95 protein-coding genes, 4 tRNA genes, 1 pseudogene and 1 riboswitch (2 of these 101 cut by a window edge) are annotated in these 115343 nt (G+C 40.0%); of the genes and pseudogenes, 50 read left to right on the top strand and 50 right to left on the bottom strand.

Features of this window, described 5'->3' with window-relative positions:
* The 7 genes from EU510_RS16970 to EU510_RS16940 all read right to left on the bottom strand — a co-directional run.
* Positions 1 to 672, bottom strand: the 5' portion of a protein-coding gene (locus EU510_RS16970; protein WP_149594467.1) for an alpha-galactosidase. The gene continues 1461 nt to the left of window position 1, outside the view; the window shows 672 of its 2133 coding nt (coding positions 1-672); the start codon lies at positions 670 to 672; the stop codon falls past the left edge of the window.
* Between the two features lie 326 nt (positions 673 to 998).
* Entirely contained in the window at positions 999 to 2477 is a 1479-nt protein-coding gene (locus EU510_RS16965; protein WP_149594466.1) for an SLC5 family protein, read from the bottom strand.
* 53 nt (positions 2478 to 2530) lie between these two features.
* Positions 2531 to 3292, bottom strand: a complete 762-nt coding sequence (locus EU510_RS16960) for a SapC family protein (RefSeq protein WP_149594465.1) — start codon at positions 3290 to 3292, stop codon at positions 2531 to 2533.
* A 12-nt stretch (positions 3293 to 3304) separates the two neighbouring features.
* Positions 3305 to 4831 carry a tryptophan halogenase family protein gene (locus tag EU510_RS16955; protein WP_149594464.1) on the bottom strand — a complete coding sequence of 509 codons (1527 nt, stop codon included), beginning with the start codon at positions 4829 to 4831 and terminating at the stop codon, positions 3305 to 3307.
* A 193-nt stretch (positions 4832 to 5024) separates the two neighbouring features.
* The gene (locus tag EU510_RS16950; protein ID WP_149594463.1) at positions 5025 to 7772 is read right to left on the bottom strand and encodes a TonB-dependent receptor; all 2748 of its coding nucleotides are present in this window, start codon (positions 7770 to 7772) and stop codon (positions 5025 to 5027) included.
* A gap of 187 nt (positions 7773 to 7959) precedes the next feature.
* Positions 7960 to 8934, bottom strand: coding sequence for an aldose epimerase family protein (locus tag EU510_RS16945; protein WP_149594462.1), 975 nt, complete (start codon positions 8932 to 8934; stop codon positions 7960 to 7962).
* 200 nt (positions 8935 to 9134) lie between these two features.
* Positions 9135 to 9533 carry an acyl-CoA thioesterase gene (locus tag EU510_RS16940; protein ID WP_149594461.1) on the bottom strand — a complete coding sequence of 133 codons (399 nt, stop codon included), beginning with the start codon at positions 9531 to 9533 and terminating at the stop codon, positions 9135 to 9137.
* A gap of 33 nt (positions 9534 to 9566) precedes the next feature.
* Between EU510_RS16940 and EU510_RS16935 the strand changes: the two genes are divergently transcribed.
* Entirely contained in the window at positions 9567 to 10271 is a 705-nt protein-coding gene (locus EU510_RS16935) for a 2OG-Fe(II) oxygenase (protein WP_149594460.1), read from the top strand.
* A gap of 18 nt (positions 10272 to 10289) precedes the next feature.
* Here EU510_RS16935 and EU510_RS16930 read toward each other — a convergent pair whose 3' ends face one another.
* The 6 genes from EU510_RS16930 to EU510_RS16905 form a co-directional block, all read right to left on the bottom strand.
* Positions 10290 to 11525, bottom strand: coding sequence for a cysteine desulfurase-like protein (locus tag EU510_RS16930; protein ID WP_149594459.1), 1236 nt, complete (start codon positions 11523 to 11525; stop codon positions 10290 to 10292).
* Positions 11526 to 11534: 9 nt separating this feature from the next.
* Positions 11535 to 12167, bottom strand: coding sequence for a 2OG-Fe dioxygenase family protein (locus EU510_RS16925; RefSeq protein WP_149594458.1), 633 nt, complete (start codon positions 12165 to 12167; stop codon positions 11535 to 11537).
* A 200-nt stretch (positions 12168 to 12367) separates the two neighbouring features.
* On the bottom strand, positions 12368 to 14965 hold the full coding sequence (gene acnB, locus EU510_RS16920; RefSeq protein WP_149594457.1) for a bifunctional aconitate hydratase 2/2-methylisocitrate dehydratase: 2598 nt from the start codon (positions 14963 to 14965) through the stop codon (positions 12368 to 12370).
* A gap of 292 nt (positions 14966 to 15257) precedes the next feature.
* Positions 15258 to 16313 (bottom strand): OmpA family protein, encoded by a 1056-nt coding sequence (locus EU510_RS16915; protein ID WP_149594456.1) that lies wholly within the window; start codon positions 16311 to 16313, stop codon positions 15258 to 15260.
* 389 nt (positions 16314 to 16702) lie between these two features.
* Entirely contained in the window at positions 16703 to 18112 is a 1410-nt protein-coding gene (locus EU510_RS16910) for a protein adenylyltransferase SelO (protein WP_149594455.1), read from the bottom strand.
* Positions 18113 to 18123: 11 nt separating this feature from the next.
* On the bottom strand, positions 18124 to 18819 hold the full coding sequence (locus tag EU510_RS16905; protein ID WP_149594454.1) for a DNA-3-methyladenine glycosylase I: 696 nt from the start codon (positions 18817 to 18819) through the stop codon (positions 18124 to 18126).
* A gap of 191 nt (positions 18820 to 19010) precedes the next feature.
* Positions 19011 to 19211: riboswitch (Lysine riboswitch) on the top strand.
* A gap of 190 nt (positions 19212 to 19401) precedes the next feature.
* Between EU510_RS16905 and dapA the strand changes: the two genes are divergently transcribed.
* The 5 genes from dapA to EU510_RS16880 all read left to right on the top strand — a co-directional run bounded on the left by dapA (position 19402) and on the right by EU510_RS16880 (position 24787).
* Positions 19402 to 20286 carry a 4-hydroxy-tetrahydrodipicolinate synthase gene (gene dapA, locus EU510_RS16900; protein WP_149594453.1) on the top strand — a complete coding sequence of 295 codons (885 nt, stop codon included), beginning with the start codon at positions 19402 to 19404 and terminating at the stop codon, positions 20284 to 20286.
* Positions 20287 to 20301: 15 nt separating this feature from the next.
* Entirely contained in the window at positions 20302 to 21042 is a 741-nt protein-coding gene (locus EU510_RS16895) for a 2,3,4,5-tetrahydropyridine-2,6-dicarboxylate N-succinyltransferase (RefSeq protein WP_149594452.1), read from the top strand.
* The gene (locus EU510_RS16890) at positions 21042 to 22247 is read left to right on the top strand and encodes a PLP-dependent decarboxylase (RefSeq protein WP_149594451.1); all 1206 of its coding nucleotides are present in this window, start codon (positions 21042 to 21044) and stop codon (positions 22245 to 22247) included. The genes EU510_RS16895 and EU510_RS16890 overlap by 1 nt, the downstream gene beginning before the upstream one ends.
* Before the next feature lie 5 nt (positions 22248 to 22252).
* On the top strand, positions 22253 to 23374 hold the full coding sequence (locus EU510_RS16885; protein WP_149594450.1) for a succinylglutamate desuccinylase/aspartoacylase family protein: 1122 nt from the start codon (positions 22253 to 22255) through the stop codon (positions 23372 to 23374).
* 378 nt (positions 23375 to 23752) lie between these two features.
* Positions 23753 to 24787 carry a phospholipase A gene (locus EU510_RS16880; RefSeq protein WP_149594449.1) on the top strand — a complete coding sequence of 345 codons (1035 nt, stop codon included), beginning with the start codon at positions 23753 to 23755 and terminating at the stop codon, positions 24785 to 24787.
* A 72-nt stretch (positions 24788 to 24859) separates the two neighbouring features.
* Here EU510_RS16880 and EU510_RS16875 read toward each other — a convergent pair whose 3' ends face one another.
* Positions 24860 to 25753 carry a bifunctional GNAT family N-acetyltransferase/hotdog fold thioesterase gene (locus EU510_RS16875; protein ID WP_149594448.1) on the bottom strand — a complete coding sequence of 298 codons (894 nt, stop codon included), beginning with the start codon at positions 25751 to 25753 and terminating at the stop codon, positions 24860 to 24862.
* 246 nt (positions 25754 to 25999) lie between these two features.
* Between EU510_RS16875 and EU510_RS16870 the strand changes: the two genes are divergently transcribed.
* On the top strand, positions 26000 to 26719 hold the full coding sequence (locus EU510_RS16870) for a spermidine synthase (RefSeq protein ID WP_149594514.1): 720 nt from the start codon (positions 26000 to 26002) through the stop codon (positions 26717 to 26719).
* Here EU510_RS16870 and dtd read toward each other — a convergent pair.
* Together dtd and EU510_RS16860 are read right to left on the bottom strand one after the other, a co-directional pair.
* Complete coding sequence (gene dtd / locus EU510_RS16865) at positions 26703 to 27140, bottom strand: D-aminoacyl-tRNA deacylase (protein ID WP_024597209.1); 438 nt, start codon at positions 27138 to 27140, stop codon at positions 26703 to 26705. The genes EU510_RS16870 and dtd overlap by 17 nt on opposite strands.
* On the bottom strand, positions 27141 to 28046 hold the full coding sequence (locus EU510_RS16860; RefSeq protein WP_149594447.1) for a virulence factor BrkB family protein: 906 nt from the start codon (positions 28044 to 28046) through the stop codon (positions 27141 to 27143).
* 87 nt (positions 28047 to 28133) lie between these two features.
* Here EU510_RS16860 and EU510_RS16855 point away from each other — a divergent pair, with 87 nt between their 5' ends.
* The 3 genes from EU510_RS16855 to EU510_RS16845 all read left to right on the top strand — a co-directional run bounded on the left by EU510_RS16855 (position 28134) and on the right by EU510_RS16845 (position 30740).
* On the top strand, positions 28134 to 28790 hold the full coding sequence (locus EU510_RS16855; protein WP_149594446.1) for a DUF2959 domain-containing protein: 657 nt from the start codon (positions 28134 to 28136) through the stop codon (positions 28788 to 28790).
* 74 nt (positions 28791 to 28864) lie between these two features.
* Positions 28865 to 29944: an MBL fold metallo-hydrolase gene (locus EU510_RS16850; protein ID WP_149594445.1), complete on the top strand. Its 1080-nt coding sequence runs from the start codon at positions 28865 to 28867 to the stop codon at positions 29942 to 29944.
* Positions 29945 to 30011: 67 nt separating this feature from the next.
* Entirely contained in the window at positions 30012 to 30740 is a 729-nt protein-coding gene (locus tag EU510_RS16845; RefSeq protein WP_149594444.1) for a CBM9 family sugar-binding protein, read from the top strand.
* 368 nt (positions 30741 to 31108) lie between these two features.
* On the opposite strand, the gene typA is transcribed toward EU510_RS16845, so the two are convergent.
* Positions 31109 to 32929: a translational GTPase TypA gene (typA, locus tag EU510_RS16840; RefSeq protein WP_149594443.1), complete on the bottom strand. Its 1821-nt coding sequence runs from the start codon at positions 32927 to 32929 to the stop codon at positions 31109 to 31111.
* 507 nt (positions 32930 to 33436) lie between these two features.
* On the opposite strand from typA, the gene glnA reads away from it, so the two are divergent.
* The 5 genes from glnA (at position 33437) to EU510_RS16810 (ending at position 38519) form a co-directional block, all read left to right on the top strand.
* Complete coding sequence (glnA, locus tag EU510_RS16830) at positions 33437 to 34843, top strand: glutamate--ammonia ligase (protein WP_149594442.1); 1407 nt, start codon at positions 33437 to 33439, stop codon at positions 34841 to 34843.
* Between the two features lie 113 nt (positions 34844 to 34956).
* Positions 34957 to 35478 (top strand): DUF4124 domain-containing protein, encoded by a 522-nt coding sequence (locus tag EU510_RS16825; protein WP_149594441.1) that lies wholly within the window; start codon positions 34957 to 34959, stop codon positions 35476 to 35478.
* Positions 35479 to 35560: 82 nt separating this feature from the next.
* Entirely contained in the window at positions 35561 to 36631 is a 1071-nt protein-coding gene (glnL, locus tag EU510_RS16820) for a nitrogen regulation protein NR(II) (RefSeq protein WP_149594440.1), read from the top strand.
* Between the two features lie 14 nt (positions 36632 to 36645).
* Positions 36646 to 38031: a nitrogen regulation protein NR(I) gene (gene ntrC / locus EU510_RS16815; RefSeq protein WP_149594439.1), complete on the top strand. Its 1386-nt coding sequence runs from the start codon at positions 36646 to 36648 to the stop codon at positions 38029 to 38031.
* Between the two features lie 29 nt (positions 38032 to 38060).
* A complete protein-coding gene (locus EU510_RS16810) occupies positions 38061 to 38519 on the top strand; it encodes a cyclic nucleotide-binding domain-containing protein (protein WP_149594438.1) in 459 nt (152 codons plus the stop codon).
* A gap of 146 nt (positions 38520 to 38665) precedes the next feature.
* Here the strand turns inward: EU510_RS16810 and EU510_RS16805 are convergent, their stop codons facing one another.
* A complete protein-coding gene (locus EU510_RS16805) occupies positions 38666 to 38953 on the bottom strand; it encodes a hypothetical protein (RefSeq protein ID WP_149594437.1) in 288 nt (95 codons plus the stop codon).
* Positions 38954 to 39208: 255 nt separating this feature from the next.
* Here EU510_RS16805 and EU510_RS16800 point away from each other — a divergent pair, with 255 nt between their 5' ends.
* From EU510_RS16800 to EU510_RS16785, 4 genes are all read left to right on the top strand, one after another.
* The gene (locus tag EU510_RS16800) at positions 39209 to 39592 is read left to right on the top strand and encodes an RNA-binding S4 domain-containing protein (RefSeq protein WP_149594436.1); all 384 of its coding nucleotides are present in this window, start codon (positions 39209 to 39211) and stop codon (positions 39590 to 39592) included.
* Between the two features lie 101 nt (positions 39593 to 39693).
* Positions 39694 to 40122, top strand: a complete 429-nt coding sequence (locus tag EU510_RS16795; protein WP_149594435.1) for a hypothetical protein — start codon at positions 39694 to 39696, stop codon at positions 40120 to 40122.
* Between the two features lie 205 nt (positions 40123 to 40327).
* Positions 40328 to 43072 carry an aconitate hydratase AcnA gene (acnA, locus tag EU510_RS16790; RefSeq protein WP_149594434.1) on the top strand — a complete coding sequence of 915 codons (2745 nt, stop codon included), beginning with the start codon at positions 40328 to 40330 and terminating at the stop codon, positions 43070 to 43072.
* A 399-nt stretch (positions 43073 to 43471) separates the two neighbouring features.
* On the top strand, positions 43472 to 43726 hold the full coding sequence (locus EU510_RS16785; protein ID WP_149594433.1) for a hypothetical protein: 255 nt from the start codon (positions 43472 to 43474) through the stop codon (positions 43724 to 43726).
* Here the strand turns inward: EU510_RS16785 and EU510_RS16780 are convergent, their stop codons facing one another.
* The 4 genes from EU510_RS16780 to EU510_RS16765 form a co-directional block, all read right to left on the bottom strand.
* On the bottom strand, positions 43727 to 44275 hold the full coding sequence (locus EU510_RS16780; RefSeq protein ID WP_149594432.1) for a DUF4124 domain-containing protein: 549 nt from the start codon (positions 44273 to 44275) through the stop codon (positions 43727 to 43729).
* A gap of 145 nt (positions 44276 to 44420) precedes the next feature.
* Complete coding sequence (locus EU510_RS16775; protein WP_149594431.1) at positions 44421 to 45161, bottom strand: phosphoadenylyl-sulfate reductase; 741 nt, start codon at positions 45159 to 45161, stop codon at positions 44421 to 44423.
* 43 nt (positions 45162 to 45204) lie between these two features.
* Positions 45205 to 46902 (bottom strand): assimilatory sulfite reductase (NADPH) hemoprotein subunit, encoded by a 1698-nt coding sequence (gene cysI, locus EU510_RS16770; protein ID WP_149594430.1) that lies wholly within the window; start codon positions 46900 to 46902, stop codon positions 45205 to 45207.
* A 60-nt stretch (positions 46903 to 46962) separates the two neighbouring features.
* The gene (locus tag EU510_RS16765) at positions 46963 to 48777 is read right to left on the bottom strand and encodes an assimilatory sulfite reductase (NADPH) flavoprotein subunit (RefSeq protein ID WP_149594429.1); all 1815 of its coding nucleotides are present in this window, start codon (positions 48775 to 48777) and stop codon (positions 46963 to 46965) included.
* Positions 48778 to 49080: 303 nt separating this feature from the next.
* Between EU510_RS16765 and EU510_RS16760 the strand changes: the two genes are divergently transcribed.
* A complete protein-coding gene (locus tag EU510_RS16760; RefSeq protein ID WP_149594428.1) occupies positions 49081 to 50706 on the top strand; it encodes an endonuclease in 1626 nt (541 codons plus the stop codon).
* Positions 50707 to 51127: 421 nt separating this feature from the next.
* Entirely contained in the window at positions 51128 to 52627 is a 1500-nt protein-coding gene (locus tag EU510_RS16755; protein WP_007582201.1) for a DUF3360 family protein, read from the top strand.
* A 93-nt stretch (positions 52628 to 52720) separates the two neighbouring features.
* Here EU510_RS16755 and leuD read toward each other — a convergent pair whose 3' ends face one another.
* The 5 genes from leuD to fabR all read right to left on the bottom strand — a co-directional run bounded on the left by leuD (position 52721) and on the right by fabR (position 58436).
* On the bottom strand, positions 52721 to 53320 hold the full coding sequence (leuD, locus tag EU510_RS16750; protein WP_149594427.1) for a 3-isopropylmalate dehydratase small subunit: 600 nt from the start codon (positions 53318 to 53320) through the stop codon (positions 52721 to 52723).
* Entirely contained in the window at positions 53320 to 54720 is a 1401-nt protein-coding gene (gene leuC / locus EU510_RS16745) for a 3-isopropylmalate dehydratase large subunit (RefSeq protein WP_149594426.1), read from the bottom strand. The genes leuD and leuC overlap by 1 nt, the downstream gene beginning before the upstream one ends.
* 60 nt (positions 54721 to 54780) lie before the next feature.
* Positions 54781 to 55857, bottom strand: a complete 1077-nt coding sequence (gene leuB, locus EU510_RS16740) for a 3-isopropylmalate dehydrogenase (protein ID WP_149594425.1) — start codon at positions 55855 to 55857, stop codon at positions 54781 to 54783.
* Positions 55854 to 57407: a 2-isopropylmalate synthase gene (leuA, locus tag EU510_RS16735; RefSeq protein ID WP_002961090.1), complete on the bottom strand. Its 1554-nt coding sequence runs from the start codon at positions 57405 to 57407 to the stop codon at positions 55854 to 55856. Before leuA ends, leuB begins: the two co-directional genes overlap by 4 nt.
* 405 nt (positions 57408 to 57812) lie before the next feature.
* Positions 57813 to 58436 (bottom strand): HTH-type transcriptional repressor FabR, encoded by a 624-nt coding sequence (gene fabR, locus EU510_RS16730; protein WP_149594424.1) that lies wholly within the window; start codon positions 58434 to 58436, stop codon positions 57813 to 57815.
* Between the two features lie 126 nt (positions 58437 to 58562).
* Between fabR and EU510_RS16725 the strand changes: the two genes are divergently transcribed.
* Both EU510_RS16725 and sthA read left to right on the top strand, forming a co-directional pair.
* The gene (locus tag EU510_RS16725) at positions 58563 to 59696 is read left to right on the top strand and encodes an acyl-CoA desaturase (RefSeq protein ID WP_024589509.1); all 1134 of its coding nucleotides are present in this window, start codon (positions 58563 to 58565) and stop codon (positions 59694 to 59696) included.
* 13 nt (positions 59697 to 59709) lie between these two features.
* On the top strand, positions 59710 to 61140 hold the full coding sequence (gene sthA, locus EU510_RS16720) for a Si-specific NAD(P)(+) transhydrogenase (protein ID WP_007378904.1): 1431 nt from the start codon (positions 59710 to 59712) through the stop codon (positions 61138 to 61140).
* A 70-nt stretch (positions 61141 to 61210) separates the two neighbouring features.
* On the opposite strand, the gene hemE is transcribed toward sthA, so the two are convergent.
* On the bottom strand, positions 61211 to 62275 hold the full coding sequence (hemE, locus tag EU510_RS16715) for a uroporphyrinogen decarboxylase (RefSeq protein WP_002961084.1): 1065 nt from the start codon (positions 62273 to 62275) through the stop codon (positions 61211 to 61213).
* 530 nt (positions 62276 to 62805) lie between these two features.
* Between hemE and rsd the strand changes: the two genes are divergently transcribed.
* Positions 62806 to 63276, top strand: coding sequence for a sigma D regulator (gene rsd / locus EU510_RS16710; protein WP_149594423.1), 471 nt, complete (start codon positions 62806 to 62808; stop codon positions 63274 to 63276).
* A 62-nt stretch (positions 63277 to 63338) separates the two neighbouring features.
* On the opposite strand, the gene fkpA is transcribed toward rsd, so the two are convergent.
* Entirely contained in the window at positions 63339 to 64088 is a 750-nt protein-coding gene (gene fkpA / locus EU510_RS16705) for an FKBP-type peptidyl-prolyl cis-trans isomerase (RefSeq protein ID WP_149594422.1), read from the bottom strand.
* Positions 64089 to 64303: 215 nt separating this feature from the next.
* Between fkpA and EU510_RS16700 the strand changes: the two genes are divergently transcribed.
* Together EU510_RS16700 and EU510_RS16695 are read left to right on the top strand one after the other, a co-directional pair.
* Positions 64304 to 65302 carry a WD40 repeat domain-containing protein gene (locus tag EU510_RS16700; RefSeq protein ID WP_149594421.1) on the top strand — a complete coding sequence of 333 codons (999 nt, stop codon included), beginning with the start codon at positions 64304 to 64306 and terminating at the stop codon, positions 65300 to 65302.
* Positions 65289 to 65504 (top strand): SlyX family protein, encoded by a 216-nt coding sequence (locus EU510_RS16695; RefSeq protein WP_149594420.1) that lies wholly within the window; start codon positions 65289 to 65291, stop codon positions 65502 to 65504. The genes EU510_RS16700 and EU510_RS16695 overlap by 14 nt, the downstream gene beginning before the upstream one ends.
* A 32-nt stretch (positions 65505 to 65536) precedes the next feature.
* Here EU510_RS16695 and EU510_RS16690 read toward each other — a convergent pair whose 3' ends face one another.
* Entirely contained in the window at positions 65537 to 65740 is a 204-nt protein-coding gene (locus tag EU510_RS16690; protein ID WP_007378899.1) for a YheV family putative zinc ribbon protein, read from the bottom strand.
* Positions 65741 to 65872: 132 nt separating this feature from the next.
* Here EU510_RS16690 and EU510_RS16685 point away from each other — a divergent pair, with 132 nt between their 5' ends.
* From EU510_RS16685 to EU510_RS16665, 5 genes are all read left to right on the top strand, one after another.
* A complete protein-coding gene (locus EU510_RS16685) occupies positions 65873 to 67795 on the top strand; it encodes an ATP-binding cassette domain-containing protein (RefSeq protein WP_149594419.1) in 1923 nt (640 codons plus the stop codon).
* Positions 67779 to 68201 carry a TIGR02444 family protein gene (locus EU510_RS16680; protein ID WP_149594418.1) on the top strand — a complete coding sequence of 141 codons (423 nt, stop codon included), beginning with the start codon at positions 67779 to 67781 and terminating at the stop codon, positions 68199 to 68201. Before EU510_RS16685 ends, EU510_RS16680 begins: the two co-directional genes overlap by 17 nt.
* Positions 68202 to 68935: 734 nt before the next feature.
* Positions 68936 to 69925, top strand: a complete 990-nt coding sequence (locus EU510_RS16675) for a hydrolase (RefSeq protein WP_149594417.1) — start codon at positions 68936 to 68938, stop codon at positions 69923 to 69925.
* Entirely contained in the window at positions 69925 to 70179 is a 255-nt protein-coding gene (locus EU510_RS16670; protein ID WP_104641743.1) for a YheU family protein, read from the top strand. Before EU510_RS16675 ends, EU510_RS16670 begins: the two co-directional genes overlap by 1 nt.
* Positions 70180 to 70243: 64 nt before the next feature.
* On the top strand, positions 70244 to 71440 hold the full coding sequence (locus EU510_RS16665) for a dipeptidase (protein ID WP_149594416.1): 1197 nt from the start codon (positions 70244 to 70246) through the stop codon (positions 71438 to 71440).
* A 293-nt stretch (positions 71441 to 71733) separates the two neighbouring features.
* Here the strand turns inward: EU510_RS16665 and EU510_RS16660 are convergent.
* From EU510_RS16660 to murB, 8 genes and pseudogenes are all read right to left on the bottom strand, one after another.
* A pseudogene (locus EU510_RS16660) lies at positions 71734 to 72716 on the bottom strand (elongation factor Tu).
* A gap of 129 nt (positions 72717 to 72845) precedes the next feature.
* A tRNA-Thr gene (locus EU510_RS16655) sits at positions 72846 to 72921 on the bottom strand.
* 11 nt (positions 72922 to 72932) lie between these two features.
* Positions 72933 to 73007 (bottom strand) — tRNA-Gly (locus EU510_RS16650).
* Positions 73008 to 73051: 44 nt separating this feature from the next.
* Positions 73052 to 73136: transfer RNA gene (locus EU510_RS16645), tRNA-Tyr, on the bottom strand.
* A 40-nt stretch (positions 73137 to 73176) separates the two neighbouring features.
* Positions 73177 to 73252: transfer RNA gene (locus EU510_RS16640), tRNA-Thr, on the bottom strand.
* 126 nt (positions 73253 to 73378) lie between these two features.
* Positions 73379 to 74089 (bottom strand): type III pantothenate kinase, encoded by a 711-nt coding sequence (locus tag EU510_RS16635; RefSeq protein WP_149594415.1) that lies wholly within the window; start codon positions 74087 to 74089, stop codon positions 73379 to 73381.
* Positions 74086 to 75078: a bifunctional biotin--[acetyl-CoA-carboxylase] ligase/biotin operon repressor BirA gene (gene birA / locus EU510_RS16630; protein ID WP_149594414.1), complete on the bottom strand. Its 993-nt coding sequence runs from the start codon at positions 75076 to 75078 to the stop codon at positions 74086 to 74088. The genes EU510_RS16635 and birA overlap by 4 nt, the downstream gene beginning before the upstream one ends.
* Positions 75078 to 76085, bottom strand: coding sequence for a UDP-N-acetylmuramate dehydrogenase (murB, locus tag EU510_RS16625; RefSeq protein ID WP_149594413.1), 1008 nt, complete (start codon positions 76083 to 76085; stop codon positions 75078 to 75080). The genes birA and murB overlap by 1 nt, the downstream gene beginning before the upstream one ends.
* A 143-nt stretch (positions 76086 to 76228) precedes the next feature.
* Between murB and EU510_RS16620 the strand changes: the two genes are divergently transcribed.
* Positions 76229 to 78070 carry a M1 family metallopeptidase gene (locus tag EU510_RS16620; protein ID WP_149594412.1) on the top strand — a complete coding sequence of 614 codons (1842 nt, stop codon included), beginning with the start codon at positions 76229 to 76231 and terminating at the stop codon, positions 78068 to 78070.
* Between the two features lie 57 nt (positions 78071 to 78127).
* On the opposite strand, the gene EU510_RS16615 is transcribed toward EU510_RS16620, so the two are convergent.
* Positions 78128 to 78727, bottom strand: a complete 600-nt coding sequence (locus tag EU510_RS16615) for a DUF2057 domain-containing protein (protein ID WP_149594411.1) — start codon at positions 78725 to 78727, stop codon at positions 78128 to 78130.
* 92 nt (positions 78728 to 78819) lie between these two features.
* Between EU510_RS16615 and EU510_RS16610 the strand changes: the two genes are divergently transcribed.
* The 3 genes from EU510_RS16610 (at position 78820) to EU510_RS16600 (ending at position 82387) form a co-directional block, all read left to right on the top strand.
* Complete coding sequence (locus tag EU510_RS16610; protein ID WP_149594410.1) at positions 78820 to 79182, top strand: histidine triad nucleotide-binding protein; 363 nt, start codon at positions 78820 to 78822, stop codon at positions 79180 to 79182.
* A gap of 224 nt (positions 79183 to 79406) precedes the next feature.
* A complete protein-coding gene (locus EU510_RS16605; protein ID WP_058548763.1) occupies positions 79407 to 80063 on the top strand; it encodes a helix-turn-helix transcriptional regulator in 657 nt (218 codons plus the stop codon).
* A gap of 167 nt (positions 80064 to 80230) precedes the next feature.
* The gene (locus tag EU510_RS16600) at positions 80231 to 82387 is read left to right on the top strand and encodes an ATP-binding protein (protein WP_149594409.1); all 2157 of its coding nucleotides are present in this window, start codon (positions 80231 to 80233) and stop codon (positions 82385 to 82387) included.
* 30 nt (positions 82388 to 82417) lie between these two features.
* Here the strand turns inward: EU510_RS16600 and EU510_RS16595 are convergent, their stop codons facing one another.
* From EU510_RS16595 to EU510_RS16575, 5 genes are all read right to left on the bottom strand, one after another.
* The gene (locus EU510_RS16595; RefSeq protein ID WP_149594408.1) at positions 82418 to 83833 is read right to left on the bottom strand and encodes a mannose-1-phosphate guanylyltransferase/mannose-6-phosphate isomerase; all 1416 of its coding nucleotides are present in this window, start codon (positions 83831 to 83833) and stop codon (positions 82418 to 82420) included.
* Between the two features lie 75 nt (positions 83834 to 83908).
* Positions 83909 to 84682 (bottom strand): amidohydrolase, encoded by a 774-nt coding sequence (locus tag EU510_RS16590; RefSeq protein ID WP_149594407.1) that lies wholly within the window; start codon positions 84680 to 84682, stop codon positions 83909 to 83911.
* Positions 84670 to 85812, bottom strand: coding sequence for a methionine aminotransferase (locus tag EU510_RS16585; RefSeq protein ID WP_149594406.1), 1143 nt, complete (start codon positions 85810 to 85812; stop codon positions 84670 to 84672). Before EU510_RS16585 ends, EU510_RS16590 begins: the two co-directional genes overlap by 13 nt.
* Positions 85813 to 86088: 276 nt before the next feature.
* Positions 86089 to 87570 carry an FMN-binding glutamate synthase family protein gene (locus EU510_RS16580; RefSeq protein ID WP_149594405.1) on the bottom strand — a complete coding sequence of 494 codons (1482 nt, stop codon included), beginning with the start codon at positions 87568 to 87570 and terminating at the stop codon, positions 86089 to 86091.
* Positions 87571 to 87745: 175 nt separating this feature from the next.
* Complete coding sequence (locus EU510_RS16575; RefSeq protein ID WP_149594404.1) at positions 87746 to 89524, bottom strand: DUF885 domain-containing protein; 1779 nt, start codon at positions 89522 to 89524, stop codon at positions 87746 to 87748.
* Positions 89525 to 89881: 357 nt separating this feature from the next.
* Here EU510_RS16575 and EU510_RS16570 point away from each other — a divergent pair, with 357 nt between their 5' ends.
* The 14 genes from EU510_RS16570 to mdoH all read left to right on the top strand — a co-directional run bounded on the left by EU510_RS16570 (position 89882) and on the right by mdoH (position 106375).
* A complete protein-coding gene (locus EU510_RS16570) occupies positions 89882 to 90868 on the top strand; it encodes a GGDEF domain-containing protein (RefSeq protein ID WP_149594513.1) in 987 nt (328 codons plus the stop codon).
* Between the two features lie 83 nt (positions 90869 to 90951).
* The gene (ubiE, locus tag EU510_RS16565; protein WP_007579859.1) at positions 90952 to 91707 is read left to right on the top strand and encodes a bifunctional demethylmenaquinone methyltransferase/2-methoxy-6-polyprenyl-1,4-benzoquinol methylase UbiE; all 756 of its coding nucleotides are present in this window, start codon (positions 90952 to 90954) and stop codon (positions 91705 to 91707) included.
* Between the two features lie 11 nt (positions 91708 to 91718).
* Positions 91719 to 92402, top strand: a complete 684-nt coding sequence (locus tag EU510_RS16560; protein ID WP_149594403.1) for an SCP2 domain-containing protein — start codon at positions 91719 to 91721, stop codon at positions 92400 to 92402.
* Between the two features lie 9 nt (positions 92403 to 92411).
* Positions 92412 to 94013 (top strand): ubiquinone biosynthesis regulatory protein kinase UbiB, encoded by a 1602-nt coding sequence (gene ubiB, locus EU510_RS16555; protein WP_149594402.1) that lies wholly within the window; start codon positions 92412 to 92414, stop codon positions 94011 to 94013.
* 80 nt (positions 94014 to 94093) lie between these two features.
* A complete protein-coding gene (tatA, locus tag EU510_RS16550) occupies positions 94094 to 94342 on the top strand; it encodes a Sec-independent protein translocase subunit TatA (protein WP_149594401.1) in 249 nt (82 codons plus the stop codon).
* 5 nt (positions 94343 to 94347) lie between these two features.
* The gene (gene tatB / locus EU510_RS16545; protein WP_024589471.1) at positions 94348 to 94680 is read left to right on the top strand and encodes a Sec-independent protein translocase protein TatB; all 333 of its coding nucleotides are present in this window, start codon (positions 94348 to 94350) and stop codon (positions 94678 to 94680) included.
* 48 nt (positions 94681 to 94728) lie between these two features.
* Complete coding sequence (gene tatC / locus EU510_RS16540) at positions 94729 to 95469, top strand: twin-arginine translocase subunit TatC (RefSeq protein WP_149594400.1); 741 nt, start codon at positions 94729 to 94731, stop codon at positions 95467 to 95469.
* Position 95470: 1 nt separating this feature from the next.
* Positions 95471 to 95989, top strand: coding sequence for a hypothetical protein (locus EU510_RS16535; RefSeq protein WP_149594399.1), 519 nt, complete (start codon positions 95471 to 95473; stop codon positions 95987 to 95989).
* The gene (locus EU510_RS16530) at positions 95989 to 96774 is read left to right on the top strand and encodes a TatD family hydrolase (RefSeq protein WP_149594398.1); all 786 of its coding nucleotides are present in this window, start codon (positions 95989 to 95991) and stop codon (positions 96772 to 96774) included. Before EU510_RS16535 ends, EU510_RS16530 begins: the two co-directional genes overlap by 1 nt.
* Positions 96774 to 98627: a diguanylate cyclase gene (locus EU510_RS16525; protein WP_149594397.1), complete on the top strand. Its 1854-nt coding sequence runs from the start codon at positions 96774 to 96776 to the stop codon at positions 98625 to 98627. Before EU510_RS16530 ends, EU510_RS16525 begins: the two co-directional genes overlap by 1 nt.
* A gap of 12 nt (positions 98628 to 98639) precedes the next feature.
* Entirely contained in the window at positions 98640 to 99650 is a 1011-nt protein-coding gene (gene hemB, locus EU510_RS16520) for a porphobilinogen synthase (RefSeq protein ID WP_149594396.1), read from the top strand.
* Positions 99651 to 99772: 122 nt separating this feature from the next.
* Positions 99773 to 102496, top strand: coding sequence for an ExeM/NucH family extracellular endonuclease (locus EU510_RS16515; RefSeq protein ID WP_149594395.1), 2724 nt, complete (start codon positions 99773 to 99775; stop codon positions 102494 to 102496).
* A gap of 326 nt (positions 102497 to 102822) precedes the next feature.
* Complete coding sequence (locus EU510_RS16510; protein WP_149594394.1) at positions 102823 to 104442, top strand: glucan biosynthesis protein; 1620 nt, start codon at positions 102823 to 102825, stop codon at positions 104440 to 104442.
* On the top strand, positions 104414 to 106375 hold the full coding sequence (gene mdoH / locus EU510_RS16505; protein ID WP_149594393.1) for a glucans biosynthesis glucosyltransferase MdoH: 1962 nt from the start codon (positions 104414 to 104416) through the stop codon (positions 106373 to 106375). Before EU510_RS16510 ends, mdoH begins: the two co-directional genes overlap by 29 nt.
* 760 nt (positions 106376 to 107135) lie before the next feature.
* Here mdoH and fusA read toward each other — a convergent pair.
* Positions 107136 to 109220 carry an elongation factor G gene (gene fusA, locus EU510_RS16500; RefSeq protein WP_149594392.1) on the bottom strand — a complete coding sequence of 695 codons (2085 nt, stop codon included), beginning with the start codon at positions 109218 to 109220 and terminating at the stop codon, positions 107136 to 107138.
* A gap of 817 nt (positions 109221 to 110037) precedes the next feature.
* Between fusA and EU510_RS16495 the strand changes: the two genes are divergently transcribed.
* A complete protein-coding gene (locus tag EU510_RS16495) occupies positions 110038 to 111147 on the top strand; it encodes a DUF547 domain-containing protein (protein WP_188085435.1) in 1110 nt (369 codons plus the stop codon).
* Between the two features lie 384 nt (positions 111148 to 111531).
* Here the strand turns inward: EU510_RS16495 and EU510_RS16490 are convergent, their stop codons facing one another.
* The 5 genes in view from EU510_RS16490 to EU510_RS16470 are tightly spaced (at most 14 nt apart) and all read right to left on the bottom strand, a layout consistent with a single transcriptional unit that may run on beyond the window.
* Entirely contained in the window at positions 111532 to 112188 is a 657-nt protein-coding gene (locus EU510_RS16490) for a 3-oxoacid CoA-transferase subunit B (RefSeq protein WP_149594390.1), read from the bottom strand.
* 14 nt (positions 112189 to 112202) lie between these two features.
* Positions 112203 to 112907, bottom strand: coding sequence for a CoA transferase subunit A (locus EU510_RS16485; RefSeq protein ID WP_149594389.1), 705 nt, complete (start codon positions 112905 to 112907; stop codon positions 112203 to 112205).
* A 9-nt stretch (positions 112908 to 112916) separates the two neighbouring features.
* Positions 112917 to 113678 (bottom strand): 3-hydroxybutyrate dehydrogenase, encoded by a 762-nt coding sequence (locus EU510_RS16480; RefSeq protein WP_149594388.1) that lies wholly within the window; start codon positions 113676 to 113678, stop codon positions 112917 to 112919.
* Between the two features lie 9 nt (positions 113679 to 113687).
* Complete coding sequence (locus tag EU510_RS16475) at positions 113688 to 114872, bottom strand: homoserine O-acetyltransferase family protein (protein ID WP_149594387.1); 1185 nt, start codon at positions 114870 to 114872, stop codon at positions 113688 to 113690.
* Between the two features lie 8 nt (positions 114873 to 114880).
* On the bottom strand, positions 114881 to 115343 hold the 3' end of the coding sequence (locus EU510_RS16470; protein WP_149594386.1) for a GntP family permease. The gene runs 839 nt beyond the window's last position; only the last 463 of its 1302 coding nucleotides appear in the window; its start codon lies off the right edge, out of view; its stop codon occupies positions 114881 to 114883.

The raw sequence follows: 115343 nt of genomic DNA, 5'->3' as shown, positions 1-115343 counted from the left end.
ACCTAAATGAAAGCCGTAACATTCACCGTGTTGCTCGCCTGCATTTTCGTTATGCACTAATAAACCAGGAAACACATCGTGTGATGTTTTGCCTTTACGGTTTTCACGTACAAAGCTGCCAAGCACTAAATCAACCGATTGACGTTGGAATTCGTTTGACCAACGACCTTCAAAGCTCACTATTTTGCTTACGCTATCTGGCAATTGAAATGTTGGCGCTGCGCAAAAATTAACACTTAATGGCGAATCACCTAAATTAGTTAATACAGTATATGCGCTCAATACGTCAGTATTTTTATCAAGCGTGATGCTGTGTACTACTTCAATACCACGAAGCTTATCTACGCTTACAAATTCAAGTGTTGCGGCTGAAGGCTGACGCACTTCTTGAAGCTCTGGCCCAACTGACCATGCGATTGAGTCGTTTACAAGCTCAAGGCCTGGCGCGCCAGTAAAGCCTTCGCCTAATAAAGGAGATAGAGAAATAGGCGCTTCTTCAACCACGGCACATTTTACTTCTTGACGAGTTGCTAGCTGAGTAAGCATTGTTTCAGTTGTTTGCTCAGATAGGCGTTTACCAAAGTACAGTAATGCCGGTGTTTTGCTCTGGCAGTCGAAAATAACGGTGCTGTTTACACTGTCTAATCGATAAAATGATTTAGTGTCGGCCATGATTTTCCTATCCTCTTGTTCATTGTGTGAGTTATAAATATAACGAAAATTAGTAAGCTACACTATTTACTAAATGCATCTCTTTGCTTGAGCCACAATCTATCAATCAGATGGTGACTCTCAATAATAATAGTATATATCATACAAATTGGGTTTTGATAGTCTTTACATCGCAAATAGTCAGATAAACTCACTGGAAGTACCACTGCAATAAAAGGTATTAAACTAACCTTTACTTTAAAGCTCTGTTATTGCTTCTAATGTATATAAAAAAATCGGCCAGAGTTGCCCCATGACCGATTTTGTCAGCTTAAACTATTTACAATCTATTTTTGTACTTGTGCTTGTCCTGCGTCATCAAGTGCCGGTGTTTTACCTGCCCATTCCGCGCTTAAACCAAACACTACTTTATTTACAGTTAGCGCAAAGGCTACACATACAATCAGTGTAATTGGCATTAAGTGAATGTAATGAATGTCAGTATGTAGTGGTGAGTTTGCAAACGTAAGCATGCCGTACATTACAACACCTAAAATTACTGCTGCAATACCTGCACGTGCATCAACATTTTTAAATAATAAGCCCACTACAAAAATTGAGAATATAGGCATACTTAATAAGCCATTTAATTGCTGTAGCAAGTTAATAATACTGTCTGCTTGCTGGTAAATTGGTACAAGTACCAATGTTAAGCTTGTTAGTAGCAATGTTACGTAACCACTTAGCTTTACCACACTTGGCTCTTTATTGAAGTAAGCTTCGTGAATGTCACACACGTATAGTGCTGTAGCTGAATTTAATAAGCTGTTGTAAGTAGACAGCACTGCCGCGGCCATTGCCGCAGCGAACACACCGGTTAACCATGCTGGCATTACATCACCCACAATTCGACCATAAGCAGCGTCGCCAATATCGCCATAAAGTTTAAACGAAATAATACCCGGTAATACCACAATTGCAGGAACGATTAAAAAACGAATACCCGCAGCTGCAAATATACCTTTTTGCGCTTCTTTAACATTAGGAGCAGCCATTGCTCGTTGCGTAATTGTTTGGTTAGTACCCCAGTAATACATTTGAATAAAGATCATACCGGTTAAAAGTGTCGGCCATGGAATAGGTGAATCAGCATCGCCGATGAGTGTTAAGCGCTCCTCTGGAATACCCGAGAAGTCATAGTCAATGGCATTTAGTGCTAAAAACACCACTAAAACAGCCATACCCAGTACCAGTAAGCCGTTGTAAGTATCAGACACTGCAACTGCACGTAGACCACCAAAAAACGCATAAATAGCACCTACAATGGCAAATGCGGTGGCAATATACATTAGCGGAATATCAACCTTAAACATGGTTTGCATAAACAGTGCACCTGAGTAAATTACCGCTGGCATGTAAATAAGTGCATTACCTAAAAAGAATAATCCCCCAATAACAGCGCGAATATGTTTGTTGTTATAGCGCTTTTCTAAAAGCTCTGTGGTGGTAGTACAATTGTATTTGTAATAAACAGGAATAAACACTTTGGCTAAAATAATCAAACCTATAATTGCTGCAAGCTCCCACCAAACAAGCAAAGCCATTTGGTTGCCATTCATACCTACAAGCTGATCAGTACTTAAATTAGTTAATGTGATTGAACCTGCAACAAACATCCAAGTAAGGCCACCGCCCGCTAAAAAATACTCTTTGGTTTGGCTTTGTCCGTTATTACGATTTTGGCCTCGGCATTTCCAATAAGTAAGGCCACCGATTAAAGCGGTGACAAAAACAAAAACCACCAGCTGTAAAATGTTGTCTGACATGTGTGTGTCTCCTGCGCGTTACGCGCAATGTCTGTGTAATAAAAAAGTGCACACTACAGCGCGTGCGCATCTCGACTTAGTTCTAACTTAATTTGCTTTAAAGGCATAAGTTCGGGACGTTGGTTGTGCAGCTTTACCAATGCATTTAACTGAAACAGTGAAATAAGCATACTGTTAAGCACACTTAGGTAACCTTGCTTGTGTAAGTTTGCAACGGTATCGCTATCTAAAGTTTGCAGTTTGTCTTCATCAACGGTGCTCAAACCTTGAATAGTTTGGGTTTCGCCTTGTTCAAACTGCAATACAATATCTATGTTTTTAATAAGCCCTAAACGCGCTACTTCTTGAGTAAATTGATACGTTTGATAATCATTTTTTAAATCGCTCTCAAGTAGTTTTTGCTGTGAATTTAAAAATAAGCTTGGGTTACCTTTAGCATCAAATAGTGCCTCGCCTTGCTGCGTATTTGCGGCTGAGCTTTGCTCATCAATCGCAATAAAGTAGTCGCTGCTATTTGCTTCACGGGTAATTAAATAAAGAGGGTAAGTTTGTATACATACCGGTGTGTAAAGCGCCTGCCACTGGTCGTTATTAACCAATAAACTTTGCCCAGCACTAAAGCTTGTTAAACCCGATACGGTATAACTGCCGTTTTGCGTATTTCGCGCTAAAAATAGAGGTAAGTCGCACGCGGCTTTTGCCACTTCGTTAGCTCTTAGATTAACTAAGTGCTGCGTTTTTGCGTATTCAACACCTGCATTATGTTTAACTTTTAATGCTTGGTGCTGAGTATTAGATAGTTCACTAATAGCCATAGTTACACATCCTTAAACTGGGTTAGCCGCTAACCACTGCTCAATATAAGCGCGGTGTGGCGGCAAAGTTTGCAACATCTGCTGTGTAAGCTGGCTGTTACGTTCAATTATTTGTTTGGCTTGCGCGTCTTGTGAATACAAATAAGCCTGTTTAGTAAAATCTGGTTTAAAGCCCATGCCATATAAAACGTACTGGTAGCTGGCGGCTGGAAATAACTCTAATGCGCCATGAAAATCTTGAATAAGTGGGCCACGGCTTCCCCAAAGAAGTAAGTCTTCTTGCAAGGTTTGTGGAATAGTATCGGGCTGTACATGCGCTTGCCAGTAAGGTTCTGGACGCTTGGTTAGCATGTAATGCAGCTTTAAAAAGTCGATAATGCGCTGCCAGCGGTAGTCCATTTGCTCGTTAAAGCGTTTAGCTACAATAGGCATTACTTGTGTATCTGCTGGCATATGCTCTGCTACAAAGCGTGCTGAAATTTCAACAAGCATAATAGCGGTTGCTTCAAGCGGCTCTACAAACCCTGCTGACATACCAATAGCCACACAGTTTTTATGCCAAAACTTTTCACGGTAGCCCGACTCAAAGCTAATTTTACGGGCGGTTAAGCCGTTTGCAGCATCACCTAAATAGTTACGTAAGTTTTGCTCTGCTTCTTTATCTGATAAAAATTTGCTTGAATAAACATGCCCTACACCACGACGATGCGTTAAGCCTATATCCCATATCCATCCAGCGTTTTGCGCTGTTGCTATGGTATGGCTTGCTAAGGAGTCATCGTTTTCATCGTAAGGGACTTGCATCGCCAGTGCGCTGTCGTTAAATAGTACGTGGTCCATTTTTTTAAATGGTACGTTGAGCGCTTGGCCTAATAACAATGATGAAAAACCAGTACAGTCTATAAATAAATCGGCGTTTATAGTGCGGGTTTGATCTTTTAGAGTAAGCTCATTTATTGCACCATCGTCATCAAGTTTTACCTGATCAACAGTACCAATAATATGCTCTACTCCAAGCTTACTTTTACAATGCTGTTTAAGCATTTCTGCAAAAGCGCCGGCATCTAAGTGATAAGCGTAATTACAATTACCTTGATATTCACCTTGCGCTATACCTCTTGGGGCTAAGCTTGCTTCGCAAATATCATGTTGAAAATTAGTTTGCTGTGCAAAGTCTTCAACATTATCTAAATAAGGGGCTAAATCTATGCGGCCATAGCCTAGCGGTACAGTAAATGGATGGTAGTAAAAATCGTTGTGGCCGTGCGTCCAATTTACAAATTTACCACCTTGCTTAAAGGTAGCATTACAGCCTTTAAATACATCAACTTCACGCAAGCCTATTTGCTGAAGTGTGTTTTTCATGGTGGGCCAGGTACCTTCACCTACACCAATTGTTGGAATATCTGACGATTCAACCAACATCACTTTTAAGCCGTCACCATTTTTACCTTGGTGATACGAAGCTATAATTGCAGCGCTCAGCCATCCTGCTGTACCACCGCCAACTACCGCTACTGTTTTTATTGCTTTATTCATAATGGACTACTCTTTGAGTATTTTTTGATAACGTTTTATACAACAAATGCCCGGTAGGGCATTTGGATTTAATGTGCTTCCATTTTAGCCAATTAGGTTAACTAATATACATTACTGTTAAATTAACCTAATTGGTATTAGCACCATAGTGCTGCAATGAAACGAGAGGCGAGAAGTTCGCCTCAAACATTAATTAAAACGATCCGCGAATACCAAATGCGTAACGTGAGCCATTATCTTCCACTGAATAAATTTGGTTAGCAAAACGACCTGTTTGTACTAACTCTTCTTCAGTGATATTGATGCCTTCAGCAAAAACAGTGAAGTTTTCGTTAATATCGTAGCTTGCACTAATATCCCACTGACCGTAAGTTTCTACGTTCACTGGTTCACCATTAAAGCCGTTATCAACTAAACGTAAAAAGCCTTCACGGTTGTTAAATGCAACACGTGCTTGCCAGTTTTCTTGCTCATAAAACAATACTAAGTTTTGTGAATCGCCTAAACCTTCAAGTGCAAATGTTTGAGTAGTGTCATCACCTACACTAATGTCGCTATTCACAACAGTCGCATTAGCGATAAAACCAAAACCATTTTCAAACATGTGAGTAACACCCACTTCGAAGCCGGTTACAGTTGCAGACTCACCATTTTGAGGACGGCTTACAGTGTAAACTTCTGAGCTACCAATAAGTTCGTCATCTGTTTGGTCTGTACATGTAGTACACGCAAAGTCAGGACCTGAACGGTCTGTCATATCGTATGTTTCAGCACCTGTTAACGTAACAATAAAGTCGTCAACTTCTTTACTAAATACAGCAAAGCTAAATAAGTTAGCATCGTTGTAGTACCACTCGTAAGAGATATCCCAGTTTTCTGATTGGAATGGTTTTAGCGCTGGGTTACCACCACTTGCTGTTAAGTTTTGACGACGTGGCTCGTTAAAGTTTGTTGCTGGAGATAACTGAGACATCGTTGGACGAGTAATACTATCGTACGCGGCAAAACGTAAAATCATATTATCTTGTAGCTCAAGCTTAACGTTGAAAGACGGTAGTAAGTTTGAGTAGCTAGTACCTTGTTCAATATTAGTCGCAGGGCCAAATACATTAGCAAACAATGTCGCATCTGACGTTGGAACTACATCGCTAATAAAGCTTTGTATTGCAGCAACTTCAATATCAGTTTCAGAATAACGAGCACCCATATTAACGGTTACTGGCATATCTGCTAGGTCAAAACCAAGCGTAAAGTCCATGTATAAGCTAGTGATGTCTTCGTTAATTGTGTAACGGTTATTTTGTAGTGTTGGCTCTACTGGGAAACCTTGATCCGCTAAGTAATCAAGCATTTTATCGCCATCGTAGCTATAAAATGTATCGATTAAACCAGGGAAGTAGTTACTTGCTGTGTACGCTTCAAAATCAATTTCATCAAGCGGTGCTTGTGTACCGTAACCACAAAATTGACATTGGCTACCAAAAATTTGGAAGCTAGATTTTTCACGCTCTTGGCGATAAGCACCAAAGTTAATACGCTCTACTGGGCCTTTATCTGGTACGTATTCAAAGTCGGCTTTTACTTCAGTGATTTCATCTTCATCTGTAAATTGGTTACCAATTTCATTGTAGTGAAGACGCGCTAGGCTTGGATCTGGCAATGACCCATTTTCAAAGCCATCATGCTGTACGGTAGGAATACTGCCAGTACCGTCAAAGCTGTAGCTGTTAATCATACCTACAACGTTAAAGCGATCATTACCTGCACGGTCGTTTTCAGCTGTTGAGCGAGATACATCAAATTTTGCTTTTAATGACTCGTTTACTTGCCAATCAACATTGATACCAAATGCTTTGTTAGTTACATCACGTGAGTTACGTGTATGCGATACAAAGTCACTTGCAGGGTCGCCACTTGGTGCGCCTAGGCCTACATCTTGAGAGAAAGTTAAAAGCGTACCTGTTTCAGCATCAATTGTTGCACTGCCTACACGGTCTGGTTCAAACCAAGATGCTAAATCACGCACTGACGAATCAACTTCAAATTTTGAAATCATTCCATCAACAGTAATTGTAACATCGTCAGATGGTGCATATTGAAGCACTAAACTTGCGTTTGTACGTTCACGATCTTGCTCATCAACTACTTGATCCCAGTTACGTGGAATGTATGCATTTTCAAACAGTACACCATCAGTAGGGTTAGAAATTGTTTGGCCGCCGCGCCAACCTGCCGTTAAAATTTGGTTATTTTGAAGCTTTCGTTGCTGATTAGTGATGGCAAAAAGCACACCTAGCTTGTCATCGTTAAACGTATTACTAATTAAAAATGATGCTGATGGAGATACTTCTTCAGATAAGCTTTCGTACATGCCTTTAACAGAGCCTAAAACATGTAACCCGCCAAAATCAAAAGGACGTGCTGTAGTTACGTTAACCGTACCACCAATGCCGCCTTCTTGAAGCGTTGCTGTATTACTTTTATAAATATCAGCACCGGTGATTTGATCTGCCGCTAATACATCAAAATTAAATTCACGACCTGCACTGTCTGTCGCAATTTGACGACCATTAACAAGTACAGTATTAAATTGTGGACCAAAACCACGAATAGTTACCGCTTGGCCTTCACCACCACTACGGTCAATTGCTACACCTGTAATACGTTGCAGAGACTCTGCTACGTTTAAATCAGGAAATTTACCAAGATCTTCTGCTTTAATCCCGTCTGTAACAACATTAGATGCTTTTTTATCTAACATTGATGAACGTAAGCTGCTGCGGATACCCGTTACTGCGATAACTTCAACATCTTCATTTACTACTGTAGGCGTATTGCCTTCAGCGCCTTGAGCTGCAACGCTTCCGCTTGCCAATATACCTGTGATAGCAATACTGAGCGCGGTTTTCTTGTTGAACGATAACTTATTGTTAATTATCATTTTTTAAAAACTCCTGATTGTGTGTAGTCGTTGTGTCGTTGTGGTAGTGCATATAGTTTCAAATACTATTTATATTATAAATACTTTAAACCAGCAAAAAGTGCAACCTTTTCCTGAATTATGGATAGCATTTAATCACTATATTTTTGCTTTTAATTTTCTTTAAATTAACATTAGAATACTGTATTCACTCAGAAAAAGAGTAAATAATAACCTGTTCGTAATCCTCTCCCGGCAGTAAATTAGCTTTTGGAAAATTTGTCCGGTTTGGCGCATCTGGCCAATTTTGCGCTTCAAAACACAAAGCTTGCCGTGCTTTAAAAGGCGCACCTACAAAGTTAGCGGTGTATAACTGCATACCAGGCTGAGTGCTCTTAAGCGTTAAATTAACCTTCGTGTGTGGCGAAGTTAATGTAGCCATCGTCTTTAAACTGCTGTCATCATTAAAAATATAGCAGTGATCAAAGCCATTTCCAGCTTCTAGTTGAGGGTGAACAGCGCTTAATGCCTTACCAACTTGAGCTGGCTTGGTAAAGTCAAAGCAGGTGCCTGTAGCTAAAGCGGCTTCATTAAGTGGAATACTAGTTGTATCAATAGGAAGATAACGATCGGTATTAATTTGAACAAGATGCTCATTAATTGATTCACTGCTATCAAGATTAAAGTAGCAATGGTTAGTAAAGTTAACGAGCGTTTCTTTATTAGTTATCGCTTTAAAGTGCAGAGTAAGCTCGCCGTTTTTAGCGCTAATCATTTGCCAAACCTGCAACTCCCCAGGGAAACCTTGTTCGCCGTCGGGCGAGCAATAATAAAGCTCAACTTCACTTTCAGTTTGTTTACTTACTTGCCAAAGAACTTTATTAAAGCCTTTAACGCCGCCGTGCAGGCTATTAGGACCGTTATTAGTATCTAACTGATATTCAGTACCCGATAGACTAAAACATCCACCAGCAATGCGGTTAGCGTATCTACCGACAGTTGCGCCTAAGTAAAATGGGTTTTCAAGATAGTATTGCGGGTCGTCGACGCTAAGGGTCATTTCTTGTTTTTTAAATTTAATGCTTTTTATTATTGCGCCAAATGGCAAAATTTCAGCTGTTAAATTTTGACCATCACTGAGCTGAATAACTTGTAAAGGTTGGTTATTGCCAATAGATGTCACACGCATTCTCCAATCAAATTACCGAATTAACATTTCCTGTTATAACGGCGCAACAATATATAATATAAATAGTATATAATTGAAGCCTGTAACTCAATCTAAATGCGTTAAAAAATCACGACAAAAATTTACAGCTGCCATTATTTATTTACACTAATCCAGCTCAGTATAGGCTTATGTAAAATATAAGCCTCGTAAGGTTAATTGCTTTGGTAAATATGCTCGTTAAGCGCCGTTTTTTCGTCAATGCTAAGCGCTTGCTTTGATTTAGCAATAAAATCGTACCTCACCATCACAGCTTTGCCTATTGCGCAGCATTTATCGTGTTGCCATGCTTCTTGTCGAAGTGTAAAAGAGCTAGTGCCTATATGCTCTACAGAGGTTTTAACTGTCACTTCGTGGCCATAAAATAATTCACCTACAAACGACACTTCTACTTTGGCGATAATCAATTTCCAATCATGTGGATTTAAGTCTGGTGTAAAAAACTTAAAAATAGGTCCACGCGCGACTTCAAACCATACAGGGAGTACGGTATTGTTGATGTGTCCGAGTGCATCTGTTTCGCTAAAGCGCGGCATCACTTTTTCAATAAACATAAAAATCCAATAATAATTATATAAAGGTAAACCATGACGGACTTTATACGCGTTATTGATAACGCATTGAGCGATGAGTTTTGCGATGAATTTATTTCCACATTCGCGCAAAGCCCGCATGTAAGACAAGGGGTAACATCGGGCGGTGTCGACTTAAAGAAAAAAGACAGCCACGACCTACACTTAAATAATCACCCCGAATATGCACAACAATTAAAACATATACAACAAACGACTGCACAGCATGTTTTTAAGTATGTTGAAGAGCATATTTTTATGATGATTGGGGCGTTTGGCTTAAAAGTTTATCACCCAAAAACAGGAGACATTGTCGATTTAACTCACGAAAACTTCGATGAAGTAGGCAGACCACAATTACCTATGCTTGTGCAGCAAATTTTCAGACTTGGTAATATTCAAGCTCAAAAATACGAGGTAAATAAAGGTGGCTACCCTTACTGGCACAGTGAGGTTTATCCGCAGCTACAACATAATGAAGCGTTGCATCGCGTGTTGCTATTTATGTTTTATTTAAACGATGTAGAAGAAGGTGGTGAAACAGAGTTTTACTATCAAAACCGTAAAATCGCACCTAAAAAAGGCACTATGGTAATAGCCCCAGGCTACTTTACACATACTCACAGAGGTAATAAGCCAGTATCAAACGATAAGTATATTTTAACGTCGTGGGTGCTGTTTAATCGCGCAGAACAAATATATGGTGCGCCAAAGAGTTAGCGCACCAAAACGATATGATTAACCTAGCAGTTCATCAAATAAATTAAACAACTGATCTAGCTCTTCAATGGTGTTGTAGTGCATGCAACCAATGCGCACTACACCGCCTTTATCAAGCACATCTAATTGCTTGCACAAACCTTGCGCGTAAAAATTACCATCCCACACGCAAATATGCTGCTTACCTAAAAATTCTGAAACAGCGCGCGGCTCAAGTCCTTCAAAAATTAAAGCAAAAGTAGGTGTACGCTCATTTAAGCGATCAAAGTCATCAATACCAAATAATTTAATGCGTGGGTAGTTTACCAAGCGCGTTAAAAAGTGCTCACTAAGCGCCATTTCGTGTTGTTTAGTTTTAGCAAAAGCAACACTTAGCTTTTCGCGGCGTGAATGGCTATCGTCAAGTTCGCTAATCGCCGCAATGTAATCTACAGCCGCGATAAAACCAGCCATTGCTTCAAAGCTTTGTGTGCCGGTTTCCCAGCGACCTGGTGCTACGTCTTTAGCTGGCTCAACCTTGTAAGGCGTAAACCCGTCTAAATGTTCTTTTTTACCGTAAACCATACCTAAATGCGGGCCAAAAAACTTATACGCAGAGCAGGCTAAGAAGTCGCAATCAAGTGCTTGCACGTCAACAAGTTCATGCGGTGTATAGTGTACGGCATCAACATAAACAAGTGCACCTACAGCGTGAGCAAGCTCTACAATACGTTTAATATCGTTAATTGAACCTGTGGTATTTGAAGCGTAAGTTACCGCAACAAGCTTAGTGTTGCTGTTTAATAAGCTTTCAAACTGCACCATATCTAAGCTGCAATCAGCTTCATTAATTAAAGCCGTATTAACTTTAACGCCTTTATCTTCTGCAGCTTGTTGCCACGACGATACGTTTGAGAAGTGATCGGCATTAGTTACAATTATTTCATCGCCAGCCTGCCAGTCACGAGAAATAGCACGGCTAAAACTAAACGTTAGGCTGGTCATATTCGGACCAAACACAATTTGTTGTGAGCTAGGTGCATTAAGTAAATCAGCGGCGGCTTGGCGCGCATTAGCCATCAACTCAACCGTTTTATCACTTGAAAAAAACGCGCCACCTAAGTTCGAATTATAATGACCTAAATAAGCTGTCATCGCATTAAGCACCGATGTTGGTACCTGCGAGCCACCAGGTCCGTCTAAAAATATTGGCGATTTACCATCAACACTTTGCATTAATGCTGGAAACTGCTCACGTAATTGCGTTATGTTCATGCTTATTCCTTAAGACGTTAATACAAAACAATCCAGGTAACCTGGTTTGCTAGCATCAATTTTGTTCATAGGTGTTGCGTTATGCCACACTTGACGGTCGTTTATTAATGCAAACATGCCGTCTTTTATTTCCATTTTAAAACAAGGCTCAGCTTGCTTGTTTTCGTATACAAGTAGTTCGCCACCTTCTAAGTTCTCGTGAGAAACACCGCATATACATACATGGTCAAAACCATCTTGATGCACGCCCTCTGGCGCTGCAGGTGTATCGCTATCAATGGCAAGCATGCGGAACTGATGAATTTCAATATTACGTTCTTCATCAATACCGGTTAGTTGGCGAAACTCATTTACAATGCTTTTCATGCCCTCTGACTCAAGTAAACTTGGCTCTAGGTTTTCGTATGTACGCTCTACATTACCTTGAAAAGTATTAATTGAATCGTCTTGAACAAATGCTTTGGCTTGCTGTAGCTTTATTTCACCATTTTGCATTTTAACTACTGAATAGCGACGTTTACGAAAGGCACCATCTGCATATAGATTTGCTGGAAGGTTATCAAAAGAAGGCTTAACCAAATCAATATTTGCTTGGTTAACAAAACGTAGTTGCAATAAATTCTGGTTGTTTAATGCTGTCATAAAATCTCGCCTAAAATAATGAGAATATTGATAAGGATTTTAATGCATTTTGATAGGAATTTTTGCGCGATTAATTACTTTAAAAGCAATTTAAGACTAGAGTTAATACAATAATACAAAAAAAGGAGCATGAACTATCTAATATTTATTTTAGCCAATAAAAAACCCGCCGAAGCGGGTTTTTAAACAAACTCTAAAAATTATACAGCTTGTTGAATAATCACGTTGTCTGCTTTTTTAGTGTAAGCAGGCATACGGTGGAAGTTTAAGTAACGGTAAGTATCTGCAGCCGTTGCATTAATCTTCGCTGCGTATTCTTGGTACTCAGCTGGAGTAGGTAGTTTACCTAAAATAGCCGCTACTGCAGCAAGTTCTGCTGAAGCTAAGAATACGTTCGCGCCATTACCTAAACGGTTAGGGAAGTTACGTGTAGAGGTAGACACAACTGTTGCTTTGTCTGCAACGCGTGCTTGATTACCCATACATAGTGAACAACCTGGTGTTTCGATACGTGCACCAATACGACCAAAGATACCGTAGTAACCTTCGTCTGTAAGCTGATCTTTATCCATCTTAGTTGGCGGAGCAACCCAAAGCTGAGTTGGGATACGACCTTTAAAGCCATCTAGTAACTTACCTGCTGCGCGGAAGTGACCGATGTTAGTCATACAAGAACCGATGAATACTTCGTCGATTTTCTCGCCAGTAACATCAGATAATAAACGTGCATCATCAGGGTCATTTGGAGCACAAAGGATTGGCTCTTTAATATCTGCTAAATCGATTTCAAGTACATGTTTGTACTCTGCATCAGCATCAGCTTCCATTAGTTCTGGGTTAGCTAACCAATCTTGCATTGCAGTAATACGACGCTCAATAGTACGTACATCGCCGTAACCTTCAGAGATCATCCATTTAAGCATAACAATGTTTGATTCTAGGTATTCTGCGATAGACTCTTTAGAAAGTTTAACCGCACAACCTGCTGCAGAGCGCTCTGCAGATGCATCTGATAATTCGAACGCTTGCTCAACAGTTAGGTGTTCAACGCCTTCAATTTCTAGTACACGACCAGAGAATTCGTTAATTTTACCTTTTTTCTCAACTGTTAATAAACCTTCTTTAATACCGAAGTAAGGGATTGCATGTACAAGGTCACGTAAAGTGATACCTGGTTGCATTTCACCTTTAAAGCGAACCAAAATTGACTCAGGCATATCAAGAGGCATAACACCTGTAGCTGCTGCGAATGCTACTGCACCCGAACCTGCAGGGAATGAAATACCTAATGGGAAACGTGTATGTGAATCACCACCAGTACCTACAGTATCAGGTAATAACATACGGTTTAACCATGAGTGAATTACACCATCACCTGGGCGAAGTGACACACCGCCACGGTTCATGATGAAATCAGGAAGCGTATGGTGAGTGTTTACATCGATTGGTTTAGGGTAAGCCGACGTATGACAGAAAGACTGCATTGTTAAATCTGCAGAAAAACCTAAACATGCTAAGTCTTTAAGTTCGTCACGTGTCATAGGACCTGTTGTATCTTGCGAGCCAACAGTTGTCATTTTAGGTTCACAGTATTGGCCTGGGCGAATACCAGGAACGTTACACGCTTTACCAACCATTTTTTGCGCTAGTGTGAAGCCTTTTTCAGAAACTTCTGTCACTGTTGGTACTTTAAATACATCAGTTGGACCTAGGCCAAGTGATGTACGTGCTTTATCAGTTAAACCACGACCAATGATAAGTGGTATACGACCACCAGCACGAACTTCATCTAAAATTACATCAGATTTAAGTTCAAAAGTTGAGATTACTTTGTCAGTACCGTGGCTCTTAACAACACCTTCGTACGGGTAAATATCGATTTGCTCACCCATGTTAAGCTCATCAACATTTAATTCAATTGGTAATGCGCCTGAATCTTCCATTGTATTGAAGAAGATTGGAGCAATTTTATTACCTAAACATACACCGCCAACACGCTTGTTTGGTACGAATGGGATATCATCGCCCATGAACCAAAGTACAGAGTTAGTTGCAGACTTACGAGAAGAACCAGTACCAACAACATCACCTACATATGCAAGTGGTAAGCCTTTAGTTTTTAATTCTTCAAGCTGAGAGATTGGACCTACTTCGCCTGGCTTGTCTGGTGTAATTCCATCACGTTCAATTTTTAGCATTGCTAAAGCATGAAGTGGGATATCTGGACGAGACCATGCATCTGGAGCTGGTGATAAGTCATCAGTATTTGTCTCGCCAGTTACTTTAAATACAGTAACTGAGATCTTTTCAGCAACAGCTGGCTTATTAGTAAACCATTCTGCATTTGCCCAAGACTCAATAATTTGCTTAGCGAATGTATTACCCGCTTTTGCTTTTTCTTCAACATCGTAAAACGCATCAAACATAAGTAATGTATTTGAAAGGCCTTTAACTACGATTGGTGCAAGTGTTTCGTCATCAAGTAGGTCAATCATTGGTGCGATATTGTAACCGCCCAGCATTGTACCTAATAATTCTGCCGCTTTTTCTTTAGAAACAAGTGGAGAATTAGCTTCACCTTTAGCTACAGCTGCTAAAAATCCCGCTTTAATATAAGCAGCATCATCAACACCAGCTGGTATACGCTGAATGAACAAATCTAAAATGAATTCTTCTTCACCTGCAGGTGGGTTTTTTATTAATTCAATAAGATCAGCAGTTTGCTGAGCATCTAATGGCGCTGGTACGATACCTAACGCGGCACGTTCTTCTACGTGTTTACGATATTCTTGTAGCACAATATTGCCCTCTTGGTGACGTGAAAGTATCCGGTAGCGCTTTGGGCGCAAATAAGTTACCCAATACTTATAGTATTCTAACGCGTAATTATAAAGCTTTTATGGATAGATGAAAATCCATCCAGTTACGCAACTGATTATACCGATTATAAATACTATGAATAGTGGTGGTGGTAAAAACTATTTCCATGAATACTTGTTAAGTAAGAATCATTACCATTAACTAGTATTAATTTATTACAGGCATAAAAAAACCCAGCACTTGGCTGGGTTTTTATTACAAACTATTTAATTAACGTAAAACTTTAACGTTTTTGATAGTTTTGATATGCGCTTCTACACGACGGTTTTCTGCGTTTGCAGCTTTAGTGTTTGCATCATTTTTAAGACGCTCTTCACCTAAACCAACTGTAGTAATACGGTCTTCAGCAATACCATCAGCAACAAGTTGCTTAGCTACAGCATCAGCACGTTTTTTAGATAACCATTTGTTGTAAGTTGCTTTACCTACAGAAGAAGTATGACCTTCTAAAAGTACTGTTGTATCTGGGTACTCTTTTAAGAATGCAGATACTTTTTCAATATCATTTAAGTACTGAGTAGATACTGCTGAAGCATTGTTAGGGAAAGTCACTAATAAGCTTACAGTTACTTCTTTGTCTTCATATAAAGTACAACCAGTGCCATCAACTGCATCAGTCATAGGTGTGTTAGCACACTTATCATCTGCATCAGGAATGTTGTCGTTGTCGCTATCTGTAGGAGCTACAGCTACTTCAACTACTTCAGGAGCTGGTTTTACTGGCTCAACTGGTGCTGAATTTTGGCCAAATAAGTAGTTAATACCAATTTTAGCGCCTACATCTGTATAACCTTTATCAAGACCTTGATATACGGCTGTTTCAGCATTAACAAATAAACCATCTGTAATGAAATGTTGGTAACCAACACCTGCATTTAGGAATGTATTGTCATCTACTATGTCCATTTCTTTAATACCGAAAAGGCCATAGAAAGGACCGCCATCAATGTGGTAAAGAGCATCAATACCGTAACGTTCGCCATCAACATTATCGCGGTTGCCATTTACTTTATCAAAAGCATTAAAGTCCATATCTGCAAACTCAAGACGTGCGCTCCAGTAATCACTGAAACGGTAACCAGCTTCTACACCCCAACCAGTTGACTCGTTTACGTCAAGGCCATTTTGCCCACGTATGTTTCTCCAAGATGCGTCGTAGTAGTCGCCAAAAGCGCCAATGTAGAAACCAGGCTCTTTATCAGCAGCGAATGAAGATGCGCTAGTTGCAGCTAACGCGATTGCGATTGTAAGTGATTTTAATTTCATTGTTTTCTTCCCATTTGAACAATTTAAAATTGTAGCTAATCAATACTAGCTCAATCAGTTTTATATAGACTAACTGAGCCTTTGTTAATCAAGACTTAACGAAAAATAAAGTTTATAACTTTTTTCAACCCCCTGTAACAACACACAACCACTTACTATAGGCGAAATTAAAACTTTATTGAAAAATAAGTATAGTAGTTTTTGTAGATTAGTATTGAACAAAGAATGTAAGGGCAATTAAATAAAATACACTTAGTATATGCACAGAAATATTGCCTCACTTTAATTCGGCGCATAATACCACCAGAGTTTACATTCCCAAACATATATGCTCATATTTGGTTAAAAATGACTCTTTTGAATCATGTAGTTACATTAAATAATAATAATTAAGTACCACAAAAAGTCTGGTAATCATTATCATCTATCGGTGCAGCCTGAAACTCTGATAGCTTTTCATCATCAGAATACGGATTTCCCACTATTTTCATAAAGCGCTTTAGTAACTCACTAGACCCTGCAGTATTATACTCTGAAATTATTTTTTCAATCATGTGGTTACGAGGGATCACACGAGGATTTGCCGCTCTCATTACTTCATAACTATTATTGTCAGTTAAGTTTATCCACTTAGCTCTCCATTCGATTAGCGACTCGGGTACTACTGCTTCTCCCTTTAAGGATTCAGTAAGCGCATCAAAGGTATTGGTGTAGTCGAGCTGGTTATCTTTTAATAGCGTTAATAACTCTGCAATTAACTCACTTTCGCTTGCATTTTTTGCACTCAAGCCCAGTTTTTTCCCCCACATAGCCGTAAACTCAGCATTAAACTGCTCAGCAAAGCTATTAATGTATGGCGTCATTAACGAAACAGCTTGCTCGTCATCATCACTAATAAGCGGTATTAAGCTCTCAGCTAAGCGTGCACAGTTCCAATTAGCTATATTAGGCTGGTTACCAAAGGCATAACGACCTTGTTTATCGATAGAGCTAAATACGGTATCAAAGTCAAAGCTATTCATCATGGCGCAGGGGCCGTAATCAATGGTTTCTCCGCTTACTAGCGTATTATCGGTATTCATTACTCCATGAATAAAACCAACACGCATCCAACTAACCACTAATTCAACTTGGCTTTTAATAACAGCGCCTAAAAATGCTAAATAGCGCTGTGGCCCTGTATCTGTTATTTCTGGGTAATGTCGTTCAATAGCTAAATTAGTTAAATTTTTGAGCCCTTCAATATCGCCTTGTGTCGCTAAATATTGAAATGAGCCAACACGAATATGGCTAGTTGCTAAACGAGTTACTATAGCGCCGGCTTGCGGTGGATTACGATAAACCGTTTCACCACTGCCAACGACGGCTAAACATCGGGTTGTTTTAACACCCAGCGCATGCATTGCCTCGCTCATTACGTATTCACGAATAGCAGGACCAAGTGCACAACGCCCATCCCCTCCTCTTGAGTAAGGAGTAGCACCAGAGCCTTTTAATTGAATATCCCATAACTGATTTTCATCATCACTAATAGCGCCCAGTAAGTGCGCTCGCCCATCGCCTAAGCGTGGTGAAAAATGCCCAAATTGGTGCCCAGAGTAACCAAGTGCTACTGCAGGAGTAGCCTGCTGCTCGTTACCGCTAAAAGTGCTGGCACGCAAATCAGCTGCAACGTTAATACTAAACTGTTTTGCTAAGCCCTCGTTCCACAGCAATAACTGAGGAGAGGCAACGCTTGCAGGAAAATCTTCAATTGCGAAGTTTTCCGCAATGCCTGTGTATCTCGGCACTAATTTCATGGTAATTCCTCTTATTGCTGGCTTATACCAACACGGTTGTCACCTACGCCATAAGCAACAATTAAGCTTAGCTCTTGCATACTTAAGCCGCTTTGCTTTTGCATTTCATTAAAAAAAGCTTGGGCTGCATTCAGTGATTTTTTAGTTTGTAAGCCGCCGTCTATAATTTTATGGGCACGCAAATAATTCTCTACATCGCGTGATAGCAAAAATGTATCTTTACCAAGTGCACGCAGCGCATAAGGCCCTGTATTTCCGCCTAAACGTGAACCATGTTTTTTTAAATACGCCCATAAACCAATAATATCGTCTGTTGGCCAATTAGCGATAAACTGGCTAAAACTCCCATGTTCCCCCGCTATTTCGTGGATCATGTAAGCATTTTCGGTAATTGTTTTTACTTTTTTATAGTTACGAACAATACGCTCATCCGTAGCTTTTTGTTCCAGCATATCGGGTGGCATCATTAATAACTTATCAACGCTAAAATCCCAAAAAACCTCTCTAAAGCCCGGCCACTTATTATTAATGACTGACCAATAAAAACCGCTTTGAAATACTTTTCGAGTAAATTCTTCAAGCCAATCGTCGTCACTTAACGTGCTTAGTTGTTTTTTAGATAGCGGTTTTGCAAGTAATAACTTAAGCATTTTTTCGGAGCCTTTTCGCTCTACCGCTCGCTTATAAATATCGCTAAATTTTTCCATACTAATTAAATACCTCACTACATATATTGCTAGTGTACGAGAAAAGCACCCAATACGTAACCACTCCCATTATGGATGAATGAATATGCATTTAGTCGCTTGACACCTAGACGGCTAAAATGCTTTAATCGCCGTAATTACCCTATTTAAATTGCTCAGGTTTGTAAGCTTTACTCTACAAACAAGTGCAAAGGGCTAGAAGAGGTGCGTTATTCAGGTAGCGTATGTTAGGAGCGCAAACTCCATTGAGCATACGTGAGGGGAATTAACGCCGAGAAGTAATCACTTTTGTGAGGTGTTTATTTCGGGCGACTAGGTTGAACCCTAGCGACTGTCACCAATAGCTGTTTATAACAAGCAGCTTATTAGTTTGGTGGAGAGCTTCTGGTCTTAAATATTAAGGCCGTGCGCCCTATTATTTTAAGCCCATTCGCTCTTCGAATTATTAGTTCGAACGACGTTAATGCGGCTCCTTCCATAAAGCTTTTTAACTCTTCGAATAATACCAACTGCATTAAATTAGTTATCGCTAAAATGATCACGTTTTTAATAGAGTTGGTACAAATTATAAGTTCGTGAGAGATGATCAACAACTTCAATTTAAACGACTACTCATTGTGGACCGCGCTCGTTACGCCATTTGATCAACACGGCGATGTTGACTACAACACGTTAACTAAGCTGGTTAGCGATCAAGAAGCGGCACATAACGGTATTTTACTACTTGGCAGTACGGGCGAAGGTTTAGCACTAACGCTAAAAGAGCAACAAGCCATTGTTGAACACGTGTGCCAACTAAAACCAGCAGTGCCACTCATGGTTGCTGTTGGCGGTAGTAACTTAAAGCAACAAATTGAGTGGGTTAACTACTGTAATACATTGCCAATTCATAGCTTTTTACTTGGCTCACCGCTTTATGCAAAGCCCGGCGCTGTAGGTCAAACTCATTGGTTTGAAAGCCTACTAAATGCAAGCGCTCACCCATGTATGCTTTATAACGTACCGGGTCGAAGTGCTATTAGCATCCCTGCGGCAACAATTCAAAACTTACAAAATAATAAAAACTTATGGGCGTTAAAAGAAGCGAGCGGCAGTATTGCTCAGTTTGAAGCTTACCGCCAAGCGGCGCCTAATTTAGCTATTTTTAGTGGCGACGATGCACTAATGCCTTATTTTGCTCAAGCTGGCGCAAAAGGTTTGGTGTCGGTAGCTGCAAACGCATGGCCGGTGCAAACCCATGAATTTGTAAAGCGTAGTTTAAGCGGTCAATACCCTAATTTATTTGCTCCGTGGTCAAGTGCTATTAATAGCCTATTTGCTGCCGCAAACCCTATTCCCGTAAAGGTATTGATGCATTTGCAAGGTCGCTTAAGTAGCCCGCAACTTCGTCCACCTTTAACACATCTTGAGTTAACTCAAACCGATTGCATCACAACTGCAAACAACACCATTTTATCTTGGCATTAAATACAGGTTTTTATAATGAGCTGGTTAGAACTATTAAATAATTTAGAATCGGGCGCAGTACGCGCAGCATCACAAAACGAAAGCGGCCAATGGCAAGCTAACGTAGAAGTAAAGCAAGGCATTTTAGAAGCCTTTAAAAATGGCACTAATACTGAGTTTGCAGGCGGCTTTGTTGATAAACATAACCTAGCTCCACAAGAGTTTAGTACTGATGATGGCGTGCGTATGGTGCCGGGTGGCTCAAGTGTTCGCCGTGGTGCTTATGTTGCTAAAGGCACGATTATTATGCCACCAGCGTATGTAAACATTGGTGCATATATAGACGAAGGCACAATGGTAGATAGCCACGCATTAGTTGGCTCGTGTGCACAAGTAGGTAAAAACGTACATTTAAGCGCTGCAGTTCAGCTTGGTGGTGTACTTGAGCCAATTGGTGCCAGCCCAGTAGTGGTTGAAGACGACGCATTTATTGGTGCAGGCTGTATTATTGTTGAAGGCGTAGTCATTAAAAAAGGCGCAGTACTTGCCCCTGGTGTGCGTTTATCAGCAACTATTCCGGTATACGACTGCGTAAACGAGCGCCAACTAGATAAAGACGAGCCAATTCCAGAATACGCCATTGTAATACCTGGCTCTCGCCCAGCGTCTAACGAGTGGGCGCGTGAGCAAGGCCTAAGCATGTCGTGTGCGTTAATAGTTAAATACCGCGACGAGAAAAGCGATGCATCGTTATTGCTTGAAGAGGTTTTACGATAATGAGCTTTTTGAGCACGCCTATCAAAACCGCTGTAAATACAATTACACAACAACTTGATACACCTTTTTTTGTTTACGACCTAGATCAACTAAACACGCATCTTGCGCGTTTAGTTGCGCAAACTGATGTAAAACTGTGGTACGCGGTAAAAGCAAATCCACTGTCTAAAATTATTCAAAGCTTAGACAGTGCTGGCTTTAATTTTGACGTAGCAAGCAAAGGTGAGCTTGAGCAAGTACTAGCACAAGGTATTAGCTCACAGCGCGTGCTCAACACAGGGCCTGCAAAAAGCCCTAAACAAATTAAACACTTTATTGAGCGCGGAGTACGCATATTTGTAGCCGAAAGCCTCAATCAAGTACGTTGGTTAAACCAACAAGCGCAACTACAAAACACGCAGTTACAAGTATTACTGCGTGTACAATTACGCTGGCCTGAAGGTGAAAAAAACCCACTGGGCGGCGATAGCCTTACGCCGTTTGGTTTGGGTTGTAATGAGTGGCAAGCACTCAATGTAGCTGACTACCCTGCACTTAAATTTGACGGCCTGCATATTTTTCAGTGGGGCAACATGCTTAGCACGCAAAAGCTAAGCGAATTGTGGTCACAAATGATTGCACCACTTAGCCAACTTGCCAACGATTTAAATATTAGCCTTAAAATTCTCGATTTAGGTGGCGGCTTAGGTATTCCTTATACACAGAATGAAACAACACTTGATTGGGATGACTTAATTGCTGCGCTCGCTAAAATTAAAAATGATGCGGGTGTAGAAGAGCTATGGATGGAACTTGGTCGCTATGCCGTGGGCGAATGCGGTCATTACGCAAACCCAGTAGTGGAGCGCAAACAAAACTACAATCAAGAACAAGTAATTTTAAGCGGCGGTATAAATCACTTATTACGCCCTGCTGTTACCAGCCAAGATTTTCCTGCTGCATTACTGCGTGAATCCAGTGCTAAAACTCAAGCGGTCACTTTATACGGCCCACTTTGTACAGCGCTTGATTGCTTGGGTGAACATAACTTACCAAGCGATTTAAATGAGCACGACTGGTTAGTGTTTAGCCAATGCGGTGCTTACGGCTTTACCGAAAGTATGCCGTATTTTTTATGCCATGAGCTAGCTGCTGAGTACACCTTGCAAAACGGTACACTTACCTGTGTTCGCCAAGCCGAAAATGCCAGCCATTATTTAAGGTAATAAGTATGAGTAATACAACCCGCATTAGCCAAGAGAACATTGTAGTAGGGGAAGTTGCAAACGGCTTACCACTGACAATTCCTGTGTATCGTTTAAAAGGCGATGGCACAGGGCCAAGTGTTTACATTCAGGCCAATATGCATGGCGCTGAAGTGCAAGGTAACGCAGTTATTTTTCAGCTGCTTGAGCAATTAAAACACCTTAATCTTAATGGCGATATTACCCTTGTACCTTATGCCAATCCGATTGGTTGTAATCAAAAATCTGGCGAGTTTACTCTTGGCAGGTTCGATCCGATTACGGGCACTAATTGGAATCGCATGTATCACTACAATAAAAATTTAGTGACACAGTTTGCACAAAATCATACTCAGTATGACGACGCTACATTAAAAAGTAGCTTTAAACAGGCACTTATTGACGAAGTAGATAGCAAACTTAACGGCCCTGCTTATTTACTTAATACGGGTAAACGCATTGCGCTTAACTTACAAAAGCTTGCGCATCAGGCTGATATAGTACTCGATTTACACACAGGTCCAATTTCCAGCAAGCATCTGTACTGCCCAACCTATGCAACCGATAGCGCACGTTACTTTAATATTGAACATGTATTGCTTATCCCTAGTGATTTTGACGGTGCTATGGATGAAGCTAACTTTTGCCCATGGTGGCATTTGAGTGATGCACTTAGCGAGCAAGGTCGCGAATTATCAATACCTGTAGAAGCATTTACTGTAGAGCTAGGCAGCCAAGAAAAAATAGACTTAAAAGAAGCACTAAACGATGCAAACAGCATTTTAAGTTACTTAAATCACAAAGGCGTATTACAAAACGCACCGCATAGGCCAGCTAATATCACTCGTTATGCATGTAATTTAGATGACTACTTTGCTTATTACGCCCCTATTGGCGGCATGGTTGAATACTTAGCCCCACTTGGCGGGCACATTAAAGCTGGCGAACCTATTGCAAATATTTTACGCATGGAGCGCTACTTAAGTGAGCAACCATTGCAAACACTTACTCTCGATTGCGATGCAATTGCTATTTTGCACTTTGCCTCAGCGAGTGTTAATCAAGGCACCGAGCTTTATAAGTTTTTTACTAACATATTTGAGCTTTAGCTCACCCTTCTCATTGCGTGAGAGTAATACCAATTGCATTAAATTAGTGATCTATTATAGCGATAAGGAAATAGCTTAATAACAAGGCTAAAATTATGATACATAGTTGTTCTATATAAATAATTTTTAACGCAGTTAGTGAGTTATTTAATACGCTAGAATGATCATGTTTTTAATAAAATTGGTATAAATTAACTAAAGTGGTTAATGTGCATTAGAAAAGCGGCTTAGGCCGCTTTTCTTTTGATCTATACTTACTTTGTATACGTATAGACCTTGTTATAAATGCAAATTCAGTAAAAGTTCACCGTTACATATGTAAAAAGACGTTATAATTAAATTAACGCATACAACAACCCAAACTCACAAGGAATTACAATGAGCTGGCGCCACTGGATAACTCTTTCTGCTTTAATTAGTACTGCTACCTTCGCACAAGAAGAAGTTGCTACAAACGAGCAAGACAACGACATCGAGCTTGTAAAACAGTGTATTTTAAATGAGGTAATTGGCGGAGATGGTAAACAGACATTAGACGATCTTCGTAAAAAGTGTTCAGCTCTTGAAGAAAACAAACAACTTACCGCGCTTGATAAACGCCAAGCCCGTGAAGAAGTAGGTAAAAAAAATAGAAATGTAATTACGCCACATAAGCGTAACTATATTTTACCGCTTTCGTACGTATCACACCCAAACGATCGCCCTTTTGATGGTTTTGATGCACTAACAGATGATAACGACGGCGAACCGCTCGACAACCTAGAAGCCAAGTATCAGCTATCGATAAAAGTGCCTCTTTACGATGATTTTTCGGATAAAGACCAAGCCATATTTTTTGGCTTTACACTGCAATCATATTGGCAGATTTATAACTCAAAAATTTCGTCTCCATTTCGTGAAACCAACTACGAACCAGAGATATTTTGGATAAATTACCTCGACCCAGAAAACGTATTATGGGGCGACGAAATGGCAATCGCATTAGGTATCTCGCACCAATCAAACGGTCGAAGCCAACCAAACTCACGTTCGTGGAACCGTATTTATGCAGACTTTATTTGGGAAAATAGAGGTTTTGTTTTTAGCTTTAAACCTTGGTACCGCATAAGCGAAGATACTAAAGAAGATATACTTGATGCCAGTGGCGACGATAACCCAGACATATACAAATACATGGGTTACTTTGAATTTAGCGGCGCATATCGTTTTCATGACCATGAATTTAGCTTTATGACGCGTAACAACTTAAATTCAGATAATCGTGGTGCAATTCAACTCGACTGGTCATTTCCGTTATGGGGCCGCGTTCGTGGTTATGCACAATACTTTAACGGTTATGGCGAAAGCTTAATTGATTACAATGCGGATGTAGAACGTATTGGTGTAGGTATATTATTAACCGATCTGCTGTGATACTTCCCTAAGTTTTACACACAAAAAAGCCAAGCATCGCTTGGCTTTTTTGTGTATCGAACAGCTAAACAGTTATTTTTTTACTACAAACTGCCCTTCAAATTCGGCAACCACGTTATCACCATCGTAAACAGTTACAGGCACTACGTAACTTGCTTTACCGTCGGTTTCTAAATCGCTTAACTTGCCCTTACAGGTTTGTATATCAACACAACCACGTGGGTCGGTAGTAAGCGGTTTTAAGTACTTAATGTTAGCATCGGCTAATACAATATTACCTTCAAGCCCAGCTTCTTTAAGTGCTAAGTACGTAGCGCCCCAACCTGTTAGCGTGGCCAAGCTATAAATAGAACCTGCAAACATAGTGTTATGTAGGTTTAAGTTAGCGTCTAGGTCGGCGCTGGTTGTAAATTGCCAATCGGTATAGCTTTCTACCTTAATACCCATCGCGTCACTAATTGGAATAGACTCACGCCACGTATTTTGTAGTACTTGCGTCCAATTAGGGTGACGAAACCAACCTGGCTCAGACGGTTTTTGCTTTACCATTTTAAAGTGTTGAACATCGCCATACGCTAAGTGCGCTTTTTCTTTTAATTCGTAACCATGGCGTTTATAAAACTCAAGCGCTCGTTCGCGTGCAAACAATACAAGCTCGCCTGCGTTTTGAACCCATGCAATTTTTTCAAGCTCGTGAAGTAAGCGACTACCAATATGCTGGTTACGATTACCCTCTGCAACTGCCATGTAGCGCACTTGTGCTTGTTCATGATTGTTAAAGTGCAAACGTGCGACACCTAGCACTTCGCCTTCTTTATTTTTTATAAAGCGGTGCTCAGAGTCTTGTTCCATATCGTCTTGTTCAGAGCCACGTGGCTCGCCCCAAGGCGCGCGTAATACCTGCCAACGCAATTGGTAATACGCTTGCCAATCTTCGCTACTTTGTGGGGTGCTTACCTGAAACATACATACTCCTGTTGTTATATAAGCCGTAAATAAAAGTCAAAAAAGGCTACGGCGCTATACTAATCGTATTGATTATCTACCAAACTAAAAAGCTTAAATAATTAAGTCCGTTGGTATTATTTATGGCAAATACCATACTCCATCTTAAAAAAACTGCAAATACGACTTTGGTGATGACTGTAAAATAACGTAAAAAATAATGGCAAAGGCCATTGCGCTTTAATGTTGCTAGTTTATGCTGAGAATATGATGGAAAAAATCAATTATATAAATTCACTGACGGGTTTGCTAAGCGATCAATTTATTGAAAATAGCCATAGCATTGGTCAGTTAATCTATTGGCATAAATTCAGTGGCGATCACATTCAAGTACGTGAGCACGAGCAGTTACGCTGGTTACTGATTAACGACACTCTTCAGTCTGTTGTTGATTTAAATAACCCGGATTTATTACTTTTTCCACATTTATTATGCTTAGGTAAGCACTGGCAAGCTCTTAGCGCGCCAGTGAAGGTGTTGGAACTTGGCCTTGGCGGCGGTGCAATTCGTAATTATTTACAGCACAAATACCCTAAAGCACAAATAACATCGGTTGAAAAAAACGCCGATATAATTGATTGCTACAAACAATTTTTTTCGTCAAATAAAAATGATCAATTGCTTTGTGCCGATGCACAGCAGGTTTTAAAAAGTGCACAAAATATTGATTGGATTATCTTAGATTTGTTTAGCCAGATAGATGCACCTCGATTTTTATTTGAAGAGGCATTTTATAAAAAAATTTACTCGGCTTTAAATAACAACGGCGTGCTATTTATTAACTTTTTATCGCAACATGAGTCGCAATTAAAGCAACTTCAACAGCTATTACTCGATGTGTTTGGTTGTAACATTAGCCCGCAAAAAATTACGGGCTATGTAAATCATATTGTCGTGGTAACCAAAAAGTTTAAACAGATAAGTTAAACGTTACGGGCCCATCGTTGCACAAGCTTACTTGCATATCGGCACCAAACTCACCTGTGGCTATTGTAAGCCCCAACTCTTTAGCTTGAGCTACAAAGTATTCGTAAAGCTCATTAGCTTGGCTTGGCGTTGCCGCTGATGAAAAGCTAGGGCGCATACCCTTTTTAGTATCTGCCGCTAGCGTAAATTGCGAAACCACCAGTAACTCACCTTTAATATCTTTAAGGCTTAAGTTCATTTTGTCGTTTTCGTCAGTAAAAATACGATAATTGCTTACCTTGTGTAAAAGCTTATCGGCCGTTTGCGTATCGTCGTGTTTTTCAACGCCCAGCAACAACAATATACCTTGGCTAATTTCGCCTACTACTTGATTGTTAATTTCTACTTTGGCATGCTTTACGCGCTGTATTAAACCTTGCATTTAAACTGTGTCCTTAACTGCTGGTTCATCATCTTCTAGTTCAAGTTCTGGTGTTTCTGGAATATCATTTGGGCTAATACAGGCTGTAAATTCAGCGCCAAGCAAAACAACAATCCACGACAAATATACCCATACAAATAAAATAGGAATGGTTGCTACTGCGCCGTAAATAACTTCGTACGAAGGAAAATGGCTAATATAAAGTGCAAACCCTTTTTTAGTCAGCTCAAATAAAAGTGCCGCAAAAAAAGCGCCAGGTATTGCCGCTCTAAACGACACCCGCGTATTAGGCACTAAAGTGTAGAGCATAATAAAGCCCACCATCGAAATCCCATACGGCAATAACTTTAACAAAAACCCGCTAAACCCCGGAATACCCTGATCAGCAAACGATACCAAAGATACAATATAAGAGGTAACACCAATACTCGCTCCGAGTAATACAGGCCCTAAGCTCAAAACCATCCAGTACACAGCAAATGAGATCATCATTGGGCGTTTTTTCTTAATTCGCCAAATTCGATTTAATGTGGCATCTACATTACGTATTAACAGCAAGGCTATTGCAGCTAAAAAGCCAATACCTACCGCCGTCATTTGATTAGCGTTACCGGCAAAGGAGCTAATGTGCTCTCTAATAACATCGGTAGAGGTGGGTACAAAATTAGTAAACAAAAAGCTCTCAATTTCCATGCGAGTAGATTCAAAGCCCGGAAAAGCTGAAAATATAGCAACACCCACCGCAATTAATGGCACTAAAGAAAGAAGGGTTACGTAAGCAAGGTAACCTGCATTAACCGTTATTTGATCGTCTATACAACGATTAAAATACTGCATCCACCAACCAGGTTGCTGGCGTATAAAGGACTTAACTTGCTGTTTGTAATGTGAGAGCTTATCATTCATACAATTGACTTGTGCTTATATAGTTTTGATTATAATAACAATCAGCGCCATAATTTACAGCACTAACGCTCGTAAACAGGAATTCAAATGAAAAAACAAACATTACTCAGTGTTTCAATGCTTGTAGTAACACTTACTTTAACTGGCTGCCAATCAGCTTATTATTCTGCGATGGAAAAAGTGGGTGTTCACAAACGCGATATTCTTATTGACCGCGTAGAAGAAACCAAAGACTCGCAGCAAGAGTCACAAGAAGAATTTAAATCGGCACTAGAGCGCTTAACTACTCTAATTGATTTTAATGGTGGCGAACTACAAGACACTTACAATCAATTAAATGATGATTACGAGTCGAGCTTAAATGCCGCTAACGAAGTATCAACTAACATCAATAAAGTAGAAGACGTAGCAGAAGCGCTATTTGATGAGTGGGGCGATGAGCTAGAGCAATACAAAAGCGCGTCACTTAAACGTGAAAGCAGCAAAAAGCTAACCGCGACTAAGCGTCAATTTGATCAGCTATTACGCTCAATGCGCAGTGCAGAGAGTAAAATGGAGCCAGTATTAACCTCGCTTCATGATAACGTTTTATACTTAAAGCATAACTTAAATGCACAAGCGGTATCGGCTATTAAAGGTGAATTTACTAACCTTAAGCGCGATATTCAATTGTTGATGAACGACATGAACAAATCGATTGCCGATTCAAACAAATTTATTGAACAAATGAACAGCGCTGGCTAATCATTTATTACTTTAACAAGCCTGCTTAATTGCAGGCTTTTTTATGTTAAAGGAAATGCTAAAAGGGATTTACAATGAAACGCTTTTTAATCGCAACAACGCTTTTATGCTTACTAACTGCCTGCGCCGCACCTAATAGTATTAATCGTATTACCAGCTCTGACTCAGTTGTGGTTATTAATGATAAGAACGGCCGTTATAAAAATTTATACACAGGTGAAAAAACATATCCCACTACCTGTACTGAAAACTGCTACCCAGCCCACCCAGACTTACTATGCAAAACCGGCAGCGAAAACTGCCAGTACCAAGGCCTGCAAACTAAACCACAGCTTAGCACTGGCTATACCGTACGCTGGCTTGGTCACGCTAGTTTCATAATTAACACTCCAAATGGTCAAAATGTGCTGTTTGATCCGATAAAAAATCAGTTTGACTCTCCAGTCGCACTTGGCTTTAAACTCAGCGGTGGTATTTATCGTAAAGCTGGCGCTTGGCCTAGTGAGCAAGAACTGGAAAATATTGATGCGGTAATGTATTCGCATATTCATTACGATCACTTTAATAAAGCCGACATACAAAGCATTGGCAATAAACCTCGCTATTTAACACCACTCGGGATGGCCGACAACTTCCCTACGGGCGGTTTTAACATTACCGAAATGCCGTGGTACTCAACAACCAACATTGACGACTTAGTTATTAACGCCGTGCCAGCTCATCATTTTAGCGCTCGCGTATTGGTGCCCTTTATTTACGAAGATAACAATAAAGACTTATGGAATGGCTGGCTGCTTGAACAAAACGGTAGCACCTTATTTTTTGCAGGCGATACAGGCTACTCAAAACACTTTAAAGACATACAGCAAAAATATGGCGATATAGATGTATGCTTAATCCCAATCGCTTCTTACTACAGTAAAGAAAGTGGTAAATTTTATCGTTACGTTCACACCACACCAGAAGACGCGCTCAACGCAGCACAAGAGCTTAATTGCAAAGTAATGATACCGTGGGGATACGGTAACTCAAGTTGGAAAATGGGCGACCACAGCAGTCATTCAGCCCTGCTGCGCTTATTGCATATGTACAATAAAATGGATTCAAAAGTGCCGCTGTATATCTTAAACGAAGGCGAAAGTATTTCACTGTAACTATTTACTTAGCTGTTTTAAGATTGTTATTACATTGAGACAAATCGACAATAAAATTGAGAGATTAATGAAGAAATTAACACTCGCCTTAAGCTTTTTATTAAGCATGTCCGCAATGGCTATTGATGTTGAACACACATCAACTCCAATTACTATTGATGGCGTATCAGAAAGCGCATGGAACAAAGCCGTTTGGCACGATATGCCTTATTTAATGGATGGCACACTGCCATCATCAGACGCAGACTTTAAAGGGCGTTATCGCTTATTATGGGATCAAAACTATTTATACCTACAAGCCGATATTAGCGATGATGTATTAATAGATACGCACCCAGACCCAACTGTGAAATATTGGGATGACGATGCGCTTGAAGTATTTATTGATAGCGATGCATCGGGCGGTAACCATCAATTTAATCACACCGCTTTGGCGTACCATATTGGCCTCGATAACCAAGCCGCCGATTACGGACCTGATAAAAAAGCCCATTTGTATACCGACCACCTAGTTAGTAACTGGAAGCGCAATACCACCGCACCTTTTAACATTACGTGGGAAGTAGCAATAAAACTCTACCCTAATGATTATAAAGAAGGTGCTAAAAACACCCCAATTACACTTAACGAAAAGCAAGTAATAGGTTTTATGCTAGCGTACTGTGATAACGATGGAAGCGACGTGCGCGAGCACTTTATGGGCTCACATGAAGTACAGCCGGTAAGTGGCGACAGAAATCGTGGTTTTATAGATGCAGATGTCTTTGGCAAAATAACCCTACTTCCTAAAAAGTAAGCCCCCCCATCAAGAAGAGATACAAGGTTGGGTTGAGCGCAGCGAAACCCAACGAAAAAATACCCTACCAACAAACATGGGTGCTTTGCATTATCGGCTGTTTCAGCTCTCCCTCTTTCGCTTCTCTCTTTCTTCTCCTTGTGCAAAAGATCTTTAAGTAAATTATTCACAAAGAGGCTAAGAGACGCTGCGCTTTTAGAGGTAAATATATTATGGAAATTTCATCACAAAACGGTAGTCATATAATTTTGAGCTAAATACTTTCAACTGACGACTATAGCTAACAGCTCTTATTTCCAAACACAAAAAAGCCGCTGTATTTTGCAATACAGCGGCTTTTAAAATCATTATTCTAAATTAATAGATTATTACTTAGGAGCACGACCCGCACGTTTACGCTCATTTTCAGTTAAATGACGTTTACGAATACGAATGTTCTCAGGAGTAACTTCTACTAATTCATCATCAGCAATAAACTCAAGCGCTTGCTCAAGTGAATAGTTCAGATGCGGTGTAAGTGTTTGTGCTTCATCTGTACCAGATGCACGAACGTTAGTAAGTTGCTTACCTTTAAGTGCATTAACTGTAAGGTCGTTATCGCGGCTATGAATACCGATAACCATACCTTCATAAACTTCAACACCGTGACCGATGAATAAACGGCCGCGCTCTTGTAAGTTAAATAATGCGTTAGTAAGTGCTTTACCTGTTGCGTTTGCAATCATTACGCCGTTCTTACGAACACCTAGCTCGCCACCTTTGTGCGGACCGTAGTGATCGAACGTGTGGTAAAGTAAGCCAGAACCTGACGTTAATGTCATGAACTCAGTTTGGAAACCGATTAAGCCACGGCTTGGGATCATAAAGTCCATACGCATACGGCCTTTACCATCTGGTGCCATGTCAGTAAGCTCACCTTTACGAAGACCAATTTGCTCCATGATAGAACCTTGGTGCTCTTCTTCACAGTCAATAGTTAGTGTTTCATACGGTTCTTCTAGCACGCCATCAACAGTACGTAAGATTACTTCTGGACGAGATACAGCTAACTCGTAACCTTCACGACGCATATTCTCGATTAAGATACCTAGGTGTAATTCACCACGACCTGATACGCGGAAGCTATCTGGGTTGTCAGTATCTGCAACACGAAGTGCTACGTTGTGTACTAATTCTTTGTCTAAACGCTCACGAATATTACGTGATGTTACAAACTTACCTTCTTTACCACAGAAAGGAGAGTTATTTACAGAGAACGTCATTGTTACTGTCGGCTCATCAACACTTAGTGGTGGTAATGCTTCAACGTTGTTAGGACAACAAAGCGTATCTGAAATCTTAAGCTCGCCCAGACCTGTTACAGTAACGATGTTACCAGCATAAGCTTTATCAGTGTCGATACGCTCAAGGCCTAAGTAGCTTTGTACTGAACCAATTTTACCATTACGAGTAGTGCCGTCAGCGCTGATAACGGTAACTTGTTGGTTAGTCTCAACAGAGCCGCGTTTAATACGGCCAATACCAATTACACCTTTATACGAGTTGTAATCAAGCTGAGAAATCTGCATTTGGAAGTCACCTTCAGGATCTGCATCCGGTGGTGATACTTCGTCAACGATCATCTTAAACATAGGTTCCATGTTGTCTGATGGTACGTCTAAATCTAGTGTGGCCCAGCCGTTAATAGCTGATGCGTAGATTACTTTAAAGTCTAACTGTTCGTCAGTTGCGCCAAGATTGTCGAATAAATCAAAGATTTGATCCATAACCCAATCTGGACGAGCGCCTGGCTTATCAATTTTATTGATAACGACGATTGGCTTTAAGCCTTGCGCGAATGCTTTTTGCGTAACGAAACGCGTTTGCGGCATTGGACCTTCTTGAGCATCAACAAGTAATAATACTGAGTCAGCCATCGAAAGTACGCGTTCAACTTCACCACCGAAATCGGCGTGTCCCGGGGTATCTACGATATTGATATGGTAGTCGTTCCAAGAGATGGCTGTGTTTTTAGCCAAAATGGTAATACCACGTTCTTTCTCAATGTCGTTTGAGTCCATCACGCGCTCTTCGTTACCGCCGCGTGTTTCTAATGTACCTGATTGCTCAAGTAGTTTGTCAACCAAAGTTGTTTTACCGTGGTCAACGTGCGCGATAATCGCTATATTTCTTAACTGTTCGATGCTCATATATTTACTCAGAGAAATTAAATTCTCATTGATCCTGCAAGATCTACGCACTCATCCACGCTTTCGCGAGATGTCCCAGCATAGGATTTAAAAGGGCGCATATTATCCCTCATTAATGACATGGATGAAAGTTTATCCAATATAAATTTCAAAACTTTCTCAATACTTTTACTAAGTATCTGTTTTATATATGACAATTATATGAATTAAATTTCAGTTTTTTTTCGAAAAATAGCCTTTTTGGCTATTTTGCTGATCTTTTTGGTACTCTTTTGCATTTAGGTTATGCTATTTCCGAGCGATTAAATTAGCAGCAAATTGTGCCCTGTAAATTTTGCACCAAAAAGGAAAATTTACGCACCAACATAGTGCGTTTGTACATTCCATTTTGATGCAACGATATTTTTTTAATTTATAAACAGCTAGTTATAAAAATGGCACAAAATCAGCTTAATAAATCCCAAAGCAATTATGCAGCAATAACAAAACCCAATAGTTGGAGGACACATGTCACAATCGGTTTTAGATTTTATTAAAGAAAATGACGTTAAGTTCATTGATTTACGCTTTACTGACACTAAGGGTAAAGAGCAACATGTATCTATTCCTCATCACCAAGTTGATGAAGACTTTTTTGAAGACGGTAAAATGTTTGACGGTTCTTCAATTGCAGGCTGGAAAGGCATAAACGAATCAGACATGGTATTAATGCCAGTTGCTGAATCAATCAAACTAGACCCTTTCACTGAAGAATCAACATTAATCGTACGTTGTGACGTAGTAGAGCCTTCAACGCTTCAAGGTTATGAGCGCGACCCGCGTTCTGTTGCTAAGCGTGCTGAAGATTACATGCGCTCTACAGGTATTGCAGATACAGTTTTATTTGGCCCTGAGCCAGAATTTTTCGTATTTGACGACGTTAAATACAAATCAGATATGTCTGGTTCTATGTACAAAATTGATTCTAAGCAAGCTGCTTGGAACTCAGATAAAGAATATGCAGATGGCAATACAGGTCACCGTCCAGGTGTTAAAGGCGGTTACTTCCCAGTTGCTCCTGTTGATGACTTCCAAGATTGGCGTTCAGCTACGTGTCTAGTTCTAGAAGAAATGGGCCAAGTAGTAGAAGCACATCACCACGAAGTTGCAACAGCAGGTCAAAATGAGATTGCTACTCGCTTTAATACAATGGTATTAAAAGCGGATGAAATCCAAGAAATGAAATATGTTATCCATAACATGGCTCACTTATACGGTAAAACAGCAACGTTTATGCCTAAGCCAGTTGTTGGTGATAACGGTTCTGGTATGCATTGTCACCAGTCACTTGCTAAAGATGGTGTAAACCTTTTTGCTGGTGATAAGTACGGCGGCCTTTCTGAAGATGCGCTTTACTACATTGGCGGTATCATCAAGCATGCAAAAGCTATTAACGCTTTTGCAAATGCCTCTACTAACTCGTACAAACGTTTAGTTCCTGGTTTTGAAGCACCAGTTATGCTTGCATACTCTGCACGTAACCGTTCTGCATCAATTCGTATCCCAGTGGTTCCATCTGAAAAAGGTCGTCGTATTGAAGTACGCTTCCCGGATCCAACTGCTAACCCATACCTTGCTTTCTCTGCAATGCTTATGGCTGGCCTTGATGGTATCAAAAACAAGATCCACCCTGGCGATGCTATGGATAAAGATTTATACGACTTACCAGCTGAAGAAGCAGCAGAAATCCCAACTGTTGCAGCATCACTTGACGAAGCACTATCTGCACTTAGCGCAGACCGTGAATTCTTAATTCAAGGTGGTGTATTCACTGACGACTTAATCGATGCTTACATCGAACTTAAATCTAAAGAAGTTGAAAAGCTTAACATGACAACTCACCCAGTTGAGTTTGAAATGTACTATAGCTGTTAATTTAGCTGTATAAAATATGTGTGTTCTCAAGCCCGCTTTGCGGGCTTTTTTAATGGTAAAATTAATCAATCTCCACTAAAGTTAAGTTACCGACAAAAATGCAGGGCTGCAGAGTGAACAACAAGATTTTATTACTATTAATTGCTTTAGGATTAAGCAATTATGGTTACGCTGGTGAAACAAAGATATACGCCTGGAAAGATAAAAATGGCGTATTAGTGTTCTCTGATACCCCTCATAAAGGTGCTAAAGAGGTAAAGCTTACCAGCCAAGATCTTAATATGCCTGCAACAAATACTGACATTTTTGACGAGCAACCCCAGCCTCAACAAGCGGGCTTTAGCATTGCCATTTCCTCACCTGAACACAACCAGACTATTCGTGAAAATACCGGCACTGTTTATGTTACTAGCCGAATAAAACCACGCTTTGAAACTGGTTTTACTATACAACTCTTTATTGATGGCAAAGCACATGGCCTAGCCAGTGACAGTTCAACCTTTGCAATAAGAGATGTAGAACGTGGTGAGCACACACTACAATTAAAGCTTTTTAATAGTAAAAGCCAAGTTATTGCTATAAGTGAGCCCTGCATATTTTTTATGCACCGAAAAGGGCTAACCCTAAGTAACTAAATTGGGGCATTACTAAACGTGCAGCAGTATATTTTACTATATAACTTGCTTGTAAATATCCACGCACTAAAATGGTGCAACTATGATTAATAATAAAAACTTTAGCCCTGAGCTACTCGATGCTATTTGGCAAAATCAAACAACCGCTATCATGTTGCTTGATAAAAACTTCACCGTTGTCTATGCCAATACCAGTACTAGCGAACTGCTTGGCCTTGGTAACAAACGCCTATTAGATCAACCTTTCGATAGTCTTTTTAATTACCATTCAATCGACTTGCAGCGTATAGAACAATACTCATTAGTTGAAGGCGTAGATTGCCAGCAACACAGAGCTGACGTGGTTTTTAGCGATTCTCGCCATGCAAAAGTAGCCGTAAGTACACGACAAATAAAGTTTGATGGCTCACTTTATATTTTATTTGAGTGGCGCCAAACTGATGACGAAATTAAGCACGACCAAGCGTCTAATCAAATGCATCAATATCAAGCAGCCCGAAATCTAATTAGAGGTTTAGCTCACGAAATTAAAAATCCTTTAGGTGGAATTCGCGGAGCGGCGCAGTTATTGCAGTATGAGGTTGATCAACAAGAAAGAGACCAATGTGCTGAACTTATCATTGAGCAAGCTGACCGATTACGCGAATTAGTAGATAGGCTTTTGGGGCCAAATCAGCTTCCGCAAAAATCGTATGGCAATATACATCAATCACTTGAATCGGTTGCACGACTAAGTACGTTAGATAATTGTTCTAACATTAGCTTGGTTAAGGATTACGACCCAAGCATTCCTGATGTATACATTGATCAAGGTAAAATTCAGCAAGTAGTATTAAACATTGTTCGAAATGCTCAGCAGGCGCTTGTAGATGGCGGTGAAATAACAATAAAAACCCGCATTAATCATCAACATCGTCGCCCAGGTAAAGCACCTAAAAAAGCCTTGTTGATCCAAATATCTGATAACGGACCAGGTATTGATCCCAGTGTACGTGAAACACTGTTCTACCCTATGATCACCAATAAAGAAGATGGCTCAGGGTTAGGACTCTCGATAGCGCAAACGCTGATAGATCAACATAATGGCTATATAGAGTGTGATAGCTGGCCTGGACATACTGAATTTAATATCTATCTGCCCTTTGCAGATTAATGTTTGGAGTTTGCATGAAAACAGTTTGGCTTGTAGATGATGATGCTTCTATTCGATTTGTACTTGAAAAAGCACTAACCCGTGCAGGGTTTAACGCAGAAAGCTTTGCTAATGCGCAAGATGTATTAAGCTCATTAAAATTTAGTCAACCTACTGTTTTAGTTTCGGACGTACGAATGCCTGGTATGGACGGTATGGCTTTGCTTGAACTTATTGCAGAGCAAAACCCTGGGCTGCCAGTTATTATAATGACTGCCCACTCAGATTTGGACTCTGCAGTTAATGCATTCCAAAAAGGTGCTTTTGAATACCTAGCTAAGCCGTTTGATTTAAACGAAGCAGTGGCGCTAGTCGAAAGCGCATGCAGAGCAAACTCCACTAAAAAAACTAAGCGAAAGCAAACACCACCAAAAAGTGCGCACATAATTGGTGAAGCACCCGCTATGCAAGAAGTGTTTAGAGCGATAGGTAAACTATCGGCCTCTAGCATGAGCGTATTAATAAATGGCGAATCTGGCACAGGTAAAGAACTTGTCGCCAGCGCCCTGCACAATCATAGCCCACGTAAAGAAAATCAATTTATTGCACTTAACATGGCGGCCATTCCAAAAGAGCTTGTTGAGTCAGAGTTATTTGGCCACGAAAAAGGCGCGTTTACAGGCGCCGATAGCGTACGTAAAGGCCGCTTTGAGCAAGCCAATGGCGGTACACTATTTTTAGATGAAATTGGTGATATGCCACTTGATGTGCAAACACGTTTATTACGCGTACTTGCCGATGGTGAGTTTTATCGCGTTGGTGGCCATCAAAGTATAAAAGTAGATGTGCGTATTATTGCAGCTACGCACCAAAACCTTGAAGATTTAGTTAAACAAGGCAAGTTTAGGGATGATTTATTTCATCGTCTAAATGTAGTGCGCCTTCGCTTACCTGCACTTCGAGAGCGTACTGAAGATATAGAAAGCTTATCGCAACACTTTTTACATAAAAGCGCTAAAGAGCTACAAGTAGAAAGCAAAGTACTGAGCCCTAAAGCGACTGATCAATTACGCTTATTTAATTGGCCAGGCAATGTACGCCAACTAGAAAACACGTGTCGCTGGCTGACAGTTATGGCACCAGGTGAACTTGTAAGCGAGCAAGATTTACCGCCGGAGATTCTAGATGCTACACCAACCCAAGAAGAAGGTGATTGGTTAGATGCGTTTCAGCAATGGCTTAATCAAGAGCTAAAACAAGGCAAAGAAAATATTTGGCCTGACATTCAAGCTCAACTAGAAACTCGCTTAATAAAAACGGCACTGGCTAATTGCTCTGGTCATAAGCAAGATGCAGCCATAAAAATTGGTTGGGGACGCAACACGTTGACCCGAAAATTAAAAGAGCGCAATATTAGCTGATTAAACGCTTTTAACACATTTGGTTATTGATGAAGCTAATCGAACATATTCCATTATTCAAACAAATGGAAATTATAAACAGGCTGCACTTTTTTAAAGAATTTACGCTCAGCGAGCGCCAAGTCTTATTAGAGTCGTTCGGCCTGTTATATTTAGTAAGTCAGCATCAATTTTTATTTAAGCAATACGATAACGACAAGCGCTTGTACATTGTACTTAGCGGTGCATTATTAGTATTTAAGCATAACCACTTGCTAGAACTTGGCACTATTGAGCCCGGTGAATTTATAGGTGAAGGTGCCTTTATAAATAACCGAGAACGCAGCACCAGTGCTCGCGCTAAAACCGACACCATAGTACTTGCCATTACCCCTGAAGCACTCACCCGCTTACCTAATGTAATCCGCGAAAAAATTAAAGACCGAATTATTGAGGGTATGAGCCTTCGCATTGCCAAATTAAGCGAGCATATAGAAAACCATGGTTAGAGACCGTTTATATCCCCAAGCTGATTCTAGCTGCTACTTTTGAGTTGCACTCAACGTTTATGTATAAATATACGCAGTTGCGTTACTGACACGTACTTAATAAAATGGCTAAGCACACTAAAACTATATTTTTGATAAATAGCAAATCAGCTAATTTGGCTATTTAACCACGCATCAACACTTTTACGAGTGTATAAAACTTCTTTAAATAAACGATGACGTTGAAATTCAAGTACCGATTTTTTTTTCATATCGCCACTCACTAAGCGGCTATGGTGATCGTTAAATTTTGAAATCACAGAAAAACCACGTTCAGCACTTTCCTTTTGCTCTTTTACTTGATTAGTAAGATGTGACCTAACATCATCTGCGGTCAACATGTCTGAATTATCTAAGCCCATTAGCTCTTTTTTCATTGCTAATCTTACGCCCATTTTCTACTCCGTTTATATGTATTCATTACACATTGATTAATCCGCCAGAGTTTTAGCAATTAGCGAGCCATACGTAAAAAAGATTGCAACGAAGCTTAACTTTTAATTGCTTCAGTTTTTTTAAAGACAGATAAAATACCTAAAAACTTTCATAACTAATTATGTATTGCAACTAGCTAAAGTTACTTGCTTTGGTGCAAAAGTCGCTGTAAGCCTTTATACTAAAGCCTGTGCGTTACCCCACCGAGAGCAAATATGAACGAAGAATACATAGAAATAGAATTAGAAGAAGAGCCGATTGAGCTCTGTAAATTATTAAAAGTACTAAACTTAGTTGAAGGTGGCGGCCAAGCTAAAAACCTAATTACTGAAGGCTATGTGGGTGTTAACCATGAAATTTGTACAATTAAACGGAAAAAATTATACAGTGGTGATGTACTAGAGTTTGATGGCGAGTTTTTTAAACTGTCACTAAGTGAAGATGCAATTCCTGTAGAAAAACCTGCGGCACAAACTCAAGCAGAGTCAAAGAAAGCTGCACCACAACCAACTAATCAACCAGCTAAAAGTAAGCGTAAGCGAACTAAAAAACCAAAAGTAGATGATAAAACAGGTCGTCGTCCTATTTCATTTGGTTAAACATTTAAAAGCCCTCTTTTTATATAAAAAGGCCAACTTGTATAGTTGGCCTTTTTACTCTTTAATAACCTCGTCAATAATAATAAAAACAAGGTTATAAAATGTCTGTAAACACACCTAAAAATTGGTTTAAACCCGTTGTATGGGCGGCACTCGTATGGAACTTACTTGGCGTTATTGCATTTGCTATGCACATGATGATGACACCCGAAATGATAAGTAAACTTCCCTTAGATCAACAAGCTGCCTACTCTAACACCCCTCTTTGGTCCACCATTGCATTTGCTGTAGCTGTATTTGGAAGCACTTTGGGTTGTCTGTTTTTACTTGCTAAAAACGTGCTGGCAACACCTACTTTTGCGCTATCGCTCGGCGCTATTTTAATTCAGCAATATTATAATTTTGTGGTCATAAACAGTATTGAGCTACTTGGCGCAAGTGCTGTATTTATGCCTATTTTTGTAATCATTATTGCCATCGCTTTACTTTGCTTGAGTATTAAAGGTAAGCAACAAGGTTGGTTACAGTAATTAATAAGGGTCGAAATAACTTTTGACCCTATCTCTTCTTTTAAATCATCTCTTGAAATTAAATTTTTCAGCATCATCTCTACTATAATAACTGTATAAAATTCGTTCTCTAAACACGATTTTTTACACTGGTATGTACTTTGCAACTCGAACACTACAGAGGTCACTCTTCAAAATATTTTTATAATTCATAAAGGGGCAAATAATGAATAATAGTTTCGATACCCAACATCAGCTCACAATAAATGGTGAGCAATATCATATTCATTCTCTAAAAGGACTTGGCGACAAAGCGAAACGATTGCCCTTCTCCTTAAAAGTATTACTTGAAAACCTTCTTCGTAACGAAGACGGCGCAAATATTAAAGAACAAGACATTCAAGCCCTCCTTAATTGGGATCCTCAAGCAAAGCCTGCATCTGAAGTTGCCTTTACCCCCGCCCGTGTAGTTATGCAAGATTTTACCGGCGTACCCGCTATTGTAGATTTAGCCGCGATGCGTGACGCAATGGAAAAGCTAGGTGGGGATCCTGCAAAAATAAACCCGTTATCGCCTGCTGAACTTGTTATTGACCATTCGGTGCAAGTAGATGGCTACGGAGACGATGGTGCATTTGATTTAAATGCAAAACTTGAATACGACCGAAATAAAGAACGTTACGAGTTTTTACGTTGGGGACAAACCGCTTTTGATAATTTAAAAGTAGTGCCACCAGCAACCGGTATTGTTCACCAAGTAAACCTAGAATACTTAGCGCGCGTTGTTTTTAATGAAGAGCGCGACGGCAAAAAATTCGCTTACCCAGATACGCTTGTAGGGACTGACTCTCACACCACCATGATTAATGGCTTAGGTGTGCTTGGTTGGGGGGTAGGCGGCATTGAAGCTGAAGCAGCCATGCTTGGTCAGCCAATTAGCTTACTCATTCCACAAGTAGTGGGTATGAAGCTAAGTGGACGTTTACCTGAAGGTACTACCGCAACCGATTTAGTGTTAACAGTAACCGAAATACTGCGTAATCATGGCGTAGTGGGTAAATTTGTAGAATTTTATGGTGACGGCCTTGCCGACCTACCACTTGCAGACAGAGCTACCATAGCGAATATGGCACCAGAGTACGGTGCTACATGTGGTATTTTCCCAATTGATGATGAAACCATTAACTACCTTCGCTTAACAAACCGCGACGAAAAGCAGCTAAAAGTAATTGAAGATTATGCTAAGCATCAAGGCTTATGGCGTAACGATGGTGACGAAGCTAGCTACACCGATACACTTGAACTTAAATTAGATGATGTTGTACCGAGCCTTGCAGGCCCTAAACGTCCACAAGATAGAATTGCCCTAAACGAAGCTGGCAAAGTTATTGGCGATCATTTAAAAGGCTTTCAGGATGAGCGTATGGCTCGTCGCGATAAAAGCGATGAAGAACAAGCTCGTATTGAAAGTGAAGGCCCAGCAACAAATCCAGACGAACCAGTTAACGAAGCGCAGTTTATGGGTGCCGCTAAGGTTAAATTTAAAGGCCAAGAGTTTGAGCTAAACGATGGCGCTTGTGTTATTGCCGCGATTACCAGCTGTACCAACACCTCGAACCCGAGTGTAATTTTAGCCGCAGGTTTGGTTGCTAAAAAAGCGAAACAGTTAGGCATTAATGTAAAACCTTGGGTTAAAACATCACTTGCTCCAGGCTCAAAAGTAGTTACCGACTACCTGGAAAAAGCAGGCCTAATGGATGACTTAGAAAGCTTAGGTTTTAACTTAGTTGGCTACGGCTGTACTACCTGTATTGGTAACTCAGGGCCACTAGCGACTGAGATATCAGATGCGATTCAAAAGCATAAATTAGTAGTGAGCTCTATTTTATCGGGTAACCGTAACTTTGAAGGGCGTATTCACCAAGATGTTAAAATGAACTTTTTAGCATCCCCTCCACTTGTTGTAGCCTATGCCATTGCAGGCAGAACCGATATTGACGTATACAACGAACCCCTTGCGCAAGATGCTAACGGTAACGATATTTACCTTAAAAACATTTGGCCAAGCGTTAAAGAAGTAAGTGACTTAGTTAAAGAAACCGTAACGAAAGAAATGTTTGAAAAAAGCTACGCTAACGTTTACGAAGGCGATAGCCGCTGGCAGCAAATTAAAATACCAGATGGCAAACTTTACGATTGGGATGACGCATCTACCTACATTAAAAAAGCACCATTTTTTGATGGTATGAAAGTAGAACCACCGGGCATCCCTACAATTGAAGGCGCACGTTGTTTAGCTAAACTTGGGGACTCAGTAACCACTGACCATATTTCTCCTGCGGGGGCCATTAAAGCAGAAGCGCCAGCAGGTTTATACTTGCAAGAAAACGGCGTAGATAAAGCGCAATTTAACTCGTACGGTTCACGCCGTGGTAATCACGAAGTAATGATGCGTGGCACGTTTGCTAATGTGCGTCTTAAAAACTTACTTGCCCCTGGTACTGAAGGCGGCGTAACACGTACGCAACCAGGAAACGATTTAGCAAGCATTTACGATGCTGCTATGGAGTATCAAAAAAATAATACTCCACTCATTATTTTAGCGGGTAAAGAGTACGGTACAGGTTCATCTCGTGACTGGGCGGCTAAAGGCTCATTATTACTTGGTGTAAAAGCCGTTGTAGCACAAAGCTATGAGCGTATTCACCGTTCTAACTTAATTGGTATGGGTGTATTACCTCTGCAATTTAAAGAAGGTGAAAGCTACGAGTCACACGGGTTAACAGGGCAAGAACAATTTGATATTGATGGCCTGTACGATAAAACCGATGAAGTAACCGTTATTGCAACCAATGCCGAAGGTAAAAAAGTAACCTTGAGTGCTGATGTACGTATTGATACCCCTAAAGAGTGGGATTACTACAAACACGGCGGTATTTTACAATATGTACTACGTAATATGCTTGATTAATACGCGCTGTAATTAGTGCATTTAAAAGCCCAGCTACTAAGCTGGGCTTTTTTATGTGGCCTGTTTGTTGTTTCAAATCAATGTCGAATATTTAAAGCCTGCCTACACTAGGGCCTGTTGACCTTTCAGGATTAAAATTTGTTCAACCTAGGGGCTATTTAATCGCGGCGTGAGGTTTGTAACCTAGTGGGCTAAGTAAAAACCGAGCATCAAAGAATAAATAGCCCCTAGGCAGAACCCTTCGGGCAGCGCATGTTTGGCATTTATTCCACGTTATCGCCTATTCATGGGGAATAACCACACTACATAGGCTCTGCCTTGCCTAAATACCAAACACACTGCTGCAAATTTAACCTCGAAAGATAAACAGGCCCTAGGGCTACTCTTAGTGAGGTAACTATGTCGCAAACAATGATAATTAGGCTGCTTAAAACATCAATAGTGCTTGGATTATGCCTTATTGTGACTGGCCACTCTTTAATTGTGTCGAGCTATTTCACTGTTAATCATGGTATTAAAGGAATAATTACAGCGGCAGCATGTATTGCTGTAGGCGTGCTGCTGTCGCTTCCCACTAAAATATATTTAACCATACTGTTAATGGAAGCCGAAAAACGTTATTCAAAAAACCATAAAAGCATTCACTCTAAATAATTAAAGTGCACTTAAATTATTAATTTCTTTATTACGTTTTTCTAGTTTGTCTTTTACATTTTCGGCGTCATTAAATAGCTTTTTAACCGAATCTGGGTTCAAAATACTGATCTCCGCAGGTGCTGCCGACATTGTATTTGGAGTTGAAGAGGTATTTAAAATAGACGTGTCTTCTGCAGCAATAACAGTAATATCTTTAGGATCGAGTTTTACTTCAATACTTTTTGCATGCGGGTTAGGTGTATCAGAAAAGTGCCATTGTCCTGTTTCGTCTTGCCACTTAAAAATTTTGCTGCTTGAGGTAGTGCTTTCAGGCATTGGTTCATCAGAAATACTGCTCGCAATTTTATCGCCAGCTTGCTTAACGCCCTGCACTGCTTGGTCCAAAGTATTGCTAGATAGCGCGACCATTTTTTCTTTAATTTGCTGAGATTCACTGCTAATTGATGATGCAGAAAGCCATGTTTGACCATCGGGCTTTTTTAAATAAAACAAAGAGATGACTGCAATAGCCATGATTGATATAGCTAAGTAGGTAAAATATTTCATAGCGTTCCTGCTTTAATTAATCCTTTAATGCCTTGAGTCTAATAAAAAACACTTAATTAGGCAATTTTTTGTACTCTAATAAAAGAAAATAAAAACGCAGCCGAAGCTGCGTCTTTATTTGCGATTTAACTACACCGTAGTGACGTTAAATACCGTCACCATCCATGTGCAGTCCACATTCTCGGTTTAAACCAAAAAAGCGAGTTTCTTCCTCTGTCATTCCTGGTTCTAACTTACGTGTTGTATGTACGTCACCCATCGACACATAACCTTGCTCCCATAATGGGTGGTAAGGTAAATGGTGCTTAGTCAGGTATTGATACACATCGCGGTTAGACCATTCAATAATCGGGTACACTTTTACGGTACCACGGCTTATTTCTACAAACTGTTTATCAGCACGTGTAGATGATTGATCGCGACGCAAACCACTAAACCACGTGCCCGCTTCTATCTCTTTAAGTGCGCGGGTCATCGGTTCAACTTTATTAAGCTGGTTATATTGCTTAATGCCGTCCTCGCCTTGCTCCCACAACTTACCAAACTTAGCTTCTTGCCAAGCTGGGCTTAACTGCGATCTATACACTTTTAAGTTTAGTGATAAACGCTCGCTCATTTGTTCAATAAACTGATACGTTTCAGGAAATAAATAGCCTGTATCGGTTAAAACTACTGGTATATCTGGGCGTTGTGAGGTCATTAAATGCAGCATTACTGCCGCTTGAATACCAAAGCTAGATGATAAAAAAGCCGTATTAGGCAAGTTATCAAGCGCCCATGCAACACGCTCCTCAGCGCTCATATTCGCTAGCAAACCATTAGCATCAGCTAACATAGCCGCCTGGCTTTGTTTATCTAGCTGTAAAATGTTTTTAAATTCACTCATGGTAAATTCCAAACCTCACCAGCGCCAAAGCGCTGGTATTTAATTAAGCGTGAAAATCGGTTACTGATACTTTTACTTCAGTAACTATGCCTTTGCGTATAACAAAGTCACCAAAACACTCACCATCGTTACGCTCTTTTGCCCATTGCCCAATGAGCTTATCGAATGCCTCTAGGTAAACGTCTTCGCCTACGTTCTCAAGGTACAATTTAGGAATACGTGTACCCTCTAAATTACCACCTAGGTAAACGTTGTACTTACCAGGGCCTTTACCCACTAAACCAGCTTCTGCAAGCATTGCGCGGCCACAACCGTTAGGGCAACCTACAACGCGCATAATAATGCTGTCATCTGGTATACCGTGCTTAGCAAGTAACGCTTCAGTTTTTTCTACTAGGCGTGGTAAGTAACGCTCTGCTTCGGCCATTGCAAGTGGGCACGTTGGCAGTGAAACACATGCCATAGAGTTTTTACGCTGCTGCGAATCAGTGTCATCAATTAAGCCATGGCTACGAGCAATTTCTTCAATTACCGCTTTTTGATCTGCAGGTACGCCAGCAATAATTAAGTTTTGGTTTGCCGTCATACGCATGTCACCTTGGTGAACCTCTGCTATTTTACGACAACCAGTTTTAAGCGGCTTGCCTGGGTAATCTAAAATACGACCACTTTGAATAAATAGCGTTAAGTGGTGCTTACCATCAATGCCTTCAACCCAACCAATACGGTCGCCACGATGAGTAAACTCAAATGGACGGCTTGGTGCAAATGTAACGCCTGAGCGTTTTTCTACTTCAGCTTTAAATACATCAACGCCAACACGATCTAATGTGTATTTAGTTTTCGCATTTTTACGGTTTGAACGATTACCCCAATCGCGCTGCACAGATACAACATGCTCTGCAATTTTTAAGGTATCTTCTAGCGTAATAAAGCCAAAGTCATCTGCTTTACGCGGATAAGTTGCTGTATCGCCGTGCGTCATGGCAAGGCCACCGCCCACTAATACGTTAAAACCAACAAGCTTGCCGTTATCAGCAATTGCCACAAAGTTTAAGTCATTCGCATGCACATCAACTTCGTTATTAGGCGGAATGGTTACCGTTGTTTTAAATTTACGCGGTAAGTAGTTAGATCCTAAAATTGGCTCTTCTGTGGTTTCTGCCTTTTCACCATTTAGCCAAATTTCAGCATACGCTTTCGTTTTTGGTAATAAATGTTCAGAAATTTTTGCAGCCCAGTCGTAAGCTTCTTGGTGTAACTCAGACTCAACGGGGTTAGTAGTACAAAGCACGTTACGGTTAACGTCACCCGCTGTAGCAATAGAGTCTATACCTACGCTATCAAGCATTTGGTGCATACCTTTAATATTAGGCTTTAATACACCATGAAACTGAAATGTTTGACGCGTAGTTAAACGAATGCTGCCGTAGCTTGTTTTGTCATCTGCAAACTTGTCGATTGCTAACCACTGCTCTGGCTTAATAATACCGCCAGGCATACGTGCACGTAACATTACATTATGTAGCGGCTCTAGCTTTTGCTTAGCGCGCTCACCACGTATATCGCGGTCATCTTGTTGGTACATACCGTGAAAACGTATTAACTGAAAGTTATCGGCAGTAAAACCACCGGTAATTTCATCTTTTAAATCTTGCTCTATGGTGCCACGTAAAAAGTTGCTTTCTCTTTTCAAACGTTCATTATCAGAAAGTTTTACGTTTTTATCTTGTTCGCTCATTTTAAATCCTAAATTTGTTACAGTGACGGCTGCTAGCTGTTAATAAAATAAGAAACGTGATTAATACACGTCTTTCTGATAGCGGTTTGCGCTACGTAAATCTTTTAAATATTGCTCTGCGTCTTCGTTGCTCTTGCCTGTGTTTTCTTTAACAATATCAACCAAGGCGTTGTGTACATCTTTTGCCATGCGATTTGCATCGCCACAAATATAAAAGTGAGCGCCAGCTTCTAACCATTCAAACACGTCTTTACTGTTACTGCGTAACTTATCTTGTACGTATACTTTTTCTGCTTGATCGCGGCTAAATGCAACATCTACTTTGTTAAGTAAACCCGATTTTAAATAACCCTGTATTTCTACTTGGTATAAAAAGTCTTGAGTGAAATGTGGGTTACCAAAAAACAACCAGTTTTTGCCTTGCGCTTCACGCGAATCACGTTCTTGTAAAAATGCACGGAACGGCGCAATACCCGTACCAGGACCAACCATAATCACAGGTGTATCATCGTTAGTTGGTAGGCGGAAATTGTCGTTGTGTTCGCTAAATACTTTAACTTTACAACCTTCTTCTGCACGACGAGTTAAGTAACCAGTACAGCCACCTAAATGCTCGCTATCAAATGCATCAAACTGCACTAGACCTAGTGTTAAATGTACTTCGTCTTCAACCTCAGCTTGGCTAGATGCAATTGAGTACAAACGAGCTTGTAGTTTACGTAGGCAATCTACTAATGTTTGCGCATCAATTTTTGCAGGGTTTTGGCGAATCACATCAAATATTTGGCGAGGTTCAATATACGCACGCATTGCAGCTTTATCTTCTATAAGCTTTAATAATTCAGGCGTACCTGTTGCTGTAGCGTATTTTTCTACAAAACCTGGGTATGACTGAGTCAGCTCTAGTTTTTCAATAAGTGCATCGCGTACGCTTAGCTCTTCATTACCTACTTTTACAATGCTTGTTGCATCTATTTGAGTAAGTGTAAGTACTTCATCAACTAATACATCGTCATTTAAAAAGTACACACCTAATGAATCACCTGGCGTGTAAGTAATGTCAGAACCTTCAAGCGAAATTTCAACGTGGCGTACATCTTTAGTTGAGTCGCGACCGGTAATTTTTTGAACTGTTAATAGCTCTGCTTCAAATGGATTTTGTTTTGTATATTGGCTTGCTGCAGAGGTTGGAGCGCCAAATGGCATTGATACAACTTGACCACCAGCGGCCTCTTGCTGCGCTTTTAAATCAGGTTCAAATGCATCAATTGCACCGGCGATCCACGTAGCGGCTTCATCTTCGTAATCTACATCTAAATCAGCACGTTGATAGATAGTTTGCGCACCGAGTTTATTTAAACGTTCTTCAAAATCTTTTGCTGTTTGGCAGAAAAACTCATAGCTAGAATCACCTAAGCCAATAACCGCTATTTTTACATCGTCTAGTTTTGGCGCTTTTTTAGTGGCTAAAAATTCGTAGAGTGTTTCTGCGTCTTCTGGTGGCTCACCTTCGCCGTAAGTAGATACAACGATAGTTAAAAACTTTTCTTTTTTCAGGGCTGTTGGTTTGTAATCTGACATGCTAACAAGCTTAACTGCTAAGCCTCGCGACTCAGCCTGCTCTTTCATTTTGGTAGCTACACCTTTTGCGTTACCTGTTTGCGAACCATATAAAATAGTTAGCGCTGCTGCATCACCCGCAGCCGGTACGCCAGCAGTAGGAGCGCCTAATGCAGCTGAATTAGCATTTGCAGCTAAGTAACCACTTACCCACGCTTGTTGAATTGGATTAAGTTCAGCCACTAAACCTTGCAGCTTTTGTACTTGATCTTGCGATAGCGGGCTTGCCGCAGCATTTAGTTGACCTAACAACATGAATCGATTCCCCATAACCCTGAAAATTAAACACAACACACTTAGTGTATTGTTAAAAATGAGTTTTACCTCATCCAGAGCGTATCTGTTGAGGTTTTCTAAGTTAGTAGGATAACGGGCTCAGCATAGATAAAAAAAGAATAGAATCTGCTTTGATATTCCATTTAGTTATTAATTTATAAAAATACCTTCAAAAACAGATTAAAGACATATTATTGCCTTTTACTGCACTTTAAATTAACAATTTTGTAACCAAGCTGATGTAGGGTATATTTCACTTTCAAAATAAAAATAGGAACAACCATGTTACACGGGAAATATAAAAATAAACTACTTAGTACCGCTTTGTTGCTTGGCTCATTACCTGTAATGGCCAATGTAGCTAATGGCGGATTTGAACAATGGTCAGGTAATACACCTAGCTCTTGGAGCACTATTGATAGCGGAATCAGCTTAACGCGCTCAACTAGTACAGTTAAAAGCGGTAGTAGCTCTGCCGCTGTTAATGTAACAACTGGATCACAAAGTAACACTGATTTACTACAACAGGTTGCTGTAGAAGCAGGTAAAACCTATAACTTTTCGGCTGATGTTTACCACACCGAAGGTAAAATTAAAGCGCGCTTGTATGTAGATGGCTATCAAGGCTATTCAAATCAAGCACAAACTAACCAATGGCAAACAATTAGCCATAGCTATACACCAAGCAGTGATAAAACAATTAGTGTTGGGCTTAGGTTTTACGATGTAAGTGGATTTGATGGCAGCGAAATCGTATACGTAGATAACTTTTTACCAAATGCTAATGGCAGCGCATCAACAAGCTGTACCGACAATAGCCTTACTTTAACGCTTAGTACCGATAATTACGGTAGCGAAACTAGTTGGGCCGTTAATAACAATCAAGGTAGCGCTGTTGCTAACGGCAGTGGTTACGCATCAAACACTCAGTATGATGAGCAAATATGCCTAACTGATGGTATTTACACACTTGTTATTAACGACAGCTACGGCGACGGCATGTGTTGTTCAACAGGTAGTGGCAGTTATGCGCTTAAGCAAGGCTCTACCACACTTGCTAGCGGTGCAAGTTTTAGTAGTACAGACAGCACGGCATTTACTTTAGGCAGTGGCTCTGGTGATGGCGGCGGGAGCAACCCAACACCCACGGGCTACTATGTTACTGCTCAAGGGTTATCGGGTTATGCACTAAAAACTGAGCTTTATAATATTATTAAAGATCATAATGCACAGGGTTACTCAGCTATTTGGAATTTTTACGACTCATCCGCACGTGATAAATACTTTGAAAACGATAACAGTATTTTAGATATGTATAGCGAGAAACCAAACGGCTCAGATAGCTACAATTATGCTGCGGTGAGTGATCAATGTGGTAACTATAGTGGAGAAGGCGGCTGTTATAATCGTGAGCATTCATTTCCTAAAAGCTGGTTTGGCGGCACTATTGAGCCTATGAACTCAGATGTGCATCATATTTACGCAACCGACGGTTATGTAAACTCAAAACGTAGTAACTTCCCATTTGGTGAAGTAGCAAGCGCTTCATTTACATCAACTAACGGAAGTAAACTAGGTTCTGCCGCAAGTTCATTAAATTACTCAGGTACTGTATTTGAGCCAATTGACGAATTTAAAGGTGACTTTGCTCGCGCTTATTTTTACATGGCAACACGCTACGAAAATGTAATAGGCACTTGGCAAACTAAAACAACTTCAAGCAATGCGGTACTTAATGGTTCAAGCGATCAAGTGTTTGAAAGCTGGGTTGTAGCCATGCTGCTTAACTGGCATAACAGCGATCCTGTAAGCCAAATGGAACTTGACCGTAACCAAGCAGCCTTTGAATTTCAAGGTAATCGTAATCCGTATATTGACCACCCTGAATTTGTAGAAATGATTTGGTAAAAGTTAGCGGTTAAAACATAAGCCTCTGCAATTGCAGAGGCTCTTAACTTTTGGTGTGTAATATTTTTGGGAGATTACCTCACCACGTAACGTATTTTCAATAAAAACACTCATTTAACAACTACTAAGACTAAAGGATAATAACTTACCATTAACACTATTCCCCGCTATAAACGGTAATCAAACTCTTTGAAGTAAAAAATCAAGCCATTGATTTATAATAACTTTAAATCATTTTGTGTAGTTTTATAAATTTTAACGTAAAGCTAATTGTCAGATTAACTGTATTAAAAACAACCATGCACGACCTTTTGCCTATACATCCCAGCCTAAAAGCTGATTTACCCTGCATGTTCAATATTCATTTGCTTTAACAAAAGCCGTATTTATTTGATTAAGCAACAATGTTGCAGGAGAACGCATGCAAACTACACCACCCGGTGATGCACCATCAAACACGCACAAGGATGCTCAAAGCTACGAGCAACTTCACAAACCGAGTTCAGAGTTTAATACTCGCGACGAGTATCTCGAACATGAATTACAAATTATGCAGCCTAAACGTTGGCGCCCTAATTTACCGTTTAGAGATTACCGATTTGAATTTGAAGACACCATTCCTGCAATGGCGGGCACTATTGGTAAAGTCGTTATGGTGGGCGCTATTGCAGCAACCTTCGCAGCGCCACTAGGTTTAAGCGATGCATTTGTTTTAGAAAACGTGCGCTACGAATTACTCATTGTTTCTATTTTTATCATTTTGTTTTCAGGCTTTATTTTACCTACAGCCAACTTGGCTGGTACTCACGGCCCACTTATTCCGTTAATTCCTATTGTTGTTGCTGCAGGCGGTCACCCTATGGCGTTTGGCTTACTCATTGGTGCCTTTGGCTTTATTTTAGCCATAACCAAGGGAGGAAGTATGCTCGCGCGTCTAACCAGTAAAGGTGTGTGTGGCGGGCTACTCATTTATTTAGGTTTTATTGGTACTATTTCGCAGGTTAAAAAGCTGTTTGCCTGGGCTGAAGCCATTGATATGGCACATATTGCGTTTATTGTTATTTTAGCCACCATTTTATTGTATGCGCTATTAGAGCACTTTAAAAAGCGTTGGTTAGCCGTACCATTAAGCTGCCTTATTGGTGGTGTGGTTGCCTTTGCTTTAGGTGCACCGTTTGAGTTTCATACTGCACCGGGTTTACCAAATATGAACCCAGCTTACTGGTGGGGCGAAAACACGGGTTGGATGCTAGGTTTACCAACGCTTGAAAGCTTTGTTGTTGTACTCCCATTTGCAGTGCTCGCCGTTGCCATGTGGTCGCCAGATTTTTTAGGCCATCAAGTATTTCAAAAAATAAGTTACCCACAACGCACTGAAAAAGTACAAATGAATATCGACGACACCATGCTGAGCGCATCGGTTAGACAAACATTTGGCTCACTTGCCGGCGGTGCTAACTTTGCGTCCTCTTGGGGTACTTATATTGTGCCTGCTGCTATTGCTAAACGCCCTATTCCGGCTGGCGCTATTTTAACTGCATTATTTTGCATTATTGCTGGTTTATGGGGTTACCCTATGGATTTAGCCATTTGGCAACCTGTGCTTTGTGTTGCGCTTATTGTAGGTGTGTTTATTCCGCTACTTGAGGCTGGCATGGAAATGACGCGCGAAGGCAAAACAACGCAATCAGCCGCTATTGTGGTATTTGCTTCGACCTTGGTTAATCCGGCTTTTGGTTGGTCGCTTACTATGCTACTTGATAACTTAGGGCTTATTGGCTGTAAAGAGCGCAGCGCAGAGCTAACTAAAATGAGCCGCTGGGTGATTCCACTTATTATGTTTGTGCTACTTACCACTGTAATGGCAATTGTAGGCATGTTACCTGGTATACCTGCATTAATGGCTGACTTTAGACATTAAGCCTTATCTAGCACATCTAATATTTACCCACAAAAAAGCACGGTAATTGCCGTGCTTTTCAATACGTGAATTTACTATATACAAGTTAAACAATTACTGCCAAGGGCGCTCAGCTGCTAGTTGTTTTTCAAACGTATCAATCTGTGGGTTTAGCGTTTCGGTTACACCAATAAAATCTAAGCCACTTAATAAGCGCTCTTTTACGTCTTTACGAATATCAAAACTAATTGGTGCAAACTTACTACTTGTTAGTGTTTGATTTTCAAGGTCGATTTCAATGTTAATATCGTCGTGCTGCTCACTAAGTACAAACAACTGCTCAAGCGTGTCGGCTGGTATCGCAATGGCTAACATTTGGTTGTTGCCACAGTTATTAAAGAAAATATCTGCAAAGCTTTCCGCTAAAATCACTTCAAAACCATATTGCTTAAGCGCCCAAGGAGCATGCTCTCGAGATGAGCCACAACCAAAGTTGTCGCGCGTTAATAATATTTGCGCGTCTTGGTAGCATGGGCGATTTAAAATAAAGTCAGGGTTTGGCTCACCATTATCTAAGTAACGCCAATCATAAAACAAGGCAGCATCAAAACCTTCGCGGCTAGTTGATGTTAAAAACTGCTTAGGAATAATTTGATCAGTATCTACATTGTTCTTATCAAGTGGAGCCATTAAGCCACTAAAAAATACGCTCATTATGCTTCTCCTCTAATATCAACAAAGTGACCATGTATTGCAGCGGCTGCCGCCATTGCAGGACTAACTAAATGTGTACGCCCACCACGACCTTGGCGACCCTCAAAGTTACGGTTAGAAGTAGATGCACAACGCTTGCCTGCTTCTAGGCGGTCATCGTTCATTGCTAAACACATAGAACAACCTGGTTCGCGCCATTCAAAGCCAGCGGCTTTAAAAATATCGGCTAAGCCTTCGTCTTCAGCTTGTTTTTTAACTAAGCCAGAGCCTGGTACAATTAACGCCTCTATGCCTGCAACTACTTGCTTGCCTTCAACAATTTTTGCAGCAGCGCGTAAATCTTCAATACGGCTATTAGTACATGAGCCAATAAAGACTGTATCTACTTTTGCGCTTGATAATTTATCGCCCGCTTTTAAGTCCATGTATTTAAGTGCGCTGCGAATAGCATCGGCTTTAATTAAATCAGGCTCTTTATCTGGATCTGGAATGCATTCATCAACGCCTATTACTTGCTCTGGGCTTGTGCCCCACGTAATTTGTGGCTGAATGTCGTCAGCATTTAGCTCAACAACTAAATCAAAGTGTGCGCTTTCATCAGTTTTTAAAGTTTCCCAATATTCAACGGCTGCATCAAAATCTGCGCCTTTTGGTGCAAACGGGCGATCTTTTAAATAATCATAAGTAATTTGGTCAGATGCAATTAAACCCGCTTTTGCACCCATTTCTATGCTCATATTACATAGCGTCATGCGGGCTTCCATTGAAAGCGCTTCAATGCCTGCACCACAAAATTCAGCAACATAACCTGTGCCACCAGCGGTACCTAACTTGCCAATAACCGCCATAATTAAATCTTTAGCAGTAACCGTTGGACGAAGCACGCCGTTAATTTGAATTTTTAACGACTTTGCCTTTTTTTGCTGTAGCGTTTGCGTTGCTAATACGTGCTCAACCTCAGACGTACCAATACCATGCGCTAATGCACCAAACGCACCATGTGTAGAGGTATGGCTATCGCCACATACAATGGTTGTGCCTGGCAAAGTAATACCCTGCTCTGGCCCCATTACGTGCACAATGCCTTGGTTAATTGAGTTTAAATCGTAAAGTACAATACCAAACTCTTTACAGTTTTTATCAAGCGCCATTAATTGGTTTTTAGATACTTCGCTTGCGGCATCAAGTGATCGGCTTTTAGTCGATACGTTATGATCCATCGTTGCAAAGGTTTTTTCTGGGCAACGTACAGTACGGTTTTTTTCGCGTAGACCTGCAAAAGCCTGCGGAGAAGTAACTTCATGCACTAAATGGCGGTCAATATAAAGTAAATCGGTTTGCTCATTTATGCTGGCAACGGTATGTGCTTGCCAAATTTTGTCGTATAACGTTTGGGCCACTTGCTAATTTCCTAATCTGTTTGAGTTGCAGCATAACGGTGCTGCAACTTTAATATGTTATTAAATGCGTGAAACGATAGCTGCTGCCACATCGCTTGTGCTGTAACCGGCATTTGGATATATATCTGGTGTGCCTACACCTGCTTCTACAGCTTCTGCTACTGCTTTTTCAATGGTGCGCGCAGCTTCGTCTTGCCCTAGCGAGTAACGTAGCATTAATGCGGCACTTAAAATTTGTGCTATTGGGTTTGCAACGCCTTTACCTGCAATATCTGGTGCTGAACCACCGGCTGGCTCGTACAACCCAAAACCCGATTGATTCAAGCTTGCCGAAGGTAATAAGCCCATTGAGCCTGTGATCATCGCGCACTCATCTGACAAAATATCGCCAAATAAGTTATCGCAAAGTAGTACGTCAAACTGGCTAGGCTGTTTAACTAACTGCATAGCGGCGTTATCTACGTAAATGTAATCTAGGCTCACTTCTGGGTAGTCTTTGCTTACTTCGGTGACTACTTCACGCCATAATACGCTTGATGCAAGTACGTTTGCTTTATCTACCGAGGTTACGTGGTTACTGCGTAATTTTGCCGCTTCAAAAGCAAAGCGTGCAATGCGTTCGATTTCTTTTCGTGAGTATGTTTGCGTATCAAAAGCAGCTTCTTCAGCGCCTTCGCCGCTACGGCCTTTTTCGCCAAAATAAATGCCACCGGTTAGCTCGCGCACACATAAAATATCAAACCCTTTTTCACTAATATCAGCACGTAATGGCGATGCTGCACTAAGTGCTGGTAATAGTTGTGCAGGGCGTAGGTTACAAAACAAACCAAAGTGCTTACGAAGCGGCAATAACGATGCGCGTTCAGGCTGTTCGTTTGGTGGTAAGTTTTCCCATTTAGGGCCACCAACTGAGCCAAATAAAATAGCATCGGCGTTTTCACACGCGCTTAGCGTTTTTGGTGGTAATGCTTCACCAAATTCATCAATAGCTGCGCCACCAATAGCATGATGCTGACGGTTCAGGGTAAAACCAAACTTATTGCTTACAGCATCAAGCACTTGCTCTGCTGCTGCCATTACTTCTGGGCCAATACCGTCGCCAGCTAATACTGCAACGCTGTAGTTTGTTTTACTCATCCTGCTTTCCTTTGTTGTTTTAAATCAGACACTTTTTGTGCACGATAAATTAAGTTGTAAACACGGATCATGGCGCGTACCGACGCTTCAACCACATCCGCTGCAATGCCCGCACCGTGGTAAGGTCGGCCATCGTATTTAGCTATAATATTTACTTGGCCTAATGAGCTTGCACCTTGGCCTGTCGCTTCTAAGTTATATTCAATCATTTCAACGCTCATACCGGTTAAGCGCTCAATAGCTGCAAACGAAGCTTCAACTGGGCCATTACCTGTCGCGGCTTCTTGTTTAGCTTCGCCATCAATTCGCATTCCAATCGTAGAGCTTGCTACCGATTGTGAGTTAGAGGCTGAGTTAACAAATTCTAATTGGTATTTTTCGTCTTTGTCGTTAATTTGATTAAAGTAAATCATCGCCTCAAGGTCGTAATCGTATACTGTGCCTTTTTGGTCAGCCAATTCAATAAAGCTTTTATATAAGCCATCCATATCGTAATCAGATTTTTGATAACCTAACTCTTCTAAGCGATGCTCAATAACATGGCGACCCGAACGCGAAGTCATATTTAATTGGTTGCTTGGCACACCAACGCTTTCTGGCGACATAATCTCATAAGTATTTTGCGCTTTTAATACACCGTCTTGGTGAATGCCAGAACTATGTGCAAAGGCGTTTTCGCCAACAATCGCTTTATTTGGTTGTACTGGCATATTACAAATTTTAGCCACTTGACGAGATGCGCGGTAAATTTCTTCACTTTTAATATCTGTGTATACTTTTAAGTGGTCTTTGCGCATTTTCATGATCATCGCCACTTCTTCAAGCGAGCAGTTACCAGCCCGCTCACCAATACCATTAATAGTACACTCAATTTGGCGTGCCCCCGCTTGCACTGCAGCCACTGAGTTTGCTACGGCTAAACCTAAATCGTTGTGGCAATGCACACTTAAACGCGCTTTATCAATATTTGGCACGTTATTCATTAAATGGCGGATCATCGCAGCGTATTCGTCTGGCGTTACAAAGCCAACGGTATCTGGCAAGTTAATAGTTGAAGCTCCGGCGTTAATTGCCTGCTCAACAATTTTACATAAATCCCAATGCGGCGTACGACCGGCATCTTCACACGAAAACTCAACATCATCAGTATAGTTACGTGCTAACTTAATCGATTTAACCGCCATGGCCGTTGCATCGTCTAGGCTCATACGTAATTTATGTTCAAGGTGCAAAGGGCTTGTAGCAATAAAAGTATGAATACGGCTTTGCTGAGCTGTGCGAAGTGCTTCGCCACAGGCCTCAATGTCTTTAGCAACTGAGCGTGCCAAACCACAAATAATCGGGCCTTTTACCTCAGTTGCAATACGTTGCACCGAGCGAAAATCAGCAGGGCTCGAAACCGGAAAACCCACTTCCATCACATCCACATTCAAGCGGCTAATTGTATGTGCTAATTGAATTTTATCATCTTCAGTAAGGCTTGCTTTAAGCGCCTGTTCGCCATCACGTAAGGTGGTATCAAAAATCCATACTTTATCTTGCTCTTGCATAACTGCCCCTCATTCCTATGTTACCCAAATTTCAATTAATCCCAGCCGCGAGATAAAAAAAACCCCGCAATTGCGGGGTTTTTAGTGTTCAACTCGATGCAAACACACTAATCCCCGCTTACTTGCCATAGCAGTAAGAGGTTAAGTTTTAGTGTAATTAAACGAATAATATGCATCTTGTTTTCTTGTGTGTGTGTTCAGCGAAGCCCATTTTTAACATTACAAAGCGATGGAAGCAAGCATAAAAATTCCACAAAACAGATTTAAAAATGATTCAATTTGGTTTTTTAATTCAAACTAGGTGCTTATTAAGAATTGAAATAACAAATGCGTGGCTAGTGACGCTTAAATTAATAAGCACTGCAATATACCGTGCTTATATTAACTTTTTGCAATTTTTTTAAGCTATGCTTCTTTAGTCGTTTCTCTTACGTAATGCCCGGCCCCACGAGTAATATAACGTAATTGCCAAATAACGCGCTCAATTAATTCGTCGCGTTGCAACCCTTCTATATCGAGCGCTTCTGCACCCGCATTAAATACGAGCGTTACCATAGATTCCGCCTGAATATAGGCATGCATAGCGTTGCACTTAGTTTCACTTTCTAAATAATGAGCCAACTCTAAAATAAAATGTTTTACCTCGCGGGCTACAGCGGCTCTAAATGCTTTAGAAGTCCCAGAGCGTTCTCGCAGCAACAACCTAAATTGGTTACTTGAGTTATCAATAAACTCCATAAACGTAACCACTGAGGTATTTATAACACTGCCGCCATCGTTCGCTATTCGCCTACGTGCTTGACGCATTAGTTGGCGAAGGGTTAAACCGGCTTCGTCTACCATGGTTAAACCTAGCTCATCCATGTCTTTAAAATGGCGATAAAAAGACGTTGGGGCAATACCGGCTTCTCGTGCTACTTCGCGTAAACTTAAATTCGAAAAACTATGATCAGCACTCAGCTGATTAAATGCCGCTTGAATTAACGCCTGTCGTGTTTTTTGTTTCTGTTGCGCTCTAACACCCGACATCAACAGCTCCCTGAATTATTTTATATGAATATTTAGTGATATTAGCTCAATTGTACAGTCTAATACTTGACGACGAGAGTTTGAAATACTATTTTAGCTTACAGTTGTACGCTGAGATTGAGAATTATGAATAAACCACCGATTATTTGGACAAACGTCCTATTTTTTAGCCTAACCTTTTTGGCGGCTGCCACACTTGTACCTTGGTACGCCATTAGCTACGGATTTACCAGCGCGCATTGGATTGCTTTTGTAGGCTGCATGTTTTATGCAGGCTTATCAATTACTGCCGGCTACCACCGATTATGGGCACATAAAACCTATAACGCACACCCTGCTGTTGAATTTATTTTTGCGCTTGGCGGTGCTTTTGCGCTGCAAAACAGTGCATTGCATTGGAGTAGCGATCACCGTATACATCACGGTCAAGTTGACGACCCAATAAAAGACCCTTACGCGGCTACCAATGGTTTTTGGTATAGCCATATCGGCTGGATGTTACGTGACTACCAAGGCGATAGCTACAACGACTATAGTAATTGTCGTGATTTACAACGAAATAAAGTCGTTATGTGGCAACATAAGCACTACTTAAAACTAGCTATTGCTATGAACGTAGGTTTACCTCTTGCACTTGGTTTATTAGTTGGTGATGTGTGGGGTATGCTAATTCTTGCAGGTTTACTACGCTTAGTACTAAGCCAACACTTTACCTTTTTTATAAATTCGGTTGCACATATTTGGGGCTCTCGCCCATATACCGAAAAAAATACGGCACGCGATAACGGCTTTTTAGCGTTATTTACATACGGTGAGGGGTATCACAACTTCCACCATATTTTTGCAAGCGACTACCGTAACGGTATTAAATGGTTTCATTACGATCCAACAAAATGGATGATCCGCTCTTTAGCAGCTGTTGGTTTAGCCAATAAGTTAAAGCGTACACCTGTTGAACGTATAGAAAAAGCGAAGGCCGAAACGCTAATGAGCAAAACGCAAACGCGTCTTGCAAAATTGCCTTTAGCACAAGATAAGATTACATTATTACAACAAGAGTACGATTTACTGCTGAAAAAACTGCAAAATTATTGTTCACTACAAAAACAAGTGTTAGAAGTTAAAAAAAATAACATGGCAAAGCAGTGTGAACGCTCAGCATTAATGGCACAATACCATGAGTTGGAAGCCGCCTGGGAAAATCAAAAACAGGCATGGCTAGCACTTAATGCGAGGTTATTAAAAGCCTCTTTTAATTAATTTAGGAGTGGCTGTGGCCAAACAACCAGAACAAAAAAAAGTACCCGTGACATACCAATATGATGCAATAATTATTGGTACGGGTCCTGGCGGTGAAGGTACCGCCATGAACCTTTCAAAAAATGACAAAAAAGTAGCGGTTATTGAACGCCAAGAATCAGTTGGTGGCGGTTGTGTGCATTGGGGAACAATTCCTTCAAAAGCGCTTCGCCACTCTGTTAGCCGCTATATTGAATACAAAGCAAATCCATTATTTAATGTTGGTGAGCGCCCTAGCCGCTTAACATTTCCTGATATTTTACGTCACGCAAGTTCTGTTATTTCTAAGCAATCTAATTTACGTAGTAGCTTTTACGATCGTAACCGCATTCATATGTTTCAAGGTGATGCGAGCTTTGTAGATAAGCACACAATTGAAGTAAAAAGAAATGATGGCTCTACTGAGCGGCTGACTGCTAAAACGATTGTTATAGCAACGGGTTCGCGCCCTTATCGCCCACCAGAGGTAGATTTTACGCATTCTCGTATTTACGAAAGCGATACGATACTAGGCCTTGAACACGACCCTCATCGTGTACTGATTTATGGTGCAGGTGTAATTGGTTGTGAGTACGCGTCAATATTTAAAGGTTTAGGCGCTAAAGTTGATTTGGTTAATACACGCGACCGACTACTTGCTTTTATGGATGCAGAAATATCTGACGCACTTAGCTATCACTTTTGGAATAGCGGTATTGTTATACGTCACAATGAAGAGTTTGACCGAATTGAGACCCGTGACGACTGCGTTATTATGCATTTAAAATCAGGTAAACGCGTAAAAGCTGACTGTATTTTATTTGCTAATGGCCGAACTGGTAACACTGACACACTAAACCTTGAAGCCATTGGTTTAAAAGCCGATAGCCGTGGCCAATTAAAAGTTAACGAAACATATCAAACAGAAATTGATAACGTTTACGCTGTAGGTGATGTAATTGGCTATCCAAGCCTTGCAAGTGCGGCGTTTGACCAAGGTCGTATAGCTGCTGATGCAATTGCATGTGGTAACTGCGATGACAGGCTGATTGTTGATATTCCGGCTGGTATTTATACCATTCCAGAAATGAGTTCAGTCGGTAAAACCGAGCAAGAGCTTACAGCCGCTAAAGTACCGTATGAAGTTGGCCGTGCTCAGTTTAAGCATTTGGCTCGCGCGCAAATTGCTGGTACTGAAGTAGGTAGTTTAAAAATATTATTCCACACCGAAACCAAAGAAGTACTTGGCGTACATTGTTTTGGCGAACGTGCCTCTGAAATTGTCCACATTGGCCAAGCTATTATGGAGCAAAAAAATGGCGGCAATAATATCGACTACTTTGTAAATACCACATTTAACTATCCAACGATGGCTGAAGCCTACCGTGTTGCGGCATTAAATGGTTTAAATCGCTTATTTAAATAATTGTATTTGGATAAAGTAAAAAAAAGCCCGCTATTAAGCGGGCTTTTTTATTATTGATGCATAAAACACATTATTTGTGATATTTAGCACTTAGCTCGTGTACTGCATTAATGAATACGCCAGCATTTTCAGGATCTACATCTGGTGTAATACCGTGGCCTAAGTTAAACACGTGGCCATTGCCTGTACCAAAGTCTTCTAAAATAGTGCCTACTTCTTGGCGAATACGCTCTGGTGTACCGTGTAACATAGATGGGTCCATATTACCTTGTAGAGCAACTTTATCACCCACGCGGCGCTTAGCGTCGCTAATATTAATAGTCCAATCAAGACCGATTGCATCACAGCCTGTTGCCGCAATAGCTTCAATCCATTGACCACCATTTTTAGTGAACAAAGTAACCGGTACTTTACGACCGTCGTACTCACGAATTAAGCCATCTACAATTTTATGCATATATTGCAGTGAAAACTCGTTGTAATCGCGCGGGCTTAATACACCACCCCATGAATCAAATACCATTAGCGATTGCGCGCCAGCTTTAATTTGAGCATTTAAGTAATCAATAACTGAATCAGCTAACTTATCGAGTAATAAATGAAGTGTTTGCGGCTCTGCAAACGCCATTTTTTTGATTTTACCAAATACTTTGCTGCTACCGCCTTCAACCATGTATGTTGCAAGTGTCCACGGTGAACCAGAAAAACCAATGAGTGGTACTTCACCTTTAAGTTCACGACGAATAGTGCTTACTGCGTTCATTACGTAGCCAAGCTCGTCTGTAGGGTCTAACTTTGGAATTTTTTTAACATCAGCAAGAGATGAAATAGGACGTTCGAACTTAGGGCCTTCGCCAGTTTCAAAGTACAGACCTAAACCCATCGCATCTGGAATCGTTAAAATATCACTAAATAATATAGCGGCATCTAACGGGTAGCGACGTAGAGGCTGCAGTGTAACTTCACATGCAAGCTCAGCATTACGGCACAGGCTCATAAAATCGCCCGCTTGTGCACGTGTAGCGCGATACTCTGGTAAATAGCGTCCTGCTTGGCGCATCATCCATACCGGAGTTACATCAACAGGTTGTTTTGCAAGTGCACGTAAATAACGGTCGTTTTTTAATTCGCTCATGGCGTAAATGATCCTAAGACTTGTATAAATTGTACAAGATTGTACCACCATATTCTCCGACCCTCTATTGCTTAGGGACGAAAACAGCTTTACCTAGAGGTAGATCAATAGAATGGAGTTTTTAAATCCCTTTTGACTATAAAACAAACAAAAATAAATAACATTTAAAACTTTTTATTAATATGTTTGCAACATTACAAAAACCTTGTTATTGTTTGTCCCGCGTTAACAAAAACAATAATAAAAATCTTAAAACAATAAAAATAAATGTTTTAAAATAATAACAATAAAAATCATCTCATAAAAATAAGAAAGCTTGTTATAACAAGTCACTGAAAGAAATTAGACCACCGTAACTGGTGGTTTTTTCTTGCCTAAAATAAAATCTCTCGCCTTAGATTATATAAAAAGGTACACCCCTCAAAGTAGCTCAACTTTACTTGTTGATATACGCGCAAATTAAATATATCTTGATGTACATAAACTTATTATATTCTAATTGAAAGACCAACCCAGCTAGGAGAACAGTTATGCTGACGCGTGTAGAAAAAGCTCAACAAAAATGGGGTGGTAGCCACACAGTAATTGATAAATGGCTAAACGAACGCCAAGAACTTATTGTACTTTACTGCAAAATTGCAGGCTTTACGCCGTACGAAAAGCAAGATCAAGCATTGCCAGAACCAAAACTAATTGAATCATTTTGCCAACTTTTAATGGATTACCTATCTGCAGGCCATTTTGAAGTATATGACGATATTGCAAAAGCATGTGAAAAAAAGGGCTTACAGAGCCAAGAGCTTGCAAACTCTATTTACCCGCGTATTTCTAGTACAACCGATGTGGCGCTTGATTTTAATGATAAGTACGCTGAAGTAGACAAAGAAGACTTGTTAAAGGGTTTTGATGATGACTTGTCTGTTATTGGTGAGGCATTAGAAGCACGCTTTGCACTTGAAGATGAGCTTATTGATAACTTGTTTTCTAATCACGCAAATTAATACGTTACTTACACGTATTAAAAAAGGGACCTAAGGTCCCTTTTTGCATTTACACAATAAGCTTATTGTTCTGCTGGTGCTTCTTCATTTTGAATTTCAAGTAATTCAACTTCAAATACAAGTGTTGAATTAGCTGGAATCTTACCTAAATCACGGTCGCCGTAAGCAAGCTCTGAAGGAATAGTGAACTTGTACTTAGAACCCACTGACATAAGTTGTAAACCTTCAGTCCAACCCGCAATTACGCGGTTAAGAGGGAAAGTTGTCGGTTCGTTACGTGCATATGAGCTATCAAACTCAGTACCGTCTAATAAAGTACCTTTGTAGTGTACTTTAACTACATCAGTTGCTACTGGCTTTTCGCCATCGCCTTCGCTAAGTACTTCGTACTGTAGGCCAGACTCAGTTACAGTAACGCCTTCTTTTTTAGCGTTGTCAGCTAGGTATTTAGCGCCTGCTTCTTTACTTTTTTCAGACTCTACTTTTGCTTTTTCTTCTTGCTTAGTACGTACTGATGTATCTAGTGCAGTTAATACTTCGCGAATTTTTTCTTCATCAATTTTTGCATTACCAGCAAGTGCATCTTCAAAACCACGGATTAGAAGTGCTTGGTCTAGTTCAATACCAATTTCTGTTTTGTCTGCTAGGTCTTTATTTAAAAAGTTACCTACAGATGCACCAATACCGTATGCTTGTTGCTGTTCTACAGTGTCTAATTTAACTTCAGCTTGTTCTTTTTTTGCTTCTTGATTACAAGCTGTAAGCGCTAAAACTGACGCTGCAATCAATGACAATCTAATCGTCTTTTTCATTTTAAATCTCCGACACACTTTGCAGTTGTCATTTTAATGTATTATTACTAGTGAAAGATTAACGGCCCACATGATAGGCTGCTTGTTTAATGACTAAATTCCATATTGTTAGCTAAACTAAAAACATATCCAGTGATTAGACAAACAACCTAGGCATTTAACGCGTCCTAGTCTAACCTCTCAGTCACTAAGAGTTAAGAGGAAATACCTGTAATATGTCGATATTTCGTACTTTTTTAATCGTATTTAGCTGTTTTTTAGCCATCGCCTGTACCGATAAAAAACAACACGCTGTAGCAAGTTACGAACATGCTGCACAAGGTGCGTTTTCATCAACAGTTTCAAACGATGGTAAATACAGTTTGATCTCCTCTATCAACCATGGGGTCGCCCTGTGGGATAATCAACAGCAGGTGCTAAAATACCAATGGTTTCAGCAGCAGTCACAAGACAGCCTAGTGTACGCTGTTGCTATTGCTTTTGATAACAGCGTGGCTGTTACCGCCGAAAAAACCACCTTTGCTGTGTGGGATATAACCACAGGCAAAAATAAAGGTTATTACAAAATACAAAAAGCCAGTATTCGCGATATTACCATTAGCAATCAAGGCCGTAGTGTTTTATACGGCCGTAGCGACGGCGTTGTCGTATTTGTAAACCTAGAAACCGGACGTCGTATTGAGTTTTTAGGTCATCAAGATAAAGTTAACACCGTTGACCTATCACCTAACGGACGCTACGCCTTAAGTGGCTCTAACGATTATGTTGCTTACTTTTGGGATACACGTACAGGGCAAGTAATTCATCGTTTTAATCACCCAACGCGTGTTACCCAAGTGACGCTCGATCCACAAGGTCGCTATGCGTTTACGGCCGATAGTATGGCACAAGCAAATGTATGGAAGCTGACTACAGGTGATCTTGTGAGTAAACTGAAGTATATTGCGCGTCAGAAAATTTTTACTGCTGTGCGCTTTAACGAACAAGGCACTTTGCTTGCAACCGGCTCGCCAAATAAGCGCGTTGATTTGTGGCAAATACCAAGCGGTGAAAAAATTCAAACTTGGCAGGTTACCCCGCGCGAAGGCAGTAAGCCTAAATCGGCGGTGGTGCTAGATGTGGCATTTACAGATAACGGTAAGTCGTTGTTAACCGAAAGCTCCAGCGGTATCGCAGAGCGATTTATTATACGAGAGAATAATGAACACAATTGAACATCGCTTAATGGAACTTGAAGCCAAAGTGGCTTTTCAAGACGAAACGATTGAAGTCTTAAATGATGAAATAAAAGTGCACCAACAGCTGTTAGCAAAAATGAAACGCCAAACCGAGCTGCTAGCAGAAAAAATTAAAGAGTCTCAGTCATCATCGTCTATGATGCCTGAAGCACCTGAGCCGCCTCCACCGCATTACTAAAACCGGTAAAAATTAGGCAATAAAAAACCGGGTTAGTCGCCCGGTTTAAATACACCAATTACTTGTTCAAATTGGCGAGTAGACGCCTGAACAGCGTTATCGGGTTGCGCCATTTTATGACCACACTCAACACACTCTACTTTTTCAACATCATGTTCTCTGTATAGCATCATGGTATCCATGGCTTTGCAGTCAGGGCACGATGCCCCAGCAATAAATCGCTTCTTTTGTCTCACAACATATTTCCTGTGGTTTGAACTGCTGTCATTTTATCGTATAACTTCACTTGTTGATACGCTTGATAAGAGCATTAAGTTCTATGTTATGATAGCGCCAACTTAACAAGGGCACAGCAAAGTAACGCATTCATGATCCAAATCTCAGAAATAGAACTACTTCGTGGCGGTAAAGCCTTATTAAAAAACGCATCAGCTACGTTATTTCCAGAACACAAAGTAGGCCTTGTTGGCGCTAATGGCTGTGGAAAATCAACGTTATTTGGTTTACTAAAATCAGAACTACAACTGGATGCCGGTAACTGCAGCATTCCAAAAGATTGGTCTATCGCCTCTGTTAAGCAAGAGACACCTGCCCTTGAAATAAGCGCAATTGATTATGTACTTCAAGGTCACCCAGAATACTACGCAATGCGTATAGCACTGCGTGAGGCCGAGAAAAACAACGATGGCGACACACAAGCCAAAGTACATATTCAGCTTGAAAACATTAAAGGCTACAGCATTGAATCAACCGCCGGTGAGCTATTACACGGCTTAGGCTTTGCCAATAACCTAATAGAAAACCCTGTAAGCTCGTTCTCTGGTGGTTGGCGTATGCGTTTAAACCTTGCCCAAGCATTAATACGCGACGCCGATTTACTATTACTCGATGAGCCAACAAACCACCTTGATTTAGATGCCGTTTATTGGCTTGAACGCTTTTTGCGTGCTTACACCGGCACCCTTGTACTTATATCGCATGACCGTGAGTTTTTAGATGCGGTGGTTGATCAAATTTGGCACGTAGATAAGCAACTTATCAACGTGTACAAAGGTAACTACTCGCAGTTTGAGCGCCAAAAAGCAGAGCGCTTACTACAACAACAAGCAATGTTTGATAAGCAACAAGATCAAATTGCTCACCTTGAGCAGTTTATAACGCGCTTTAAAGCAAAAGCCAGTAAAGCAAAACAAGCACAAAGCCGTGTGAAAGCGCTTGAACGCATGGAAAAACTAGCGCCAGCACATGCCGACTCGCCGTTTAACTTTGAGTTTGCAGAGCCAAAAGCATTGCCAAACCCACTAATGACAATAGATAAAGCCAAAGCGGGTTATGGTGACGTCACCATTTTAAATAATATAGAGCTAAACCTTGTACCAGGTAGCCGAATTGCTTTATTAGGTCGAAATGGCGCGGGTAAATCAACGCTAATTAAACTGCTTTCTGGTGATTTAGAGCCGCAAGCTGGTGAAGTTGTTCAGCATCACGGATTAAATATTGGTTACTTTGCGCAGCATCAACTTGAATCTCTTGATTTAAAAGCCAGTGCAATAATGCACTTACAACGCCTCGACCCAAAAGCCACTGAGCAATCACTACGTGACTTTTTAGGTGGCTTTGCCTTTATTGGCGATAAAGCCCTTGAGCCTGTAGCTCCTTTTTCGGGCGGCGAAAAAGCCCGTTTAGTACTTGCCATGTTGGTGTATCAAAAACCAAACTTATTACTACTTGATGAGCCAACTAACCACCTTGATTTAGAAATGCGCCATGCACTTGTTATGGCACTGCAAGGCTTTGAAGGCGCTATGGTTACCGTATCGCATGATCGCCATATGCTTAAAAACACCGCTGATGAGTTTTATCTTGTAGATGATGGCAAAGTAACTCAGTTTGGTTACGACTTAGATGCGTATTACCAATGGTTACTCAATGCCAATAAAGAAGCGGTTAAAGCGCAGCAAAGCGACGAGCCTAAAGCAAATCAAGGTGTTAACCGCAAAGAGCAAAAACGCTTAGAGGCTGAGTTTAGAAAGGCCACTCAGCCACTTAAAAAGCAAATTGAAAAGCTTGAAAAGCAACTCGATAAATTCACCGCTGAATTAAGTGAAGTGGAAGTGACCTTAGGTGATAACGAACTCTACAACGACGATAACAAAGCCAAGCTTAAAGAGTTATTAGCTAAGCAAGCAACGCTTACACCTAAACTTAACGACGTTGAAGAAGAGCTACTTATGGCACTTGAAGAAATGGAAGAAAAAGAGCAGGCATTCGCCGATGAACTTGCTCAATAGCGACCATTTTTGGCAGTTTGCGTGCACCTTGTACGCAAAGCCTGAGCAACAAACCACCTTGCTGGCACTACAAAACCAGCAAGGAAAAAACGTTAATTTATGCTTATTACTGCTTTATTTAGACTCATTAAATTTAAGTATTAATACCCAACAGTTAAATGAGTTGATAGACGCAATTAGTGAGTTTGATACTCACGCATTACAACCTCTGCGCGCTGCTCGTAGCTATTTAAAAGCTAACCAGAATGCGACAAGTGATTACGCCACAATACGCGCAGAGTTGCTAAGCGCTGAGCTGAAGCTTGAAAAACAACAGCAACAAATGTTGATTGAAACAGTAAATGAGCTTGAATTAGTCAAACTTTCAGAGCCAAACAACATTGAGCTATATGTGAAAGCCACTTAGGGTATTAGTTTTTATACCCTCCTCCATTTCTTATTTTCTTTGTGCAAAAAACCTTCAAGTAATTTACTCACAAAGAGGTTAAGAGGCGTTTCGCTTTTAGAGGAAAAAAACTAGATTATCCAGGTAAAAATATAAATATTGAGCAATTATTTGGCTCAAGTAGTTTATTGCTCTCCCCTCATTTACTTCTCATTCTTTTCTCTTTGTGCAAAAAATCTTTAAGTGTTTTACTCAAAAATGTTTAAAGCGCTACGCTTTTAAATAAAGTGGAAAAATGAGTTACGATCAACTCACTACTTTTTAAGGAAAAACTCTCTTAGCTCTCAGTGGTAATATCTTACCAACCCTTAAAACATGATCTAAATCAACTTAGCTTCACTCCTACACCTGCTTAGAAAAATAACTTGATCTCGATCACGTTGCGACCTGCAAACACTGCCTATGATTAACCCATCAACAACGAGGGGAGCAACTCATGAGCGTATTCTTTAGAGACTTTTTTACAGATCCAGTTTTATTTATGTCTTTTGGGTTTTTAACCATCGTTGTTTCTTTGTGTATCTTTTTTGCTTTTTTCTTTTTGAAAAAAATACATGATGCAGAAATTCCCGAACAAAATTAAGCACGACGCACTAAAGCGCCTTATTAGTTTACTAGTTAGGCGCTTTTTATTTTCTGAAGCGAAAAATTTGATACACTAGCTTTTCGTTTAATACAAAGTGCGTAGTACAAACATGATCTCTCAGTTCAAACCAGCATGGTGGATGACCAATCGTCACGTTCAGACCATAATGCCGCGTTTTTTCCGCCCATTTCACAATACGTCCTACGAACTTGAGCAACTTGATACACCTGATGGTGACTTTATTGAGCTTGCATGGTCACTTCCACATAATGAAACCGCACCACTAGCCGTTGTTTTACACGGACTCGAAGGCAATATAAATAGCTTTTATGCCAAAGGCATGATGAAGGCCTTAAAAAAACAAGGTTATGCAGTTGTGCTTATGCACTTTAGAAACTGCTCAACCGAAGTAAATCGCCTTCCACGTGCTTATCACAGTGGTGATACCGCCGATTTAGCTTTTTTTATTAATCATTTAAAGCAGCAATACCCAAATAGAGCGATGGTTGCCGTAGGCTTTTCGCTTGGTGGTAATGTGCTTGCTAAGTACTTAGGCGAAGAGAATACAAACTGCCCGCTCAATGCAGCTGCAGTGGTATCAGCGCCTTATGATTTGTCGTCATCAAGTGATGTTATTCGTAAAAGTTTAGGTAAAATTTACCAAAAATATCTGCTCGATCGAATGAAAAAGTCGATGCAACGTAAATTGCCGCAAATTAAGCAGCAAATTCCTATAACTACCGATCAATTAATGAATATTGATGATTTATTAGAGTTTGATAACCAACTTACAGCACCGTTACACGGTTTTGAAAACGCACACGATTACTACCGTAAAGCCAGTGCTATGCCGTATTTAAAAGACATCGCTATTCCTACGCTTATTATTCACGCTAAAGACGACCCCATGCTCTCTATTAAAGCCGTACCGAGTAGGCAAGATGTCAGTGAGCATGTTACGCTGTGCGTCTCAGAGAAAGGCGGCCATGTAGGTTTTATTAGCGGTAACAACCCTTTTAAACCTGTATTTTGGTTAGAGAAAGCCGTGCCGTATTATTTTGGCCAACACATATTAAATAAAGCGAGTAACAAGCAGTAATGATTATCCCTTTTGAACAACTCGATAAAGACACTCTTTATAATTTAATTGAAAGTTATGTACTGCGCGAAGGCACTGATTATGGCGAGCAAGAAATAACGATTGAAAGCAAAGTTGCTCAGGTTAACCAACAACTAAAAAGCGGCGAAGCGATGGTGTTTTTCTCAGAATTACACGAGTCTGTAACTATAATTTCAAAAGGAGAATTTAAAGCGCTGCAAAGTGAAGAGCATCAAGCACAGTCGTTTGATTAAGGCGTAGTACTTGTAACTTTTGAATTGAACGTACACAATGGCTTTTTACCCAAAGAGCCAAAACATGATAAAACTCAGCACTCTAGTGGTAGCCATATCACTAGCTTTAACTAGCCAAGCCCAAGCAGAACAAACAATAACTGCATCTGACAAGGCAATTAAACTCGCTAAAGATACCATTTTAATTGATACCCATATTGACGTACCTTATCGAATTCACGAAAGCTGGGTTGATGTAACCAAAGCAACTAATGATGGCGATTTTGACTATCCTCGCGCTGTAAAAGGCGGTTTAAACGCACCGTTTATGTCGATTTATATTCCTGCGCATTTAGAGTTTGAGGGTAAAGGAAAAAGCTACCAGCTAGCCAATCAAATGATTGATAGCATGGAAGCCATAGCCCAGCGCGCACCCGATAAGTTTGCTATTGCGAGCTCAAGCACTGATATAGAAGAGCAATTTAAACAAGGTAAGCTGTCTATAGCCATGGGTATGGAAAATGGCTCTCCAATCGAAGGTGATATGAAAAACCTTCAGCACTTTTACGACCGTGGTATTCGCTACATCACGCTAGCGCACTCGCAAAGCAACCATATTTCGGATTCGTCTTACGATATACGCCGTAAATGGAAAGGCTTAAGCCCATTTGGTAAAAAGCTAATTACTGAAATGAATAATATTGGTATGTTAGTTGATGTATCACATATTTCTGATGATGCGTTTTATCAGGTTATGGATCTATCTAAAACACCCGTAATTGCCTCACATTCATCACTTCGTAAATACACGCCAGGCTTTGAGCGTAATATGAATGACGATATGCTGCTCGCACTTAAAGAAAATGGCGGTGTTATTCAAATTAACTTTGGCTCAAGCTTTGTCACCGCTAAAGCAGGTAGCTGGGGCAAGCAATTAAAAAGTACAAAAGAGTCAGCTAAAAAAGAAGGCACCAAGCTAAGTAAAGATTTTGATGCTGCGTATCGCGCTAAAAACCCATACCCATATGCAAGCCTTGAACAGGTGCTGGATCATATTGACCATGTTGTTGAACTAATTGGTATTGATTATGTTGGTATTGGTTCCGACTACGATGGCGTGGGTGATTCATTACCTATCGGTTTAAAAGATGTATCTAGCTACCCAAATCTTGTCCAAGGTTTAATGGATAGAGATTACAGCGATGCTGATATTAAAAAGATTCTTAGCGGTAATTTATTAAGAGTTTTAAAACAAGCTGAAGAATATGCGAAAAAGCATTAAAGCTTTTTAGCATATATTAGTAATTGGCTAAAAGACCAAGAGCTAACTCAATATAAGCGCGGCCTAGCCGTGCTTTTTATTGGTACCAATTTTATTAAAAGCATGATCATTTTAACGTATTAAATAGTCCATTAACTGCGTAGTTATTTTCAGCAATCTTTTCCTCAGGTTTCATAAAACTCAATCCAAACTACGCCAAGAAAATTATAACGAAAAGCCAATCACTTTTCTTCAGGCATTAAAAAAGGCCACCTAAGTGACCTTTTTCTAACAATTAACTTAAAAGTTAATTATTACTCTACGATAGTTGCTACAACACCAGCACCTACAGTACGACCACCTTCACGGATAGCAAAACGAAGACCTTCRTCCATCGCGATTGGTGCGATTAGAGTTACTGTCATCTTGATGTTATCACCAGGCATTACCATTTCTACGCCTTCTGGTAACTGTACGTCACCAGTTACGTCAGTTGTACGGAAGTAGAACTGTGGACGGTAACCTTTGAAGAATGGAGTATGACGACCACCTTCATCTTTAGAAAGTACGTATACTTCTGAAGTGAATGTAGTATGTGGGTTGATTGAACCAGGCTTAGCTAGTACTTGACCACGTTCANGAAAACGTCTTCGATAGGCATGATGAATGGCTTATCGATGTCACGCTCTGGCTCTGGGATGTAAGAATCAAGTGCATTTGCAAGCTCAACAATCTTATCTTCCCACTCTTTCTCGCCTTCTAACGCTTTAAGCGCAGAACCAGCGATTAGAGGTAAGTCATCACCTGGGAAATCGTATTCAGAAAGAAGTTCACGAACTTCCATTTCTACTAGTTCAAGTAGCTCTTCGTCATCTACCATGTCACATTTGTTCATGAACACAACGATGTAAGGAACGCCAACTTGACGAGAAAGAAGGATGTGCTCACGTGTTTGTGGCATAGGGCCATCTGTCGCAGCAACTACTAAGATCGCGCCATCCATTTGAGCAGCACCAGTGATCATGTTTTTAACATAATCGGCGTGACCAGGACAATCTACGTGTGCGTAGTGACGTGTAGGAGTATCGTATTCAACGTGAGACGTTGAGATAGTAATACCACGTTCGCGCTCTTCTGGAGCGTTGTCGATTGATGCGAAATCTTTAGCAACACCGCCGTATACTTTTGCAAGTACGTTAGTGATTGCTGCAGTTAGTGTAGTTTTACCGTGGTCAACGTGGCCGATTGTACCAACGTTTACGTGCGGTTTTACGCGTTCAAACTTTTCTTTTGCCATGACGGAACCTATCAGTTTTGTGTATCTAAATTACATATGAAAATAATCCACCAAAGGTAGATTAAGTTAATCTTTTTCAAATAGTATTTTCTGACAGATAAAGGAAGTAATCAAGGAGATTCTTAGGACTGGTGCTGATAGGCAGAGTCGAACTGCCGACCTCACCCTTACCAAGGGTGCGCTCTACCAACTGAGCTATATCAGCAACACAAGAACTGGAGCGGGCAGCGGGAATCGAACCCGCATCATCAGCTTGGAAGGCTGAGGTAATAGCCATTATACGATGCCCGCATAAAAATCTGTTCTTAAACTACCTCTAACCGTCAAGAATAAAGTGGTGGAGGGAGCTGGATTCGAACCAGCGAAGGCTGAGCCGTCAGATTTACAGTCTGATCCCTTTGGCCGCTCGGGAACCCCTCCACGATAATTCTCTACTAATTCACTTCCGGTAAAAGGAAAGTGGTGCCGACTAACCGAGTCGAACGGTTGACCTACTGATTACAAGTCAGTTGCTCTACCAGCTGAGCTAAGTCGGCACTGCTTTAGTACGGGGCGAGATATTAGAGTAAGGTTTATTGGGATGCAACTATAAAATTAAAAAAAGTGTAAATTTTTAGTTTAAATGCTCAATATTCACGCGAAAACGCGTTTTTTGCACTTTTTTATACTGTTTCGGTTAATTCGTACCAGTAATTTAACCCTTTCATTACGAGTAATGAGTCAAAAATACTTCCCTCAAATTGCTGTTGTAAAAGTAAGCCATAGCCACCAGCAAAAATTATTTGTACTTTTTGCTCTGTTTTTTTATCCGTTAAGTGCAGCTTAGCTTGCTCAATTGCTCCAATGGTTGCCACTAATGCACCACTTTTTAAACCATTAGGCGTATTTTTACCCAGTTCATTGGTGAATGGAGTTTTACCATCATCAAAAACACGTTGAGTATTTTGTGTAAGTGATGAGGTCATTAAATCAAGCCCAGGTAAAATCCAACCACCTAAATGCACCCCTTCACTACTAAGCACATCAATTGTTGTCGCGGTACCTGCATCAACAACAATGCATGCTGTGTTTGGATATAACGTAAAGCCTGCAATAAGCGCAAGCCACCTGTCTATGCCTAAATTAGCTACATGATCGTAAGCGCATACAAGATCTCCAAGCGTTTTGGTTACCTTGGCTTCAAAACACATAATATTATTACTAGCCGCTTGCGCGAGAACATCGTTTAGTAAATCACTGCGTCCTACACATGCATAAATCACTTCGGTTATTTGTAACCAAGGCAGGTCATTTATATCTGCCGGTTGTGCTTGCTCGTTATGCCACAACACAGCTTTTAATGATGTATTTCCTACGTCAATCAATAATCTCATACTTGCGCCTTTCTGAGGGAGACTTCCCCACCGTAATAACTTTTTACTTCCCCGTCTTGGCGAATTCGTATTCCACCTTGTGGGTCAATACCTTCACATATTCCACGCCAGCTTCGGTGCCCTGTATTTAGCTCAACATATTCACCAGCAAACGCATTAAGCAAATTCCATTGCTCATACATAGCTTGCAAGCCCGTTTGACGATACTGCGCTAAACGCTGCTCTAAATGATAAGTAAGTGACGCCACTAGTTGGTTTTTATCGAGCTTTTGAGTATGTTGATTTAAGTCGGTCCACGCTTGGTCTATATGCTGACTAAAGCTCTCAGGCATTTGTAAATTAATACCGATACCAATCACTAACTGACAAGGTCCTTGCGGTTGTCCATCTAATTCAACCAATACACCTGCAAGTTTTTGCTTATTTATATAAATATCGTTAGGCCATTTAAGTTCCACGTCAATTTGGTATAACGCTTTAATTGCATCATACACGGCAAGACCTACCGCAATTGATACACCCATTGCAGCTTGAAGCCCGTCATCTAAACGCCAAAAGTAACTGTAATACAAATTAGCACCGAATGGCGATTGCCAAACACGACCACGTCGGCCACGCCCTGCTTGCTGCATTTCGGCAACAATTACAGTGCCAGACTCAAGCTCAGTTTTAGCCTGTATGCGACGCATAAGCTCGCTGTTGGTCGAATCAATAATAGGGTGTACTTCTACATCGGCGGTATTTGCACCTAGCGCTTTGTAGTGCTGATCAATTTGCGTTTTATTTAAAAGACCCACCTGACTATTCAAACAATAGCCTTTGCCAGTCACTTTAAAAATATCCAAGCCCATTTCTTGTAACGTTTTAATATGTTTACTTACCGCAGCTCGGCTAATGCCTAGCTTTTCACCTAAGGCTTGGCCAGATACAAAGCCTCCTTGGTTGAGCGCATTTAATATAGCGAGTTTGTTTCCATCAGGTGCTTTCATTACTTAGGCTCCGCGTTAATATGGCATTCGCTGCGTGCATCCATTAAACGTACTTCGTGCTCTAACATAATGTTGTAACGCGTATAAACAACTTGCTGAATGTGTTTAATCATTTTTATTAGATCGCTGCCTTCACTATTTCCGTGATTAACAAGTACTAGAGCTTGTTGTTGATGCACTTCTATACCTGCCTCGCAGTGCCCTTTTAAACCACTTTGATCGATTAACCAACCTGCCGCGACCTTGTGATGACTTTGCCCATATTCGTAATGAGGTAAATCGGCAAATTGCTTTAATAGTTCAGCTAACTGCTGGTTGGTTATTATAGGGTTTTTAAAAAAGCTGCCCGCATTGGCAAGTGTATATGGGTTAGGTAATTTGCTATTACGCGTTTTTATAACCTGATCGAATACTGTTTGCGGGGTAATAATATCTAGCTGCTGCAAAGGGCCATAACTTAATACTGGTTGCCATTTTTTTGGGAGCGCTAAGTGTACTTGCGTGATCACCGCTTTATTTTTAAGGGCATGTTTAAATATTGAGTCTCTGTAAGCAAATTCACATTGCTCGTTATTTAATGAATGCATAGTGTTAGTGGTTATATCAAAGTACTCTACCAACTCAACAAATTTAGCTATCTCAACGCCATAAGCACCAATATTTTGTACCGGCGATGCGCCAACAGTGCCTGGTATAAGTGCTAGATTTTCAAGTCCAGGTATATTTTGCTCTAATAAATAGCTAACTAGTTGATGCCAGTTTTCGCCTGCGGCAATACTTATTAGTGTGTCGTTCTCGCGCTCGGTAATTTTAATACCTTTTAAAGCTATTTTTATAACCGTACCCATGTAGTCATTTAAAAATACGGTATTACTACCCTCGCCCAGCAAACAAAACGGTGCACTAAAATTTTGCGTTTTAAGTTGCTCAAGCTGAGTAATTTCAACAAAATTTTGGCATTGGCTGTTTAATGCGAATGTGTGTAAGGAATGTAATGAATGCGCCACAAAGCTCTCTAAAAATACCGGTAACTAATCGCAATAGTTTACCTCATCGTCGCAAATGTGGCACTAGATTGTAAAAATCACTCAACCCGTCGTGTCAATCGTGATATAAAACCAGCACTTTTTTATTTGTGTTCAGAGTAATGATGAAAATTAAACCTCTTTTTTTAAGCCTCGCTATGGCGGGTATGTGTTCGCAAGCAATGGCAAATGCGATTGACCAAAACTCGTATGCTAACCTTGATGATGTTGTTACTACTCACTTAAACCTTGATTTAGATGTCGATTTTGCCGACAAGCAGTTAGAAGGTTTTGTAGAGCATACTCTTCAGTGGAACAACAGCAAAAGTAGAACTCTCGTACTTGATACCCGCGACTTAGACATTGATAAAGTAATGTACAAAGATCAAAGCGGCAACTGGAAAAAAGCAACTTTTGATTTAGCTAAGCGAGATGACGTTAAAGGTTCAAAGCTTACTATTAAGTTTAAAAACCAAGCTGAAGTAGTGCGTATTTATTACAACAGTCGCCCGGAAGCATCAGGCCTGCAATGGTTAACACCAGAGCAAACGGCAAGTAAAACGCATCCATTTATGTACAGCCAATCGCAAGCAATTCATGCGCGTAGTTGGATCCCAGTACAAGATACACCTGCAATGCGTGTAACTTACTCTGCACGAATTCATACACCAAAAGATATACGTGCTGTAATGAGTGCCGATAACAAAGATGCGCTTTATAAAGATGGCGACTACATTTTTGACATGCCACAAGCAATTTCACCTTACCTAATTGCTATTGGCGCAGGTAATTTAGAATTTAAAGCGATGTCGCATCAAACAGGCATATTTGCTGAACCGACAATTTTAGATGCCTCGGTTGCTGAGTTTGATGACACCCAAGCGATGATCGACAAAACAAACGCTATGTATGGCGAATATGCATGGGGTCGTTACGACTTATTAATGCTACCGCCAAGTTTTCCGTTTGGTGGAATGGAAAACCCACGCTTATCATTTATAACTCCAACTGTTGTTGCAGGCGATAAAAGCTTAGTTAACCTTATTGCTCACGAGCTAGCTCATTCTTGGTCAGGTAACTTAGTAACTAACGCAACGTGGGAAGATTTATGGTTAAACGAAGGTTTTACCTCGTACGTTGAAAACCGCATTATGGAAGAAGTATTTGGCCGTGACCGTGCAGTTATGGAACAAGCACTTGATTCAGCGTCTTTACGCGCACAACTTAAAACAATTGACGCGCCAGACACACGTCTTAATTTAAAACTTAACGGACGCGATCCAGATGATGCATTTAGTTCAGTGCCTTACACTAAAGGTCAATTATTTTTAATTTACCTAGAAAACAAATACGGTCGCGATAAGTTTGACCCGTTTGTAAAAGCGTACTTTAAAGAGTTTTCGTTTAAATCACTTACTACCGCGCAATTTGTTACTTACTTAAAAGCTAACTTAATTGAAAAGTATCCTGGTGTTGTAAGCATGGATAAAGTAAACGAATGGATTTTTGAACCTGGATTACCAAGTGATGCGCCAAACCCTACTTCTGATGCATTTGATAAAGTAGATACTGCAACAGCAGCATGGCTAAAAGGCGACACAACTGCAGCTCAACTGCCAACGGCTGATTGGTCTGTGCATGAGTGGCTACACTTTTTAAATAACTTACCACGTGATTTAAGCCAAGAGCACATGGTAGAGCTTGACTCAGAATTTAACCTAACACAGTCAACTAATGCTGAACGTGCATTTGCTTGGTTTATGCTAGCAGTAGGAAATGGTTATCAACCAATTTACCCTGCTCTTGATAAGCACTTATCAGGTATTGGCCGTCGTAAATTAATTGTACCGTTATATAAATCCCTTATCACTAACGGTAAAAAAGAGTGGGCACAAAGCGTGTATTTAAAAGCACGCCCTGGGTATCACCCTCTTGCACAAGGTACTATTGACGCATTATTTGAATAAATAGCGTTAACTAGAAACTAAATGGGCCAAGTTTGGCCCTTTTATTTTGCTATTTTTCTACTTTGTCACTTTTTCTAAAAAAGCTTTACGCTCTGAAGTTGTGGCTTGTTGCCACCAAAAATCAAGCATTTGCGGCGCACTTGGCATGCCTTTACCTGTAATTGGTGCTATCGGCTTTATTGGCTGACTAGGACGAGAAGGTCCTGCAGGCATTGTATTTTGCATTACCGGTTTATTGCTTGCTAGCTGCGTGTTAGAAATAACACTTAAAGGCTTAGCAACAGCGCTACTTTTTGCTTTTAAACTAACTTGTGGTGCTTCTGCAAATACTTTTGCAGATACTGCATTTTCAGCACGATTAAACACTAAGGTATAATCTTTACCTGCTTCAACAGTTACACTTACCCAAAATGGTTCCGACTCCACAACTTCATGCGTGTCATAATCATCTTCATATAAATCGGTATATTTTAGCCTAAGCTGGTAAGTTCCTGGCGCAAGCTCTACATCATCAATACGGCTAAACAAAGAGCTTTCTAGCATTTTATCGCCCACTTGCAGTGGTACAATTTCTTCTGGAAAGTGGATATTTTCAGCATTAGCCGAAAAACTAACTAGTAATGCAACGGCACTACTTATTAAAATTGGTTTAAGCATATTAACTCCTTTATTTGATTTCAGTTTGACACTGCTTTGAAAGTTTGTCATTAGTGAGCTTAAATTTCATAACACTTAATTAGGAACACACTATGAGCCAAGAAACTATTTTTACCAAAATAATTAATCGTGAAATTCCGGCCGATATCGTTTATGAAGATGAAGACACAATCGCATTTAAAGATATAAACCCACAAGCACCATTTCATGTGTTAATTATCCCAAAAAAAGCAATTACCACTATAAATGATATAAACCCTGAAAACTCACACTTAGTAGGCAACTTATATGTTGTTGCGGCTAAATTAGCTAAACAGCATAATTTTGCTGATGACGGATACCGCGTGGTTATGAACTGTAACGAACATGGTGGGCAAACTGTTTATCATATACATTTACATATGCTTGGCGGTAAAGAAATGGGATGGCCACCTTATCAAGACACAAAAAAGTAAATTAATTAATTTTTTTGTTACTTTATTTTGCTGAAGTAATTAGTTACAAATATTATGATTTTTCATAAGCCTAAAGTGAAAAATAGTTACTTATTTGCAACATTTTATGTTTAAATAATCGTAAAATCGTATTTGTTCTTGAGTACATCGGCGACTTCCTAATACAAAAGGTGTGGAAGTCGTGGTAAACTTAATCAGTCAGCTTTATAAAAGAGTAAAAAAACATGAGCAGTTCAGCCTTTTTGTTATTAGATCAAGAGCCAATTAACACTATTGGTATTAACGTTTTAGAACCTTTGTTAAAAACGCAAGGCCTTGACGTAACCACTGGTACAAACATTTTAGATGTACCTGAAGGGACTCGACTTCTGTTTATTGAAACATCAAGTAAAGATGCATGGGGAAAGCTAAAAGAACAATTAGTAAACCTACGTACTAAATGCGATATCATATTATTTAATCTAGACGAAAACCCAGAGCTCGCTAATCGCGCGCTATTAAGTGGTATTCGTGGCGTTTTTTACACAACAGATAACGCCGATGTATTAATGAAGGGCATTCGTTTATTACTTGAAGATCAACTTTGGTACCGCCGCGATATAATGTGTAATGCTTTAAATCGTATGCTTCAGTTTAATAAAGATGCACTGCATAAACTAACCGAAGGTGATATAGAGCCTGTTAAGCTTACTAAACGAGAAAAAGCAATAATCTCACTAATGAGTAAAGGTTCGAAGAATAAAGAGATCGCAGAAGATTTAAGTATTAGTCCACACACAGTTAAAACACATTTGTATAGCGCATTTAGAAAAACTAAATGTCGTAACCGTATTGAGCTACTATCTTGGGCACAACAAAATATCCCTGATGAAATTCGTTAATCATATATTTAGTTTAAATTTAAAAGCAGACACTTAGGTGTCTGTTTTTGTATGTGTTACACACTTATTTAATACCAATTTGCTTGCCTAAGTGATCTGTTTTGATAATTGGTATAAGTGTATACTTTTGATAACTTTAGTTTAATAACTACTTTGCTGGAATATTAATGCTCGACTCTTTCACCCTTTATTTTGCCAGCATCGCCATCATGGTTGTAATGACCTTACTTAATTTTTTAACATGGCGAACGAACAAACAAATATCGGGCACGCTGCTATACATTTTCTATCCCATATTGCTATTAGGCTCTGTTATTGGTTTTACTCTTGTTGGTGATACACATAATTTAGTAATTATTAGCGCTGCCAGTAGCATGATGTTTGCCGCATCAATAGTGCATTGTTTATCGCTCAGTCAGTTTTTAAATTATCATGGTATTGGTTTTAAATTACTTTGCTCAGTGACCGCTTTTTGCACTGTAATGCTTGGCTATTACACCTTTTTTGACCCATCTCTACACGAAAGAGTGATTGCATCCGATATACAACACATAGCAGAGGCCGGCTTTTTACTCTTTATATTTATTAAGTACGCGCGCAAACCCTACCCTAATGGCAGCATTGTATACATAACCATTTTAACGCTTGTTGCTTTGAGCTTTATTGGCCGCTCGTTATTTATGGATAACATTGAACAAAAAAATCTTTTAGTAAACGGCTGGTTTAGCTCTTTATTATTTCTAAATGGGGTAATTGCGCCCATGTTTTATGCTGCAGGTATGGCGTTATTATGTAATGAGCGCAGAGAGCAGCACCTCAATAAACTCGCTGATAAAGCACAAAAAGACTTAGAAATACGCGGGCTCTTTTTATCAACAATAAGCCACGAAATTCGCACCCCACTAAACGGTATTTTAGGCAGCGCCCAACTTGTTATGAACCAAACAAGTGATACTCGCAATAAAGCTTATTGCGAGGCGATTATAAATTCTGCCGAATCACTTAACTTGTTGGTAGATAAGGTCCTTGATTACGCGAGCCTAGATCAGAGTGACGAAGCGCTTTACGAAGAGGATGTAGAGTTTAAAACATGGCTTAATAATTTATGTTTATTACTAAGTCCAATGGCCGAGCAAAAGCAGCTAAAATTTGAGCTTATCTATAATATTCCTGAGCAAGCCTGTTATTACTGCGACCAACAAAAACTTAGACAAATAATTATTAATTTAGTCGGTAACGCCATTAAATTTACAGATCACGGAACCGTTAAAATTCAGGTTGATTTAGTATTAGAAAAGCAGCTTGAGCACACGATAAAAATTAGTGTCAAAGATTCAGGGCCAGGTATAGAAAATGACGAGATAGCCTACTTAACAGAACCTTATGTACAAAGTAGCGCAGGCAAAGAAAAAGGCGGAACCGGCCTTGGTTTAGCCATTACTAGCCGCTTACTTGAAAAGCTCAATAGCCGACTCGAAATAGCCAGCCAACTTGGTACAGGCAGTGTATTTAGCTTTACCGTTACTTTTACTTTAGGTGAATTAAGCCTTGTAGAGCAGCGCCATCAAACTAAAGATTACTTAACAGGTCTTGATGTATTACTGGTTGAAGATTTAGATTTAAATCAAAAAATTGCTATAGAATTTATGGCCGACGATGAGCACAAAATTAAGCTCGCAAAAGATGGAAAAAGCGCCATAGAGCTCATGCAAGCTCACCACTTCGATGTTGTTTTACTTGATATGAACTTACCTGATTTAACAGGCCAAGAAGTACTTAAACGTCTAAAACGCATTGATCATAAAAATCAACGAACGCCAGTACTCGCATTTACTGCAAGCCTTAGCCCTGACGAAGTAAAAGAGTATTTAGAATTAGGAATAAAAGATATTGTAGGCAAGCCTATTAAGCACGAAAAGCTTCGCCAAGCACTTAGCGACTCTCAATCTAATCAAACTGCGAGTATTGCAGTAGAGCTTATTGATACTTTGTATGACAAAACAGCGGCCGAAACACTCACCAGCTCGTTTAGTGAAGATGAAGTATCGTCGATTTATAATGAGTTTGTGCTTTCGGCGCGTAACAAGCTAATTCGCTGTCAAAAGCTTATCGATCAACAACCAGAGCAATGCATTAAACTTTTACATCGCCAAGCAAGTACCGCGCTGCAACTGGGTTTTAACCGTTATGGTATTGAGCTTAAAAAAATAGAGCGCCGTTTACTCGATAAAAAGCCACATAACGATATGCTTGATGAAGCTTTAGACCTTTGGCAGCGAAGTCTGGAGAAATACTTAAAGTTTGTGCGTGGGCAGTTAGAGTAATAGTGAATTAGCTTTAAAAAAAGCTAATGCTTAACCCCTTCCATATTTATCATCAAATCGCTCTATATCGCTTTCATCAAGCACAGCACCGGTTTGCACTTCAATGACAATTAACGGCTCTTTTTGATTATTAGCCAAACTATGAATCTGCTTAGCCGCGATATAACACGATTGGTCGTGCGTTAGCGTATGCACTTGCTTATCAATACACACATCTGCAATACCCGAAACCACAACCCAATGTTCAGCACGATGCTGATGACGCTGCGTCGAAAGCTTAGCACCGCTGTTAACTGTAATTTTTTTAACTTTAAAGCCAGTGCCTTCAACCAAAGTACGGTAATTCCCCCACGGGCGAAAAACCACTTGATGATGGCTAAGTTTATCGGCCTGTGTTGTAGCAATTTGCTTAAGCAACAAAGGCAGAGAATCTAGCTCATTTGGGTTTGCAATTAACGTGGCATCATGAGTATGAATAATTGCTAAATTGCTTACTCCAAGTGTGGCAATAGTGTGTTCAGCCTCGTTAATAACTAAGTTATTAGTGCTTTTTTGAGCCATATAATTAGCATTTAAACTATTACCGTTTTCATCTTTTTTTGTAAGCGTATCAAGGGATGAAAAACTACCTACATCACTCCATTTTAAATCAATAGGCATAACAACTACGTTATCGCTTCGCTCTAAAATGGCGTAATCAATTGAATTGCTTGGGCAGTGTACAAGCGCACTGTTGCTTGGGCGGGTAAACCCTAAATCTTTAGTAAATTGTGCTGCTGCAGCAACACTCGTTGCTATTTTTGGCGCAAACCGCTCGAGCTCTTTTAAAAAGGCCGCAGGGGTAAATAAAAACATGCCGCTATTCCAGCTATAACCACCTTGAGCTAAATAACAGTTCGCTGTATCTAAGTCAGGCTTTTCTTTAAATTGAGCAACATCGTAACAATCCGTTCCAGCAATAGCCGCGCCTTGTTTTATATAGCCATAGCCAGTATGCGGTTCTGTAGGCGTAATAGAAAATGTAACTAGCTTTCCTTGCTCAGCAAGTTTTACAGCTTCGGGGAGCTTAGCCGTTAATACATCAAAGTTTTTAATATGATGATCGGCAGGCATCACTAATAGCGGGCCGGTAATCCCATTTTGCAGTGCATAGTGGGCGGCTAATGCGATGGCAGGCGCGGTATTTTTACCTTTGGGTTCGAGTAATAATGCAGTAGGAGTTGAGCTTTCAGCCTGCTCGGCGGCAATAAATCGGTGCTGCTCATTACACACTAAAATAGCATTATCAAACAACTCATTAGAAACACGCGCCAATGTACTTTGCAGTAATGACGTGTTTTCACTAAGTAGTGGTAAAAATTGTTTAGGCATTGCTTGGCGAGAAAGCGGCCACAAGCGAGAGCCTATGCCACCGGCTAAAATTACAGGAGTGATTAAAGTGTTCATAATGTACATTAGCCGCCAACAAAAATATCAGCGACTATTTTAACACTTTATTGGCTCTGCGCTAAATTAACATGTTTATATTAATGTAAAAGAGTCTGCATCTAAATAGGCAGGAAACGCTGCTTTAAATTCATCCAGTGGCGCTTTTTCAAGCGTGATAGTAACTAGTTGCTCTGCGTCATCTTGCGCTTTAGCTAATGCATCGCCTTTGAAGTCGTATACTGCGGTACCGCCATTGTGCAAGGCACCATTACCGTCGTCACCCACTCGATTAACACCTACTACGTAACACAGGTTTTCCATTGCACGCGCCATAAGTAACGTATCCCAAATATGGCGGCGTACAGCCGGCCAATTTGCTACGTTTATCATTACATCGTAGTCATTATTATTGCGTTGAAATACCGGAAAGCGCAGGTCATAACATACCTGTGGTAATAGTTTAAAACCGTTGATTTCAAAAACTTTACGCGCTTGCCCTGCTACAACGTAATCGCCCTCGCTGCCTAAGCGAAATAAATGGCGTTTATCGTAATAACTCACCTCACCATCGGGTTTTACCCAATAAAACCGATTCGCTTTTTTATCGCCTTGTGCAACAAGTACAGAACCTGCAATAACCGCACTATGTTTATGAGCCTGCGCCTTTAACCACGTCAGTACTTTACCGTTTTCAGGCTCTGCACAATCTAAATTGATAGCAAAGCCAGTCGAGAATGTTTCGGGCAGTAAAATAAGATCGGGCTGATGTGTAATTGCTTCTAGCTGCTTATTAAACATGGCTAAATTAGCATCTTTATCAAGCCAATAAAGCGAGCTTTGCAATGCTGTAATGGTTAAAGTTGACATAATATTTGCGCAGCCTCTATGAGAGTGTTGTCGTTTTTAGCAAAGCATAAACGAATTACTTTGTCGATTGGTGGATTTTGATAAAAAACACTTAACGGAATAGCCGCAACACCGGCTTGCTCAACTAACCAATGGCAAAAATCAACATCGTTTAAATCCGATACATCACTGTAATCTAACAATAAAAAATAAGTGCCCTGGCTAGGTAAAATTTTAAAACGGCTGTTACTTAAATGGCTCGCTAATAAGTCGCGTTTTTGCTGATAAAACCCGCTTAGCTCATCTATATGCTCACCTTGTTGCTCGAGCATATCGGCAAGCGCATGCTGTGCGGGGGTAAAACTAGAAAACGTAACGTACTGATGAATTTTTCTAAATTCGACAGCTAAATCGGCAGGTGCAATACAGTAACCCATTTTCCAGCCCGTGCTGTGAAACGTTTTACCAAAACTCGATATAACAAAGCTTTTGGTAAATAATTCATCATCGCGTAATACACTTAAATGCGGTTGTTCATCAAACGTAATGTGTTCATATACCTCATCGCTTATTACATATAAATTGTGAGTGCTAACCAACTCTTTAAGCTTTTTTATATCATGTGGCTGTAATATTTTACCGCTAGGGTTATGAGGTGTATTTATAATAATTGCACGGGTATTTTTAGTAATTGCTTGGCTTACTACTTGCCAATCAATAGTGTAATTTGGCGCACTTAAAGCAATGTGTACTGCCTTACCGCCTGCTAACTCAATAGCGGGTTGGTAGGAGTCATATGCAGGGTCAAATACAATCACTTCATCACTGGGGCGCACAATTGTTTGAATAGCCACAAACAATGCCTCTGTTGCACCCGAGGTAACCGTAACTTGCTCTGCCGCATTAATTTTTGCAGCGTATTTTCGCTCAACTAAATTGGCTATTTGCTGCTGTAATCGTGGTACACCGCTTGAGGGCGAATACTGATTTACACCTTGCTGAACATAGTAATTTAGCTGTGTTTTTAAAAGTGCGGGAGCGTCGAATTCAGGAAAGCCTTGCGATAAGTTAATTGCTGAAAACTGATTAGCTAAGCCACTCATTTGGCTAAATATACTAACACCTAAATTTGGTAATTTACTTTCAAACACGTGATGCCCTTAATGATGGTTTCCGCTTAAAGCGATGCTATCACTGCTTTAAATAAAAGTGTAGCCGCCAAAAGGTAATTAGCTTTACGGTCATTAGTGAGGCAGTTATGCAAAACAATGCCACAATGAGCAAGTTATTACATGCGGCAACAAAGAAGCACTTTTTAGTTTATTAATAAGCTAATTAAACTGAAAAAGGCGCCATTAGCGCCTTTTTAGTTAATCTAAACTTTGGATAGTAAATCTATCTTAAGCGGAGTTAAGGTTAGTTAAAACTTACTGATAATTTTCGTAAATTTTATCCAGCGGCTCTGAAAGCCCACTTTCTTGGACTATTCGAACATGTTTACGACCTAACTCACGCGCACTAGTTACACCGCATGAGTGAGCAATTAAACCGGCTCCGTAATGAATGTATTTATTATAGTTAGCAACGCGCTGCGCCTTATCAGCTACATTAAGGCCTTTTTGTAAATTTTTGTTATGCGTGGTAATACCTGTAGGACAAGTATCTTTATTACATTGCATTGCCTGAATACAGCCCAGTGCAAACATATGACCACGAGCCGATACAACAAAATCAGCACCGAGCGCTAATGCCCATGCAACCTTTGATGGAACGATTAATTTACCCGAAGCAATAATCTTTACGCGCTCTCTAAGGCCGTGCTTTTCAAGCATATTAACGACAAGCGGCAAGCTTTCGCGAAGAGGTAAACCCACTGAATCCATAAGCGGCTGCGGTGCAGCCCCCGTACCACCATCAGCACTATCAATTGTTATAAAATCAGGTGCAGACTCGATGCCACGATGATTTATTTCTGCAAATAACGTTTCTAACCACGTGTAATCACCAATAACGGCTTTAAAGCCTGTTGGTTTTCCTGTGGCATTACGTACAGTGGCTATCATATCGAGAATATCGGCTGGTTTTTTAATTTCAGGATGCCCATTAGGACTAATCGAATCTTGCCCTTCTGGAATACCCCTAATTTTAGCTATTTCGGCGTTAACTTTACGCCCTGGGAGCATTCCACCCTTGCCAGGTTTAGCGCCTTGGCTCATTTTTAGTTCGAACATTTTGACTTGCTCATGAGCTGCTATTTCTTTAAGTTTTTCGGTACTTAAGTTTCCATGCTCGTCTCGGGCACCATATTTAGCTGTTCCAATTTGAAATACCAGATCAGCGCCACCTTCAAGGTGGTAAGGGCTTAAGCCCCCTTCGCCTGTGTTCATCCAGCAACCCGCTAATTTAGCACCTTTTGATAAAGCGCGCACAGCAGGCTTTGAAAGCGCACCAAAGCTCATGCCCGACACATTAAATAACGAATTAGTGGTGTAAGGTGTTTTACAATACGGACCTAAAGTAACATTACTCGGGTCGAGCGCTTCTTCATCTAAAGTAGGAAAAGCACAGTTCATAAACATAACCGTGCCAGTTACTTCTAAGCTTTGGGTTGAACCAAATGCAGCGGTGCGATCGACATCTTTTGCTGCGCGGTAAACCCAACTGCGCTCAGCGCGGTTAAATGGCATTTCTTCTCTATCGAGAGCAAAAAAGTATTGTCTGAAAAACTCACCTTGGCGTTCAAAAAAATATCGAAAACGGCCAATTACTGGATAGTTACGCCTAATAGCATGTTTTGTTTGTGTTATATCGCGAAAGTAAAAAATAATAACAGTAAGCACAATTAACCCAAGTGCGATAATAAAAATACTCGCAAATACGTCAATACTAAACATAATGAAATTGCTCATCTAAGGCCCCTTGATGGCTATATTTTTAAATAATATCTATTGCGTAGTATGTGAATATTTTGACGATTGGAGTCGCTAAAATAAACTACACTACTAGCTCTGTGGTATAAAAAAGGTGTTGTGGTCAAAATGACACAACACCTTTGTTTGTTCAAGGTTTATAAGCCCTACAAAGCTACTTTTGCTGCTTACTTAACTCATTTTTTATATATAAACGTACCTGTGTTTCTAATACTGACAAGGGCACTGAACCATGGCGAAGAACCTGATGATGAAATTCGCGAATATCAAAATTTGGTCCAAGCGCTTGCTCCGCTTCAACACGTAAACGTTTAATAGTTAACTCACCAATTTTGTATGACAGTGCTTGGGCTGGCCAAGATATATAACGATCAGTTTCTGTTTTCACATTATGCAGCGAAAGCGCAGTGTTCTCGCTCATAAAGTTCATAGCTCGCTCGCGGCTCCAGCCATACATGTGTATCCCTGTATCAACAACCAAGCGTGCTGCTCGCCACATTTCATAAGTTAAGCGACCAAAACGGCTATATGGGTCTTGATAAAAGCCTGCTTCTAAACCTAAGTATTCAGAGTAAAGCCCCCAACCTTCGCCAAATGCCGAAAGGTAAGCATCACGACGATAGCTCGGCAAATTTTCAAGCTCTGCATTAAGTGATATCTGTAAATGATGACCTGGCACTGCTTCGTGCAGAGTCAGCGCTTCTAAAACATAAAGTGGACGCTTATCTAATGCATAGGTATTAACCCAGTAGTATCCGGCTTCATCATCTCGATTAGAACCAGAATATCGACCTGTTGTGTATTTAGGGGCAATACTTGCTGGTACAGGTGCTACGCCGTAAGGTTTGCGTGGCAAGGTATGAAACAACTTAGGCAGTTGTGCATCCATTTTTTTGGCTATGTAAGAGGCTTCTTTTAAAAGTTGTTCAGGTGTTGTTGCGTAAAACTGTGGGTCAGTACGTAAAAAGTGAATAAACTCAGCAAATGAGCCTTTAAAACCAACTTCTTTTATTACAGCTTCCATTTCACCTCGAATGCGAGCAACTTCTTTTAAGCCTAACTCGTGGATCTCTTTTGGTGTCATGTCGGTAGTAGTGTAATGCTTAGCACGGTTTTTATAAAAAGCTTTGCCATTAGGGGTTTCTGAAATACCAATACTTGTGCGGGCGCCCGGTTGGTATTGCTCAGTAAAAAACGTTAAGTAGCTTTTATATGCTGGTATTACTTTATTTTTTAAAACAACTTTAGCTCGCTGTTGAAGTGTATAAAAGTCACTCTCACTTAAACTGGCAGTGTTAGTTAAAAATGGTTTATAAAATTCTGATTGAGTTACATCATCAACAATATAAGTATTTATAGAGTCTTCGTATCCTTCTAACACTGCTTTTGGTTGGGTGAGACCTGTTTCGAGCCCTTTTTTCATCCAATATATATTTTGCTCAAAAAAGCGGGGAATTTGTGCTAAACGTGCAAGGTATGTCTCTAAATTTTGCTCTTTTTTATATTGAGAACTGTTAACGATGTACGACAGACCGGAGTGAAAACCATACTCAGATGTAAGCGGCATGTAATGCGCATTAAACACATATTCGTCAACGCTATTTTGTACCTGAGCACGAATAATACTTAAGTTAATTTGATTTTCGTCACTAAGCTTAGTTGCGTCTACGGCATCTAAGCCTGCTAATAATTGAGTATTACTTTTGTACTGCTCTGCTAAAAATTCTGGCGATAAATTGGTAAGTAAATAGCCATCACCCCCTTTTGAACTGCTATAAGGGTTTATACTTTCTCTATATTGAACAATAGATTGCGCCACTTGAGTAAACTGCTCATTCGCATTGGGTGTGGTTATTTGACATGCACTTAACGAACATAAAGCAGTTATGCCAAGAAGCGTTTGGCGAAGCGTTTTTGGTAAAAAAAGATTCATTATTATTTAACTTGATGATGCAATAGATTGCATAAAACTATCGTAGGGTAAATAAATAGCAAGTAAATGAGACAAACTAGCACGCTAAAAACCTTACAAACAATAAGTGTAATTAAAGTATTACTTACGTTAACAGAGCTAAAAACCAGTCTAATTGATGAGAAAAGCAGCGGTTGAGTCGTCAAAGTTAAATTTAAGTATCCTAACTCTCCTTTTTACTTTTAAATAGTTCGCATAACGATTACTGTAGTAAAAAATAATAAAAAGCTGGATGCATAACCGCCTCATGGAATGAGATATTTAAAATTTGCACTTATGCGTACTTAGTTGGTATTTAAAATGATGTTCCATGATTCCATGGCTATTGCTCAAGAAAAAATGACTAAAGTGTGTGTGTTTTTAGAGCGCTATGCACTTCCACCTACACCGCTCAATTATCACGTTATTTATACTTATACCAGCCAGGCTAATCTTAAGCTAAATAAAGTTTTAGACCGCGCTATTGCGGTTGAAGATAATATTGACAGCGTTTTAATTGAACAGCTACATGCTGAGTTTTTAAATACGGGCCACACAGCGCAAGTCAGCATGATTCAAAACGTTGATGGCGTTATAAATTCACTTTCTCAAAATTCTCAAGCCACTGAAAAGCAAATAATTCGCTTTGCGGGTCATGTAAGTGACTGCGTACATTCGCTAGATGAGAACAACATAGAGCAAAGCCGTCAAGCGCTTGAAGTACTTCATAATCAAACCTCTGAATTACTAAATCATCACAAACAATTTAAGCAAGAACTAAGTAAAGCCAAGCAACTACACGAAAAAACACAAAAGCAACTAACTCAGCTTCGTAAACAACATATTGTTGATAACCAAACAGGACTTTATAAGCGCCATTATTTAACACAACAAACCCAAGTGTGGACTAACCAGAAAAAATCTATCTGCGCTATTGCGATTCAAATAGATAACCTTGATCACTTTACTGAAAATTACGGTGATATAATCGGCGAAGTTATTTTAAATAAAGTAGCTAAACAAGTGCAAAAATATGTTTTTCAAAGTGGCTTGCCTGGCCGCACAGCGAAAGATCAATTTACTGTTTTACTCGCCGATATAGACCCAGAAACAGCCAATGTTATTGCTGAAAAAGTCCGAAATGGAGTCGAAAAGCTACGTTTTGTAAGCTCTAAAACAGGGATTAAGTTACCTAGTATTGGCTTATCTCTAGGAATTGCTCAACATCTACAGGAAGATGATTTTAATCAGTTAGCTAAAAAAGCGTCTCATGCGGCTTTTAAAGCGCGGTCATTAGGACAGAGTAGTTATACTGCTGGCCAATAAATTACCTGATAAATCATATTCAAATTGCACCTACTGCGTACAATAAAGTACACTAACCTCTATTGTCACGATAGAGATTAATCATGAACGAAACCGAACAAAAGACCACGCATTTTGGTTATAAAACAGTAGCCGAGAATGACAAAGCTTCTATGGTTGCTGATGTATTTCACTCAGTAGCTGCAAAATACGATGTAATGAATGATTTAATGTCTTTTGGTGTGCATCGTTTATGGAAACGTCAAACTATTGCAAGCTCAGGTGTTCGTAAAGGGCATCATGTTCTCGATTTAGCCGGCGGCACAGGCGACTTAACCGCAAAGTTTAGTCAATTAGTGGGCGAAACCGGTCAAGTAGTATTAGGTGACATAAACTCATCTATGCTCAAGGTTGGTCGTGAGAAACTACATAACCTTGGGTTAGTGGGCAATATCGACTACGTACAAATGAATGCCGAAATGCTGCCATTCCCAGATAATAGCTTTGATGTGATCACTATTGCCTTTGGTTTACGTAACGTTACCGATAAAGACAAAGCCCTGCGCTCTATGTACCGTATTTTAAAGCCAGGTGGACGATTGCTTGTTTTAGAGTTTTCGAAACCAGAGCATGAAGTACTTAGCAAAGCTTACGACTTTTACTCATTTAATTTATTGCCAACAATGGGTAAACTTGTTGCTAACGACAGTGAGTCGTACAAGTATTTAGCTGAATCTATTCGTATGCATCCAGATCAAGATACGCTAAAAGCGATGATGGAAGATGCGGGCTTTGAGCAAACAACATATCAAAACCTCACTGGCGGAATCGTTGCGCTGCATCGTGGTTTTAAATATTAAGGCTAGCAGTTATGGCGCTTGAGAAAACAGCAAAAAGCAATAATGGTGCAATGACATCTGAGTTTTTTATGTTACCTAACTTTGTACTCTCGCTTATTGAGCGTATATTAAATCAAGCACTTAACCTTGATCCACAACTACCTCAAAAGCTAAGCGCAGTTAAACATCAGCGTTTAGTGGTTGAAATAAGAGACTGGCAACAAAGCATTCAACTTGTTTATAGCGCTGAGCAATTACACTTATATAGTGCTCAAAGCAATGAAAACGCAGATTGTATGATCAGCGCCGACATAGATACGCTTTTAGCGCTCAAAAACCCAGCAATGCTTACCCAATTAATTCGCCAAGATAAGCTCGACTTGCAAGGCGACTTAAATATTGCGCAAACTTATAGTAATGCGTTTTCAGACATTGATATTGATTGGCCTGAGCAGTTTTCTAAATATATTGGCGATACCCCCGCTCAGCAGTTATACCTGCACATAAAAAAACTAAAACAAAACGGCAGTAAAACCAATACTAAAATAAGTATAATGCTTACAAGTTTATGCCAAGATGAGCTCGCAATTACTATTCATCCATTAGAGCTTGAGCAGTTTAAACAAACAAATAGAGAGCTCAAAGGGCAAGTAGCTGCCGTTGAGCAACGTATTAATGCCCTTTTAAACTCTTTTTTACCTTCAAACACCCGCTAAGGATTTTTTGTGTCGACTGCACGCTTATATAACATCACCAAAACGTTACTTAGCTATGGGTTAGACGAGCTAATTCCGAAACATAAGATCCCTTGGTTTGGTAAAGTAGCTCGCGGCAGTTTATTTTGGCTACGTAATCAACACAAAGAAAAATCTCATGGTTTACGCTTACGTTTAGCACTGCAAGAGCTTGGCCCTGTTTGGATTAAATTTGGTCAAATGCTCTCAACCCGTCGTGATTTACTCCCACATGATATCGCTTTAGAGCTGGCATTTTTACAAGACCAAGTGGAACCTTTTGAAGGTGAGCTAGCCCAAAAAATAATTGAAAAAGCACTCGAAATTAACGACATAAGCGAATTGTTTAGTGAGTTTTCACAAACGCCATTAGCGTCAGCATCAATAGCACAAGTGCATACAGCAAAACTGCTTGATGAACACAGTATTGAGCAAGATGTCGTAATTAAAGTCATTCGACCAAATATTCACGAGCAAATTAATGCAGACTTGGCGTTAATGGAAAAACTTGCCAAAGTCCTCGCTAAGGTACACAGCGAATCAAAACGTCTTCGTCCTGTCGAAGTTGTTAAGGAGTATAAAAAAACGCTTCTTGATGAACTCGATTTAATGCGAGAAGGTGCCAATGGCATACAGCTAAAGCGTAACTTTGAAGGTTCAGAGTCATTGTATATCCCTGCAGTGTATAGTGATTACAGCCGCAGTAATGTACTCGTAATGGAACGTATTTACGGTGTACCTGTATCTGATAAAGATGCGCTTATGGCGCAAAACACCAATATGAAGTTATTGGCTGAGCGTGGCGTAGAGGTATTTTTTACGCAAGTGTTTAGGGACAGCTTTTTTCATGCCGATATGCACCCAGGCAATATATTTGTTTCTCGCGAGCATCCTGAAAATCCAATGTATATTGGTATTGATTGCGGTATTGTTGGCACTTTAAGCAAAGAAGACAAACGCTACTTAGCCGAAAACTTCATTGCCTTTTTTAATCGCGATTACCGCCAAGTAGCACAGTTGCATGTTGATTCAGGTTGGGTTCCACACGATACCAGTATTGAAGAGTTTGAGTTTGCGATTCGTACCGTATGCGAGCCTATATTTAATAAGCCTCTTGCTGAAATTTCATTTGGTCATGTGCTCGTAAATCTATTTAATACCGCACGTCGTTTTAACATGCAGGTACAACCGCAACTAGTCCTACTACAAAAAACCTTACTATACGTTGAGGGATTAGGGCGTCAGCTATATCCGCAACTCGACTTATGGAAAACAGCCAAACCCTTTTTAGAAGATTGGGTAAAGCAACAAGTCGGCCCATTATCTATATTGAAACAAATGTATGCTAACTTACCATTTTGGGCTGAAAAAATGCCTGAGTTACCCGATCTAATTTACCAAAATTTAAAGCGTGCACCACACGTTCAACCTCTAGAACAAAAGGGTTCTCATAAATCTTTAATTTTAGGTTTATTTGGTAGTGCAACAATGATTATGGCAACACTTTGTTATTTACAACACGATTTAATAGCTGCAAGTATTGCAATAGGCTTATCGTCCATTAGCTTTATAGCAGCATGGCGAAGCGCATAAACTGAGTGCTATTTACGCTATTGGGCGTATAATTAGTATTTAAAATAGACATTTAACCATTTTATATATTGGAGAAAACCATGGGTTTTGGTGGTATTAGTATTTGGCAATTATTAATTGTTTTGGCGATCATAGTGTTGCTTTTTGGCACAAAAAAACTACGCGGTATGGGTGGTGATATTGGAGGCGCTGTTAAAGGCTTCAAAAAAGCAATGTCGGATGATCAAGCGAGTGAGCAAGAAAAATCAGAGCAAATTCAACAATCAGAAAAAAGCACCGTTGACGACTCAACCAATACTGAAAAAAGCAAAGATAGCAATAAGGTTTAATAAGTATGGGTATGTGGGAACTTGTTGTTATTTTTATTGTTGGCTTAGTGGTGCTCGGCCCTGAGCGCTTACCTGTTGCTATTAGAACAGTGAGTAAATGGGTTAAAACAGCTAAATCACTTGCCAACTCAGTAAAAGCTGAAGTAAGTGAAGAACTGCGTATTCATGAACTTCACGAAAACCTTAAAAAAGCAGAACAACAAGAACTAAAAGATTTAAGCCCTGAGCTACAAAGCTCATTAACAGAGCTACAAAAAGCAGCTGAGTCAGTTACCCACAGCTACAAAAAAACACAACCTGATACATCAAATAACCAACAACTTGATGAAAAAAAGTGAAATTTATCTCTCACTTTGTAGTCAACTTACTACATGGTATAAAAAATAATGGCTGAGGAAGTAAAATCGGGGTTTGTAGCTCATTTAATTGAGTTGCGTGATCGGCTAATAAAAGCGCTATTGAGTATTTTTGTTATTTTCATTGCCATAGTATATTTTGCAAATGACATTTACGCCTTTGTTGCACAGCCATTAGTTTCGCATTTGCCAAGTACTGCAACCATGATTGCAACTGATGTAACAGCGCCCTTTTTTGCACCTTTTAAGCTTACTTTATTTGTTGCTTTATTTGCGTCGATTCCGTGGATATTGCATCAAGTTTGGGGGTTTATAGCGCCGGGTTTATATCAGCACGAAAAGAAAATGCTCATGCCTATTCTCGCCTCAAGTATAATATTATTTTATGGCGGAATAGCTTTTTGTTATTTTGTAGTTCTGCCTATTATTTTAGGTTTTTTTACAAGTACAGGTCCCGAGATGATGACTCTTGCGCCCGACATAAGTAGCTATTTAGGATTTGTATTAAAGCTATTTTTTGCATTTGGTGTCGCTTTCGAAATTCCAGTGGCAATAATGCTGCTATGCTGGAGTGGCGCAACAACAACAAAAAGCTTAAAAGAAAAGCGCCCTTATATCGTCGTGGGTGTTTTTGTAGTCGCGATGTTTTTAACACCGCCCGACGTGTTATCACAAACATTATTAGCATTTCCGATGCTTCTTTTGTTTGAATTAGGTCTAATTTTAGCAAAATTTTATACCGCTAAACCACAAAAAGAATTTGAGGAATAAAATGAAAAAACAACTACTCTCACTATTGGTTTTATTAAGCGCACCGACTTTTGCTGCGCAAACGCAATTTAATACTCAAGCGTTACAAGCATGTAGCTTTATTGAGAACGACTTTAACCGATTGCTTTGCTATGACAATACAATTGCAGGTAAATCACTAACAAAGCCAACAGTAACAAAAACGCTTACTCCACCAACTGCTAACAATGTACCTCAAGTCGTAGCTGCTGCACCAATTCAAGAAAAGGCAAAAGCTGACGATTTTGGTTTAGAGCATAAAAAAGAAGAACAAGTAGAAAAAGAAACTGAAATCAAAGCGATGGTTACATCAGTTGATGAGGCTGCTTATGGTGAATTAATTATTTCGCTAGATAACGGTCAACAATGGCGTCAAATTGGCTCTGACAGCATGCGTTTAAAAGAAGACGATACAATTGTAATTAGCCGCGGTGCATTCAGCTCTTTCCTATTGAAGAAAGAGGGCAAAAACCGCTCTATACGCGTTAAACGTACTAAGTAATGTCGTATACGCTAATTGATGCTGGAGTTAACTTAACTAATCATCAATTTGATGAGCAGCACCTTGATGTAATTGCCCGTGCCAATGAAGCGGGTGTTACAAATATACTTATTATTGGTTGTGATATTGCAAGCAGTCAGCAATCACTTGAACTTGCAACAAAGCACCTTCAATATTCTACGGCGGGTATCCACCCACATGATGCTAAATCGGCGACGAATGAATTAGAAGCACAATTAACTACCCTTACAAATAATAAGCAGGTCATAGCGATTGGTGAATGCGGCCTTGATTATAATCGCGACTTTTCGCCTCGTGATGTACAACGTAATGTTTTTAGGCGCCAATTAGCACTTGCTGAAAAGTTAGATTTACCTGTTTACTTACATGAACGAGATGCAAGTGACGACATGCTGAGTATTTTAAAAGAGTTTAATATTCGCGGTGTACTTCACTGCTTTACGGGTAACTCAGCAGCTCTAAAGCAATATTTAGAGCTAGGTCTATATATTGGTATAACAGGTTGGGTATGTGATGAACGTCGTGGTAAAGAGCTACAGCAGCTAGTTCCTAGTATTCCTCTAGAACGATTATTAATAGAAACTGATGCACCATTTTTGATTCCACGAACAGTTAAGCCAAAACCTAAATCACGTAAAAATGAACCTGCCCTGCTTCCTTATATCTGTCAAACGGTTGCACAACTTTATCAAATAGATGAAGAAGTTGTGGCCCGTCAAACTACTGAAAACTTTCACCGTGTTTTTGGTTTAGAAGATCGTTAATGGCCTATGCAAAGGCACTTTTAAGCCTATTAGTATTCCTTTGCACTTTTTGCTCTTTCGCAAACCCGGTAATAATAAAACACGATTTTAACTCTAAAAATATTAATAACCTGTATTACTCTTTTGAACCAACGTCGCTATTAAGTGCACAACAAAGTGACCATATACAGTGGCTAAAAAACACAGGAAAACCTCTTAATTTAGGTCTTGAGCAGCGCCCTGTATGGATAAAATTTAAAATAAAAAACACACTTAGTTATAATACTGAGCAAATATTGTCACTAAACAACCCTTTGCTAAACGACGTTCAAGTATATCAATTACATAACTCGCAATTACTTTCTTATACTCAAATTGGTGATGCCTACACCCTTGATAAACGTAATATAAAGAGTGAATCTTTATTAGTTAAACTAACTAGCCCTGCAAATAGCGAAACGATTATTATATTGAAAGTGGCGAATAGCTCAGGCTTACGAGCCCCTTTAACACTGTGGCAACCAGATGCTTATTTGACACATAAAGGTAAACTAAATTTACTCTATGGCTTATTGATTGGCTTTATATTTTCCTTAGGTGTGAGCTGCTTAGTTTTATATGGTTTTTCACGTAAACACTATTTTGTGTATGCTGGTGTTATAACTCTCACATTAGGCAGTGTATTAGCCTATCTTTGTGGCTTTGGTCTTAGGTATATACATCCTAATTTACCCGCGTTACAGCAAGTTATGCTCCCTATATTACTCATGCTTATTACTTTAATGTTTTTGCCTTTGCAAAAGCAAATTTGCCATCCTCAGCCATCATTTTTACTAACCGCTCAAAAAGTAGTAGTTAACGCTTTAGGTATTTCGTTATTATTTATTTGGTTACTCCCAAACCACATAGTTACACTATTTTGTTTAATCACTACTCCAATCGTTTTAGGCTTTTATATTGTAACTACGTTTATGTGCGTGCGTTTAACGCCTTCTAAACCGAATAAAGCACTATTGCTCGTATTGGTTTTTTTCTTGGTTGTGATGCTTTATTTTACTATTGCTGTAATGGGGTTATATGCATTTAGCAGAAGTACGCTCGCATTTGTGTTTACATGCTTTTTTAGTTGCACTTTCTGTTTATGTTACAGCGTTATGAAATTATTTATTTTACAGCGAGATGAAGAAGTAACTACTCAGCAAGCCTTGATTGCTGAAAATGCAGCTCAAGATACGCTACTTAAAGAGCGCTTAAAGTTACAAGAAAAAACACACCAAGAACTAGAATCACAAGTGGACGAACGTACCTTTGAATTGCAAGTTACGCTCAGAGAGCTTGAAGAAAAAAATCGAGCCCTTGAGCTACTTAATACCGAAGATGCTTTAACCGGAATAAAAAACAGACGCTTTTTTGATAAAAAACTGGTAATGGAGCTGCGTCGCTCTCGTCGAGAACAAACACCGCTTAGCATTATTATGCTTGATATAGACCGGTTTAAAGCCATCAACGATACATACGGACATATTATTGGCGACCAAGTTATTAGAGCTGTATCTGACCTTATAAAAGATCATTTAAAGCGACCACTCGATGAAGTTGCCCGTTACGGCGGTGAAGAATTTGTGGTGTTATTACCTAATACCCCCAATGAAGGTGCACAAGATATAGCAGAAAAAATACGATCTGCTATCTCTGCAAGCACTGTAACGGTTGCCAATAACGATATTCAATTTACAATTAGCGCAGGTATATACACCAGTATTGCTGATGATGTTAGCAATCCTCAAATATTTACTGAGTGCGCCGACAAAGCACTTTATTACGCAAAGCAGCATGGCCGTAATCAAGTAATCACTTTTCCATTACCACAGTAGGAGCATATTAATATGGCCCAATCAGGATTAGACCTTTTCCCGTATACTCGCATGCGCAGAATGCGTCGCAGCGATTTTTCTCGCCGCTTAATGGCCGAGAATCAACTTAGCGTAAACGATTTAATTTACCCTGTATTTGTACTTGATGGTAAAGATCGTCGCGAAGCAATTGAATCAATGCCAGGTATTGAACGCTTATCAATAGATTTGCTACTTATTGAAGCTAAAGAATTGGTCGAACTTGGAGTACCGGCAATAGCTATTTTCCCGGTAACGCCTGCGGGTAAAAAATCATTATTTGCCGAAGAAGCATATAACGATGATGGCTTAGCGCAACGTACCGTAAGAGCTTTAAAAGAAGCCTTTCCTGAGTTAGGTGTAATTACTGACGTAGCACTTGACCCTTTCACTACGCATGGGCAAGACGGCATCATTGATGATTCAGGCTATGTTATTAACGATGTCACTACAGAGGTTTTAGTTAAACAAGCACTCTCTCATGCACAGGCAGGTGCCGACGTTGTTGCACCTTCTGATATGATGGATGGTCGTATTGCTGCAATTCGTGAAGCACTTGAAGCAGATGGATTTATTCATACTCGTATTATGGCGTACTCTGCTAAATATGCGTCTAGCTACTACGGCCCATTTAGAGATGCGGTAGGCTCTGCTGGAAACTTAAAAGGCGCCGATAAAAAAACCTATCAGATGGATCCTGCTAACTCTGATGAGGCAATACGTGAAGTCGCATTAGACTTACAAGAGGGTGCTGATATGGTCATGGTGAAACCTGGCATGCCTTACCTAGATATTGTACGCCGTGTGAAAGACGAATTTGGAGTACCTACTTTCGCATATCAGGTAAGTGGAGAGTATGCAATGCACAAGGCGGCAATTGATAATGGTTGGCTGGCCGAAGAGGCGACAATAATGGAATCCTTACTTGCCTTTAAACGCGCAGGTGCCGATGGAATTTTAACCTACTTTGCAAAGCAAGCCGCACAATACTTCGCTAAAAAGTAAATTTTATAACAAGGCGGTCAAACCGCCTTTTTACATGCATTTACATTTTTGTATTATTTTAGTCACATTTATTCTCTAAACTAGTGTCCCATTTTGGGATTTAATACACGGGAATAATAAAAATGTTTAAAACAAAAATAACACCACTCGCACTTATTATAGCAAGTCTTAGTGCACCAGCATCCGCTGATCTAATCATTTCAGAATATATAGAGGGAAGCAGTAATAATAAAGCAATCGAGCTTTATAATAATGCTGATACGGAGCTTTCTCTTGAAGGGTATACACTTAGCTTGTATTCAAATGGTAAAAGCGAAGTTGGCAATTCTGTGGACCTTACAGGAACACTTGCTGCAAATTCTACTATTGTAATTGTCAATCCGAGCTCATCTGATGAATTAAAAGCCAAAGCCGATTTGGAAAACAGCGTTACTGGATTTAATGGTGACGATACTCTAATTCTAACTAAAAACGGCAATATCGTAGATAGCTTTGGTCAATACGAAGTACAAGAAACATGGGAAGGAGGCGGTGTTTCCGCAAAAAACCAAACTCTTCGCCGTAAAGATGCTATTACCAGTGGTCGTACAGATGCAACCGCAACTTTTGATCCAAGTGTAGAGTGGGATAGCTTTGAAATTGATGTATTCGATGGCTTAGGCTCACATGCAGGTAATGGTGGAACAACACCTGAACCAATTCCAGAGCCAGAACCACTTGAACCACTAGTTTGTGGTGCAGAAAAAACACTAATAAATGCTATTCAAGGTGACGGCTCTGCTAGCCCACTTGTAGGTACATTAGTAGAACTTGAAGGTGTTGTAAGCTCCGATTTTCAAGGTGATGATCAACTAAAAGGTTTTTTTGTTAGCTCACTTGCTGCCGATATAGATGCCAACCCACTAACCTCTGAAGGTGTATTTGTTTATTTTGCAGATACTGATGTAAATGTTGGTGACCATGTGCGCGTACAAGGTACTGTTGAAGAGTATTTTGATGCAACACAAATTGGCAGCGTAAGCCAAGTAGTAGTTTGTAATACAGGTTTAGCTGTAGCAGCTACAAAAATCACTTTACCTTTAGCTGATGCAACTGATTTAGAAGCTTTTGAAGGTATGTTAGTTACATTAGAGCAATCATTAGTGGTTGCTAATAACTTTGGTCTTGGTAGATATGGTGAAGTTGAATTAGCTACAGAGCGCTTATATCAAGGGACTCAAATTGCATTACCTGGAGATGCAGCTAATGCAGTTGAAACAGAAAATCTACTTAAAAAGATTTTACTAGATGATGGCTCTACAGTACAAAACTTAGACCCGACAGCTTACCCAGCTCCAGGCTTATCTGCAGAAAATACATTACGCACTGGCGATACAGTAAATACTGTTACAGGGGCACTTGCTTATAGCTTTGGTCTTTACCGAATTCACCCAACTTTAGCGCCTCAGTTTATTGCGACAAATGCACGTGAAGATGCGCCAGAGCTTAATGCTGAAGCAGATTTACGTGTGGCTAGCTTTAACGTGCTTAATTACTTTAATGGTGATGGCCAAGGTGAAGGGTTTCCTACAGCGCGTGGTGCAGACTCTGAAGCTGAATTTATTCGTCAAGAAGCTAAAATTGTAAGTGCAATTAGCGCTATCCAGGCCGATGTTGTTGGTTTAATGGAAATCGAAAATGATGGCTTTGGTGAATTTAGTGCAATTGCAAGCTTAGTAAATGCATTAAACGAAGCTGATTCAGCTAACCAATATGCATTTGTTGACTTTAACGTAGATCAAATTGGTACAGATGCAATTACTACCGCACTTATCTATCGTGCTAACAAAGTAGAAGAAGTAGGCACTGCTGCCATTACAACTGAGGCTCCATTTGATTTTAGTAACCGTGCTCCAATTGCACAGAGCTTTAAATCATTAGAAACTGATGAAGTATTTACTGTTGCTGTGTCACACCTTAAATCTAAAAGCTGTGGTAGTGCTTCTGGAAACAATGCAGATTCAGGTGATGGACAAGGCTGTTGGAATGAAATACGCACGCAAGGTGCTAATGCATTCGCAAATTGGCTTGATAGCAAACCAACCGGTGTTGACGATGAAGATACTATTTTAGTCGGCGATATGAATGCTTACGCAATGGAAGATCCAATACGTGCATTTGCAGATAAAGGATATAAAAATGTAGTTGCAGAGCTTGATGGCAATACACTTGGTTACTCTTATAGCTTCTCTGGTCGTGCAGGTAGCCTTGACCATGCTGTAGCAAGTGCATCGTTACTTAGCAAAGTAGTATCGGCTAAAGATTGGCATATTAATGCTGATGAACCAATTTCGCTTGATTACAATGTAGAGTTTAAAAGCGAAGGTCAACAATCTAGCTTGTACTCTGAAAGTGCATACCGTGCATCAGATCACGACCCTGTAATTATTGATATTAAATCTGAGGTAATTTTAACTCCTGAGGAACAAACACCAAGAATTGCTGCTGACCAAGTTTTTTCAATTGATGAAAATAGCGCAATTGACACAATTATCGGCACGCTTGAATTCAGTGATCCGAATGCGGATGTATCGCCAGTGGTTGAATTTATAGTGTCGGGTAGTGAGATAATTACAGTTAATGAACAAGGTCAACTTATTGTAACCGGTGAACTTGATTTTGACGTTGAAAGTACAATTGCACTATCAGTGCAAGCAAAAGATAGCGCCGATAACGTGTCTGATTCGGTAGCAGTTACAATTAACATCACTGAAACGAGCTCTGATGATGACGATTCAGGTTCATTATTATGGTTATCACTTCTTTTAGCACCACTATCAATAGTGCGTAGATTCAAAACGAAATAACCAACTTTAATCTCAACATTTAAAAAGCCGCGCATGCGGCTTTTTTATTTTATACAAATGTAATTCAGACAAGCTTCATTAAACCCCACGTACTATGTTCATACGATCTGTAAATCTTCTAGTAATTAATCAGTAACAACTACATACATTTGAGTGAATTTTACACAAAAAGCCTCAATGTGTTACATGTGATAAGTTTACCTACTGAAAAATATAAACTTTTAAAGGGTCCACTTCTTGCTTTTAGTAATCTAGAAGATACTTACAAAGAAATTAATATTTACCCTGAACGTAAAAATAAGTCGTGTTTTTATAAAGGAATGAGAATGAAACAATTAACCCAAAACCAGCCTAAATGGCAAAAAAAGTCAGCACCACTACTGGGTCTACTTATTATTTTTTCGACTTGGGGCAATAGCAACCAAGCGATTGCTGCAACAGTTGATGTAGCAATCCCAGAAAGTAGCTTATTTGACGTAATTAGCGCTCGCGCTAAAAAGTTAGCAAGTGAAGAATACGTGGCGCCTAAAAACATCGAGCTTGAAGCATTAAATAATATTGATTATCAAGATTACCGTTCAATTCGCTTTAAAAAGGACAAAGCGGTTTGGAAAGATGAAGGTCTTTACGAACTACAGCTATTCCATCCGGGGTTTTTATACAAAACACCTGTCACTATAAATACAGTTGATAGCGATTCAAAACGTAGTCGCTTGCCTTTTAGCACCGATTTTTATCAATACGATAGAACTGCAGCACCACTTCAAGAAGAAATAGCTAAAAGTGTAGCGGGCACTCAATTAGGCCATGCAGGATTTCGTTTACATTACCCGTTAAATACTAATGAATATAAAGATGAAGTAATGGTATTTCAGGGGGCATCGTACTTTAGAGTAGTCGGTCCTAATCAAGTTTATGGTTTGTCTGCCCGTGGTTTAGCAATAGATACTGCTGAAAATTCAGGTGAAGAGTTCCCAGTGTTTAAAGAATTTTGGTTAGTTAAGCCAAAAGCTGAGCAAACAAGTATTACTATTTTTGCATTGCTTGATAGCCCATCTATATCTGGTGCCTATAAGTTTAATGTTGATCCAACAACCAACATGCTTGTTGATGTAGATATGCAGATTTTTGCGCGTAAAGATATTAAAAAGATCGGTGTAGCTCCACTAACAAGTATGTTTTATCACGGCGAAAACAGCACTAAGTTTTTTGATGATTACCGCCCTGAGGTTCATGACTCAGACGGCTTATTAACGCAATCTGCCGATGATAAATGGGTATGGCGCCCACTTAACAACCCTTCTCAGTTAAGTGTTACATCATTTTCATACAATAACCCTAAAGGTTTTGGTTTAGCGCAGCGTGACCGAGACTTTAATAACTATCTAGACACAGAAGCACATTACCACGACCGCCCTAGTCTATGGATTGAACCACAGGGTGAGTGGGGAAATGGTCGTGTAGAGCTTGTAGAAATACCGACTGATACAGAAACCAACGACAATATCGTAAGTTACTGGGTACCAGAAAAACCAATGAAGGCCGGAGATTCATTAAAATTAAGCTACAAAATGACGACCTTTAATTCAGTTTTAACTCAGCACGAGAAAGCACGTGTACTACGTACAAGAATTGGTAGTGCCGCTTTACCAGGTGAAGACAACCCACCACCACCAAGCCATCGCCAATTCACTGTTGATTTTACAGGTTCAGATATTAACCACCTTTCGGAGCAGCTAAAACTAGACGCAGACATTCAACTTACTACAGGCGAAGTAACGGATGTAAACGTGCAAAAGCTACCGGATTCTCGAGGATGGCGTGTCGCCTTTAAAATTGCACCACAGGACGATCAACCCGTTGATATGCGTTTATCGTTAAAACTACATGATAAAGAAATTAGCGAGGTATGGAGTTATGTTTGGTACCCAAATGACATCAAGTAATAAAGGAAAAGGCACACCCATGCCATTCAAAACACTAAGAGTATGGTTGTTTGCCATTGCTGCCTTAGGCACATCGGGGTACGGCATATCTATTATGTTTGAGATCTTGAGCTCAAATGGTATGACTTTGCTTGAATACGCCCTTTTGGTTTTATTCTCTATTACCTTTGCATGGATAGTAACGGCTTTTTGCAGTGGTACAATTGGCTTTGTACTTCAGTTGTTTCGAATTGACCCGCTTACGTTAAAACGTATTAAACCTATTGAGTTTGATAATGCAGCCCTTGCTAAGCAAAAAACGGCTGTAGTTATGCCTATTTATAATGAAGATACTCACCGTGTTATCGCGGGCTTTGAAGTTAGCCTGCAATCGTTAAAAGAAACAGGTCAGCTTGATAATTTTAATTTTTATTTATTAAGTGACACACAAGACTCAGAAATAGCTAAAAATGAGCTAAGTGCTTGGCATGCATTATGTGAACGTCTTGGTGATACTGCTAAACATGTATTTTATCGTCGTCGTGAAGATAACAAACATCGCAAAGTAGGTAACTTAACCGACTTTTGTGAACGCTGGGGTAGCCAGTACGATCATATGATTGTACTTGATGCCGATAGCGTAATGACGGGTAAATGTATGCTTGAGCTCACTACAAGTATGCTTAAGAATCCACAAGCAGGCCTTATTCAAACAATCCCTATTCCTGTGCGCCAAGACACCTTTTTTGGCCGTTTTTTACAGTTTGCCTCTGTACTTTATAGCCCAATGCTTGCTACTGGCTCAGCATTTTGGCAAACAGATAAAGCCAACTACTGGGGTCACAATGCAATTATTCGTGTTGAAGCATTCATTAATTATTGTGGTTTACCAACACTTAAAGGCAACGCACCTTTTGGCGGCGAAATTTTAAGTCATGACTTTGTTGAAGCATCGTTACTTCATAGTGCTGGTTGGGATGTACTACTACTATCTGAAATTGAAGGCAGCTATGAAGAAGTACCAAGTAATATTCTAGATTATGCTGTACGCGACAGACGTTGGGTACAAGGTAATATTCAGCACTTAGGCTTGTTATCGTCGTCAAAGTTAAAGCTAATGAGTAAGCTACACTTTTTATTAGGTGCAACAGCGTATATTTCATCATTAATTTGGCTCTCTATGCTCGCACTTAGCACTATAGATGCTGTTACTCGCGCGCTAAACAGTGATGTTTACTTTAACCGTGTTTATCAATTATTCCCTACATGGCAAATAGCGAAAACGGACCTCATTGATTCACTGCTGTACTTAACTATCGTTATTTTGTTAATGCCTAAATTGATGGGCGTAATTGTTACTCTGATCCATAGAAACAAACGCTTTGGTGGCTCAATTAGACTGATACTGGGTTCAATTATCGAAACCGTATTTGCAATTATTGTTGCTCCATTAATGATGGTATTTCATGCTTACTTTGTACTGTGTGTATTTTTAGGTAAAAAAGTAAAATGGGATGCTCAGCCTCGCGAAGGGCGAATGGTCCCATGGAAAGAAGCATTTGGTTATACATTATTTTCAACTTTAGTGGCCATAGCTTGGGGTAGTGTTGCGTATTACTTTACGCCTGTATTCTTTTGGTGGTTATCGCCTATATTATTAGGCTTAGTACTAGGCGCTCCAATTATTCGTTATACCAGTAGCATTAAACTCGGTGTACAACTAAGAAAAATGGGAATATTTATTTGCCCTAGTGAAGTTGATAACGACTCAACCCTTGAAGCGCTTAAAATACATCTAAAAGAAATTTCGGTACCAAAGGAAGGTACTTACCCGCAAACAATACCGGCACTTCCGCAAGAGCAATTGGTAACAATGCCTATCCAGTCTTTTAAAAAGCCACGCAGGCTAAAGATGAAAGCGCTAAAAGCTAAAGTAATAAAAAAGTTTAATTAGCGCATTATAAAATACAAAAAAAGGAGCGATTAATCGCTCCTTTTTATTATCTAAATTAAAAGTCAGGCGTTGCATTTATCGTCGATGCTTTCCATTTTGTTAGCTAATTTATTACAGTACATTTTAGAAATAGCTGATTGCGTTTCGTCATTAAGTTGCCAGTTATAAAAATGGAACGTTTTACCATTATTTAACTCAACTTTAAAAATGGTGAAAAGAAAAAACGAACTAAATAATACGCAACTAATTTCCTTACTGTTGATATAGCGCTCGGTACATAAACGCGTATAGCAAATACCCGCTTTATAACAATGTAAAAAACGAAGATGAAGAATATTAAGCTAAATGCTAAAATACATTTTGTGAATTGTAGCCACCAGTTTGGTGCCAATTTAATAGATTTCATGATCGTTACGTCTTATATAAATTAATATGCAAACGTCTCTGCTGCGGAGACTCCCTTATCTGACTTTAGAGCTCTAGTCTAAAAGTGCTGGTATTCTACTTTATGCACCTAAAATCATAAAAATAAGCTATTAACTTTCAATAAGTTACACCTCATTCGAAATAACCCCCTTGTAAACCAAACAATTAAGTAATTAGCGTAAATAAATTCCCCTCTAATACCTTTTTGTTAACTAGTAATATAAGACTACTTAATAATAAAAAGCAGTTATATAACTACAAAAAATAAAACCAAATTATAGGCAATAAAAAACCCGCAACATGTGCGGGTTTTTTTAAAGAGTTAAAGAGCTAATTACTTAGCAGCTTTTTTCTCTTTTTCTGCAGCGATTACAGTATCAGCTACGTTTTGTGGACATGCTGCGTAATGTGAGAACTCCATAGAGAACTGACCACGGCCTGATGTCATTGTACGTAGTGAACCGATGTAACCGAACATTTCTGATAACGGAACGTCAGCTTTAATGCGAACGCCAGTTAAACCAGCTTCTTGGTCGCTTAGCATACCACGACGACGGTTAAGGTCACCGATTACGTCACCAACGTGATCTTCTGGAGTGAACACGTCAACTTTCATGATTGGCTCAAGAAGTTGTGCGCCCGCTTTAGGGATCGATTGACGGAAAGCACCTTTAGCAGCGATTTCGAACGCGATTGCTGATGAATCCACTGCGTGGAAGCCACCATCAAAAAGTTCTACTTCAACGTCTAGTACTGGGAAGCCAGCTAGAACACCTTCGCCCATCATTGACTTAAAGCCTTTCTCAACTGCAGGCCAGAATTCTTTAGGTACGTTACCACCAACAACTGATGATTTAAACGTAAAGCCTGAAGCAACTTCGCCTGGCTTGATGCGGTAGTCGATTTTACCGAACTGACCAGAACCACCAGATTGTTTCTTATGCGTGTAGCTATCTTCGATTTCACGAGTGATAGTTTCACGGTAAGCAACCTGTGGTTGACCAACAACAAGGTCAACACCGTAAGTACGCTTAAGGATATCTACTTTGATATCTAAGTGAAGCTCACCCATACCTTTAAGGATAGTTTCGCCTGAATCTTCATCAGTCTCAACTTGGAAAGATGGATCTTCTGCAACCATTTTACCGATAGCAACACCCATTTTCTCATTACCGCCTTTATCTTTAGGCTGTACAGCAATCGAGATTACTGGAGTTGGGAATACCATTGGCTCAAGTGTTACTGGGTGCTTAGGATCACATAAAGTGTGACCAGTTTGCACGTTTTTCATGCCTACGATAGCGATGATGTCACCAGCTTGTGCGCTAGTTAATTCTTTACGCTCATCCGCTTGCATCTCAACCATACGGCCAACACGCTCAGTTTTACCTGTAAACGCATTAAGGATGGTGTCACCCTTGTTAAGTTTACCAGAGTAAATACGTACGAATGTTAATGCACCAAAGCGGTCATCCATGATTTTGAATGCAAGTGCTTTGAAAGGTTCGTCTGCAGATACAATTGCATGCTCGCCGTTTTCGTTACCATCTTCATCCATAAGAGGTTGAGGATCAACTTCTGTAGGTGCTGGTAAGTAATCAACAACAGCATCAAGTACTAGTTGCATACCTTTGTTTTTGAATGCAGAACCACAGAATGTAGGGAAGAAAGCAAGGTCACGAGTACCTTTACGGATACAACGCTTGATATCTTCTAAAGAAGGTACTTCACCTTCCATGTACGCTTCCATTAGGTCATCGTCTTGCTCTACAGCAGTTTCGATAAGCATCTCATGGTATTCATCAGTTTTTTCTACCATGTCTGCAGGAACGTCAGTGATTTCGTAGTTTTCTGGAAGACCAGTTTCGTCCCAGATGTATGCTTTTTTAGTTAGCACGTCTACAACACCAACGAAATCATCTTCAATACCAATTGGTAAAGTCATGATTAGTGGAGTAGCACCAAGTACTTTACGTACTTGCTCAGTTACACGGTAAAAATCAGCACCCATACGGTCTAATTTGTTTACGAAAATAATACGTGCAACTTCTGATTCGTTAGCGTAACGCCAGTTAGTTTCTGATTGTGGCTCAACACCACCAGAACCACAGAATACACCAACACCGCCATCTAATACTTTTAATGAACGGTAAACTTCTACTGTGAAGTCAACGTGTCCAGGAGTATCGATAACGTTAAAACGGTGATCTTTCCAGAAACAGCTTACTGCCGCAGACTGGATAGTAATACCGCGCTCAGCTTCTTGATCCATGAAATCTGTAGTAGATTCACCATCATGAACCTCACCAGTTTTGTGGATAGTACCTGTAAGCTTTAGGATACGCTCAGTAGTTGTGGTTTTACCCGCATCAACGTGCGCGAAAATACCAATGTTTCTGTACTTCGATAAATCTGCCATTAATTTTACTCTTAATAAAGTCGATAAATTATTCGGCGGGAGTATAGCATTACTTAAAGCGAACATCACCATACAAGTCGCTTAAAATGCAATCAATTCAATAATTTTTTTAAAAGGGTCAAGTAAACTCAGTATGAACACTCTGAAATATTATATAACTCATTAAATAACTTAATTTTTATTTTATAGTTCTTAGACTTTAGCCATTACTTTTATAAAGATTAAAACAAAAGTTAATATACCTACAGTAGTACCTAGCCTAATAAAAACGTAATTATTTAAAACCCCGTAAGTAAAATAGCATTTACCTAGCCCGCCCTTAATGCCATCAACTTATTCTTAATTTTTACTCAAACTCAATGGAATAGAAAACATACAATAAAGTTGTATCTTCAGTTATGTGTGATTCTGGCTAAGCAACGCATATGCAGTGCGATCATAACTTGTAAGTTACGGATAAAAAGCATTTTTAAAAGCACTAAAGATTGTTTGTACGTTTAGGGAAGGACCTACTGAGCCTACCTGATTACAAACCTCGTGCAGCGATTAAACATCCCTAAATAGAAAAAATCTTAGTACTGAATACTCAAATAACAATAAGCTTTCAGAATAAGTAAAAACTGACTGCAGTGATTTTTCTACTTATTGTAAGGGGCTTTGATAACCAAGATAAAGTACTTTTAAAGCAATTTAATCTAAGAAAAATGGCTAATAAAATGCCATATCTTGACTAAATTTAATTCAATACATACTATTAATTTGCTCACAAAAAAAACAATTGTAAATGATATTGGATATAATCATCGAGGGAAATAATATGATCAAGTTAATAGCTAAATCTTTAATACTAAGTACGCTGCTGTCAGCCCCGTGTTTTGCTGAAAACGATAATACAACAAATTCTTTAAACAGTAAGAATCAAGCAACTGCTAATTTTGCAGTTGACTACTCTCAATACAATACTGTTTTAGAAGCCTCTGTTCTTGAATTAGCTCGTTCAGATAGATCGTACATTTCCTATGATGAAAATGAGCAAGGTCCTAATTTAGGAAGTAACCGAGCAACTGATGCAGAAGCAAACCGCTTTTATTATGAGCAATTCATTGATGATCCAGAATTAACAAAATCAATTGCAGCTATACAAAGTAATCTTCTTAGTTATTTAGCAAATAACCAACTTAATAAATTAAGTAATGAAGAACAAACTGCATTTTGGCTAAATCTACATAATGTAACTGTTATAAACGAATTAGCCCAACGCTACCCAAAAGACACAAATAGTTTATCTTATGACGTGGCTGATAAAAGCAGCTTCTTTTACAAAAAGCTATTCACATATAACGGGCAAGCACTTAGTTTAGATGACATTGAATACAAAATATTAATGCCATTAAATAAAAACAACCCTCTCGTTATGTACGGCTTATATAAAGGTTATATCGGTTCACCAAATATTAGAACTCAGGCATACACCGCTAATAACTTAATGCCTTCATTAATTGATAACGCGCAAGAATTTATTAATTCAAATAGAGGCACTAATTACAGCAGTAACCTACTTAATGTATCGACCATGTATAAAGATAAAAAAGCATATTTTAATGACTTTAATAATGATTTACTTGCTCACTTAAATTTGTATGCAGATAACGACTTACTGAGTAAATTAAAAAATAAAAAAACAGCTCTTTTTACTATCGATAATTATGACATTACTGATGTAACAGGTCCTAAGCAGCGAGAGTCTTACGATATTATTATTAGTAAGTGGGACAGAGCATTGCAAACTCCTCTGCATAGCTTTCCACGCTTAAACAATCTTAATATTCCAGCTAAGCGAATCGTTATTCTTAGAGAGTTACAAAGAAAAAATGATTTGTTAAAAACAAACGTAAGTGGTGAAAACGCCTACTACGTAAGCAACTAATAGCATAAACTTAATATAAAAAATGCGCATTTAATGCGCATTTTTTATATTTATCCATCCTTATTTTATCCCACTTACTTCTTACGTCCTTAAATATAGTCAACCTTGTCGATAATTAAATTAAGTACATCCCGCTAAAATAATTGCTTTGAGATACAACAAATACAACTTATAAAAACCCCGCAACAATGCGGGCTGAATTAATAACGACATTAATGCCAACCTGCATAAATCTTTGAGCAATTTAACGAATTAAATTGCACTATAACGTCGTTAAAATTTTTTATTTAGAACAACTAGATACAAAAACTTTTGCCTAGTTCTAGCGTAATTTTATTAACGTTAAATAGACCCCATATATAAGAAGATTGGTATAAGCTATTATTAAAATGTCATTTCGGGTGTATTTTTAGGGATAATTAAACGCCCCTGTGTTTTAGCTTGAATTTCTTCTACACTCACTCCAGGGGCACGCTCTAATAAATGAAATGCATCATCTTTAATTTCCAGTAAGGCCAAGTCGGTAATTACTTTATTAATACACCCCACACCGGTAAGCGGTAAGCTGCATTCACTAAGTAATTTTGACTCACCATGCTTGCTAGCGTGGGTCATGGTGCAAATAATGTTTTTTGCACCGGCCACTAAATCCATCGCACCGCCCATACCTTTTATTAACTTGTTCGGGATCATCCAGCTAGCAATATTGCCATTTTGGTCAATTTCAAAAGCGCCCAATACAGTTAAATCAACATGACCACCGCGGATCATCGCAAAGCTTTCGGCTGAATTAAAAATGGCTGCGCCAGTGGCGGCAGTAACGGTTTCTTTACCGGCGTTTATCATATCAGCATCGAGCGCATCGGCAGTAGGATACTGGCCCATACCCAGCAGGCCATTTTCTGATTGCAGCATTACTGCAATATTATCGGAGACATAGTTAGCTACTAAGGTAGGGATCCCAATACCTAAATTAACGTAATAGCCATCTTGTAATTCCATCGCGACTCGCTTGGCGATTTGTTCACGTGTTAATGCCATTTGTTTGCTCCTTATTACCTTGCTGCTTGGGTGGTCTGTTTTTCTATGCGTTTTTCAAACACCCCCTTTATAACCCGATCGATATAAATACCGGGAGTGTGTATTTGGCTTGGCTCTAACTCCCCAGGCTCTACAATTTCTTCTACTTCGAGTACGGTTATTTTACCTGCGGTGGCGGCCATAGGATTAAAGTTCATCGCGGTATGACGATAAATACAATTACCAAAACGATCCGCTTTCCACGCTTTTACAATGGCAAAGTCACCGGTAATACTGTGCTCTAGTAAGTAATCTCGACCATTAATATTACGTGTCTCTTTGCCCTCAGCCACTAGCGTGCCTACTCCAGTGGCGGTATAAAAAGCAGGAATACCCGCGCCACCAGCGCGCATTTTTTCAGCCAGTGTACCTTGTGGAGTAAGCTCTACATCTAGCTCACCACTGAGCAATTGCTGCTCAAATAAGGCATTTTCGCCCACATACGAGGCCACCATTTTGCGTATTTGTTTGTCCTCTAGTAACACGCCTAAACCAAAACCATCTACGCCACAGTTATTAGACACCACAGTTAAATTGCGAATACCTTGGCGTTTAATTTGTCCAATGAGTCCCTCCGGTATACCGCACAAGCCAAAACCACCAGCAATCACTGTCATGCCATCCTCAAGCCCTACCATTGCTTCGCTGTAACTGCTTACTACCTTATCGAATCCTGCCATTGTTAGCTCCTATTGTGCGGTCCAGCCGCCATCTATTGCTATGGCTTGTGCGGTGATGTTTCGCGCTGCATCGGCCATTAAAAAGGTTACCGTATGGTGTATTTCATCTAAACCAATAAAGGCTTTTTTAGGCATGGGTGCTAGCATAATAGTATCGATTACTTGTTGCTCAGATAAGTTATGCTTTTTAGCTTGAGCAGCAATTTGCTGCTCTACTAGCGGAGTTTTCACATACGCGGGGCACACGGTATTAATGGTTATATTGGCATCCCCTGTTTCAAGGGCTATAGCTTTACTAAAGCCAATTAAGCCATGTTTTGCGGCCACATAAGCCGATTTATATTTAGAGGCCACCATGGCATGAATAGAGCCAATATTAATAATTCGGCCAAAATCTTGTTCGCGCATTTTAGGCAATACCGCTTGGGTCATTATTGCGGGCCCAACTAGCATTACTTGCTGCAAAAATTGCCATTTATCAGCCGGAAATTCTTCAAGCTTTGCTACGTGCTGAATGCCGGCATTATTTATAAGCACATCAACCGCTTGCGGTAACTGATCAAAAAAAGCGGTAATTGCCTCGCTGTCGGCCACATTTAATGCATAACCTTGGGCTTTTCCGCCATTAGTAACAATCCCCTCTGCCGCTTCTTTTGCGTTCGCTGCATTTAAGTCGGTTACTATAATATGATGCCCCGCTGCTGCTAATTGCTGTGCTACGTATAAGCCAATACCGCTGGCGGCACCGGTTATTAAAATTGTTTTGCTCATGCAGACCTCCTAGTTGGCTAAAAACTCACTAATTTGCTGCGCTTTAGGCGCAATAGAAAACAGCCCATTTAAATGGCCCCACCCCCCCGCAATTTCAGAGATAGTGACCTCTTTACCTAGTTCATCCATTATTGAGTCCATTTTGCGGACATTCTCGGGGCGTAGTAATAAATCGTTAGTGGCAGGTAGCAATAAGGTTTTTGCCTGCACCTTTTTTAGGGCATCAGTTAAATTGGCTGATCTACCTGCGGTAAATAACTGCGATGCTCGCACTAAATACAAAACATGGTTTGCATCTTGTAGCTTAGCTTTAGCTAATGCTCTAGCCTCTAAAACCTGGTTTACTTTTGGTAGGGTGCGAATATCTTGCAATGCGCCGTCATCTAGCACCTCAAAATTAGGAAAGCTGGCGTTATAAATAAGCGGATGCATAGCATCTTGGGTAATGTTTAGTAGCGTAGCGGTAAGTCCTGCAAGTGGGCGTTCTTTATTATAGTAATTACCTTGCCGCCAGTTTTTATCTAAACGAATTGGCATGGCCCATTTTTCTAGTGCCGACACAGTCCATGCATCCATGGTTGCCGCACCAATTACGTGTACTAAGCGCTCTACTTGCTCTGGGTAACGTACTGCCCACTCCAGTGCTTGAAACGATCCCATTGAGGCACCTATTACGGCATGCAGTTTGTTAATACCTAAACTATCGAGTAAGCGTTTCTGTACTTCAACAAAATCAGTAATTGTCACTACCGGAAAGTCTAACCCGTAAGGTTTATTTGTTTTAGGATTTATAGAAGCTGGCCCCGTGGTAATTACATTAGGATCATGCCAGTTTGCATTGACCAAAGTGTCTGAGCTAATTACGAAATATTTATTAGTGTCGATTGCTTTACCTGGGCCGATTAACGCATCCCAATAACCGGCAAGTGCATCATCAGCTTTGTATTTACCTGCGGCGTGTGACGTGCCCGAAAAATAATGAGTAATTAAAATAACGTTATCTTTATTTTTATTTAATTTACCGTAACTTTCCCAGCCTATGTCTACTTTTGGCAAAGTAGTCCCCGACACTGTTGTAAAATCTTCAATGGTAAAATGTTGCTTTTTCACTAATATTGTTTCGCTATAAACGGCGTTACTTAGCAACAATATAAATAGAGACAATATAATTTTAATTTTAATTTTAATTTTCATGATTCATCCTAAAAGAAAATAAATAAACACAAAGCAAGCACTACGCCTACAACAGGCACCACTCCCGTGAGAGCAGCCATAGACCAATAAGCACGTTGATGGGTTTCTTTACAAATTGCACGTATGGTCGTAACTACATAACCATTGTGCGGAAGGGTATCGAGCGCACCAGAACTAATCGCAACTACCCTATGTAGTTGCTCAGGATTAACACCCATATCTAAATATTGCGGCGCGACAAGTGGCAATGCGATAGCTTGCCCGCCCGATGCAGAACCGGTAAGTCCTGCAATCACACTCACGGCCACTGCCGCACCAACTAATTCATTACCTGGCATGTGAGTCATTGCATCTACCGCAGCTGTAAAAGCAGGTGATACTTTAGCTACAGCGCCAAACCCAACAACCGCAGCTGTATTACCAATAGCCACTAAAGCCCCGGTTGTACCTACATTTATTGCAGCCGACATA

Source organism: Pseudoalteromonas sp. FUC4 (assembly GCF_008370255.1).
Taxonomy (GTDB): Bacteria; Pseudomonadota; Gammaproteobacteria; order Enterobacterales; family Alteromonadaceae; genus Pseudoalteromonas.
The sequence above is the reverse complement of the archived record's forward strand: the minus strand, read 5'-3'. Positions and strand labels throughout refer to the sequence as shown.

Excerpts from the sequence above, each read along its gene's own strand:
- EU510_RS16965 (WP_149594466.1), bottom strand. The coding sequence starts at position 2,477 with ATGTCAGACAACATTTTACAGCTGGTGGTTTTTGTTTTTGTCACCGCT.
- EU510_RS16960 (WP_149594465.1), bottom strand. The coding sequence starts at position 3,292 with ATGGCTATTAGTGAACTATCTAATACTCAGCACCAAGCATTAAAAGTT.
- EU510_RS16955 (WP_149594464.1), bottom strand. The coding sequence starts at position 4,831 with ATGAATAAAGCAATAAAAACAGTAGCGGTAGTTGGCGGTGGTACAGCA.
- EU510_RS16950 (WP_149594463.1), bottom strand. The coding sequence starts at position 7,772 with ATGATAATTAACAATAAGTTATCGTTCAACAAGAAAACCGCGCTCAGT.
- EU510_RS16940 (WP_149594461.1), bottom strand. The coding sequence starts at position 9,533 with ATGTTTATTGAAAAAGTGATGCCGCGCTTTAGCGAAACAGATGCACTC.
- EU510_RS16935 (WP_149594460.1), top strand. The coding sequence starts at position 9,567 with ATGACGGACTTTATACGCGTTATTGATAACGCATTGAGCGATGAGTTT.
- EU510_RS16930 (WP_149594459.1), bottom strand. The coding sequence starts at position 11,525 with ATGAACATAACGCAATTACGTGAGCAGTTTCCAGCATTAATGCAAAGT.
- EU510_RS16925 (WP_149594458.1), bottom strand. The coding sequence starts at position 12,167 with ATGACAGCATTAAACAACCAGAATTTATTGCAACTACGTTTTGTTAAC.
- EU510_RS16915 (WP_149594456.1), bottom strand. The coding sequence starts at position 16,313 with ATGAAATTAAAATCACTTACAATCGCAATCGCGTTAGCTGCAACTAGC.
- EU510_RS16910 (WP_149594455.1), bottom strand. The coding sequence starts at position 18,112 with ATGAAATTAGTGCCGAGATACACAGGCATTGCGGAAAACTTCGCAATT.
- EU510_RS16905 (WP_149594454.1), bottom strand. The coding sequence starts at position 18,819 with ATGGAAAAATTTAGCGATATTTATAAGCGAGCGGTAGAGCGAAAAGGC.
- dapA (WP_149594453.1), top strand. The coding sequence starts at position 19,402 with ATGATCAACAACTTCAATTTAAACGACTACTCATTGTGGACCGCGCTC.
- EU510_RS16895 (WP_149594452.1), top strand. The coding sequence starts at position 20,302 with ATGAGCTGGTTAGAACTATTAAATAATTTAGAATCGGGCGCAGTACGC.
- EU510_RS16890 (WP_149594451.1), top strand. The coding sequence starts at position 21,042 with ATGAGCTTTTTGAGCACGCCTATCAAAACCGCTGTAAATACAATTACA.
- EU510_RS16885 (WP_149594450.1), top strand. The coding sequence starts at position 22,253 with ATGAGTAATACAACCCGCATTAGCCAAGAGAACATTGTAGTAGGGGAA.
- EU510_RS16880 (WP_149594449.1), top strand. The coding sequence starts at position 23,753 with ATGAGCTGGCGCCACTGGATAACTCTTTCTGCTTTAATTAGTACTGCT.
- EU510_RS16875 (WP_149594448.1), bottom strand. The coding sequence starts at position 25,753 with ATGTTTCAGGTAAGCACCCCACAAAGTAGCGAAGATTGGCAAGCGTAT.
- EU510_RS16870 (WP_149594514.1), top strand. The coding sequence starts at position 26,000 with ATGATGGAAAAAATCAATTATATAAATTCACTGACGGGTTTGCTAAGC.
- dtd (WP_024597209.1), bottom strand. The coding sequence starts at position 27,140 with ATGCAAGGTTTAATACAGCGCGTAAAGCATGCCAAAGTAGAAATTAAC.
- EU510_RS16860 (WP_149594447.1), bottom strand. The coding sequence starts at position 28,046 with ATGAATGATAAGCTCTCACATTACAAACAGCAAGTTAAGTCCTTTATA.
- EU510_RS16855 (WP_149594446.1), top strand. The coding sequence starts at position 28,134 with ATGAAAAAACAAACATTACTCAGTGTTTCAATGCTTGTAGTAACACTT.
- EU510_RS16850 (WP_149594445.1), top strand. The coding sequence starts at position 28,865 with ATGAAACGCTTTTTAATCGCAACAACGCTTTTATGCTTACTAACTGCC.
- EU510_RS16845 (WP_149594444.1), top strand. The coding sequence starts at position 30,012 with ATGAAGAAATTAACACTCGCCTTAAGCTTTTTATTAAGCATGTCCGCA.
- typA (WP_149594443.1), bottom strand. The coding sequence starts at position 32,929 with ATGAGCATCGAACAGTTAAGAAATATAGCGATTATCGCGCACGTTGAC.
- glnA (WP_149594442.1), top strand. The coding sequence starts at position 33,437 with ATGTCACAATCGGTTTTAGATTTTATTAAAGAAAATGACGTTAAGTTC.
- glnL (WP_149594440.1), top strand. The coding sequence starts at position 35,561 with ATGATTAATAATAAAAACTTTAGCCCTGAGCTACTCGATGCTATTTGG.
- ntrC (WP_149594439.1), top strand. The coding sequence starts at position 36,646 with ATGAAAACAGTTTGGCTTGTAGATGATGATGCTTCTATTCGATTTGTA.
- EU510_RS16810 (WP_149594438.1), top strand. The coding sequence starts at position 38,061 with ATGAAGCTAATCGAACATATTCCATTATTCAAACAAATGGAAATTATA.
- EU510_RS16805 (WP_149594437.1), bottom strand. The coding sequence starts at position 38,953 with ATGGGCGTAAGATTAGCAATGAAAAAAGAGCTAATGGGCTTAGATAAT.
- EU510_RS16800 (WP_149594436.1), top strand. The coding sequence starts at position 39,209 with ATGAACGAAGAATACATAGAAATAGAATTAGAAGAAGAGCCGATTGAG.
- EU510_RS16795 (WP_149594435.1), top strand. The coding sequence starts at position 39,694 with ATGTCTGTAAACACACCTAAAAATTGGTTTAAACCCGTTGTATGGGCG.
- acnA (WP_149594434.1), top strand. The coding sequence starts at position 40,328 with ATGAATAATAGTTTCGATACCCAACATCAGCTCACAATAAATGGTGAG.
- EU510_RS16785 (WP_149594433.1), top strand. The coding sequence starts at position 43,472 with ATGTCGCAAACAATGATAATTAGGCTGCTTAAAACATCAATAGTGCTT.
- EU510_RS16780 (WP_149594432.1), bottom strand. The coding sequence starts at position 44,275 with ATGAAATATTTTACCTACTTAGCTATATCAATCATGGCTATTGCAGTC.
- EU510_RS16775 (WP_149594431.1), bottom strand. The coding sequence starts at position 45,161 with ATGAGTGAATTTAAAAACATTTTACAGCTAGATAAACAAAGCCAGGCG.
- cysI (WP_149594430.1), bottom strand. The coding sequence starts at position 46,902 with ATGAGCGAACAAGATAAAAACGTAAAACTTTCTGATAATGAACGTTTG.
- EU510_RS16765 (WP_149594429.1), bottom strand. The coding sequence starts at position 48,777 with ATGTTGTTAGGTCAACTAAATGCTGCGGCAAGCCCGCTATCGCAAGAT.
- EU510_RS16760 (WP_149594428.1), top strand. The coding sequence starts at position 49,081 with ATGTTACACGGGAAATATAAAAATAAACTACTTAGTACCGCTTTGTTG.
- EU510_RS16755 (WP_007582201.1), top strand. The coding sequence starts at position 51,128 with ATGCAAACTACACCACCCGGTGATGCACCATCAAACACGCACAAGGAT.
- leuD (WP_149594427.1), bottom strand. The coding sequence starts at position 53,320 with ATGAGCGTATTTTTTAGTGGCTTAATGGCTCCACTTGATAAGAACAAT.
- leuB (WP_149594425.1), bottom strand. The coding sequence starts at position 55,857 with ATGAGTAAAACAAACTACAGCGTTGCAGTATTAGCTGGCGACGGTATT.
- leuA (WP_002961090.1), bottom strand. The coding sequence starts at position 57,407 with ATGCAAGAGCAAGATAAAGTATGGATTTTTGATACCACCTTACGTGAT.
- fabR (WP_149594424.1), bottom strand. The coding sequence starts at position 58,436 with ATGTCGGGTGTTAGAGCGCAACAGAAACAAAAAACACGACAGGCGTTA.
- EU510_RS16725 (WP_024589509.1), top strand. The coding sequence starts at position 58,563 with ATGAATAAACCACCGATTATTTGGACAAACGTCCTATTTTTTAGCCTA.
- hemE (WP_002961084.1), bottom strand. The coding sequence starts at position 62,275 with ATGAGCGAATTAAAAAACGACCGTTATTTACGTGCACTTGCAAAACAA.
- rsd (WP_149594423.1), top strand. The coding sequence starts at position 62,806 with ATGCTGACGCGTGTAGAAAAAGCTCAACAAAAATGGGGTGGTAGCCAC.
- fkpA (WP_149594422.1), bottom strand. The coding sequence starts at position 64,088 with ATGAAAAAGACGATTAGATTGTCATTGATTGCAGCGTCAGTTTTAGCG.
- EU510_RS16700 (WP_149594421.1), top strand. The coding sequence starts at position 64,304 with ATGTCGATATTTCGTACTTTTTTAATCGTATTTAGCTGTTTTTTAGCC.
- EU510_RS16695 (WP_149594420.1), top strand. The coding sequence starts at position 65,289 with ATGAACACAATTGAACATCGCTTAATGGAACTTGAAGCCAAAGTGGCT.
- EU510_RS16685 (WP_149594419.1), top strand. The coding sequence starts at position 65,873 with ATGATCCAAATCTCAGAAATAGAACTACTTCGTGGCGGTAAAGCCTTA.
- EU510_RS16680 (WP_149594418.1), top strand. The coding sequence starts at position 67,779 with ATGAACTTGCTCAATAGCGACCATTTTTGGCAGTTTGCGTGCACCTTG.
- EU510_RS16675 (WP_149594417.1), top strand. The coding sequence starts at position 68,936 with ATGATCTCTCAGTTCAAACCAGCATGGTGGATGACCAATCGTCACGTT.
- EU510_RS16670 (WP_104641743.1), top strand. The coding sequence starts at position 69,925 with ATGATTATCCCTTTTGAACAACTCGATAAAGACACTCTTTATAATTTA.
- EU510_RS16665 (WP_149594416.1), top strand. The coding sequence starts at position 70,244 with ATGATAAAACTCAGCACTCTAGTGGTAGCCATATCACTAGCTTTAACT.
- EU510_RS16635 (WP_149594415.1), bottom strand. The coding sequence starts at position 74,089 with ATGAGATTATTGATTGACGTAGGAAATACATCATTAAAAGCTGTGTTG.
- birA (WP_149594414.1), bottom strand. The coding sequence starts at position 75,078 with ATGAAAGCACCTGATGGAAACAAACTCGCTATATTAAATGCGCTCAAC.
- EU510_RS16620 (WP_149594412.1), top strand. The coding sequence starts at position 76,229 with ATGAAAATTAAACCTCTTTTTTTAAGCCTCGCTATGGCGGGTATGTGT.
- EU510_RS16615 (WP_149594411.1), bottom strand. The coding sequence starts at position 78,727 with ATGCTTAAACCAATTTTAATAAGTAGTGCCGTTGCATTACTAGTTAGT.
- EU510_RS16610 (WP_149594410.1), top strand. The coding sequence starts at position 78,820 with ATGAGCCAAGAAACTATTTTTACCAAAATAATTAATCGTGAAATTCCG.
- EU510_RS16605 (WP_058548763.1), top strand. The coding sequence starts at position 79,407 with ATGAGCAGTTCAGCCTTTTTGTTATTAGATCAAGAGCCAATTAACACT.
- EU510_RS16600 (WP_149594409.1), top strand. The coding sequence starts at position 80,231 with ATGCTCGACTCTTTCACCCTTTATTTTGCCAGCATCGCCATCATGGTT.
- EU510_RS16595 (WP_149594408.1), bottom strand. The coding sequence starts at position 83,833 with ATGAACACTTTAATCACTCCTGTAATTTTAGCCGGTGGCATAGGCTCT.
- EU510_RS16590 (WP_149594407.1), bottom strand. The coding sequence starts at position 84,682 with ATGTCAACTTTAACCATTACAGCATTGCAAAGCTCGCTTTATTGGCTT.
- EU510_RS16580 (WP_149594405.1), bottom strand. The coding sequence starts at position 87,570 with ATGAGCAATTTCATTATGTTTAGTATTGACGTATTTGCGAGTATTTTT.
- EU510_RS16575 (WP_149594404.1), bottom strand. The coding sequence starts at position 89,524 with ATGAATCTTTTTTTACCAAAAACGCTTCGCCAAACGCTTCTTGGCATA.
- EU510_RS16570 (WP_149594513.1), top strand. The coding sequence starts at position 89,882 with ATGGCTATTGCTCAAGAAAAAATGACTAAAGTGTGTGTGTTTTTAGAG.
- ubiE (WP_007579859.1), top strand. The coding sequence starts at position 90,952 with ATGAACGAAACCGAACAAAAGACCACGCATTTTGGTTATAAAACAGTA.
- EU510_RS16560 (WP_149594403.1), top strand. The coding sequence starts at position 91,719 with ATGGCGCTTGAGAAAACAGCAAAAAGCAATAATGGTGCAATGACATCT.
- tatA (WP_149594401.1), top strand. The coding sequence starts at position 94,094 with ATGGGTTTTGGTGGTATTAGTATTTGGCAATTATTAATTGTTTTGGCG.
- tatB (WP_024589471.1), top strand. The coding sequence starts at position 94,348 with ATGGGTATGTGGGAACTTGTTGTTATTTTTATTGTTGGCTTAGTGGTG.
- tatC (WP_149594400.1), top strand. The coding sequence starts at position 94,729 with ATGGCTGAGGAAGTAAAATCGGGGTTTGTAGCTCATTTAATTGAGTTG.
- EU510_RS16535 (WP_149594399.1), top strand. The coding sequence starts at position 95,471 with ATGAAAAAACAACTACTCTCACTATTGGTTTTATTAAGCGCACCGACT.
- EU510_RS16530 (WP_149594398.1), top strand. The coding sequence starts at position 95,989 with ATGTCGTATACGCTAATTGATGCTGGAGTTAACTTAACTAATCATCAA.
- EU510_RS16525 (WP_149594397.1), top strand. The coding sequence starts at position 96,774 with ATGGCCTATGCAAAGGCACTTTTAAGCCTATTAGTATTCCTTTGCACT.
- hemB (WP_149594396.1), top strand. The coding sequence starts at position 98,640 with ATGGCCCAATCAGGATTAGACCTTTTCCCGTATACTCGCATGCGCAGA.
- EU510_RS16515 (WP_149594395.1), top strand. The coding sequence starts at position 99,773 with ATGTTTAAAACAAAAATAACACCACTCGCACTTATTATAGCAAGTCTT.
- EU510_RS16510 (WP_149594394.1), top strand. The coding sequence starts at position 102,823 with ATGAAACAATTAACCCAAAACCAGCCTAAATGGCAAAAAAAGTCAGCA.
- mdoH (WP_149594393.1), top strand. The coding sequence starts at position 104,414 with ATGTTTGGTACCCAAATGACATCAAGTAATAAAGGAAAAGGCACACCC.
- fusA (WP_149594392.1), bottom strand. The coding sequence starts at position 109,220 with ATGGCAGATTTATCGAAGTACAGAAACATTGGTATTTTCGCGCACGTT.
- EU510_RS16495 (WP_188085435.1), top strand. The coding sequence starts at position 110,038 with ATGATCAAGTTAATAGCTAAATCTTTAATACTAAGTACGCTGCTGTCA.
- EU510_RS16490 (WP_149594390.1), bottom strand. The coding sequence starts at position 112,188 with ATGGCATTAACACGTGAACAAATCGCCAAGCGAGTCGCGATGGAATTA.
- EU510_RS16485 (WP_149594389.1), bottom strand. The coding sequence starts at position 112,907 with ATGGCAGGATTCGATAAGGTAGTAAGCAGTTACAGCGAAGCAATGGTA.
- EU510_RS16480 (WP_149594388.1), bottom strand. The coding sequence starts at position 113,678 with ATGAGCAAAACAATTTTAATAACCGGTGCCGCCAGCGGTATTGGCTTA.
- EU510_RS16475 (WP_149594387.1), bottom strand. The coding sequence starts at position 114,872 with ATGAAAATTAAAATTAAAATTAAAATTATATTGTCTCTATTTATATTG.